Consider the following 115,343-nt stretch of genomic DNA (forward strand, 5'->3'; position numbering starts at 1 on the left):
AAAGAATCATGGCATTATCAGCTCCTCCTGTTAATGCAGTAGGTACTTCTAATTGCATAACACAATTTGTTTCTAATGTAACGCCGTCTTGTGTGGCTTCTAAAAAGAATTCTCCACCGGTTAGCAATAAGGCTTTATCTCCGTTTGGCATAATTCCCATAGTAGGTTTGTTTGTAGTAATCATATTTCCTTTTTCAAACACCTCTACGTATTCTAGGTCTACCATTCCAGTTACAGCATTGCCATTTTTAGTTAAACAGTTTCCATCAATAGAAATACTAACACCATGAGTGGAGGTTAAAGTAATAAAACCGTCGTCAGCATTAAATTGAAAGTTTTGGGTAATATTTTCTAAAGCTTGGTGTCTAATATTAGAAAACTCCTGAGCTGTTGGTCTATCTGGACCTGATGTAGGAATATAATTTACATCCTCGTTCGGACTACAGCTGGTAAATATCAAACTAGCCATAAGTGCAGTTCCGAAAAAAGTTTTTAAGGTTTTATTCACCATATTCAAAGTGTTTGAATTAAGATGAAATTGATTTGTTGTTTTCATAATTAAATAGGTTTTAAATTGTTATTCACCTTTATATAAAACCAAGCTTGTTTTTGTTACCCTGTTTTTTCATTTAATTTAGAAATTTTAGTTAAAAGAACTTTTTTAAATCTGTTTAATGCTGAAAGCCCTTTTAAATAAAGGATTCTTGTAAATGGTGTTTTTTTAAACAAAACGTCAGATAATATAAAACATATATTAATTGCTACGTTTTATTATGAAGGATTCTAAATTTTTGAGATGTTATAATGATAAAAAAGACCTTTCAAATTAATGAAAGGTCTCCTTTTGCTGAACTACTTCTAATTCAGCTTCTGATTAATAGCAATCTTTATTTCTATAGTTGAGAGTATTTTCTCATAACTTTATTTTATACACTTTTTTAGCAATCGTTTCTGTTCTTTTTAATTCACCTTAAAACCTAAAGGAATATATGGTTGTCCTAAATTTGGTACGGGTCCTCCAGAACCGTAAAAGTTAGAACTTAAAAACTCAACATTGCCTTGTGTTATTGGATATGGTACATCTGTGAAATCAGATTTTCTTAACACTCTCCCAACTGTTTCGTTAAGTGACGTGTTATTTGATATGGTTCTCATAACTTTAATAATATCTCCTGCACTTACAGCAACTGGAGTAATTATTTGGTAGTCTAACTGTGTTTGTGAAAAAGAATGAGTACCAGAATAAGATGCACTTGAAGTTTCGTTTATTATTTCAATAACATAATCTCCTGTCCAGGAACTTGGATTTTGATACCCAACACTGCAAATTTCGCCATCTGCATTTATTTTTATTCGATATTGATGTGTTTTTAAATCCATATACTCTGGTAAGTCGTCATATCCATTTGCTGTGGAAAAAGCATTTGTTATGGCTGTATTTACATAAGAATCGTCACACACATTGTTTGTCATATCATCGTCATTATCGCAGGATGAAAGGACAAAAAGACTTATTACAGATAATATTGCGAATGTTTTAAATTTTTTCATAATCATTGTTCTTTAAATTGGTTTCTAACAACCTTATATCAATATGCTTTTAAAATTGTTACCCGTTTTTTAAATTTTATTTTTAATATTTTAAATGAAGGGTTTCTGAAAAATTATTTTAAGTTGAAAACCTTAATAAATAAAGATTTTTGCCGAATAATATGTTTTAGAAAGACTGATATTTTTTTGCCACGATGACGTATCTCAAATTTTTGGGATACTTGATTTAAGCAAAAAAAAGACCTTTCAAATGAATGAAAGGTCCCTTTTCACTGAATCATTATTAATAATTCAGTTCCCGATTAATAGCAATCTTTATTTCTTTAGTTTGGCTTTTTTTCTTGGGCTTTTTTCAACCGTACCACTTATAATAACTTTTGAGGTAATAATTTCGCCTTTTGCTACAAGTTTTATCATTTTGTTGGCATCATCTTCAGAAGATGAAAATCCTTTAGCATAACCAAAACTGCTTTCTACTTCCCAAAAATATAACCTATTGTTATTGTCTTCAGCTTCATAGTTTAACATATAAAAGCTTTCAATTTTTTTCTCTAACACAACTTCTCCAGAACTCACAAGAGAAATCATTCTATTGGCATGAATTAAATCTGGCGAGGTACCTGAATAACTATTCTTGTTAGTTGTTACTGTCCAATCAAATATTTGGACTAGATGTTCTTTTGCAATTGTTACAACTTCATTAGAAGTGTTTACTATTACTTTTTTGTCTGTAGCATTAACTTGCATTATTGATAAGGCTACTACTGCGATAATTATTAGTGAATGTCTCATAACTAAAAATTTTAATGGATTAATATTCTTTTTAGTGTTTCGCGTTTTTTTGCGCTTACAACCTTATATCAATATCCTTTTAAAATTGTTACCCTTATTATGCGAAGTTTTTTTAAATTCGTTAAAAATAAAGGGTTTATGAGCCAAAAGAAAATTCACGAAGATCAGAAGTACATAGTTGGTTTGGTTGAAAACAATGCGTTTATAATTCAGGCTATTTACGATAAGTTTGCGCCAAAGGTTATTAATTACATCAAGCAAAATAGTGGAGATGTTTCCAGTGCCCAAGATATTATTCAAGAAACCATTATCACGATATATAATCAAGCCATAGAGAAAGATTTAAAACTTACTTGTCCGTTCGATGCCTATTTTTTCTTACTCTGTAAACGCAAATGGCTCAATCAGTTAAAAAAAACTGGTAATAAAGAGGTAACAATTAATGAGGAAGTGTTATCTAAAGATGACGACGCTCAAGAACTCGCTTTTGAAACCTCTTTATTTGAACAACAACACAGTTTATATAAGGACATGTTTGAAAAACTCGGACAGGCTTGTAAAGATCTCTTAAAAGCGACTTTTAAGATTAAATCCATGGAAGAAGTTGCTAAAAGTTTAGGTGTAACTTATGCCTATGCAAGAAAAAAGAAATCTTTATGTATTGGACAGTTAACCAAATGGATTCAAGAGTCACCAACTTTTAAAAACCTAAAATCTTAACCATGCAAGAACAAGATTACATACTATTTGAAGATTATCTGTCTGGAGCTTTAGATGCAGTAGAAATAGTAGCTTTTGAAAATAGATTGCAAAACGATTTAGAATTTAATAAAGCTTATAAAACTTATGTTCATGCTTCTAAATTTTTAGAAACACATTTAGAAAATGAAGAAAAACAGAAGGCCTTTAAAGCAAATCTAGAATCTGTTTCATCCAAGTATTTTGCTAAAGAAGAATCTTCTAAAATAAGGTTTAAAGGAATCAATCCGTGGTATTATTCTTTAGCTGCTGCAGCTATTTTAGTCATCGGATTTTTCTTTGCACAACAATTTTCAAATCCGGTTTATGGAGATTATGCCAATTACGGCACGATTAGTTTAACTGTTAGAGGACAACAAAGTGAGGTTTTGAGCAAAGCAGAAACAGCCTTTAATAGTCGCAATTACAAAGAGGCTGAAACGTATTTTTCACAAGCACTTAAAACAGATACCAATAATATGGAATTACAATTATATAGAGCAGTATCTTTAGTAGAATTAAATAATTACAACGAAGCAGATGCGCTTTTCGATGATATCATCCAAACGCCTTCTGTTTATAAAAATAAAGCCATTTGGTATTTAGCTTTGAGTAAATTAAAACAAGGAGACGATGCAGCTAGTATAAATGTATTGAAAACCCTGCCTAAAGATTCTGAAGACTTCAAAGAAGCACAGAAACTTATTAATAAGTTGAAATAAAGTCTTGGACAAACCTTTTAGGTTTCTAAAACCTGAAAGGTCTCAAGGTTATTTGTAAAAGAACCTATACTTTTGCAAAATGACAATTACCGATACACATACCCATTTATATAGCGATGCTTTTGACGAGGATAGAAAAGACATGATTCAAAGAGCAATAGATGTAGGAGTCTCTCGCTTTTTTATTCCAGCAATCGACTCGTCTTATACAGATGCGATGCTTCTGTTGGAAGCCGATTTTCCTAAAAATGTTTTTTTAATGACTGGGTTGCATCCAACCTCAGTTAAAGAAAATTATTTAAAAGAACTTGCTCATGTGGAAGAATTGCTAGCTGAACGCTCATTTTATGCCATTGGAGAAATTGGAATAGACTTGTATTGGGACACCTCTACCTTAGAAATTCAAAAGAAAGCCTTTAAACATCAAATACAATTGGCTAAAAAATATAAACTCCCTATCGTAATTCATTGTCGCGAAGCTTTCGATGAAATTTTTGATGTTTTAGAAGAAGAAAAAAGTGAAGATCTATTCGGAATCTTTCATTGTTTTACTGGTACATTGGAACAGGCAAAACGCGCTATTTCCTTTAATATGAAATTAGGTATTGGAGGCGTGGTGACGTTTAAAAATGGTAAAATAGATCAGTTTATCAATCAAATCGATTTAAAACATATTGTTTTGGAAACCGATTCGCCCTATTTAGCACCAAAACCATTTAGAGGCAAACGCAATGAAAGTAGTTATATAATAAAGGTCTTAGAAAAACTATCGGAACTTTATAAGTTACCTCAGGAAAATATTGCCGAAATTACTACTCAAAATTCAAAAGACGTTTTTAATATATAAGCATGACAGAAACCAAACCAAACATTCTTTTAATATATACTGGTGGTACCATTGGAATGATTAAAAACCCAAATACAGGAGGTTTACAAGCTTTCGATTTTAATAATTTATTAAAAAGAATTCCAGAATTAAAGCTGTTAAGTTGTCATATTTCAACGGTTTCTTTTGATGAGCCTATAGATTCGTCTAATATGAATCCGAAATACTGGTTACAAATGGCCGAAATTATAGAAGAACATTACGATACAATCGATGGTTTTGTCTTACTTCATGGAAGCGATACTATGAGTTATACCGCTTCTGCTTTAAGTTTTATGCTGGAAAATTTAGCAAAACCAGTTATTCTTACAGGCTCCCAATTGCCCATTGGAGATTTACGTACAGATGCTAAGGAGAATTTAATAACCTCCATTCAAATGGCTTCCTTACGTAAAAATAATAAGCCAGTTATTAGAGAAGTAGGTTTGTATTTTGAATATAAATTATATAGAGGTAATAGGACAACAAAATTAAATGCCGAACATTTTGAAGCTTTCGAATCTTTAAATTACCCACATTTAGCAGAATCTGGAGTACATATAAAGGTAAATAATGATGCCTTGTTTGTTCCAAACACTAAAAAAAAGTTGGTAGTTCATAAAACATTGGACACGAATATTGCGCTTATTAAGTTGTTTCCTGGTATTTCTAAATCTGTTTTAGAGTGTATTATAAACAATCCTAGCTTAAAAGGAATTATTCTAGAAACCTATGGAGCAGGAAATGCAAGTACTGAATCTTGGTTTATTTCTCTAATAAATAATGCCTTAAAAAGAGGGATTCAAATAGTAAATGTGACTCAATGTTCTGGTGGAAGTGTTAATATGGGACAATATGAAACCAGTTCTGAGCTAAAAAAAATAGGCGTTATTTCAGGAAAAGACATCACAACAGAAGCTGCTATTGTAAAACTGATGTATCTATTAGGAGAAAAAATATCGGCTAACACCTTCAAAACCATCTTTGAAACCACTTTAAGGGGAGAATTATCGTAAAATTAACTGTCAAAATTTTTAGCTTTCAAAAGTTTTTTTGTTATTTGCCTATCGTATTATTAAATAATATAATTAGAGAGGTGGCCGAGTGGTCGAAGGCGCACGCCTGGAAAGTGTGTATACCTCAAAAGGGTATCGAGGGTTCGAATCCCTTCCTCTCTGCTGTTATTTTTATTTTTTAATCGTATTTTTTTTATATCTTTAACACTTTAACTAATAAAATTAAGAACAAGAACAATGAAAAGATTATTTTCTATTCTAGCCATTACCGGAATGATGGCTTTCGGAACTGTTAATGCAAATACAACTGCAAACATAACAGCATCAATAGCAGCAACAGTTGCTAGTGTATCACAAGATGAAGCTGCAACTGACGACGTAGCAACTGAAGATCTTGGATTTCACCAAGAACTAAAAACACGTTTTATAGAAGGTGGACCAGGTTTTATGGGAATCGTTCTATTATGTTTAATTCTTGGTTTAGCAATCGCTATCGAAAGAATTATCTTTTTAAACCTTTCTACAACAAATACTAAAAAATTAACTCAAGACGTAGAAGACGCATTACAATCTGGTGGTGTTGAAGCTGCAAAAGAAGTTTGTAGAAACACAAAAGGACCTGTTGCCTCTATTTTCTATCAAGGTTTAGATAGAACAGATGAAGGTGTCGAAGCTGCTGAAAAAGCTGTTATTGCTTATGGTGGTGTTCAAATGGGACAATTAGAGAAAAACGTATCTTGGATTTCTTTATTTATTGCTTTGGCTCCTATGTTAGGATTCATGGGTACAGTAATCGGGATGATTCAAGCCTTCGATAAAATTGAAGCTGCTGGTGATATGCAACCTTCTTTAGTAGCAGGTGGTATTAAAGTAGCACTTTTAACAACGGTATTTGGTTTAATAGTTGCTATTATACTTCAAGTTTTCTACAATTACATTATTGCTAAAATTGACAGTATCGTTAACGATATGGAAGATGCGTCAATTACTTTAATGGATTTATTGATTAGACACAAGAAGTAATAATAACCTTAAAACACATGATACAATGAGTTTACATAAAATATTAAAAATTATTGTTGGACTACTTTCTGTAGTAGGATTCATACTCGTTTTAATGATTATGTCCGGAAATGATGGTATGATAGACAATATGTTATATGTTACTTATGTAGTTCTTGCTCTTATACTAGTTTTAGTTTTAGTATACGTGATTAAAGGATTATTTGCAGGTGACATTAAAAAGACCTTACTCTCTGTTGGAGCATTCTTAGTTATTCTTGTAATTTCTTATGCTATGTCTTCAGGAACAGATTTAGACTTAACACCTTTTACAAGTAAAGGAGCTGACGTTACAGAAGCAACATCTAAATATGTAGGAGCAGGATTGTACGCATTCTATGCCCTTACAATTATAGCTATTGGTTCTATGGCTTTCTCTGGAATAAAAAATCTATTTAATAAATAATTATGGCAAAAAGATCAGCACCAGAAGTTAATGCCGGCTCTATGGCTGACATTGCTTTCTTACTCCTTATATTTTTCTTGGTTACTACAACCATCGAGACAGATTCTGGTTTGAACAGAAAGTTGCCTCCAATTGATGATACGGAACAAGAAGACGTAATTATTAAAGAGAAAAACATTTTTCAACTGAATGTGAATAAGAACAACCAATTGTTCTTAAAAACAGGTGGAGAAGAAAAGATTATCAAGATTAAAGACTTACGTAAAGCTGCTGTTGCCTTTTTAGACAATGGTGGAGGAACAGGTCTAGACGCATGTAAGCGTTGTCAAGGAAGTAAAAATCCTAGATCTTCAGATAATTTTGATAAAGCCATTATTTCGTTACAAAATGATAGAGCCACTAAATACGACACATATATAGCGGTTCAAAACGAGATTATTGCAGCTTATAACGAGTTAAGAAATAGAGAGTTTGAAAGAAGTTTTCCTAATTTAGGAATGAGCTTTGTTGAAGCAGATAAACGTTATGCAGACCCTAGAACTTCTTCAGCAGAAAAAGCAAATTTAAAAGAAAAATTAGAAGAGATTAAAATTTTAATTCCGCAAAAATTCTCTGAAGCAGAACCTAAAAAGTCTAATTAGATAAACAAAAAATATGTCTAAATTTAAAAAGAAAAAGGGAGGCGAAATGCCAGCAGTAAATACAGCGTCTTTACCAGATATTGTATTTATGTTATTATTCTTTTTCATGGTGGCAACTGTTATGAGACAGAACACACTAATGATTGATAATAACTTACCATTTGCAGATCAGGTTGAGAAACTAGATAAGAAAGATTTAGTAATGTATATTTATGCAGGGAAACCTAGTAGTAACTATAAATCAACCTATGGTACAGAAGCAAGAATTCAATTAAACGATAAATTTGCTGAAGTATCCGAAATACCTGCTTTTATTGCTGCAGAACGCGCTTCTAAAAGAGAAGAATTAATTCCGTTTTTAACCACTGCTTTAAAAGTAGATAGTGATGCTAATATGGGATTAGTTACAGATATCAAACAAGAATTACGAAAAGTAAATGCACTTAAAATTAATTATACAACCAAGAAAGGTAATGCCTTACAAGCGTTGAAGCAATAATTAAACTCTTAATTTTATATTATTTAAAGGCGTTTTGAGCAATCATTACGCCTTTTGTTTTATATTTAATCTTGTAATTTTTATACTTTAAAATGAAGCTGATATTAGCCTTTTTAATGGCCTTTTGTTGTACCGCTACAGTTTATTCCCAAGAGGTTGTTGTAGATAGCACACAAGTGGTGGATACTAAATATAAAGAAGATCAATTTTACTTGGCTATAACCTACAACCTACTTGCCAATAAACCAGATAACGTAAAACAAACGGGATTCTCTAGTGGCTTTCATTTTGGGTATATAAGAGATTTCCCCTTAAACGAAAGACGAAATTTCGGTATTGGCTTAGGCTTGGGGGCTTCTATAAACTCCTATAATCACAATATTTTTGTATTTGAAAACGAAGCAGGAAATATAGAATATACCAACTTAAGCGATGCAGACATTAGCTATTCAAAAAACAAATTCTCAACCTATCTTCTAGAATTGCCATTTGAAATTAGATGGCGAACATCGACTGCCACAGAATATAGATTCTGGCGTGTATATCCAGGTTTTAAAGTGGGCTATTTACTAGCGAGTGCAACCAAGTATAAAGGAGAGCTTGGAACCATTAAAAATAGCAATATTAAAGACTTTAACAAGTTCCAATACGGTCTTACCTTAAGTACAGGTTATAACACTTGGAATTTTCATATTTACTATTCTTTAAACTCTATTTTAAGTAAAGATGCCACATTAGGTCCTGATACTATAGATATGTCTGCCGTTAAATTTGGACTTATCTTCTACATTTTATAACCAGTAGTTTACCAAAATAAGTTGAGGTATTAACCCTATAAAAAATCCAATAAGTAATTCGATACTGGTATGTGCCTTTAAGTGAAGTCTAGACGTAGCAATAGCTCCAATTAGAATAAACATAAGCGCCAAAGTACCGTTGATATTGATGCTAAAATGGATACTTAAAGCAATATAAAACATGGTAACACCAGCAATTCCAATCATGTGAATGCTTGCCTTAAATTTTAAAATGGCTAGAATAAAACAAGCCAAAGTAGAAATTAAGATCCCTATAAAAAAGTAGTATAATTCAATAATTTCCGTTGGAGGCAACACGCGAGATATGACTAAAACAATAATACAACCATTTAAAAACAAAGGGAGTAATCGTTCCTGTGTGCTATTTAAATAAATGGTTTGTACACGTCCAATACTTTTTAATAAATAATAAAGTAGAATAGGAAGTAAAATAGTTAAGATAAATAGGGAGATAACCTTCGCTCGTATAATTTCTATAGGAATAAACCTAGGCGATTTAGAAAAGTAAAAAACCACCCCCAACATGGGCATGAGAATGGGATGAAATATAAACGAAATACTTTTTAAAATTTGATTCAAATTTTTGTTTAAAATTAAGAAATTAATTGATTTCCATACATAATTACGGAAAAACCGTAATAGAAAGTGTGTATTTCATCGAAAAGCCCAAAATATACCTATTACTGCGTATATATTTTTTGAATTATTTTTATAGGTTTATTGAATATTAATCAATAATGATTTTATTGTTTATGAAAAAACAAATATTAACAGCCAAACAGCCAAACAGCCAAACAGCCAAACTTCAAATTATTTAAAATAATTTGTTTTCTTCTTCTAAATGTTTTGTTTTTTACGTGTCAGAAAGACGATTTTGAAAGAGTAGAACAAAACAATTCCAAAGAATATCCAGACATCCATTCTCAAATTCTTAGTTTGGATGAAGTACAGCAAAACTCTAAGCTACAAAAGTCTTTAAACAAAATATCAAAGAATTTTGATATTAATAAAATAAAGACTAAAAACAAAACTTCTAACCCTAATTCAAACTCTGGTTCAAACTCTAGAATAGATGCTAACGATGGGTCTTTCTCAATACTAACAGAAGAAATTCTGTATGTCACTTCCAATGGAGGTGAAGCTTAGTCATTTAAAATTGAGACTCCTCTTTTGGCAGAAGCTACCTTTGAAAATTTTGTAATTATTGACAATGTGGAAGATATTGAGTTTTATATATATTCTTATATCACTTTAGACATTAATGGAGTAATGAAACATTTTCTTATTTCTGTTTTACCTATAGAGGATGATTTGATTGATGTTATAGATTTTCAAGATTTTATGAATGCAAAAATGCATTTAATAAATGGTTGTTTGTATAATATACCAGATGATGGTGGTGCTATCCAAACTATTTGGTGCTTAGGTAGTAATGGAGGGGGCACAGGGACTACTAGTGGTGGAGCATCTACATCTGGAGGAGATGGATGGGTTTATACTGATATTGATGGAGATGGTGACTGTATTAGACAAAAAATATTTCTTAATACATCTGGTCAATACATTCTTGTAACAGAATATAATGTTCCATGTCCTCCAGGTATGGGTGATACTCCAGATGATGGAACAAATGGCTCAACCGACCCTTCAGACGAGAATGATGGTAATTGGGACGATTGGGATTTAGATGATGGTCATTTTCCATACAATGGCAATTTAGGTGGAACAGGCGCAGGAGGCAGTGGCACACCTTCTAATGGTGAGCCAGCTGTTGGAGCCTTGCCTTCAATAGACCAAAATGAAATTACAAAAACACCGAAAGAAGAAGTGTTAGAATGTTTAAATGAGGTTGTCCTAACACCTGAACAACTAGAATGGCTTAACAACGCAGATAATGAATCGACTATTAATAAAATGGCAAGCATGATTGAAAATATTGGTTGTGAAACCATGATAAACATAATTCTCGATTATATAAATGAATCTCCACCAATTTCAGAAGATTTTAGAGACCATACAGAAGAAATATTAAACTGTATTGAATTGCAAAATCTACTTGATAACCCGTTTTTTACTGGTGCTATTTCTGCTTTAACAAGCGATGTGGATGATAGTGATCAAGAAAATGAAAAAGGATATGATATGTATAATAATAATGGAAGTGTTAGTATTACACCTGTACCGTTTGATAAAACAGGACCAACTTATACAGGTTATACATTAAACAGTAATTCTTTTGGAGGTATCCATATGCATCAAAAAAATGGATTATTTCCAATGTTTTCACCAGAGGATATTGTTAACTTGTATAATTTTTATCAAATTTATAACCGTTATAATTACCACCAACATCAAGTGGTACATGTATTAGTAACACCTCAAGAAGTTTATGCTTTAAAAATTAATGATCTAAGTCAATTAGGAGTTTTTGTAACACAGCTTGATGATGAAACCACTAGTGATGAAATTGCACTAAAAATTCAAGATTATATGTATAAAGGATATAATCAACACACTGGAGAAATTCAAAATGCTACAAAGCATCAAAAAAAGTTTTTGGAATTCTCAACACAAGATTATCCATCAGGAGTTTCACTTTATCAATTAAATTTTGATAGTACGTGGTCATGGACTAAAAAAACGTATGATGGTCCTCACAATCCACTAATAGACGAAAACTGCAACTAAAAAACAAAAAACTTATGAAACATATATTTATATTATTTTCAATTATTTCATGTTTATCATGTAAGGCTCAATCCCCATTATTTATGGCAGACCCAGAGTTGCCTGCTGGCACCTATTATAAAGACATGAACAACGACATGGATAAGTTTGTAGGTACTTGGAAATGGGATAATGGAAATTCTTCTTGGACAATTACGTTAGAGAAAGTAGAGTATTTCCTTATTGGAGGTTACTATCGAGATATACTTATAGGAGAGTATCAATACATTGAAAATGGAGATTTAATAATAAATACTTTACCTTTATTAAACGACTCGAGTGTCCAAGGTTTTGAACATTATATAGCAGGAAGTCTTATTCTACATAAATTTCACCCCTTACCCTGTGAGGATTGTACAACAGATGAGCGTAGAGTACAACTGTTTTTTAATGATCCACAGAAGAGTTATCAAAGTGGGCGATTGTGGTTGCGACATAGAATAATAAGTGGCGTAGAACAGTTGGACGCTAGACTATATGGAGAAATAAAAAGTGTGGATACTGGAGCTTTTGGTGATGGAACTGTACCCAATGGAGAATACACGTTAATAAAGCAATAGTTTGAGTGCTAATTTGTAATATTTTTAAAATTATTTTGAAACAATTATTTATAACATACATTATTTTTTTAGTTGTTTTAAGCTGCAAAGCTCAATCAATAACACCCTTATATCCTGTTACAAGTAATCAAACAAACGAAACCATTACAAATAGATATTATAAAGATGTAGATAACGATTATAATCCATATGTTGGTATTTGGAAATGGGAAAGTGGGAGTAATTCTTTAACAATCATTTTTAATAAATTTGAACATTACCTTTCAGGGAGTGGTGATTACTTTGATTTTCTTTTAGGCGAATACAAGTACATAGAGAATAGTGTTGAATTGGTCAATACATGTCCATTAATTGAGCCAATAGGAATTCCTAATATAATCAATCAAGAAGACCCCTTAAATAATAATATAACATCAATTGTAATAACGACAATAGATAGAGGGTTTCCACCATGTCCAGAATGTGATCCAAATACACGTTTTATAATTTTAAGTATCTCAGATCCAACAAAACCAGGATTATGGGGTGAAATTAAAATGGCACGATTTGTAGAAGGTGGTGTAGAAAAAATTAGAGCGAAAATTAATATGAAGTTTAATGAAAATGCAAGTATTGATTATTCTGGACCAGATACTATAACTATTCCAGAAGGTATTTATACATTTATAAAACAGAATTAATATTTTTTGAAACAATTATTTATAACATACATTATTTTTTTAGTTGTTTTAAGCTGCAAAGCACAAAACATTGTACCAATTTTTAACGATACTGGCATCGATCTTCCAGAGAATGATGCCTATTTAAAAGACATTGATAACGATTACAATCCTTATGTTGGGATTTGGAAATGGGAGAGTGGGAATAATTCTTTAACTATTATTTTCAATAAAATCATACAGAATGATAATGGAAACGGTGATTTTGCAGATTTATTGGTAGGCGAATATCAATATATAGAAAACGGTGTAGAATTGGTTAATACATTCCCATTAATGGAACCAATAGGTATTCCAATAATAATTAACCCTGATAATGGATTGGATAACAGCATAGTTTCATCATATATAACGATTGTCAATCGAGGATTACCACCATGTCCTGAATGCGCGTCAAATACACGTTTTATTGTTTTATCACTTTTAGATCCAACAAAACTAGGATTATGGGGTGAAATTAAAATGGCTCGATTTGTAGAAGGTGGTGTAGAAAAAATTAGAGCGAAAATTAATATGAAGTTTAATGAAAATGCAAGTATTGATTATTCTGGACCAGATACTATAACTATTCCAGACGGGATTTATACATTTATAAAACAGAATTAAGAAAAATATTTTGCCACAAATACTAAATTAATATTCGTGTATTCGTGGCATTTTTTTAATCTAAACTATTATATCTTTTTACGTAATCTAGCCACAGGAATATCTAGTTGTTCTCTGTATTTAGCAACCGTTCTTCTAGCAATAGGGTATCCTTTTTCTTTTAATATTTTAGCTAAAGCATCATCTGTCATTGGTTTTCTTTTGTTCTCTTCTTCAATAACCGTTTCTAAGATTTTTTTTATTTCTCTAGTTGAAACTTCTTCGCCTTGGTCGTTAGTCATAGATTCTGAGAAGAATTCTTTTATCAACTTGGTGCCATAAGGCGTATCCACATATTTGCTATTAGCAACTCTGGAAACAGTAGAAACGTCCATCTCTATCTCGTCTGCAATATCTTTTAAAATCATTGGTCGCAGTTTGCGCTCATCTCCGGTTAGAAAGTATTCTTTTTGGTAATGCATAATAGAACTCATGGTTACAAATAAGGTCTGCTGACGCTGTTTAATAGCATCAATAAACCATTTGGCAGCATCCAACTTTTGTTTGATAAACATCACAGCATCTTTTTGCGATTTCGATTTGTCCTTAGATTCTTTATAACCTTTAAGCATGTTGTTGTACTCTCTGGAGACATGTAATTCAGGCGCATTTCTTCCGTTTAGAGTCAATTCCAATTCGCCATCTACAATCTTAATAGCAAAATCTGGAACCACATGTTCTACCATACGGTTATTTCCAGAATAGGAACCTCCTGGTTTCGGATTGAGGCGTTCTATTTCATCGATGGCATCCTTTAGTTGCTGCTCGGTAATATCGAATTTTTGAAGTAGTTTTTTATAATGTTTTTTGGTGAATTTCTCGAAAGCATTATCAATAATATCAATGGCCAATTCAACATCCGGATTTTTCTGTTTCCTATGTAATTGAATACTTAAACATTCTTGCAGATTGCGCGCACCAACACCAGCAGGATCTAATTGATGAACTATTTTAAGCACCTTTTTAATCTCTTCCTCTGTAGTATAAATGTTTTGGGTAAAAGCCAAATCGTCCATAATATCTGTTAACTCTCTACGGATATATCCACTTTCGTCAATGCTTCCTACTAAAAATTCAGCAATATCAAACTCGTCATCCGTTAATCTAAACGTATTCAGTTGATTGATTAAATGTTGCGTAAATGAAGTGCCAGCAGCATAAGGCAAGGTTTTTTCTTCATCGTCGCTACTGTAATTATTGGCTTGGGTTCTATAATCAGGAATATCATCGTCGCTTAAATAATCATCCACATTAATATCGTCTGCATTTATAGATTCATTATCATCCTCGTATTCGTTGGTATTGTCAAAATCGTCATCAAAGTCATCCAATTGCTCTTTTCCACTTTCTAAGGCTGGATTTTCTTCCAACTCTTGTTTTAAGCGTTGTTCAAATGCTTGCGTAGGCAATTGTATCAGCTTCATCAATTGGATTTGTTGAGGCGATAACTTTTGTGATAATTTAAACTGTAAATATTGTTTAAGCATTATTATGATTTGGTTCTTTATAAAAATAAAAAAAACAATCTATAATAAACATGTATATAGATTGTTTTATGAAACATTTATAATGTTTATTTATAAATATAGAAGATACTGATTTTATAGATGTTTTATACAATAAATAAAAACAATTTATTTACACATGAAAATATGGTGTTTACAACCTATAAGGTTTCAAAAGCTTTAAAGCTCCATAAATCTATAAAATATGAATCAATATCAGAATAAGATTTCTGCCAAAGTTTATCTTGAGCGAAGTCAAAAGGCAGGAATTTAAAATTCAGCATTTTGTGGCGTTCTAGGAAACGGAATCACATCGCGAATGTTACCCATGCCTGTGGCGAACATCACCAAGCGCTCAAAACCTAAACCAAAACCAGAATGTACAGCAGTTCCGTATTTTCTTAAATCTAAATACCACCACAATTCTTCTTCGTCAATATCTAAAGCTTTCATTTTTTCTTTAAGAACGTCTAAACGCTCTTCACGTTGCGAACCTCCAACCATTTCGCCAATCCCAGGGAATAAAATATCCATAGCGCGAACGGTTTTACCATCTTCATTTAATCGCATATAAAACGCTTTGATGTTGGCAGGGTAATCAAACAAAATAACAGGACAGTTAAAGTGTTTCTCCACTAGATAACGTTCGTGTTCACTTTGTAAATCGGCGCCCCATTGGTCAATAATATATTTGAATTTTTTCTTCTTATTAGGCTTGCAATCTCTTAAAATCTCAATAGCTTCGGTATAGCTTACTCGTTTAAAATTGTTATCCACAACAAACTTAATTTTTTCAATTAAGCTCATGTCGCTACGTTCGGCTTGAGGTTTTGACTTTTCTTCATCTAATAATCTACTCTCTAAAAACTCTAAGTCTTCACGATTATGCTCTAGAATATAGCTTAAAACCGACTTCATAAAGTCTTCAGCTAAGTCCATATTTCCAGCTAAATCCATAAAAGCGACTTCTGGTTCAATCATCCAGAATTCGGCTAAGTGTCTTGAAGTATTTGAATTTTCAGCTCTAAAAGTAGGACCAAAGGTGTACACTTTGCCTAAAGACATGGCATAGGCTTCAGCTTCTAATTGCCCGGAAACGGTTAGATTGGTTTCTTTTCCGAAGAAATCTTCCTTATAATTAACCTCTCCATTCTCGTTTAAAGGAGGATTTTTGGCATCTAAATTAGTCACACGAAACATTTCTCCTGCGCCTTCAGCATCACTCCCTGTAATAATTGGGGTGTGCATATAGTAAAATCCATTCTCGTTAAAATACTTATGTATAGCAAAAGAAAGAGAAGAACGCAAACGCATAACAGCACTAAACGTATTCGTTCTAGTTCTTAAATGGGCATTTTCTCTTAAGAATTCGAAAGAGTGTTTTTTAGGTTGAATTGGAAACGATTCAGCATCAGAATCTCCTAAAATCTCAATAGATTTTACTTGAATCTCTACGCTTTGACCCTTTCCTTGGCTTTCTGTTAAAGAGCCTTTTATATGCACAGCAGCTCCCGTAGTAATACGCTTTAAAGTAGCTTCGTCTGTGTTCTCAAAATCTACAACACATTGAATATTGTTTATGGTGGAACCATCGTTTAAGGCAATAAAACGCTTGGCTCTAAAAGTTCTAACCCAACCTTTTACTTCAATATCTTGTAATTTGTTATTCTTTGAAAGTAAGTTTGCAATTGTGCTCGATATCATGGTGTAATTATTTTGTGTACAAAGGTAATTCTTTGTTTTATTTTCTTAATGATTGTTTATAATGTCGTTATCGTTTTCTTCATCTTCTTCCGGAATAATATTGATGGAAGGTTCTTTTAAAACTTCTTTATTGGCAATTCTTCTTTCTAGAGATAATAGTAACGAAGGAAGTAATAATAAATTAGATAGCATAGCAAATAGTAAAGTAGCAGAAACTAAAGCTCCTAAAGCAACAGTGCCACCAAAACTGGAAAAAGTAAAGACTAAAAATCCAAAGAATAACACAATGGATGTATAGAACATACTTACACCAGTTTCACGAAGTGCGCCATAAACCGATTTTTTTATTTTCCAATGATTGGCCTGAAGTTCTTGCCTGTATTTGGCTAAAAAGTGAATGGTATCGTCTACCGAAATCCCGAAAGCAATACTAAACACCAAAATGGTTGAAGGTTTTATAGGCACTCCCAAATAGCCCATCAAACCGGCTGTAATAACCAATGGTAATAAGTTAGGTACCAACGACACGATAATCATTCTAAACGAACGGAACATATAAGCCATAAGCAAGGCAATTAATAAAATGGCCAAAGAAAGGGAAAGTGCTAAGTTTTTAACCAGATATTTGGTTCCTTTTTGAAAAACTAAAGCTTTTCCCGTAATGGTAACCTTGTATTTATCTTCTGGAAAAACCTTATCTATTTTAGACTGAAGGTCGTCTTCAATACGTTCCATTCTATCCGTTCCAATATCCTTCATAAAGGTGGTAATACGCGCATATTGTCCTGTACTATCTACAAAGTTGGATAATAAATCGGTATTGGACGTCGAGTTTTTAGCATAACTAAAAATAAAACTACTCTCTTGCGAGGTCGGCAATTGGTAATATTTAGGATTGCCATTGTAATAAGCTTGTTTGGAATATTTAACAAGACTGACCACAGAAATAGGTTTAGAGAGTTCTGGAGTTTCTAAAATAACTTCCTCCAGTTGGTCCATACGCTTTAAGGTAGCTAATTTCATCACGCCTTTTTTGCGCTTAGTATCTACCACAATTTCAACAGGCATAATGCCGTTAAACTCTTCTTCAAAAAAACGAATGTCTTGGAAAAATTCAGCTTCTTCAGACATGTCCTCTATCAAGCTTCCGGATATTTTTATTTGATAGATGCCGATAATACTAATTACCAGCAGCAGGATAGCCGAAATATAAATAGTAATACGTCTTTGTTTTACCATGCGTTCTATCCAATTGGTAAAACCACCAATCCAGCGCTTGTTTAAATGCTCTAAATGCCTGTCTTTAGGATAAGGTAAAAAGGTGTAAATAATAGGAATTATTAAAATACACAGGATAAAAATAGAGATAATACTTAATGAAGCTACAATTCCAAACTCTTTTAAAAGCGTGCTTTGGGTGAGCATAAAAGTGGCAAACCCTGAAGCTGTAGTTAAGTTAGTTAATAAGGTGGCATTTCCAACTTTAGTAATAACCCGTTGTAAAGATCTTACTTTGTTCCCATGAAGTTTTACCTCATTTTGATATTTATTTATTAAAAAGATACAGTTAGGAATTCCAATAACAATTATTAAAGGAGGTATTAAAGCTGTAAGAACTGTGATCTCATAGTTTAAAAACCCTATAATGCCAAAGGTCCACATAACGCCTATAGAAACCACTAATAAAGAGATAAGGGTTGCTCTAACCGATCTAAAAAAGAAAAAGAAAATTAAAGATGTTACAGTCAGAGCCAAACCAATAAATGTTCCGATTTCGTCAACAATGTTCTGTGCGTTAAGCGTACGTACATAAGGCATTCCAGAAACACGGACATCTAAGCCAGTTGCTACTTCAAAAGCATCCACTTTAGGCATTAAATGATCGAAAACAAAATCTTTCCGTGCAGCTGTGTTTACAATCTCTTTTTTAAGATAGATAGCCGAACGAATGGTTTTAGTGTTTTTGTTAAACAGGAAGTTATCGTAAAAGGGATATTTTTCAAATAAATCTTGCTGTAGTGTATCTAGTTGCGTTAAGCTATGGATTGAATCGGTAATAAAAGGTTCTAGCTTAAAACGCTCGCTTTCTGTATCTTTTATTAATTTCTGAAGATCCTTAATAGATACAACAGCTTCAATTTCATCTAAATTTTTAAAAGACTCAGAGAACTTATTCCAGGCATTGATGTTTTCAACCGTAAACAGCGATGAATCTTTTACTCCAAGAACAATCAGATTTCCTTCTTCCCCAAAAATCTTTAAAAAATCATAATAAACTAAGTTGACCTCATGGTCGTCAGGAAGTAAGTTGGCCTCGGTATAAGTAAAGCGCATGTTTTTCCATTGGGTACTAAAAAGAATAGTAACCAAGACAATAGCAAGAAGGATTGCAATCTTATTTCTAAGAATAATACGTGCAATAACATCCCAAAATCCTTTTGTGAATAATTTAAACATACTTAAAATAAAAACAGGCGCAAAGTTAGGGAAAAGCAATCTATTTGCTCGCTGATTTTAAGTATAATGTCTTGTTAAAATGAATCTTTAAGGAAAAAGTCCTGATATTGAATATGAAATGTTCAAATTGTCTTATTAAAACAGGGTTTTAATAATTTTTTAATTGGAAATACATGGGGAAAAGATAGCGTTCATTGAGGAAAATAGAGGCATAAAAAAAGCGACTTTTTTAAGTCGCTTTTAAAATTATACGGTCATGATTTCTTTTTCCTTGACGTCCATTAAGGAGTCAATTTTAAGAACATATTTATCGGTTAATTTTTGAATGTCTGCTTCAGCATTTTTTTGAAGATCTTCAGAAACATCTGCTTTCTTAATATCGTCGTTAGCATCTTTTCTGGCAGTACGGATACTTATTTTTGCATCTTCGGTTTCAATCTTTGCTTGTTTTACTAAATCGCGTCTGCGCTCTTCTGTTAAAGGTGGTACATTAATAATAATGGTGTCGCCATTATTCATAGGGTTAAACCCTAAATTCGCATACATAATCCCTCTTTCAATTTCTTGAAGCATGTTTTTTTCCCAGGGCTGTACGGTAATGGTTCTTCCATCTGGCGTATTAACATTGGCAACTTGACTTAATGGCGTTTGCGAACCATAATAATCAACCATCACACTTCCTAACATGGCAGGACTTGCTTTTCCAGCTCTAATGTTTACAAATTGTTTTTCTAGATGTTTAATAGCGGCATCCATAGATTCTTTTGCCGAGTCTAAAATAAACTGAATGTCTTCGTTCATCTTTTAAATTTTAATTTTTAAAGGCTATTCAAAAAATAAGCCAAAAGTAAATGTAAGTATTATAAATTAACTTTGGTTCCAATATTTTCACCAGAAACTACTTTTAATAGGTTTCCTTTTTTATTCATATCGAAAACAATAATTGGTAATTCGTTTTCCTGACTTAAAGTAAATGCTGTGGTATCCATGACTTTTAGACCTTTTCTCAACACATCGTCAAAAGTAATATGGTCAAATTTTGTTGCTTTAGAGTCTTTTTCAGGATCTGCATTATAAATGCCATCAACACGTGTGCCTTTTAAAATAACATCAGCTTTAATTTCTATAGCACGTAAAACAGCAGCAGAATCTGTTGTAAAGTAAGGATTTCCTGTACCACCTCCAAAAATAACCACGCGACCTTTTTCCAAATGTCTTAAGGCGCGCCTTCTAATAAAAGGTTCGGCCACTTCTTCAATATGGATGGCAGTCTGTAGTCTGGTTGGCACCTCTGCATCTTCTAGGGCACTTTGTAAAGCCAGTCCGTTAATTACGGTTGCAAGCATGCCCATGTGGTCTCCTTGCACGCGATCCATACCATTACTTGCTCCTGCAACACCCCTAAAAATATTTCCTCCACCAATAACTATAGCAACTTCAAGTCCCAATTCTGTTATTTCCTTGATGTCTTTTGCGTATTCGGCCAATCTTTCAGGATCAATCCCATATTGTCTATTACCCATTAAGGCTTCGCCTGATAATTTTAAGAGAATTCTTTTGTATTTCATGTGTTTTTTAGATGAATATCATTCCTGTTTCAACAGGAATAAAGCGTTTTGCAAAGCTACATAAAATTTTTATTTTTTGAATTTTTAAAAAATGAGATTTTGTAAATAAAAAAACCACTAGCTCTATAAAAGAGTAGTGGTTTGTATTTTAAGCAATTCCTGCTTTCCTTTCTGCCTGCGACAGCCAGGTGATGGAATTTATTATTCTCCTACAGAGACACGTTTAAATCCGGTAACTTCAACATCACCAAAAGATTTAACATATTCCGCAACATTTTGCTTTTCATCTTTAATAAACTTTTGATCTAATAGACATTTTTCTTGATCTAAAGTCGTATTATCAGAAATAAAACGTTCCATTTTTCCTGGAAGAATTTTATCCCAAATTTGTTCTGGTTTTCCTTCAGCTTTAAGTTCAGCTTTTGCAGATTCTTCTGCTTGAGCTAATACTTCAGGAGTTAATTGAGCCATAGAAATATATTGAGGCACATTTTTAAGAGTTTTTCCTAAACGTCCTAATTCAATATTATCTTTTTCTATTACTGCAATTCTTGCTTCAGTTTCTGAGGCTATAAAAGCAGGATCAAAATCTTTATAAGATAATGTGGTTGCTCCCATAGATGCTACTTGCATAGACACGTCTTTTACTAAAGTCTCCGCATTATCTACTTTAGAAGATAAACCAACTAAAGCTGCAATTTTATTAATGTGAACATAAGTTCCTACAAAAGGAGCTTCTAATTTTTCAAAAGCTGTGATTTCTAATTTCTCACCAATAACTCCTGTTTGTTCAATTAATTTCTCAGCAACTGTCATCCCTCCAAAATCAGACGATAAAAAGTCTTCTTTAGAGTTAAAGTTAATTGCTTTTTCAGCAAGGTCGTTAGCAAGCGCTACAAAGTTGTCGTTTTTACCAACAAAATCAGTTTCACAACCTAAAACAATAGCAACACCAACAGTGTTATCATTGTTTATTTTAGAAACAGCAGCACCTTCAGAATTTTCACGATCTGCTCTTTTTTCTGCTACTTTTTGTCCTTTTTTACGTAGAACTTCAATGGCTTTATCAAAATTTCCTTCTGCTTCAACCAATGCTTTTTTGCAGTCCATCATTCCTGCACCTGTAGCTTGTCTTAATTTATTTACTTCTGCTGCTGTAATTTTTACCATAGCTTCCATTTTAATATTTAATATTTAAAAAAGTCGTTTAATCAATTTTCAGTAGAAAAGAATAAACGACTTATTTATTATTGTGTTAATTAATTTTTATTCTTCCTCTTCTTGAGCTGCTGCTTTCTTTTTTGGTGCAGATTTTTTATCAGCTTTAGGTGCATCAGCTTTAGTTGCATCTTTTTCTGCTTTTCTATCTGCTAATCCACCAGCAATAGCATCAGTTACGTAAGTTAAAATTTTGTCGATTGACTTAGAAGCGTCATCGTTTGCAGGAATGACATAATCAACTTGACGTGGGTCTGAGTTGGTATCTACCATAGCAAAGATAGGAATGTTTAATTTTTGTGCTTCTGCAATCGCAATATGTTCACGCTTAATATCGACTACAAATAATGCAGCTGGTAAACGCGTCATGTCGCTAATAGAACCTAAGTTCTTTTCTAATTTAGCACGTTGACGGTCTACTTGTAAACGTTCTTTTTTAGATAAAGAATTGAAAGTACCATCTTTCTTCATTCTATCAATAGTTGCCATTTTTTTAACAGCTTTTCTAATAGTAATAAAGTTTGTTAACATACCACCTGGCCATCTTTCTGTAATGTAAGGCATGTTGATGTTCCCTGCTTTTTCAGCAACAATATCTTTAGCTTGTTTTTTTGTAGCAACAAATAAAATTTTACGTCCAGAAACTGCAATTTTAGCAAGTGCTGCTCCAGCTTCTTCAATTTTAGCTGCTGTTTTGTATAGGTTAATAATATGGATGCCATTACGCTCCATATATACGTAAGGAGCCATGTTTGGATCCCATTTACGCGTAAGGTGACCAAAGTGTACACCTGCTTCAAGTAATTCTTTTACTTCTACTGCCATTTTGTAATAGTTTACGTTCTGTTGAATTAGCAATGATTTAGTGGTTCTTTTGCAAGTCGCCTAAATCATTTAGATGCTAAACTAAATCCTGATGTTCCTTGTTTAGGAATAATCATGGACAACAATAACTGAGTTATTTTTTTGTTTGTTTTCAACAAGATGGAGATACTTATAATAAAGATGTCCCATCCTGTTGAAGATATATTAACGTTTAGAGAATTGAAATTTCTTACGAGCTTTCTTCTGACCGAATTTCTTACGTTCAACCATTCTTGGATCTCTTGTTAATAAACCTTCTGGTTTTAAAGTCAATCTGTTTTCTGGATCTAATTCGCACATAGCACGAGATAACCCTAAACGGATGGCTTCTGCTTGACCTGTAATACCTCCTCCAAATACATTTACTGTAATATCAAAGTTGCCATCATTGTTAGTCAAAACTAAAGGTTGATTTACTTTGTACTGCAAGGTAGCAGTAGGAAAGTAATTAGTTAAGTCTTTTTTATTAATCGTGATGTTTCCTTTTCCTTCGGCAACATACACACGAGCAACAGCCGTCTTTCTACGACCAATTTTGTGAATTACTTCCATGTTATTTGAATTCTTCTAGGTTAATTGTTTTTGGTTTTTGAGCTTCATGAGAATGAGCTGTTCCAACAACAACATTTAAATTACGGAATAAATCGGCACCTAATTTGTTTTTAGGTAACATTCCTTTTACTGATTTCTCTACTAATCTTGCTGGATCTTTTCCAAACATTTCTGTAGCAGATAAACTTCTTTGACCACCTGGATAACCTGTGTGACGAATGTAAGTTTTATCGTCCCATTTGTTTCCTGTTAAGTTGATTTTTTCTGCATTGATAACAATGACGTTATCTCCACAATCAACATGTGGTGTGAAGTTAGGCTTATGTTTACCTCTTAAAAGTTTAGCAACTTTAGATGATAAACGCCCTAGGCTTTGACCATCAGCATCTACTAAAACCCACTGCTTGTTTACAGTAGCTTTGTTAGCTGATATCGTTTTGTAGCTTAATGTGTCCACGTTATTAATTAATTTTTTTATTATGCTTAGGCATAATAGATTAAACATTCCTCTCTTTTAAAGAGTTTGCAAATTTACGATTATATATTTGATTACCAAATAGAGAGGAAAGTTATTTTTGATAACTTTGTTTATATCTTTTTTGCTCTTGATTATATATAAATTTTTCAGATTTTTTTCTGTTTGTTTTTTAGCCTCAAATAAATCTGTATCATAATGGGTCTTTCTCATTTAAGACTCTTTAACAATATTCGTTAATCTTGGGTTAAACCACCCTAATTGCTTGTGTTCAGGCCTCATTAAGCTTATATTAGAAGTAACGAATTGTTAATTAAAATATATAATAAAATGGAAAACTTAAATAGAAAGACCGTTGCTATATTAGCAACCAATGGATTTGAAGAAAGTGAATTAAGAGAACCAAAAAAAGCTTTAGAAGAAGCAGGAGCAGATGTGCACATCGTTTCTTTGGAAGCTGGAAATATAAAGAGCTGGGCAGATGGAAATTGGAGTAATACCTATCAAGTAGATAAAACGATTGACGAAGTTTCGCAAAAGGACTATCATGCTTTAATGTTACCAGGAGGTGTTATAAATCCTGATTTATTAAGAAGAAATGAGAAAGCAGTAGCTTTTGTAAAATCGTTTTTTGAAAACAAGAAACCTGTAGGAGCTATTTGCCATGGACCATGGTTATTAGCAGAAGCAGATGTGTTAAAAGGAAGAAAAGTAACATCTTATAGTTCTATAAAAACAGATATTAAAAATGCAGGTGCCAATTGGGTAGACCAAGAAGTGGTTGTAGATGAAGGCTTAGTAACAAGTCGTTCACCAGAAGATTTGCAAGCCTTTAATTCAAAACTAGTAGAAGAAGTTTATGAAGGTAAGCACGACATGCAAATGGCATAATTTTTAAATAAGTTTAAAATACTAAAGCAGAACTTTAATTAAAGTTCTGCTTTTTTTAATGTTTTATATTCCTATTTAACAATTTAAATTGAAGCTGAAAATAGTCTTTCAATTATAATTTTCTAGAGGTTGGTAATAATTAATTTATAAAAAGCTACATGTAACAGAAAGTTATTATCATATTCATTTACATGTTTGATGTGTAAATAACCTATTTGTTACTAAAAATGAATTTTAAATAAAAAAAGGTTAATTATAACATTCAATAATAAACTATCCAATAGAAAGTTTGGCAGCATCTTTCCACAAATAATGAGGCATTGGTTCTTGAAGTTCCCAATTTATACTCATAGGTTTAGAGCCTCTATAGTCTTTTAATTCGCCTTCCCCAATAAAAACATAACCCAAACTATTTCCATATTCATTTTTTGCTTTTTCTCTGACAAAAAGTAAAATTCGTTTGTTTTGTTCTTTATGTTTGATATAAGATAATCCTTTTCCTAAATCTGGTCTTGCAGAGTTTTGTGTTTGCCAATGAAATAATAACTCATTAACGGCATAATCATCATACATGGTAGTTGGTGAAAAATTTTCTTCTGACTTTATTTTCTTGATGATAAATATTTGTGTTTTAACAATCTAATTATTAGCATTATAATGCTATTTTTAGTACATTTATATGTCAAATTTTATATATTAAAACTCATGTATACGTCTGTAAGTGAAGAAGAAAAGTTAAGACATCCAAATTACCAAATAATGGAATTGCGTGGTGATAAGCTTCAAGCCGAATTGAATTCTTGGTCTCGTGAAGATTTAATTGAGTGGTTAGTTTGGAATGATAGAAATGGTGTTTATAGAGATGAAGATTCTTTAAGAGAATTTGATAATATTTTAGGTAAATCAGAAGCTATTTCTATTATAATTAGACAGATTATAGGTTAGAAACATGATACTTATTGTATGTAGCTAGTGTGTATTAACAGGTTATTTTATAAATCTAATTTGTAAATTTAAATTGAACAATAAATCACCATTTGATTCGTAAATTTTCCCAAACTTATGACGAGTTGAGCTTGCCGTTTCTAGTTTGGTGTTATTTAATAAATAATCTTCAAACTCATTTCTGTTATATATATGATAACACAAAACATCTCCATTTTCTTTTACAATCAAATACCCACCTGTTGTATCATATTGACCTGTCCAAACTTTCGATGGCATCATTCCAAGTGCAACATCAGTTAAGAATCGTTTAATCTTGTACTCGTAAAACTTATGTTCGTTTTCAATGTCAAAGTTCAATGGGTTTTCTTTGGCTGATAGATTAACTAAATCAGTCAAATGTGAAAACTCACTCGTATAGAAATTTAAAACAATTTTAGACAAAATTTCAGGAAGTAGACTATCTATTAAAACAAGATTATTTGAAAATATTTGTCGCTCGGGTTTTAAAAACTCAAATTCTCCACCTCTGTTTTGAATTTGAACGATTCTATCCATTATTTTACTTCTAGTTTCAATTGAATTAATATTTTCAATTTGATTTTCAGTTAAAATTAAACCGATAATTTTGAAAATGAAATTTGTCGTTTCCCCAGCATTGAGTAAAGTAGAAGGGTTTCCGAGTTGAGATTTTATGCTAAACCCAAGAGTTGGTTGCTGATTTGTTCTTTGGTCGTGAACTATAATTGTAATGTCTGTTTTTGCAGAAGAATTTGCTTTTAATGAAATACAATTAATGGATTGCATAAACTCCTCTATTTCAGGGACTGAAAATGTTCTTTCTTTGTTATCTTTAATTGCCCCTAATAGAAATAAAGCTTTTTCTTTAAATTCCGAAATTGGAACTTTCAAGACTTCTTCATTTCCTGAAATTATGATTAACTCATCTTGAATGGAGTATTCAAAATCGCCATTATTTTCTGTGCGAAGTATTTTAATTATGGGATATACTAAACCTTCAAGTTTCTCAATATCTTTGTTTCCAAGAAATAATTGTTTATCACCTAATAATTTGAAGAGAGCATAAATTTCGCTCCATTCACCTTTATTTCCTGTAATCATTTGCCGTTAAGTTTTTCTATTATTTTTTCCGCTGTTGCTTGAATTGCTGGAACAGCAACTGAATTTCCAAATTGTTTATATGCTTGTGCGTCAGAAACTACGATTTTAAAACTGTCGGGAAAACCTTGAAGTCTTGCCCATTCTCGAGGGGTCATTTTTCTTATTCCTTCTCGATTAACTTCTCCCTTAATATGAGTTACAGGTACAAAGTTAGTTAATCTATAATCTAATACTAAATTCCTTTCTCTACCCATTCCTCCACAGACTACTGCGTTAGCAGTTCCATCATTTGGAATAATTTCGTAACCAAAACCATTACCTTTGCTGGCGTGTCTAGCTTTGTGATTTCGTAATGTGTTTATGTAAGTTTCCGATAGATAATATTTTACTGAAACTGTTTCAGTTTCTAGAATACTTTGAAGTGTTACTTTTTTCTTAATCGGTTTTGGGTATTCAAATTCTGTAATATTTAAATCTTTTCTAAAACCAACGATAAAAATTCGCTCTCTATTTTGGGGAACCCCAAATTCCTTTGCATTTATTATTTGTGGTTCTGGTACAAAATATCCTAAATCTTCTCGTAAAACATTTAGAATTGTTGCTAAAGTCTTTCCTTTGTCGTGACTTCTTAAACCTTTTACATTTTCTAGAAAAATTGCTTTTGGTTTCTTCTTTTTTATTATTTCTGCAACATCAAAAAACAATGTACCTCTAGTGTCCTCAAAGCCACCACGTTTTCCAGCAATTGAAAAAGCTTGGCAAGGAAATCCCGCACATAAAACATCAAATTCATCAGGAATATAGTTTTTAGTTACAGGTTTGGTTATATCTCCAAAAGGTACTTCACCAAAATTTGCTTTGTAGGTTAACTTTGAATATTTATCCCATTCGCTTGTAAATACGCATTTACCCTTAAGGTTTTGAAATGCTAATCTAAATCCACCAATTCCAGCAAAAAGGTCAATAAATTTAAAATCAGGTTTTTCGGGAGCAGGAAAAGGTATCTCTTCTTGTTGAAAAATTAAATATTGAAGTGCTTCTTCTGCTGCTATGTTAGATATTGTGGTATCAGGAAATTTATACTTAAATAAATTTTTCACGTGCTCTAATGCATCAGGCTTATAGAATTTAGAAACTCCATTTTTTTGATTATGTAAATAATGTGTAAAGGCAGCTTCTGTATCTTTTTTAGATTCTACAAGTCTGATTTTGAATTTTTTATCTTCAAAATTTTCAATTGATATTTTTTCTTCTAAAGCCACTTATATTGTCTGTAAGTTAAGAACGCAAGTTATGAAAAAATTGTGATTGAAGGCATTCAATGAAATTGCATCGTTATACTGAAATTTAATTCTGTTCATTCCTAATGCGCCTCCAACCAATTATCACCAACATCTAAATCCACATCCAAAGGCACCTGCAGTTTAAAAGCGTTTTCCATTTCGGTTTTAATCAGCGTTTTCATGTCCTCTAATTCTGGTTTATACACATCAAAAACCAATTCATCATGCACCTGTAAAAGCATTTTGGTTTTATAATTCCCAGCCTCTAGTTTGTTGTGAATATGTATCATGGCAATTTTAATAATGTCTGCTGCACTACCTTGTATAGGTGCATTGACGGCGTTTCGCTCTGCAGCACCTCTTACTACTGCATTTCTGGAATTGATGTCCTTTAAATACCTGCGTCTTCCCAAAACAGTTTGCACATACCCATGATCACGAGCAAAATCTACTTGTTTTCCAATATAACTTTTCAGTTTCGGATAGGTTTCGTAATAGGTGTCAATCAGTTCTTTAGCTTCCCCTCTGGACAAATCGGTTTGATTGCTTAATCCAAAAGCAGACACGCCATAAATAATTCCAAAGTTTACGGTTTTGGCATTACTACGTTGTTCTCTAGTGACTTCGTTAATAGGAACTCCAAAAACCTTAGAAGCTGTAGAAGCATGAATATCTTCTCCGTTTTTAAAGGCTTCTATCATGGTTTCTTCTTGACTTAAGGCTGCAATAACACGTAATTCAATTTGCGAATAATCGGCAGCCAATAAGGTGTAATCTTCATTTCTTGGAACAAAAGCTTTTCTAACTTGTCGGCCTCGTTCAGTTCTAATAGGAATATTCTGTAAATTCGGATTGTTACTACTTAAACGTCCTGTGGCAGCAACAGTTTGCATATAATCTGTGTGTACACGCCCAGTGGTAGGCTCTACCTGTAATGGTAACGCATCTATATAGGTGCTTTTTAGTTTGGCCAAGCCACGATATTCTAAAATGTGTTTAATAATTTCATGGTCTTTGGCCAGGTAAGATAAAATATCTTCGGAAGTGGCATATTGTCCCGTTTTGGTTTTTTTAGGTTTATCAACCAATTTCAATTTATCGAATAAAATGTCTCCCAATTGTTTTGGAGAAGCAATATTAAATTCCTCACCGGCTTCTTTATAAATATGTGTTTCTAAAGATTGAATATCACTATCTAATTGTTCTGAAAGTGAATTTAAAAATGTGGTATCCAAATTAATGCCTTCCAATTCCATGTCTGCCAACACGCGAAGCAACGGAATTTCTATCTCATCAAATAATTTTTGGGTATTGGCCTCACCTAATTCTTTGGTAAAATGCTCTTTTAACTGAAGCGTGATGTCGGCATCTTCCACAGCATACTCGGTTTGTTTTTCCAAGGGAACATCTCTCATCGATAGCTGGTTTTTTCCTTTTTTACCTAGTAATTCAGTGATGGAAATTGGGGTATAATTTAAATACGTTTCAGCCAATACGTCCATATTATGTCGCATATCTGGATTGATGAGATAATGAGCTAACATGGTATCAAACAGTTTGCCTTTGACCTTAATATCGTATTTTCTTAAAACTTTTATATCGTATTTTAAATTCTGTCCTACTTTTTCAATATTCTCGGCTTCAAAAAACGGACGTAATTGCTCAATAAGGTCTTGTGCTTCGGTTTTGTTTTCTGGAAATGGTAAGTAAAACCCTTTGCCAATGTCCCATGAAAAAGCAATTCCAACCAATTCAGCTTCTAACGGATTTAAACTGGTAGTTTCCGTATCAAAACACACAGAAGTTTGATTCATTAAATTTTTAATGAAGAGGGTTGTCGCCATGCCTGCTGCCACACTTTGATAAAAGTGCGAGCTAGTTTCAATAGTTTTTCTAGAATGCTCTGAAACCGTGTCGCTTGCTGAAGGTTCCCCACCACCAAATAATGAAAACTGACCAGCTCCTGCCGATTTATCCTCTTTTGGAGTGGTTTTAGGTGCTTCTTTTTTTTCAGTTGTTTGAGCTGCTTGAGTGGCGTCTGCCGAAAAGGTTTTTAAAAAATTATCAATCAGACGTCTAAATTCTAATTCTTGAAAGATTTCTGTCACCTTTGGAATATCCGGCTCCGACATTTCAAAATCTTTGGCATCAAATTCTACAGGAACATCTAGCATAATGGTTGCTAATTGTTTAGATAACAAGCCTAATTCGCCATTTGCCTCAACCTTCTCTTTCATTTTTCCTTTAAGCTGATCGGTATTGGCCAGTAAACCCTCCATGCTGCCAAACTGATTGATAAACTTTTTTGCTGTTTTTTCTCCAACTCCAGGAAGACCAGGAATATTATCGGATGCATCTCCCATCATGCCTAGAAAATCAATGACTTGTAACGGATCTGTAACTTCAAATTTTTTCTGAACTTCAGGGATACCCCAGGTTTCGTAGCCACCTCCAAAAATAGGTCTGTACATAAAAATATTCTCAGAAACTAGTTGCGCAAAATCTTTGTCAGGGGTTACCATATAGGTTTGATAGCCTTCTTTTTCAGCTTTTTTAGCAAGAGTTCCAATAACATCATCGGCTTCGTAACCTTCTTTGACCATAATTGGAATATGCATGGCTTTTAAAATCTCATAAATATATGGAACAGCCGTTTTTATGCCTTCTGGTGTTTCGTCTCTGTTGGCTTTATAGGCTTCAAATAGTTCGACTCTGTCAGTACTTCCTCCTTTATCAAAACAAACCGCTAGGTGGTCTGGTCTCTCACGTTTAATAACATCTAGTAGAGAATTCATAAACCCCATAATGGCTGAGGTATCTTCTCCTTTGGAGTTGATTCTTGGGTTTTTTATAAAGGCGTAATAGCCACGAAAAATTAAGGCGTAAGCATCTACTAAAAAAAGTCGTTTTTGATCGGACATGGTGTAAATTTTGAAAGGATTTCAAAGCTACGAAAAAGTTATTAGACCGATATGTTTTTTAATAAGCACAGGTGAATTTTTTTTAAACAGATTCATCTTGAAATAGATCTGACCTGGCAAATGGTTTTTTGGTAACGGTTATAGCTATTTTAAGAAGGGTCAACTTTATTGGCAGTTCTTAGGTAGTTCGTAGATAGTCCGTAGATGGTCCGTACATAGTCCGTACATAGTCCGTGTCAAAGCTCAGCCTCTTTTAGTGAAAAAGGGTGTTAAAGACAAAGTCTGAACAGGGAGTTTGAAATTACCATATGAAGCGTTAACATACAAGCAAAACTTAAAGGAGAAACTTTCCCTATTAAATCCCTAATAAGTAAAAATCAAATCCACATGGTATTCCTAAACCTCTTTTGTGTCTTTCTAATACCTTTCCTATGCCTTTCCCATACCTTTCCTATACCTTCCCTATACCTTTCCTATGGTAGCAAGCGTTTTTTCCTACAAAATGAATTCACATAATCTAAAGTGTTAAAATTCGTGAAATTTAGGATAAATTTGACTGCGTAGTGACTTTGTGATGACCTCGTAAATAGTTCGTATGGAATTTAAAGCTAATATATTGTCTTTTTAAATAGAGTCCTGCTTACTTTCAAATGCAAAACGTATCTTTGAAACTCAAAAAATAGATGTATGAATACATTTTCAATAGCCATCCATGGAGGTGCAGGAACTTTAGTAAAAGGCATGATGACACCAGAACTTGAAACCCAATATAGACAAGCCTTAAAAGAGGCTCTAGATAAGGGGTATGTTGTTTTAGAAAATGGAGGTAAAGCCACCGATGCTGTGGAAACAGCTGTTAAAATACTTGAAGATTCTCATTTGTTTAATGCGGGAAAAGGTGCTGTGTTTACAGCTACAGAATCTCATGAAATGGATGCGAGTATCATGGATGGAAAAACCTTAAATGCGGGAGCCGTTTCATTAATAACTGGAATTAAAAATCCAGTGAGTTTGGCCAAAGATGTCATGGAAAAGAGCGAACATGTATTCTTAGCTGGTGATGGAGCCATGCAGTTTGCAAAAGAATTAAACTATAAATTAGAAGACCCTTCGTATTTCTATGATGAGTTTAGACATAAACAATGGCTGGAAATAAAAGATACAGATAGTTTTCAGTTGGATCACTCAACAAAAAAGGATTCAAAATTTGGAACCGTTGGAGCCGTGGCCTGCGATAAAGATGGCAATATTGCTGCAGCTACTTCTACAGGAGGGATGACCAATAAAAAATGGGGAAGAGTAGGCGATTCACCTATGGTTGGAGCTGGAAATTATGCCAATAATAAAACCTGTGCTATTTCCTGTACTGGAAGTGGGGAGTTTTTTATTCGCGGTGTGGTAGCTTACGATGTGGCTTGCTTAATGGAACACAAAAACATGTCTTTAAAAGACGCTTCAAATGAAGTGATAAACAAACGCATTTTGGAATTAGGTGGAGATGGTGGCTTGGTAGCTATAGATGCCAAAGGGAATATAGCCATGCCATTCAATACAGAAGGGATGTATCGAGCTAGTAAATCTTCAAGTGGAAAAGAAGAGGTTTCTATATATAAGTAAAAGAGGTATTAGTGCGCGTATTGTTTAGTAGAAAAACAATCACTTCAGTCCTTAAGTTGTTCCTTTTTTCGGCTCCTCCCTTTAGTTAAAGGGAGGTGGCTAGCCCGAATATAGGATGGATAGACGGAGGGTTTGTTTATTTACTTTGAAATTTGAATTTTCAATTTCTACCTAAAAATTCAGCGAATCTAAGAGAGTTTCCACGTAATAATTTCCTAGATAAAATCAGCCTCAATAGGCAATACACCAACTTTTCTTTCAGTAATATAATATCTGTCCCCGTTAGAAAGCACATGAACCCTTAAATTAGCTATGGTCATGGGTGTTCCTTCATCTAAAACTTTTTCATTGTTATGGGTAATTTTGCTACCATCAAAAACAATCACCATTCCAGAACCAATCACTAAACACTTTCCGTTTTTAATAATCATTCCAGTGTCTTCGGCTAATCCGAAACCAAGAAGATTTGGGAATTTTGCTACGGCTTCAGATACACGTCCAAATCTACCACGTTGAATAAAATGTGTGTCTATAATAAGTTCAGGAACCAAGCCTAACCCTTTGTACATAGTTACAGCTCCTTTTACAAAAGCGTCTGTTGCACTACCCCCGGCAATCATTTCTGAAGTCATGGCCATGGCTCCGGCACTAGTACCTGCAATAACAAATCCAACTTCATTTTGGTAACGATCTAACATGATTTTATGAATGGTAGTCCCTCCAATTTTATTGGTAATTTTAGATTGGTCACCTCCTGAAAACATGATGCAGTTGGCGTTTTTTATTAAATCTATTGAAGCTTGTTTTTCTGCATCTTCTTTGCTTCTAATGTCTAGAACAGTCACATTTTCACAACCTAAGGTAGAAAAAGCAGACAAGTAATTTTCACCCACTTCAACTGGAATACTCGATGCCGTTGGAATAACGACTATATTGGCGTCTTTCCCACCAGCTTGCTGCTTTACGTGGTATAAAATACCTTCATCTATAAATTCTAAGGTGTGTTTTTCATCACTACACATACCTTTATCTTCATTTCCTCCAATGGGAATAAGTGTTCCTTTTATTTCTGATTGACTCATATTCTGCTATTAATTTTCAGATGCAAAAATAAACTTATTTGCTTAAAAAAATCAAAATATCATTTTTATTGCTAACTTTTATGCTTGATTAAAAATGAAGATGAAAAGTCTTATTCAAGTTATGAAAATTCATTTTACTTATATATTACTACTATGTGCCATGCTGAGTTGTAAACACAAAGTAGCAAGCAAAAAAGAGAAGGATATAGCAGAAACATCCAAAACAACAGTCAAAATGAGGTCTAATGAGCAAACCCCATATTTTGTAGCATCTGGCACGGAACCTAATTGGAACTTAGAAATTTTTAGCGATTTAGTCGTATTTAAAACTCCAAAAGATTCAATAAAATTACCACATTCAGAGCCTGTTTTAGCTATGGATGCCAATGTCAAACTATATAAATTTTCAACCGAAGCCCATCAAATAAACATTCAAATCGTTCAAAAACAATGCAATAATAAGATGTCTGAAAAAGAACGTCCTTATGCCGTTTCTGTTGATTTAAAGAAAACAACAGGCAGAGAGTTTAAGAGTATGGAAGGTTGTGGTCAATACATGACTGACTACCGACTTCATGATATTTGGGTGCTTGAATCTTTAAATGGTGAAAAAATGACGAAAGCAGATTTTATAAAAGAGTTCCCAACCATAGAAATTAATAGTTCAGAAAATAGTTTTATGGGTTTTGCAGGTTGTAATAGAATACATGGAAACTTGTTTTTTGAAAAAGACCTGCTTCGTTTCACAAATATTATTACAACTGAAATGCTCTGCCAACCAAAAAATAAAGAACCGGAATTTTTAAAAGCACTAAAAAACAGTGTCAGTTATTCCATTGAAAACAACAGGTTAACCTTGTCTAATGCTTCCGGAATATTAATTGTTTTCAAAAAAATCGATTAAGTTAAAATGTTTTTAATTGATTTTTAATGAGTTAGAATTATGCATAATCGTTTCTATGCAAAAACAAGTTCCTCTTTAAAATATCCCAAACATTTCTGTATATTTACGATAATTCAATTTAAACTATCAAAACCTTAATAATTTATGAAAATAAGAGAAATAAATGCAATGAGAGGACCTAATTATTGGTCAGTAAGACGTCATAAATTAATAGTTATGGTTCTCGATCTTGAAGAGATGGAAGAGTTGCCATCCAATAAAATTGATGGGTTTTACGATAGGTTAAAGACCATGTTCCCAACCATGTTTGAGCATCGTTGCTCTGTGGGAGAACCTGGTGGGTTTTTTCAGCGTGTGGAAGAAGGTACCTGGATGGGTCATATAATTGAACATATTGCCTTAGAAGTTCAGACGCTTGCTGGCATGGATGTGGGCTTCGGAAGAACGCGTGGCTATGGGGAAGAAGGTGTATATAATGTGGTTTTTGCCTATATGGAAGAATCAGTTGGCCGTTATGCTGCTGAGATTTCAGTTAAAATTTGTGAAGCCTTGATTGCTGGGGAAGAGTATGATATGACAGACGATATTCAGCACATGAGAGAACTTCGCGAAGATTCCCGATTAGGACCTAGTACAGGATCTATAGTTGAAGAGGCTCAGTCTCGTGGTATTCCTTGGATCCGTTTAAATAAATATTCGCTTTGTCAATTGGGTTATGGAGCAAATCAAAAACGCATCCAAGCAACTGTAACTAGCGAAACTAGTAGTATTGGTGTAGAATTAGCCTGCGATAAAGAAGATACCAAGTATTTATTAGAACAGGCAGAAGTTGAAGTTCCAAAAGGTGATATTATTCGTCGTGAACGTAGTTTGAAAGAGGCTTGTAGATATGTTGGATTTCCTTTGGTTATCAAGCCGGTAGACGGAAATCATGGACGTGGTATAACAGTCGACATTCAAAATTACGAAGACGCTTTAGAAGCGTTTAATCACGCAAAGGAAAGCTCGCGTAGTGGTGCCATTATTGTCGAAAAATTTATCAAAGGAGACGATTATCGTTTGTTGGTCATCAATAATAAATTGGTTGCTGCTGCAAAACGTACACCTGCTCATGTTATTGGAGATGGAAAATTGACGGTTCAAGAACTAATAGACGAAGTAAATAAAGATCCAAGACGTGGATATGGTCATGAAAATGTGTTAACTCAAATTACAGTAAACGAGCTTACTGAAACCATTATAAAAGATGCTGGTTATAGCTTAGATTCTGTAATTCCTAATGGGGAGATACTTATTTTAAAAGATACAGCAAATTTAAGTACAGGTGGAACTGCAGAAGATGTAACGGATATTGTACATCCTTCCAATATTTCCATGGCAGAGCGCATTTCAAAAATTATCGATTTAGATATTTGTGGAATTGACATTGCTACCACAGATATTTCAAAACCTTTATCGGAAACTGGAGGCGCAGTGCTGGAAGTAAATGCAGGTCCAGGATTTAGAATGCACCTAGCGCCAACCAAAGGCTTGCCTAGAAATGTAGCAGGTCATGTTATAGATAAATTATTCCCTAAAGGAGATACTGGGAGAATTCCTATTATCGCTGTAACAGGAACCAACGGAAAAACAACCACCACAAGATTAATTGCTCACATGGCAAAAATGAATGGCTATCGAGTAGGTTACACAACAAGTGATGGTGTGTATATTCAAAACAGATTATTAATGACGGGCGATTGTACGGGTCCTGCAAGTGCAGAATTTGTACTAAAAGATCCAACTGTAAACTTCGCAGTTCTAGAAAGTGCCCGAGGTGGTTTATTACGTGCCGGACTCGGATTTAAAAAATGTGATATTGGAATTGTTACTAATGTAGCGGCAGACCATTTAGGCTTAAAAGGAATTCATACCATAGAACAATTAGCTAAAGTAAAAGGTGTGATTCCAGAAACGGTTTTACCTAATGGCTATGCTATTTTAAATGCGGACGACGACCTGGTTTACGATATGAGACGCGCTGTAGATTGTAATGTGGCCTTATTTTCTATGGACGAAAACAATCCAAGAATTAAAGCTTTACAACGCATTGGAGGTATTACAGCTGTTTATGAAAATGGCTATGTCACCATTTGTCGTGGCGAATGGAAAATGCGTATCATGAAAGCTGAAAACATTCCGTTAACTTATGGAGGGAAAGCAAAATTTATGATTCAGAATGTGCTACCAGCCATTATAACTGCAAATATTCAAGGCTTTAGTATTGAAGATATGAAAGCAGCTTTAGAAACTTTTATTCCTTCGGCTTCCCAAACTCCTGGACGTTTAAACCTCTTTAAATTTGAAAACTTTACCATTCTTTTAGATTATGCACATAATCCAGCAGGCATGTTAGCACTTAAGAATTTTACAGATGAATTGGATGCCACAGTTAAAGTAGGAATTATTGCTGGAGTAGGCGATAGACGTGATGAAGATACCAATCAAGTAGGAAGTATTGCAGCAGAAATGTTTGACGAAATTATTATTCGTCAAGACAAACGCTTACGAGGAAGAACAGAAGAAGAACTCATTAAACTTCTGGATGATGGGATTAAAATGAAAGATCCAAATAAAAAAACAACCATCATTCCTTCAGAAAAAGAAGCCATTACCTATGCTATTAAAAATGCTGTAAAAGGCTCACTTATTATTTTATGTAGTGATGTGATTCCAGATGCTTTGGCTTTGGTTCAAAAATTTAAAGAACAAGAGTCTAGAGGCGAGTTAATGAGTGCAGATTGATGTTATTCTTTTTTTGAAAAGTGTCATTCAGAGGAAAGCATAGAATCCCTAATAATTAGAAGATTCTACAGTTGTTGCACTCTTTCTGAATGACACTTTTTTTATAAACGACTTTTTTAAATAAAACAAATTAATGAATTACTCCGATAATAGATACGCAACTTTATTTAATAAGCAAAAAACCAATCAGTTTCTGGTTGGAAACACCTCTTATAAAGAGCGGATTAGAAAGCTAAAACGTTTAAAACACGCTTTAGAGGTTAGCTACAAACAGGAACTTAGAGAGGCGCTTTATAAAGATTTTAAAAAGCCTCATCTCGAAACAGATCTTACCGAAATCTATCCGGTTATCGATGAGATTAACTTTGTAACTAGTAATTTAAAGTCTTGGTTAAAACATCAAAAGGTAGAAACACCTTTAGCCTTATTAGGCAGTAGTTCGTTTATTTTAAACGAGCCTAAAGGCGTTTGCATGATTATTTCACCATGGAATTACCCTGTTAATCTTACGTTTGGACCATTGGTTTCTGCCATTGCTGCAGGAAATACAGTTATTTTAAAACCTTCAGAAATGACGCCAAACACCTCAAAAGTTATGGCGAAAATAGTATCAGAACTATTCGAAGAAAAAGAAATAGCCTTGGTTGAAGGCGAAGTTGAGGTCTCACAAGAATTATTGAAACTGCCATTTAATCATATCTTCTTTACAGGATCTCCTGCTGTTGGAAAAATTGTGATGAAAGCAGCTTCAGAGCATTTAACCTCTGTAACTTTAGAATTAGGAGGGAAATCGCCAACCATTATAGACGATGGATCGCATTTGGAAAAAGCAGTGAAGAGAATTATTTATGGAAAATTCACCAATGCCGGGCAAACCTGTATTGCTCCAGATTATGTCTTGTTGAAATCAAGTTTGAAATCGGAGTTTATTGAGCTTTTTAAAACAAAAGTTCTGGAGTTTTATTCAGAGAATCCAGAAACTTCAGATTCTTATTGTAGAATTGTCAATAGAAAACATTTTGATCGTTTGGTGTCTTACCTCGAGGAAACCAAAACCAATAAAGGCAGTATAGTGTCTGGAGGAAATTACAATGCTACAGATAATTTTATAGAACCAACCTTGGTTTTAGATAGTCAGGAAGATTCCAAATTGATGCAGGAAGAAATTTTTGGGCCTATTTTACCTATTAAAACTTACGAAACAATCGAGGAGGCAGTTTCCTATGTTAATTCTAAAGAAAAACCCTTGGCGCTTTATATATTCAGTAAAAGCAAGAAAACTATTAATTATGTCCTTCAAAATACACGAGCAGGAGGTACTTGTATAAATCATAATTTACTACAATTCTTAAATCATAACCTGCCTTTTGGAGGTTCTAACAATAGTGGAATAGGAAAATCGCATGGAATCTTCGGGTTTCAGGAATTTACCAATCAGCGCTCTGTTTTAAAACAACACACTCTTGGTGCTGTAGATTTATTGACCCCTCCGTATAATAATTGGAAACAAAAGCTGGTTGATTTAACTCTTAAATGGTTTTAAAAAAGGAGAACGCAACTGATTAAAGTTTATATTCTCCTTTCTCTTCCCTCAAATTAATTAATAGCTTCTTTATATATTTTTCTTGAACACGGGTTATAATATTGCAAAACAATACATAGAACTGATGTTCAGTTAGTTTTTATTTTTTCGTCTAATTAGCTTTTTTCTCTTTAAAGCAGACTGATTATACGTTTGTTTATCTAATATTTGGAAATCTACAGACATGGTTTTAGACACTAAAGAGGTAGAGTTTACCATATTTTTATTATTAAAAGCATAAGTGTTAAACATGCTTTTAGAAACGACTATATGTTTTGTTGTTAAACTACTTGTATTAGATATATTTCTTGCTGTGGACATCACTTTATTGCTTTCTGCAAAAGCGAATATTTGAAAATAAAAGACAAAGAAAAACGTTAAAAAAATAGGTCTGTAGCTGGGTCTCATTTGGCAGATTTTGAGTAAATATATTAATACCCACCAATGTTTAATTATTTATTTAGTGAACGACCTCTTTTATTTAGTGAATGACTTTTTCTATCTAGTAAATGGATTCTTATACCTCTAAAATAGCCTTTAAAGCTTCTTTTTGATGTCTGCTTACAGGAATTTCATTATTGTTAATAAACACTGCATTTCTGTGTAAAGATTCTATTTTGGTAGTGTTTACAACAAAAGAACGATGTGTTTTAAAGAAAATGGAAGGATTGAGCTGCTCGGATATAAACTTTAGAGTTTTAGGAACTAAATATTCTCTTTGAGCAGTTACCACATAGCAATAATTATCAAAGGCTTTTAAATATAAAATATCGGATTGCTTTAGTTTTTGGATGATGTTATTAGAAGAAAAGCTTAAGAATTCAGGCTCTTCTTGAAGGTGGTTATTCCAGGCAATTTCAATATTACTTCTTAAACTGTGCTCTGTAAAGGGTTTTACAATATAGCCAAGAGGTTTGGTTTGTTTAACACGATTAATTGTAAGCTGATCTGTCTGTGAAGTGAGATATAAATATGGAATATGTAAGAGGTCTAAAGCTCCACCAAGTGCAACACCATCTTTTTCTCCTTCAAGTTGAATGTCTAACAAAACCAAATCTGGTTTGGTGTCCTTTATAGAAATTAAAGCATCGTCTACATTATCTGCTTCTCCACACACTAAATAGCCTTGTTTTAATAAGGCCGTCTCAATGGCGATAGCAATTATAGGTTCGTCTTCAACAATAAAAATCCTTAATGGTTTCAAAATACAATTCGTTTATCGTTCTAAAATACTAAAGAATATTGAATTTTTTAACAATTAAAGTAGCTTCTGTTCCTTTTTGTTTGTCAGACTTGTAATGTATCTCTGCACGAAGTTTTTTAGAGAGTGCTTTCATAAGTTTAATACCAAAAGAGCTGTCTTTTACTTCGCCACTAAAGCCTTTGCCATTATCGATAACTTTTAAAACTAATGCTTTATCTTCTTGAGTAAATAGAATGGTTAAGAGACTCTTATCTGTTACCTTTTCAAAAGCGTGTTTTATGCTGTTAATAATTAATTCGTTTAAAATTAACCCTATTGGCGTAATGGTTTCTACATCTAAAATAATAGGTTCCACCTGAAGCTTGTATCTAATAGCTTGTTCTTGGAATTGATGACTCTCAAAAATATCTTTTACCAAATCATTAAAATACTCTTCGGTATTAATTCCAACTAACTGATCTTTATTATAAAGTTTTTGATGAATAAGAACCATAGAGCGAACTCTGTTTTGAGCTTCTTGTATAGCTATTTTTGCCTCTTTGTCTTCCATGTTTTCTGACTGTAAATAGAGCAGACTTGAAACAATTTGGAAGCTATTTTTTACACGGTGATGTGTTTCTTTAAGTAAAATATTTTTTTCATCGATAGAGGCTTCTAGTAAAACTTTTTGTCTGGCTAGCAATTTGTTTTTTCTTTGATTCTTATAAAAAAAGAAGCCTAAAGACGACGCAATTAAAAGTCCTGCAAATGCTAAATAAGAATAAAGCTGACTCTCTCTTTCTTTTGCTTCTAAGCTGAGTTTTTGTAATTCTTCTTTTTTATCAAACTCATATTGCATTTCTAATTGCGTTTGCTTTTTAACATTTGCCGCATTAAAAACAGAATCTTTAGCTTTTAAATAGTCTTCATGGTTTAATAAAGCTAAATCAAATGCTCCTGAAGATTTGTAGGTTTTATATAAGCATTCACAGGCTTCAGTTATAAACTCTATATCATTCTGTTGAATAGCTAGTTGTTTTGATGCTTCGCAGTCTTGAGCTGCCAGTTTAGTATTATTTAGCTCTAAATAAAGATTCCCTCTATAAAGCAGAACCTCATACAATTTACGTTGGTTATTCTCTTTTTCGTAAAAGGAATAAGCATTATTTAAATAGGTTAAAGCTTTGTCATAATGATTTAATTTTAAATGTACATGACCTAAATTTAAATCAGAATTTATAATGGTTCGTTGTGGAGCGTTGCCAGCTTCTTTGTTCTTTTTTGCTTCTTCTTGAAGGTCTAAGGCTTTTTCAAATTCACCCATTTTTAAAAGTAAATCGCCTTTGTTTGCCATAATAATACCAGCATTAACTTGAGAGCCTAGTTGCAGAGCAGATGCAATAGCCAAGTCGTAATAAACAAGAGCCTTGCTGTATTCCTCCATTTGATTGTAATAGTTTGCAAGTGTATTGTTTAATACTAAATTTTTTCCCTTGTATTTCTCTCTTTGTTCTTGATTTAAAGCTAAAGTGTCTATTTTGTCTAATATTTTTTTAGACTCCAATAAAGTTGAAATAGCTTTAGAACTATTGCCATTTTTTCTGTAGATACCACTTTTGCTAATTAAAACGGATGCTTTTAGTGTAGGTAAATCTAAATCTTTTAAAATGTTGTTGGATTTATCAAAATAAATCATGGCCGAATCTAGTCGGGTATTATAGAAATAATAATTACCTAGAGAATAATAAGACATGGCTAAAAGCTTATTGTTTTTAGCTTCTTTAGAAAGGTCAATGGCTTTATTTACAAGTTTAAGAGAGTTTTTAGTATATCTATATTCTCCAGATTTCGTGTTTAAAAGTTTGACTTTGTCTTCGACCAGAGATACGTTTTCAACAGAATTGAAAATAGAATCTATCGCTTTATTAATTACATCTGTTTTGCTTTGTGCTATTATAGTAAATGATGTAAAAGTTATTGAGAGAAAAATAAAGAGTGTTCGTAAGGACATATGTATTTAGTTAGCTAGTAAACTAATATAGGTTATTTTAAATGTTAAAAAAAGATGATTTTTTATTTTGCTCTTATATTGCTTGTTTTTTTGAATGAATATAGACGTGTACTCACTCATTTTATTTTCTTAACAGATGGTTAAAGTTTTTGCTAAACCCATGAGTATAAATCTATTCAATTATCTTTGTTGAAATTATATATATGTTACTTTGGATCCTTTTTGGAACAGCCTACATTTTTCTGGTGGTTTATGGTTATCAAGCCATAAAAACTTTGACTAAAAATAAATGGGCTTATTTCGTTTTTATTGCTGTTGCTTTGGCTGTAGTAGGAAATTTTGTGATTCAATTTACAGTTGCCTCAAATAGTCGTGTTTTAACCCAGCCTAAAAGTGAAGCCTTCGGATTTCTATTAGCTTTTATGTCTATTAGTCTGGTGCTTGTTCCTGTTTTATTTAGTGAAGATATTGTCAGGTTTACAACAGGTTTATATTATAAATTTTCTCCTTCAAAAAAGAACTTCCACGTGCCTTCACGTAGAAAATTTGTAAGTCGGTTAGCATTAGGTTTAGCTGCTATTCCATTTTCTTCCTTGTTATATGGAATGTATAAAGGAAAATACGATTTTCGAGTTCTAAAATATACCTTGCATTTTGATGAGTTACCAGAGGCTTTTGATGGCTATAAAATAACTCAGTTAAGCGATATTCACTCAGGCAGTTTTGATGATAGAGAAAAAATTGAATATGCAGTTAATTTAGTGAATGAGCAAAAATCTGATGCCATATTCTTTACTGGAGATATGGTAAATAATAAAGCGTCTGAAATGATTCCATGGATGGATGTTTTTGGAAAACTGAAAGCCACCGATGGTAAGTTCTCCATTCTCGGAAATCATGATTATGGGGATTATGTAGATTGGAATACAAAAGAAGAAAAGCATAATAACTTAGAAGAGTTAAAACAAATCCAAAAAGATATTGGCTTCGATTTACTACTAAACGACAGTCGCTTTATAGAAAAAAATGGTGAACGTATAGCATTAGTTGGTGTTGAAAACTGGGGAAGAGGTGTCTTTAAAAAAGCTGGAGATTTAAAGAAAGCTTCTGAAAATATTGATAAAGACGACTTTAAAATTCTAATGAGTCATGATCCATCTCATTGGGAAGATGTGGTTATAGACGACACCTATAAATACCACCTTACGCTTAGCGGGCATACCCATGGCATGCAATTTGGCATAGAAATTCCAGGTTGGATTAAATGGAGTCCTATAAAATGGCGCTATAAATACTGGGCTGGAATTTATAAACAAATGGGACAATTCATCAATGTAAACAGAGGTTTTGGATATCTTGGCTATCCTGGAAGAGTTGGAATTTGGCCAGAAATAACTGTGATAGAACTTAAAAAAGGAAAAGATTTAACCTGATAGACTTTAAGATGTTATTTTTAATTTAAAAATGCGTATTTTTATTTCTATATAATAGTTGAAACCTACTATTTATAAGGCGTATATACAAGCTATTAAAAAAATACGTAGGTTTGTATATAGTCATTTGACTTATAAACTTAAAAAAGTATGTCAAAATTTGGGGAACTTATAGACGTAGACATTCCTGTACTACTAGATTTTTTTACCGAATGGAATGATCAATCTACTGCCATGCATCCTGTTTTAAGAGATGTAGCTGCTGCTCTAGGAGATAAAGCAAGGGTTATTAAAATTGATGTGGATAAAAACAAAGAATTAGCCGAAGCACTAAGAGTAAAAGGTTTACCAACATTAATTATTTATAAAAATGGTGAAATGAAATGGCGACATAGTGGCGAAAAAGATGCAAATACGTTAATAGGTATTATCCAGGAATACGTTTAATTACTTAGCAGAGATTTTGATGTTAGCGATTCAAACCTATAGCCTTTCTCACTAAAATATTCCAAAACTTGTGGTAAGGCATATTGCATGTTTTCTGAAGCTTTCTCGCTATCATGAAATACCACAATACTTCCCTTTTTAGCATGTTTAATCACGTTTTTTAAAGACTTTTCTTTCCTGGTTTTTTCACTCCAGTCTATAGCTAAAACAGACCACATAATAATATTATATCCTAAGCTCATTAAGATGCGACCTTGTTTCTTTTTGATTTGTCCATAAGGAGGACGAAAGAGATTGCAGGTTGTGTCTTGTGGAAGTTGAGATTTTATAATACTCTGAGCTTGTTTTACATTCGCTAAATACGTTTCGGTTGAAGTCTTCCAACCATCCGGATGACTGTAAGTATGATTGCCAATAGCATGCCCTTTTTCTATTATTGTTTGAAAAATATCAGGATGTTTTTCCACATTGTCTCCAGTGCAAAAAAATGTAGCTTTAGCTTGAAACTGTTCTAAAACATCTAAAGTCCAGGTAGTTATTTTTGGTGTTGGACCATCATCAAACGTGAGATAAATAACCTTTTCCTCTGTAGAAATATTCCAAACATACTTTGGAAATAGCCATTTTACAAACAGAGGAAGTTTGGCTGGAATTAATTCCATGGTTTAGTTATTTATGTCTAATAGCAAACTATCTAATTCTTTTTCTAACAGAACATCTGGATTCTGTTGAGGTTCAGATTCCATGTCTTCTCCTTGATAGAAATGACTGAATAGATTTAAATAATTTGTAAATATTTTTGTTTCTTCTCTATAAAAATCTTTGTCATATTCTTGAAGCACATCTAGAATACTTTTATACCATTCAATATCTGTTAAAATATCTTCAATTAATTTGTATTGACTGTCTACATCCAATTTGCTGTAATAGGTAAGATTTTCTTGATACTTTTTAGAAACATCTTTAAAAAGTTTTTGTGCCTTTTCATCAGAATCTACTTCGTAATAAACACCAATAAAAGGTCTTAATAACGTGTAGTAGCCAAATTGTTCCACAGGCATGTTGTCCATAGCGATATCTGCTATTTCCTCAGCCTTAGTTAATTTGTCTTCAACAATAAGTTGTTCGGCTAAGCGTGCTAAATTCCCTCTATAAGTAATGGAGTTTTTACGTGTTTCAACATCGTGATAAATTGTAGTATCACCACTATTCCCCCAATCCCATTTTACTACTTTGTCATACATTAAATCAGCATCAACGCGTCCCATATCAAATGGATTAGCTCTGTCAACAGGTGTCTTTATTGGTACTAATTTATAGCACATGCCATCTAGTTGTAAATAATCTTTCATCCAGATATAATCTTCGTTTCCAAAAGCACCCCCAGTAAAATAGATAGGACGTTTCCAGTCGTTATTTGCAATAATGTCTAGCATTAAGAGTCTGTTTTTGAAAATGGCATTATCGGTGATTTTAACGTCTAAATAATCCACCATCTCAGCAGAATCTTTTTCCTTAACAATACCATATTTTAGAGCATTTTCTTTGTTAACAGGTACGCGAATGTTCTCAACAGGAAAATAGTTTGAGTTTATTAGTTGAGACGGATAATAATTGACATCCTCTCCTTGTTGTTCTAAAATATATTTGAATTTCGTTCTTGGGTTATCACTAGAGACAAAATCCATAAAATCCTTAATAAGCATCGTATCTTTGGAGATTTGTCTTTTCATGATATAATCTCTAGTACCATATTTGTATTGATCGTGCGTTAATTGCGAAGGAATAGGGTCACTTTCATAAGCCTTACGCTTCATTTGGTCTATATACCAATCTGTTTGAAATAAACTGGTATTTACAATTCTAACATCTGTTCTATAGCCTTCAATTTCTTGAGCATACCAAAGAGCAAAGGTGTCGTTATCTCCTATAGTAAATAGGATGCCATTTTCGGCACAAGAATCTAAATACATTTTAGCCATGGCTCTGGCTGTGTATTTTCCAGATCTATCATGATCGTCCCAATTGTTAGCTACCAAAATCCCTGGTACTAAAATCAAGCATACCAATGTAACTGCTGGAGCAAGGAACTTAGTAGACGTGTATTTGCTAATAATTTCAAATAATGAATAGACCCCAAAGCCTATCCAAATGGCAAACACATAGAAGGAGCCTACTACAGAATAGTCTCTTTCTCTAGGCTCAAAAGGTCTCACATTGGTGTAAAATTGAATGGCCAACCCTGTAAATAGGAAAAACACCAACATGGTCCAAAATAGTTTTTTGTCTTTATGAAACAAAAAGAACAAGCCTATAAGTCCTAGAATAAGAGGTAGAAAGTAATAGGTATTTCTTGCTTTATTGTTTTTCACATCGCTAGGAAGATTGTCTTGCGAAAAGCCTAAATGCCATTCGTCTATAGGTTTAATGCCACTTAACCAATTTCCATGGTTATCGTATTTTCCTTGAATATCGTCTTGTCTTCCAGCAAAATTCCATAGAAAATATCTCCAATACATATAGCCTAACTGGTATTCTAACATATAAGCAATATTGCTTCCTAAAGATGGTTTTTCAACAATAATATATTGCCCAAATTGCTTTAAGAAATCATGATATTCTTCATAATCAACCATGCCTTGAGCGACATTGTTTTTAAATTCTGAAACAGTGGCTCGCAACTCGTTTTCCATTTGGTATTCAGGCTTAATCTTGAAGTCTAAAAACCCAGAAAACAGCATATAATTAGTAGCGTTTTCTTGACTCCACATACGTGGTAAAACAGAAGCGTGCTCATGGTTGTAATTTTGTTTGGCATTTTTCCAATCGTTTATAATAACGTATTTGCCAGTTTTAAGGTCTTTTTCATAATTAGGCTTGTCATCAATATAAGGTTCGTTTTCATCCAATCCAGAATATTGATCCGTAAACAAAGGCCCATAAAAAAGATGTGTTTCTGGGTATTGTTCCAAATTATAATATGCTAAAAGTTCTCTGGCATCCGAAGGATTATTTTCATTAACTACCACATTGGCATTCGCTCGAATAGGTAGCATCAGCCATGAAGAAAAACCAATAAAAATAAATAACAAACATAAAATACCTGTATTTACATGTTTGTAGTTTTTATCTCTAGTATATTTTATTCCAAAATAAAAGGCAGCTATTAAAAGAAGTCCTGCTATAATGGTTCCAGAATTAAAAGGCAGCCCAATAGAGTTGACAAAGAAAATCTCAAAAGCACTAAAAATCTTTAAAGCATTTGGTAATAGCAATTTAAATATGAAAAGTAATATGGCAACTGAAACCACATTAGCAATAATAAAGTTCTTGACAGTTACAGTCTTGTAATTTTTAAAATAATATATCAACCCAATTGCAGGAATAGTTAAAAGTCCCATAAAGTGAACTCCAAAAGAAAGCCCGATAATAAATGCAATTAAAATCAGCCATTTATTTCCACGAGGTTTGTCCATATCTTGTTCCCAGCGTAGGCCTAAATAGAATAGCACAGACATAATTAAGGTTGCCATGGCGTAAACCTCAGTCTCAACCGCGTTAAACCAAAATGAATCTGTAAAGGTAAAAGCCAAACTTCCAACTAGAGCAGATCCAAGTACAGCTATTTTTTTAGATGTCGTAAACTCTCCTTGATGCTTTACTAATTTCTTAAGCAGTAAAGTAACACTCCAAAACATAAATAAAATAGTAAAAGCACTGGCAACGGCACTCATTAAATTCATGACCAAACCAATTTGGCTAGGCTCTAAAGCAAACATGGAAAAGAAAGCACCAAACATTTGAAATAGTGGAGCTCCAGGTGGATGGCCAACTTGTAGTTTTGAGGAGGTTAATATATACTCTCCAGCATCCCAAAAACTTACGGTTGGTTCTACAGTTAAACTAAATGTTATTAATGCAATTAAAAAGGAGAACCATCCCAATAGTGTATTCCATCTTTTAAAGCTAAATTCTGTCATAAGTTCCATGTTTGTTAACGTGGCGAATTTAACAATAATTATGTTATTAGAAATACTTTTAAGGAAACGTTAAGTATTTAGGAAATATTTAATTCAAAAAATACTTGCGCAAACGAAACTTTGTTTTAAATTTGCAAACTCAATTACACAATGGCCTATGGTGTAACTGGCAACACGTCTGGTTTTGGTCCAGAAGAGTCTAGGTTCGAGCCCTAGTAGGCCAACAAAAAAAGCCTTTCAATTTATTTTGAAAGGCTTTTTTGATTTTTCATATTGAGTTAAATCTTAAACGTAATGACAGGCCTTTTTGCGTGATTTACCAAATCTTCACTAATACTGCCATTTAAAAAATGAGCTATTCCTTGTCTGCCATGCGTACTAATGCCAATTAAATCTGCATTTATAATATGCGAGAAATTTAAAATCCCTTTTTCTACATTTTCATCATTAAAGATGTTAATGGTGTAATCTTTAAAATCGTAATCATTAATAAAATCTAAAATTCTTGCATTGGCATTTGCAGTAGTTGAAAAGTTACTAGCTGTATTAACCATTAGCAAATGTAATTTTGCGTTAAAAGATTGAGCTAATTCAGCTGCTTGTCTGTAGGTGTCTTTATTATCGTTTTTAAAATCTGAAGCAAAAACGATGTCATTTATATCAAAATTAGTATGCTCGTTTTTAATAACTAAAACAGGAACTTCAGATGTTCTAACTACTTTTTCTGTGTTAGAACCAATAAACATTTCTTTAAACCCTGTAGCCCCATGAGATCCCATAACAATCAAGTCAACATGGTTTTGTTTTGCTGTATCGGCAATGCCAGAAAAGGATTGATTGAAATCAACAGTTTCATGAACAGTTATACCTACAAGATAATCTTTAGACAACACGTCTTTGAATTTTTTATGAGCTAATTTCATAAAGAACATAGCCTCAGGTAATTCGCTGTGGTGACTAAGCGCGTCAATTTGACTTAAAGGGAGTTCTAACAAATGCGTTAAATAAATCTCGCTTCCATATTTTTTGGCTAATTGCGCTGCAACTTTTAAGGCATTTTCTGCTTCTTGGGAAAAATCTGTTGGTACAAGTATTTTTTTCATAGTTGGTTGTTAAATGGATACATAAAACTGTCTTTAAAAATAAGAATAAAAATTGACATTTCAATCATTATGTAATTCAATATAAAAATTGTATATTTGCACCGTTGTAAGAATTAAGAGATGTGAGGGGACGGAAAGTCCCCTCTTTTTATACCAAAAAATGTTTAGAACAACTGTAGAAAATTTATTAAAAGAAGGACTAGAAGAAAAACAGCATCTGTTTTTAATCGACCTGTCAATTTCAGAAGATAACAGCATTAAAGTTGTTATAGATGGCGATCATGGTGTTACTGTAGAGGACTGCATGTTTATAAGTCGTGCTATTGAGCATAATTTAGACAGGGAAGAACAGGATTTTTCTTTAGAAGTAGCTTCCTCAGGAGCAACGGCGCCTTTAGTAAATATAAGACAGTACAAGAAAAATATTGGTAGAACCTTAGAGCTTAAAACTAAAGATCAGGTTGTAGAGGCAGATCTTGTTGATGCAACAGACAATAACATTAAAGTACAGTGGACCTCGAGAGAGCCTAAGCCGGTTGGTAAAGGAAAAGTTACTGTGCAAAATGAGGCAGAAATTGCCTACAAAGATATAGTAGAAGCAAAAGTTATGATAAAATTTTAATTCAAAAGAGATATGGAAAATCTTGCGTTAATTGAATCGTTTTCAGAATTCAAAGACGACAAATTAATTGATCGTGTAACGTTAATGGCGATTCTTGAAGATGTGTTTAGAAATGCCTTAAAAAAGAAATTTGGAGACGACGATAATTTTGACATCATTATAAATCCGGATAAAGGAGATTTAGAAATATGGAGAAATCGTGTGGTTGTAGCAGATGGAGAAGTAGAAGAGCCAAATCAAGAAATATCTTTAACTGAAGCTCGTAAAATTGAACCAGATTTTGAAGTTGGAGAAGACGTTTCGGAAGAAGTAAAGTTAATAGACCTTGGACGTCGTTCTATTTTAGCATTAAGACAAAATTTAATTTCTAAAATACACGAACACGATAACACAAACATCTATAAGCAATTTAAAGACTTAGTAGGGGAAATATACACAGCCGAAGTTCATCATATTCGTCATAGAGCTGTAATTTTGTTAGACGACGAAGGAAATGAAATTATCTTACCAAAAGAAAAACAAATTCCTTCAGATTTCTTTAGAAAAGGAGACAATGTTCGTGGTATAATTGAAAGTGTAGAGCTTAAAGGTAATAAGCCAGCAATTATCATGTCTCGTACATCGCCAACGTTCTTGGAGAAATTATTCGAACAAGAAATACCAGAAGTTTTCGATGGTTTAATTACTATTAAAAATGTAGTTAGAATTCCAGGAGAGAAAGCAAAAGTGGCTGTAGATTCTTACGATGATAGAATCGACCCAGTTGGAGCATGTGTTGGTATGAAAGGATCTAGAATTCATGGCATAGTTCGTGAATTAGGAAACGAAAATATTGATGTTATCAATTATACAAGTAACTTGCAGTTATATATTACAAGAGCTTTAAGCCCTGCTCGAGTTACATCTATTAAAATAGACGAAGAGAACAAACGTGCTGAAGCTATTTTAAAACCAGAAGAAGTTAGTAAAGCTATTGGACGTGGTGGTCATAACATACGTTTAGCAGGTCAATTAACTGGCTATGAGATAGATGTGTTTAGGGAAGGTGCAGAAGAAGATGTAGAATTATCTGAATTCACAGACGAAATAGAAAGCTGGGTTATTGCAGAATTTAGTAAAGCTGGTTTAGATACAGCAAAAAGCATCCTTGAACAGGAAGTTGCTGATTTAGTAAAGAGAACAGATTTAGAAGAAGAAACAATTATTGACGTTATTAGAATTCTTAGAGAGGAATTTGAAGAATAACATATTTTTAGGTTATATTAAAGCAATTTATGGCTGAAACAATTAGATTAAATAAAGTATTACGCGAGTTAAACATTTCTTTAGATCGTGCTGTTGAGTATTTAGATACCAAAGGCATTGAAATAGAGAAGCGTCCAACTACAAAAATTTCAGACGAAGTTTATCAAGTCCTTTCAGACGAATTTCAAACAGATGCCAATAAAAAAATGGCCTCTCAAGAAGTTAGCGAAGCAAAGCTGAAGGAAAAAGAAGCTCTGAAAGAACAGCGTGAACGTGAGATTGAAGAAAAAGAAAAAGCTCGAGCAAAAAGAGAAGCTGCTGCTAAAGAAGCTGAAGTTGTAAAAGCAAAATCTACTTTATCAGGTCCAAAGAAAGTTGGTAAAATAGACTTAGAGCCTAACAAAAAAGTTGCCGAAACTCCTGCTAAGAAAGAGGAAGAAGCTGTGAAAGCCGAAAAACCTCAAGAAAAGGTTGAAAAACCAGTAGAAGAAAAGGTGGCAGAAGAAAAGCCTAAAGAAAAAGCAGTCGACAAACCAAAAGAGGCTGTAAAAGAAATAGTTGCAAAAAAACCTGAAGCAGAAGCTCCTAAGAAAAAAGAGCCTGTTAAAAAGGAAGCTCCTAAAGAAGAAGCAGCACCTGCTGAAGACGAAACATTAAAAACACAATACCAGAAACTTTCAGGTCCAAAAATTGCAGGAGATAAGATTGATTTATCGCAATTTAACAAACCTAAAAAGAAAACTGACGATAAGAAAAAAGACGATAAGTCTGCTAGTTCTAATAAGAAAAAACGTCGTAGAATAAGTAAAGCTGGAGCTCCTGGATCTACAAGTACGCCATCAAGAGGTGGAAACGACAGATTTAAAGGTAAGTCTGGAGCAGGAAAAGGAAGACGTACTACAGTAAAAGAAGAGCCTAGCGAAGAAGAAGTACAAAAACAAGTACGTGAAACCTTAGAAAAACTTCAAGGGAAATCAAGTAAAGGAAAAGGCGCTAAATACCGTAGAGATAAAAGAGATCAACATAGAGAGCAAACTGCAAAAGATTTACAAGCTGCAGATGCAGATAGTAAAGTCCTTAAAGTAACAGAATTTGTTACAGCAAGCGAGGTTGCAACCATGATGGATGTTTCTGTAACTCAAATTATTTCGGCATGTATGTCGTTAGGGATGATGGTTACCATGAACCAACGTTTAGATGCTGAGACTTTAAGTATTGTTGCTGATGAATTTGGTTACGAAGTAGAATTTGTAACGGCTGATATTGAAGAGTCCATTGAAAAAGTAGAAGATAAGCCAGAAGATTTATTAGAACGTGCGCCAATTGTTACGGTAATGGGACACGTGGATCACGGTAAAACGTCTCTTTTAGATTATATACGTAAGGAAAATGTAATTGCTGGTGAATCCGGTGGAATTACACAACATATTGGTGCTTATAGTGTGCAACTAGAAAATGGTCAAAAACTGGCCTTTCTAGATACTCCAGGTCACGAAGCTTTTACCGCTATGCGTGCTCGTGGAGCTCAAGTAACAGATTTAGCCATTATTGTAATTGCTGCTGATGATGCTATCATGCCACAAACAAAAGAAGCCATTGCTCACGCTCAGGCAGCTGGTGTGCCAATTATATTTGCTATTAATAAAATAGATAGACCTGGAGCTAATCCTGAAAAAGTAAAAGAAGGTTTAGCGCAAATGAATCTATTAGTTGAGGATTGGGGAGGTAAAATTCAATCTCACGATATCTCTGCTAAATTAGGAACAGGTGTTAAAGAATTATTAGAAAAAGTATTGCTTGAAGCTGAATTATTAGAGCTTAAAGCAAATCCAAATAAATCAGCTACTGGAACAGTAGTAGAAGCATTCTTAGATAAAGGTCGTGGTTATGTGTCAACTATTTTGGTTCAAGCAGGAACTCTTAAAGTTGGAGATTATGTTCTGGCTGGTAAGAATAGTGGAAAAGTAAAAGCCATGCACGATGAGCGTGGAAACGAAGTAAAAGAAGCTGGTCCATCAACTCCTGTATCTATTTTAGGATTAGATGGTGCCCCACAGGCTGGTGATAAATTTAGTGTTTTTGCAGACGAACGTGAAGCAAAACAAATTGCTACTAAACGTACGCAATTACAACGTGAGCAATCTGTTAGAACGCAACGTCATATAACGCTTGACGAGATTGGAAGACGTATTGCTCTTGGAGATTTCCAAGAATTAAACATCATTCTTAAAGGAGATGTGGACGGTTCTGTTGAGGCATTAACCGATTCTTTCCAAAAATTATCTACCGAAGAAATTCAGGTTAATATTATTCATAAAGGTGTTGGTCCAATAACAGAAAGTGATGTGTTGTTGGCAACAGCTTCAGATGCTATTATAATTGGATTTAACGTGAGACCAATGGGTAACGCACGTCAAATAGCTGATAAAGAAGAAATCGATATTAGAATGTACTCGATTATTTATGACGCTATAAACGACCTTAAAGACGCCATGGAAGGGATGTTGTCTCCAGAACTTAAAGAAGAAATTACTGGAACAGCCGAAATTAGAGAAATCTTTAAAGTATCTAAAATTGGAAGTATTGCCGGATGTATGGTAACTTCAGGTAAAATCTTTAGAAATTCTGGAATTCGTTTAATTCGAGATGGAGTTGTTGTTTATACTGGAGAGTTAACTTCATTAAAACGATTTAAAGACGATGCTAAAGAGGTTGCTAAAGGATATGATTGTGGGATGCAAATTAAAAACTACAACGATATTAAAGAAGGCGACGTTATTGAAGCTTACCATGAAGTAGAAGTTAAAAAGAAATTAAAATAATTTCTAATAATATATAAATAAAACAGCGACCCATGGGTCGCTGTTTTTGTTTTAAAGTAACATGTGTTTTTTAAAGTTCTTCTAGAATGTTGTATCTAGATAGAAACTATTACTCTCTTTTTAAAGGTTTAAAAAATAAAAGCTGCAGGAAACTTTGTTTTTACTTTTTTAAGCGCTCTATCTGCTTCTAATCTATCTCTAAAGTTTCCAACCCATATTTTATAATTAGGAGTTTCATAAACTAATTTTGAAAGCAAATCAATATCTAAGCTTTTAAAAGTGCTTTGTGCTTTTTCTGCTTCAGACCTGTTTCCTGAATAAATTTGGATCTTATATCTGTTTGCAGTGTTCTCCGAAGAGTTTATTTCGGTCTTAATATCTAATAATTGGGTTATTTCTTTATCTTGATTAATAATTACTGTGCCTTCTTGTGCAAAACTTATGTTTACAAAAGAGGCCATAAATATTAGGGCTAAAAGACGATATTTTGTGTTCAATATTTTCATTTTCAACATTATTTAATGCAAATGTATGTGTTATAAACTAATTTTTATAGAGATTTATTATTTAGAATTCCTCTAAATTACCAATTAACACTTCCCTAACATTTCTAAAATCGACTTTTAATATTACTTTTGCGAGTGATTTTATAAATGTATTTTTTCTTCACATTAGTGAAAAAATCATACCAAAGTTTAGAAGTTAATTCAACCATTAATATGAAACAGGTGAGTAACCGTAAGTTAGGCAGAAATATTCTTACAATAAGTTTGATTTTTATTCTAACGCTTTCAGGCTCAATTTTCGCTCAAGACGGCGACCCTGCAAAAGGGAAATCATTGTTTAATTCCAATTGTGCTGCTTGTCATAAATTAGACAAGAAGATGACTGGACCTGCTTTGCGTAATATAGAGCAAACATTAGCAGACGAGCAAGGTTTAGATAGAGAATGGCTTGCTGCGTGGATACGCAACAGTTCAGCAGTCATTAAGTCTGGAGATTCTTATGGTCAAAAGATTTTTGATGAGTATGGAGGAGCAGCTATGACAGCTTTCCCTCAGTTATCAGACGAAGACATTAGCGATATATTAGCTTATACAGCTCAAGAACCAGAAGTGCCAGCTCAAGTTGCAGGAGCAGAAGCGGTAGGTGGGGCTACTGGAGCAGATTCTGGAATCTCAAACAAAGTAATTCTAGGAGGTTTAGCATTATTATTTGCTTTATTAGCCATGGCTCTATTTTTAGTTAGACGTACTTTAAACCGTTTTGCAGAGGCTAAAGGCGTAAATTTAGAAGAAACTAAAAGAACTCCAATATGGAAAGCTTTTGCACAAAACCAATTTTTGGTTCTGGTAACAGCTATTTTCTTGTTGTTAGCTAGTGGTTATTATGTATATGGGTATATGATGCAGGTTGGAGTTGATCAAGGATATCAACCAGTACAACCAATACATTTTTCGCATAAAATTCACGCTGGAGATAACGGAATAGATTGTAAATTTTGTCACTCTTCTGCCCGAGTAAGTAAAACTTCAGGGATTCCATCTTTAAATGTATGTATGAATTGTCATAAATCTATTTATGAGGTAGCAGAATCTACAGCTACAGAAGAATACAGTAAAGAATTCTACGATGGGGAAATTAAAAAATTATACGCTGCAGTAGGTTGGAGTGATGAAGATCAAAATTATACAGGAGAATCTCAACCAGTTAAATGGGTTAGAATTCATAACTTACCTGATTTTACTTATTTTAACCACTCACAACACGTTACAGTTGGTGGTTTAGAATGTCAGACTTGTCATGGACCTGTAGAGACTATGGAGATTATGTCTCAATACTCTCCCTTAACTATGGGATGGTGTATAGATTGTCATAGACAAACAAATGTAAAAGTAGAGGACAATGCGTACTATACTAAAATTCATGAAGAATTATCTAAAAAATACGGTGTAGATAAGCTTACAGTAGCTCAAATGGGTGGTCTGGAATGTGGTAAATGTCATTACTAGAAAGTATTTCTAGTAGTAACAATTAGAATAGAAGTCTCTTTATTGAGATTTAAAACAAAAATAATAAATAAGAAGTAATTCAATTATATAATATGTCATCAAACAAGAAATACTGGAAAAGTGTTGAGGAGCTAAAAGAAAATAGCTCTATTGTTGAGGCGCTACAACAAAACGAGTTTGTTAATGAAATCCCTACCGATGAGTTTTTAGGTGATAAAAATTCATTAGAGAGTTCTAAAACAACACGTCGTGATTTCTTAAAATATGTTGGTTTTAGTACAGCTGCAGCTTCACTTGCTGCCTGCGAAGGACCAGTTGTTAAGTCCATTCCTTATGTTGTACAGCCGGAAGTAATTGTTCCTGGTGTAGCTAACTACTATGCAACAACAATAGCTGATGGTTTTGACTTTGCTAGCGTTTTAGTGAAAACTCGTGAAGGTCGTCCAATTAAAATTGAAAACAATGCAATGGCAGCCACTAAAGGTGGCGTAAATGCTAGAGTAAACGCATCGGTTTTAGGTCTGTATGATAGTTTGAGAATGCAAGGTCCTGTAAAAGGAGACACTTATACCTCATGGGAAGATTTAAACGCTGAAGTTAGTCAGAAATTAACTGCACTTAGTGGTTCTGGAAAACAAATAGTTTTATTAACCCAAACTTTTGCTAGCCCTTCTACCACTAAATTAATTGGAGAATTTAAACAGAAATTTGCAAATGTAAATCACGTGGTTTATGATGCTATTTCAGAATCTGCTGCTTTAGATGCATATCAAGCTAAATATAATGAAAGAGGTTTAGCTAACTATGATTTCTCTAAAGCCGATATCATTGTATCAGTTGGTGCAGATTTTCTTAGCGATTGGCAAGGTGGAGGTTTTGATTCAGGATATGCTAGTGGACGAATTCCTACCAAAGGAAAAATGTCTCGTCACATCCAGTTTGAATCTAACATGTCTTTAACAGGTGCTAATGCAGACAAGCGTGTGCCTTTAACACCAGTTCAACAAAAATTAGCTTTAGCAAAACTATATAGTGAAGTAGTAGGTGGGTCTGTCTCTGTAGATTTACCAGAACATATTTTAGATGCTATAAGCAAAGCTGCTTCTCAACTTAAAAGTGCAGGAAGTAAAGGTGTTGTTGTAACAGGTATTCAAGATGTGAATGCCCAAACAGTAGTGTTAGAAATTAACGAACACTTAAATTCTAAAGCATTTGATGCTTCAACAACAATAAAAACAAGACAAGGAAGTGATAATGAAGTGAATGCTTTAGTTGCTGATATGAAAGCAGGAAAAGTAGGAGCTATTATCATGAGTGGTGTTAATCCACTATATACATTACCAAATGCAGCTGACTTTTATGAAGGGTTAGAACAAACAGATTTATCTGTAACCTTTTCCATGAAAGCAGACGAAACATCTACACAAACAGATTTTATAGCTGCTGCTCCTCACTATTTAGAATCTTGGGGAGATGTTGAATTAAAGAAAGGACAATTTGCTTTAATCCAACCAACTATTCGTCCTTTATTCGATACCCTACAATTTCAAGATGCCTTATTAAATTGGATTGGAAATGATATTTCTTATCATGATTATATTAAGCAAACTTGGAGTGAGAGTATCTTAGGAAGTACATCCTTTAGCCAGGCATTACATGATGGAGTCTTTATAAAAGGAGCATCAATTGGTGGTGGTTTAGATGGAGGTTCAACAGAAACTGTAGAAACGTCTACAACTGAATTAAAGGATAAAAAAGAAAGAACTTTAGTTGGAGGTATTATTCATGATACAGCAGTTGGAATTGGTATTAAAGATGAAGACAAAGATGAATTTGTTACATCTACAACTACTTCAACGTCAGGAAACTCAAGTGGTGCATTAGGGATGTCTGTTTTAACAGGCAATTCAGCTGCAAAAGCTTTAGCTGCTTCTGAGGTTTCTGAAGGTTTGGAATTAACACTGTATTCTAAAGTTGGAATGGGTGATGGTCAACAAGCCAATAACCCATGGTTACAAGAGTTTCCAGATCCAATTACTAGAACATCTTGGGACAACTATTTAACTGTTTCTAAAGCAGATGCTGAAGCCTTAGGGTTAAGAAGTGAGCATGTTGCAGATGGAGGTTTAAATGGTAGCTATGCAAATGTTACTGTAAATGGAACAACCTTAGAAAATGTACCGGTAATTATTCAACCAGGACAAGCAAAGGGATCTGTTGGTCTTTCATTTGGATATGGTAGAACAGCTGGATTAAAAAACGAAATGAAAACTGGTGTTAACGCTTATATGTTATACCAAGATTTTAATACTGTTCAAAATGTAAGTGTTTCGGCAGCATCAGGAATGCATGAATTTGCATGTATCCAGTTGCATAACACCTTAATGGGACGTGTAGATATTATTAAAGAAACTACTTTAGAAATTTTTAATACAAAAGATAAATCAGAATGGAACGCTGTTCCTGTTGTGTCTTTAAACCACAATGAAACCCCAGTGACATCTCCAGATGTTGATTTATGGGATGAATTTGATCGCTCTATCGGACATCACTTTAATTTGTCAATCGATTTAAATGCTTGTACTGGATGTGGAGCATGTGTAATAGCATGTCATGCAGAAAACAACGTTCCAGTTGTTGGTAAAGAAGAAGTGAGAAAGAGTCGTGATATGCATTGGTTGCGTATTGATAGGTATTATTCTTCTGAAGAAACTTTTGATGAAGATGTTGTCAAAAAAGACACTACAAAGGGGTTAGCTACGGCTAGAGCTTTGGGTGAGATGGAAGATGCTTCCGAAAATCCTCAAGTAGCATTCCAACCTGTAATGTGTCAACATTGTAATCACGCACCTTGTGAAACTGTATGTCCAGTAGCTGCGACATCTCATGGACGTCAAGGGCAAAATCATATGGCTTATAACCGTTGTGTGGGTACACGTTACTGTGCAAACAACTGTCCTTATAAAGTTCGTCGATTTAACTGGTTCCGTTATAATGGGAATGATGAGTTTGATTACAATATGAATGACGATTTAGGACGTATGGTTTTAAACCCAGATGTTGTAGTACGTTCTCGTGGTGTTATGGAAAAATGTTCTATGTGTATTCAAAAAACACAAAAAACAATTCTTGATGCTAAGCGCGATGGACGTGAAATTAAAGATGGTGAATTCCAAACGGCTTGTTCTGCTGCATGTGGTAATGGCGCAATGGTATTTGGAGATATCAATGATAAAGAAAGTAAAGTTGCAAAACTTTTAGAAGATAATCGTATGTATCACCTATTAGAATATGTAGGCACAGAACCAAATGTGCAGTATCATACTAAAGTGAGAAATACAACCGAAGCATAATAAACGAATTAAGAAAATAATTATAAAAGGATTATGGCGTCTCATTACGAAGCACCTATTAGAAGACCTTTAGTTACAGGGGAAAAATCATACCACGATGTATCTGTGGATGTAGCAAAACCTGTGGAAGGTAAAGCAAACAAATCTTGGTGGATAGTTTTTTCTATAGCACTAGTAGCTTTTCTCTGGGGAATAGGATGTATTATTTACACAATATCAACCGGTATCGGAACCTGGGGTTTGAACAAAACCGTAGGCTGGGCTTGGGATATTACTAACTTCGTTTGGTGGGTTGGTATTGGTCATGCAGGAACATTAATTTCTGCTGTACTTTTACTTTTCCGTCAAAAATGGAGAATGGCAATTAACCGTTCTGCTGAAGCAATGACAATATTTTCAGTTGTTCAAGCTGGTTTGTTTCCAATTATTCACATGGGTCGTCCATGGTTAGGTTATTGGGTATTACCAATTCCAAACCAATTTGGATCTCTATGGGTAAATTTTAACTCACCTTTACTTTGGGACGTATTCGCAATTTCAACGTATTTATCTGTATCATTAGTTTTCTGGTGGACTGGTTTACTTCCTGATTTTGCCATGCTAAGAGATAGAGCTATTAAACCTTTCCAAAAGAAAATCTATTCTTTATTGAGTTTTGGATGGTCTGGACGTGCTAAAGATTGGCAACGTTTTGAAGAAGTATCTTTGGTACTTGCAGGTTTAGCAACACCTTTAGTACTTTCTGTACATACCATTGTATCTTTTGACTTCGCAACTTCGGTTATTCCAGGATGGCATACTACTATTTTCCCTCCTTACTTTGTTGCTGGAGCAGTATTCTCAGGATTTGCTATGGTAAACACACTTCTTATTATTATGAGAAAAGTGGCAAATCTAGAAGACTATATTACGGTTCAACACATCGAATTAATGAACATTGTAATCATGATTACAGGTTCTATAGTAGGTGTAGCTTATATTACCGAGTTATTTATTGCTTGGTATTCTGGTGTAGAGTACGAACAATACGCATTCTTAAATAGAGCAACCGGACCTTACTGGTGGGCTTATTGGGCAATGATGACATGTAATGTGTTCTCTCCACAATTCATGTGGTTTAAGAAACTCAGAACAAGTATCATGTTCTCATTCTTTATTTCTATTGTAGTAAATATTGGAATGTGGTTTGAGCGTTTTGTAATTATTGTAACCTCTTTACATAGAGATTATTTACCATCTTCATGGACTATGTTTTCACCAACATTCGTAGATATAGGTATCTTTATTGGAACTATTGGGTTCTTCTTTGTACTATTTTTATTGTACGCTAGAACTTTCCCAGTAATTGCACAAGCAGAGGTGAAAACTATTTTAAAATCTTCAGGAGAGCGTTATAAAAACATTCGAGAAAGAGGAGATAGTTTAGTAGGAACAGGAGCAGACGAAAGAACTTCTGGTAGTCAAGTTAATAAAACTAAAAACGACGAGTAGCATATATGGAAACTTCAAAAGTAATTCACGCTATTTATACAGATGATGATGTATTAATGTCTGCCGTAAAAAAGGTGAAGGCAGAAAGATATCACATTGAAGAAATATATACACCTTTTCCAGTTCACGGGCTTGACAAGGCAATGGGGCTAGCTCCAACAAGATTAGCTATTACGGCTTTTATTTATGGCTGTATTGGGTTAATAGTTTCTATTGTGATGATGGATTATATCATGATTGAAGATTGGCCTCAAAACATTGGTGGTAAACCAAGCTTTAGTTATATAGAAAACATGCCGGCTTTTGTGCCTATTATGTTTGAGCTAACTGTATTTTTCTCAGCACATTTAATGGTTATTACATTTTATTTACGAAGTAGAATGTGGCCTTTCAAAGAAGCTGAAAACCCAGACCTTAGAACGACGGATGACCATTTTTTAATGGAAATTGCTGTTCATGGAAATGAAACTGAGTTAGAGAACTTACTTAAAGAAACTGGAGCAGTTGAAATAAAATTAATTGAAAAAGAAGAAGCACATTAATATTATAATATGAAGAGCTTAGTAAAAATAACGGTTATAGCATTAATAGTCGGATCGTTTGTGTCTTGTCAAGATAAGACAAAACCTAACTTTCAGTTCATGCCAGATATGTATGAACCTGTAGGTTATGAAACGTATTCAGAATCGGCTGCCTTTAATACAGGTGTTGCAGCACAATTACCAGTAGATGGAACTGTGCCTAGAGGACATATTCCTTTTGACTATACAAATTCTATTGAAGATTACTTATTAGCTAAAGCTAATTTAAAAAGCCCTTTAGATTCTACTCAAATAGATTTAGAAAGAGCTAAAGGATTATACGATATTTACTGTGGTATTTGCCATGGTACAAAAGGGGATGGCCAAGGAAATCTTGTTAAAAGAGAAAAAATATTGGGTATCCCAAAATACGATGATATAGGAAGAGCTATCACAGAAGGTAGTATTTATCATACCATTTACTATGGAAAAAACACAATGGGTTCCTATACAAATCAGCTAAATGAGGAAGAACGTTGGCAAGTAGTTGCTTACGTATTAGATTTAAAAGCTAAATTAGAAAAGTAAGAAAGATAAAGATTCAATATAGATATGTACACAATCTCAAATAAATTAAAGACATTTTCTATAGCCTTAATAATTTTAGGACTATTGGGCGTAGGATATGGTTTTATGACATCTCATAAATCTTTTGAAGAAGTTGAAACCATGCTCGCAGAAGAAACATCTCATCATGGTGGAGGTCATGCAGCAGATACTCATGTATTAGCTGATGAAGCAGATCATTCAGAGAGTCATCAAGGAGTAGTAGGTGATGAACATCAAGTAGATGAACACACTAAACACGTGGAGCATGTGCAACACCAAATTGCAAACAGACCTTGGTCTGCACTGTATGTCGCTGCTTTTTTCTTTTTTATGATTGCACTTGGTGTATTAGCTTTTTATGCTCTCCAGTTTGCTTCCCAGGCAGGTTGGTCTCCAGTGTTATTTAGAGTTATGGAAGGTATTACATCGTACGTATTACCTGGAGGACTGATTGTTTTAGCAATTGCAATTGCATCTGGAACTATAGGACATTATAACCTTTTTATTTGGATGGATCCAGACGTAGTGGCACACGATAAATTAATAGAAAATAAATCAGGTTGGTTAAATATAGGTTGGTTTGCTGTAAGAGGATTAATATTTATTGCAGGATGGAGTTTATACAGACATTTTGCTCGTAAATTTACCATTGCACAAGATTCGGCTACAGACGACAGTAATTTCAAAAAAACCTTTCGTATCTCAGCAGCATTTCTAGTATTCTTTATCTATACAGAATCTATTATGTCTTGGGATTGGATTATGAGTGTAGATCCACACTGGTTTAGTACCTTATTTGGGTGGTATGTGTTATCAGGAATGTTAGTAAGTGGTATTACTGTTATTGCTTTCATTTCTCTTTACTTAAAATCTAAAGGTCACTTAGAAATAGTAAACGACAGTCATATTCATGATTTAGCTAAGTTTATGTTCGGATTTAGTATTTTTTGGGCTTACCTTTGGTTCTCTCAATTCATGTTAATCTGGTACGCTAATATTCCAGAAGAGGTTACTTATTTTGTAACTCGTATTGAAGATTATAATGGACTTTTCTTTGGTATGATGGTTTTAAACTTTGTATTCCCATTCTTAGTATTAATGAATAGCGACTATAAACGTATTCCTTGGTTTGTAGTTATGGCTGGAGTTATTATTTTGGTTGGACACTATATAGATGTTTACGTTATGATTATGCCTGCAACAGTTGGTGATAGATGGAGTTTTGGTATTCCTGAAATCAGTTCAGTTATGTTATTCGCAGGGTTATTCTTATTTATCGTATTTACAGCTTTAACTAAAGCTCCCTTAATAGTAAAAAGAAATCCATTCTTAAAGGAAAGTGAACATTTTCATTATTAAAAATTAATTAAAGAAGAGAAAAGACAATGACAGCTTTTTTAACAATTATAATAGTACTTTTTGTGGCTGTTGCCATATGGCAAATGGTTAAAATATTTGATTTAGCTCAAGTAGGGGTATCAGATAACCAAGTAGCAACAGATAACGACAACAAAATAAACGCATATTTAATGCTAGCTTTTTTGGCTTTCATTTACATCATTACTATCGTTTGTTTTGTTAAATGGGGAGATTTACCATTAATGTCTAATGCAGCATCCGAACATGGAGCTGAAATAGATAACTTAATGATTATCTCTATGATAGTTATTTTTATTGTGCAAACTATTACACAATATCTATTACACTATTTTGCTTTTAAATATAGAGGTGAAAAAGGTAAAAAAGCACTATTCTATGCAGATAATAATACCTTAGAAGCTATCTGGACTATTATTCCAGTAATTGTTTTAGCTGGATTAATTATTTACGGACTGTTTACTTGGACTTCTATTATGAATGTGAGTGAAGAAGACGATCCATTAATCATCGAATTATACGCACAACAGTTTAACTGGAAAGCCCGTTACGGTGGAAATGATAATACCTTAGGAAAAGCCAACGTAAGATTAATTAACTTAGACAATGCTAATATTTTAGGGTTAGATGAATCAGATCCAAATGCTCAAGACGATATTATAGTATCCGAAGTGCATCTGCCTGTAGGAAAACCAGTCTTGTTTAAAATTCGTTCGCAAGATGTATTGCACTCGGCATATATGCCACACTTTAGAGCACAAATGAACTGTGTTCCTGGTATGATTACGCAGTTTGGCTTTACTCCAACAATAACGACAGCAGATATGCGTCAAACACCTGAGATGCTTGATAAGGTGGCTAATATAAATAGAATTAGAGTCGAAAAAAGTAAAGAATTAGCTGCTAAAGGAGAACCAGCTCTAGATCCTTACGAATTTGATTATTTATTGTTATGTAATAAAATTTGTGGAAAATCACATTATAACATGCAAATGAATATCATAGTAGAAACTCAAGAAGAGTACGACGCTTGGATCAAGGAACAAAAAGAATTTAAAAATTCTTTAATTAATTAAATTAACAAACGGTTTTAAAAAGAATATATTAGATTATGTCAACACACGCAGATACTCACGCAAACGAAGACGATCACGGGCATCATCATAAAGAAACATTTGTGACTAAATATATCTTTAGTCAGGATCATAAAATGATTTCTAAACAATACCTAATAACAGGAACCATTATGGGAGTTATTGGGGTATTAATGTCTATTATGTTTCGTATGCAAATTGCATGGCCTGAAGAACCAAATGTATTGTTCGAAGCTTTATTAGGAAAATGGGCGCCAGAAGGTGTTATGGATGCGGATATTTATTTAGCATTAGTAACTATTCATGGTACCATCATGGTATTCTTTTTATTAACAGCAGGTTTAAGTGGTACTTTTAGTAACCTATTAATTCCATTGCAAATTGGAGCTCGAGATATGGCCTCTGGTTTCTTGAATATGATTTCTTACTGGTTATTCTTCTTATCTGCAGTAATCATGTTGTCTTCTTTATTTGTTGAAGCAGGACCTGCAGCAGCCGGATGGACCATCTATCCTCCTTTAAGTGCCTTACCAATGGCTCAAGGTGGATCTGGAATGGGAATGACTTTATGGTTAATCTCTATGGCTATCTTTATTGCTTCTTCATTATTAGGATCATTAAACTATATAGTTACTGTTATTAATTTAAGAACTAAAGGAATGTCCATGACTAGACTACCTTTAACAATTTGGGCATTTTTTGTAACTGCTATTATTGGAGTTGTATCTTTCCCTGTGTTACTATCAGCTGCTTTATTATTGATCATGGATAGAAGCTTTGGAACGTCCTTCTTCTTATCAGATATTTTTATTCAAGGTGAAGTTTTACATTATCAAGGTGGGTCTCCAGTTTTATTTGAACACTTATTCTGGTTCTTAGGACATCCAGAAGTATATATAGTTATTTTACCAGCCATGGGAATTGTTTCTGAAATTATGGCATCAAACTCACGTAAACCTATTTTTGGATATCGTGCCATGATTGCTTCAATTTTAGCAATTGCATTCTTATCGACGATAGTTTGGGGTCACCACATGTTTGTTTCTGGAATGAATCCTTTCTTAGGTTCTGTATTTACATTTACTACTTTATTGATTGCGATTCCTTCGGCCGTAAAAGCCTTTAACTGGATAACAACTATTTGGAAAGGTAATATACAAATGAATACAGCCATGCTTTTTAGTATAGGTTTTGTATCAACATTTATTACTGGTGGTTTAACTGGAATTATTCTTGGAGATAGTGCCTTAGATATTAACGTACACGACACGTATTTTGTAATTGCTCACTTCCACTTAGTAATGGGTATTTCAGCACTTTATGGAATGTTTGCTGGGGTTTACCATTGGTATCCAAAAATGTTTGGTAGAATGATGAATAAAAACTTAGGGTATATTCACTTTTGGGTAACTGCTATTTGTGCTTATGGTGTATTCTTCCCAATGCACTTTATTGGTATGGCAGGACTTCCAAGACGTTACTATACAAACTCTAACTTTCCGTTATTTGATGATTTACATGATGTAAACGTGGTAATTACTGTTTTTGCAATTATTGGAGCTATTTTCCAAATAATATTTTTATACAACTTCTTTGCAAGTATGTTTTTTGGAAAAAAAGCCACTCAAAACCCATGGAAATCAACTACACTAGAATGGACAACTCCTGTAAAACACTTGCATGGAAACTGGCCGGGAGCAATTCCTCATGTATACCGTTGGCCATACGATTATAGTAAGCCAGGACATGATGTCGATTTTGTTCCTCAGAACGTACCTTTAAAAGAAGGAGAAGAAGAATTACAACATTAATATTTCCATAAAAATGGAAATCTCATCAGGAGATTTATAATATCAAAGCCTTTCTCATTTATGAGAAAGGCTTTTTCATTATATTTGTTTTTGTTGAAATTATTTTTCAACTTTTACTAATAAGTATAAAAAAATTCTCACTGCCGTGGGAAATACACATGAACGAAAACTTGGATCCTACAGGAGATAATTTTACACCAGAAGAACTGGATGTAGAAAAAAAATTAAGACCTCTATCATTTGATGATTTTACTGGTCAGGATCAAGTATTGGAAAATCTGCAAATATTTGTTCAAGCAGCAAATTTAAGAGATGAAGCTTTAGATCACACCTTATTTCATGGTCCTCCAGGATTGGGTAAAACAACTTTAGCTCATATTTTAGCAAGTGAATTAAATGTGGGTATTAAAGTAACATCAGGACCCGTTTTAGATAAACCAGGAGATCTAGCTGGATTACTTACAAACCTAGACGATCGTGATGTTTTGTTTATTGATGAAATTCATAGATTAAGTCCTATTGTAGAAGAGTATCTATATTCAGCAATGGAAGATTATAAAATAGATATTATGATTGAGTCTGGACCAAACGCTAGAACAGTACAACTTAATTTAAATCCATTTACATTAATTGGTGCAACAACTCGCTCAGGCTTACTTACTGCTCCAATGAGAGCCCGTTTTGGAATTCAAAGTAGATTACAATATTATAACACCAAACTACTTACTACCATTGTACAACGGAGTGCATCCATTTTACAAGCTCCTATTTCAATGGAAGCAGCAATAGAAATTGCTGGTAGAAGTAGAGGGACACCTCGTATTGCCAACGCCTTGTTGCGTCGTGTTCGGGACTTTGCACAGATCAAAGGGAATGGTAGTATCGATATAGAAATTGCAAGATTTTCATTAGAAGCCTTGCATGTAGATGCCCATGGATTGGATGAAATGGATAATAAAATTCTAACAACTCTAATTGATAAATTTAAAGGAGGTCCTGTTGGAATTACTACAATAGCTACGGCTGTAAGTGAAAGTGCGGAGACAATTGAAGAAGTATATGAGCCGTTTTTAATCCAACAAGGGTTTATTATGCGTACGCCTAGAGGAAGAGAAGTAACGGAGTTGGCATATAAACACTTGGGGAGAACAAAAGGACCTACTCAAGGTGGTTTGTTTTAGTCCGTCGTGCTTATAAGTTTTAAAAACCAAATCAATACTAATTCAAAACAATTTTTAGTTTCTTCCAATTAGTTTTGTAAATAATATTGATTTGAAACTGATATCTAAATTTTGAAACCTAAAAATAATATACCTACCGTTCCAATAAGTGGTTTTTTAACTAATGCTCTGGGAATTCTTAAAAATCCATTGCCTTTTCATCATAAGAATTTTGAAGCGCAAGGTGATGTTTTTAGGTTAAAAATAGGTCTTTCAAATAGTGTTGTTTTTGTGCGCGATGCTGCTTTTGCTGAATATGTACTTCAAAAAAACCAGAAAAACTATACAAAGTCTAAAATCCAAACGGAAGATTTAGTAAAATATATTGGTAAAGGTTTATTAACCTCGGAAGGTGAACTCTGGAAAAAACAACGGAAACTTATTCAACCGGCTTTTCATAAAAAGCAGTTAGAGAATCTTTTAGAGAGCATTAAAAATGCTATTCTAACTGAATATAAAAAAATTAGGACGAATACATCCATCAATGTTTTTCCAATTTTAAATGATCTTGCATTTCAAACGGTTGTAAAGTCTTTGTTTAGCAGTGCTGCAAGCCAAGAAGATATTAACCGACTTCAATTTATCACCGAAGCTGCTCAAAGAATGTTAGTTAAAGAATTGCGACAACCTTATTTAGGTTGGTGGTTTAGATGGAGCGGAGAAATTAAAAAACATCTTGATTTAACACAAGAAGCACGACAAATTTTAAAACGAATTGTTAACGAACGTCGTCTGTCTCAGATTAAAGAAAACGATCTGTTAGATATGTTGTTAGATGCAAAATATGATGATGGCTCATCCATGGAAGAAGAACAACTTATTGATGAAATCTTAATTTTATTTACAGCAGGTCACGAAACCACTTCCAATGCCTTAACATTTATTACACAATTGCTGGCACTACACCCAGAATGGCAAGAAAAAATTTATAACGAACGTCTTGAGATAACAGAACAAAGTACAGATTTAATGGACATGGTTTCAAAATCAAAAGTTTGCCAACAGGTTATAGAAGAAGCCATGCGTTTATATCCTCCAGTTTATTTTATAGATCGGGTTAATATAGAACCTGATCATTTTAAAGGCTTGGATTTTGAAGCGAAATCTAATTTGTTGTTTTCGGTTTACGAAATCCATCGCCATCCAAAATTATGGGAGCAACCAACTCAATTTCTACCCGAACGTTTTCAAGATGGTAGTCGGAAATTCTCATCACAATATTTTCCATTTGGTGCAGGACCTCGTAAATGTATCGGGAATAATTTTGCCATGTTTGAAATGATAATTGCAGTTTCCGAATTAATTTCAGTCTATAAAATAAACCCTAATTTTGAAACCATAGATGTTACCCCACTAATTACCTTAAAACCCAAAAATGCATTTTTGACCTTTGAAAAAAGAATTTAATGTCTACTAATAAATCCACATATAGTAACTTAATTAAGACCGAAGCCAAACGCCTCGGTTTTATGTCTTGTGGCATAAGTAAAGCAGAGTTTTTGGAAGAAGAAGCACCAAGATTAGAAAACTGGTTAAATAAAAACATGAATGGTTCCATGCAATACATGGAAAATCATTTTGATAAACGTTTAGATCCAACCAAATTAGTGGAAGGTTCTAAAAGTGTTGTTTCCTTATTGCTAAATTATTATCCAGAGAAAACACAAGATGGTGATACTTATAAACTCTCTAAATATGCTTATGGTACGGACTATCATTTTATAATAAAAGATAAATTAAAATCTCTTTTACATTTTATTCAAGATGAAATTGGCGAGGTAGAAGGTCGGGCATTTGTAGATTCGGCTCCAGTTCTGGATAAAGCCTGGGCAGCAAAATCTGGATTAGGTTGGGTTGGAAAGCATACCTTATTATTAACGCCACAAGTAGGCTCTTTTTATTTTATTGCTGAGTTGGTTATTGACTTAGATTTGGAATACGACACGATAACTACAGACCATTGTGGCACTTGCACCAAATGTATCGATGCCTGTCCCACACAAGCCATTACAGAACCTTATGTAGTAGATGGGAGTAAATGTATTTCATACTTTACAATTGAACTAAAAGAGAATATTCCAACCGATTTTAAAGGACAATTTGAGGATTGGATGTTTGGTTGCGATATTTGTCAAGATGTGTGTCCGTGGAATAGATTTTCAAAACCGCACAATGAACCATTATTTAACCCACATCCAGAATTACTATCAATGAGTAAAAAAGATTGGGAAGAAATAACCGAAGAGACCTTTAGAAAGGTTTTTCAAAAATCGGCAGTAAAACGTACTAAGTTTTCAGGTTTAAAAAGGAATATTCGTTTTTTAAAAGATGATTAATATTTAAAAAGCCCTTTTGAAAAACGTTCAAAAGAGCTTTAGCTATCAATCAATCAATCTAATTATTACTTTTTAAGTATTTTTATTACTTGACTTTTGTTTTGTGAAGTTTTTACATTTACTAAATATATTCCCGAATTCCAGTTGTTAGAATTTATAGTAAGAGCCTGTGAGTTATTGTTTCTTATTTTACTTACTAGTTGGCCTAAAGAGTTGTAAATAGTAACTTCTTTAATGATGGAATTGCTTCTAAGTTCAAGTATATTGTTAATTGGGTTTATAAAATGGATTTCGTCCATTAACTCAACATCATTTACAGATAATGCATTATCTGTAAAATTTTGTGCATATACTTTTTCTCCATCACCTTTATCTTCAATAAATACTGCTACCATTTCAGAATTAGAGATTTTATTAAAGTTTATAAAACTCTTAAAAGTATCAAAAGTAGCAATCTGTTTGGACTCGTCTTCCCAAACAAAATCACCATTAGAGTCTAATAAATTAACATGCAAATGGTTGTTTTGAAGAGTTAAAAAAATAGGTTGCTCATTAATTATTACAAGATCTCTCGTTGGACTTTTGCCAGCTCCAATACTATAAACTTCTTTAGCATTCTCAGTGAATAGTCTCATTCCGGAATCTTTATCAAGTTTTTGAAGATACACCCCTGTTAATGTTTGTGTACTTTCAGTATATCTACATAATGCATAAATATGTTGTGAACCTGGTGTCATTGCAATTTGTATTTCTTGCTCGTAATTGGTTTGATCAATGTCAAAATCTACACCTGTATCTCCCCAAGGCAAACTTCCATCTGGGTTTATGCGTTGAACATAAGCATCAAAACGATTGTCATGAGCTAATTTATAAGAGTAATAAATAACATCATTATCTTGTAGCCCACTATAAGGAACGTTATAAACAGTATTATTTCCTGCAGTAAACAATTCGGTTGGATTGGCCCATACGGCTTGTCCATCTGTGTCGAATCTTTGTGCAATTAATTTTGAGGTTATACCTGATAGAAGTTGGTGATAGATAGACGTAAAGCTACCATCAGATAACTCGTACATATTAGCAGAAACTGCTCCTGAGCCTAAATTTATAGGGTTGGCCCAGATGGCATTTCCATCACTACTATATTTTTGGATTGATCCAGAAAAAGAACCAGATAGCCAACTAATTAAAACATCACCAGAACTTAAAGGCAAGATTCTAACTAAATAACCACTTCCTAAGCTAATACCACTATCAGTCCATTGGTTATTACCTTCGCTGTCTAACTTAAAAGCAAAACCAACATTACCATCAGTTCCAGTAGCCCCAACATACATATTGTCATTACTATCTAAAGTAAAAGACCATTGCGATGTAAATGAATTCATAGGTATATTATTGCTAATTAACTTCCCATTTTCACCAAATAACTTATTACCTGAAGCGTCAAGTTTTTGAACGTAAAGTTTAAGGTCCCAATTTTCTGGATGTAAAAGGTTTTTCCAGTAAACAATAACTGTCTCGCCTTGGGAGTTTACCATAGATTTTGTATCTATTGAAACAGTTGGATCTACTAATGTGTTTATAGCTGTATCTGAATTCCATTGTCCTTTTACAAGAATGGATGTAAGTAGGCAAACTATTAAAAGAGTAATTTTTTTCATAATTATTATTGTTTATTAGTATTCTTATTCATTTTATCTATTATTTTTTTTAAGGCTTCTTTTTTTACCTTGGAATCTTCTAAGAGCTGTTCTAAGCTTTTAGATTCATTTTTTTTTGATTTTTGTGAAGACATAACTTCTCTTAATTAGCTGGTGTAAATCTAATATTAGACTGAAATATTTAAAAATTTTGGGCTATTGTTAAAACACTCAATCTTATAAAATCACCACATAAAACACACTCATAAAAACTTAACATTCTAAAAAACAGTTAGTTAATAAATTTTGTAAATGAGGATTAATTAACGGAAAGAGAGTTTAAATACGTAGACAGATTAATTTTTTCGTTGGTAAGATCTAATTTTTTACGTAATCTGGTTCGTGCGTTTTCTACAGATTTGAAAGATTGTCCTGTAATCTGTGAGATTTCTTTAGATGTTAAATCAAGAAAAAGTAAGGCGCAAAGTCTTCGGGCCTTAGGAGTTAATTTAGGATGATTTTTAGTGAGATTTTTATAAAAAGATTTATGCACCTGTTCAAAACTTACTTCAAATTCCTCCCAAATATTGGTGTTTAAGTCACGTTGCAACCGTTTTAATATAAAATCAATGGCTTGTTGTGTTTCTTTTTTTACAGCTTTTAGTTTAATATGTTTTAAATCTTTTAAAATACCATTGATAATATCGGTTCTATGCATTTCTGTCATAGCTTTCCCAATAAGTACTTTGTTTTTTGCATCTAAACTATGTCTTAATTCTTGCTGTTTAGTTTTTAGTAACTCTCTTTCTAGCTTGTTTTTAGTCATTCTATTTCTGTATTTAATAACTAATATTAACAATGCTAGAATGCCAATGACTAAACTTAAACCTATTAAGAAGTACTTAAACTGCTGTTTTTCTTCTTGTAGTTCGCGTATTTGCAATCTGGTTTTATATTCTTGTTGAAGTTTTAACCGTTCTATATTTACGGCTTTGTCTTCAATATTAAGACTATCTCTTAAGGTGTTAAATTTTTTATAATAAACTACTGCATTTTTAAAATCTTCTTTGTTTGAATATGCAGTAAAGAGTGTTTTAAAAGCATCTAAATTGGCAAAGTTATAAGCATTATCTTCATGTATTATAAGAGTTTTATTCGCATAATTAATAGCAGAATCGTTTTCGTTTATATTTAAATAGTGTTCAGAAATTGATTGATAAACAAAAGACTTTACATTATTTTTATTAGAGTTCTTTATTGTTGAAAGTGCTTTTTCAAAATAACTTTTGGCTTTAACGCTATCTTTTTTTAAATCGTAAATGCGACCTAAATTTGTAAATAAATATGCGTTTAAGGGCGTGTTGTTTAGTTTTTTAGAAATTTTAAGAGACTTGTTGTAGTAGTGTAAAGAGGAATCTAGGTTTTCTTCTAAATATATAGTACCTATATTATTTAATATTTGAGCAATACGTAGAGAATCATTTTTTTTCGATTGAAAGAGATATACTTCATGGAAATGTTTAAGAGCCTCTTCTTTATTATTCATTTTGGCATATACAATGGCTAAATTGTTTTCTATTTTAGAAGCTTCATCAATATTGTTGTCCTTACGATATATGTTATATGCTTTTTGATAATAATCTAAAGTAACATCAAGTACATCTTTAAAACTATACATATTAGCAGCAGTCACATATATAGGAGCTAAATGTATATCTGGATTATCAGTTTTCTTTGCTTCACTTTCAGATAATTCCAAATAAGTTATGGCACGATCCCAATCCTCATCTTTAAGTAGTAATGCAATTTCTTGGGTAAGCTTTAATTTTTCTTGAGGACTCTCTACAAGGTTTAAGCTGTCAATTAACACATGTATAGGTTCTTGTGCATAGTTGAAGATTGAAGAAAAAAGGAGAAGAAAGCCTAATCGATACTGCATATGGTTGTTCTAATATAAGTAAATATAGAAAATATTGACGTAATACATGAAGACTTCTTTTATTCAACTCTTAAAATATTAGAGTTTAAATTTTAGTATTATTACATTTGTATTTAAGAATGTTAGTTATATGAGCAAACAAAGTAAACGTCGAGAAGCCCTAGTATATCATGCAAAGCCAAGCCCTGGAAAGATTCAGGTGGTGCCAACAAAAAAATATGCCTCCCAAAGAGATTTATCTTTAGCCTATTCTCCAGGCGTTGCAGAACCCTGTTTAGAGATAGCAAAAGATGTTAATAACGTCTATAAATACACTGCAAAAGGAAATTTAGTAGCTGTTATTTCTAATGGAACAGCCGTTTTAGGACTAGGAAATATTGGCCCAGAAGCCTCTAAACCTGTTATGGAAGGGAAGGGTTTACTCTTTAAAATTTTTGCAGACATCGATGTATTCGATATCGAAGTAAATACTGAAAATATTGAAGAGTTTATACAAACAGTAAAAATGATTGCTCCAACTTTTGGTGGAATCAACTTAGAAGATATAAAAGCTCCTGAAGCTTTTGAAATAGAAAGACGTTTAAAAGAAGAGTTGGATATTCCAGTGATGCACGACGACCAACATGGAACTGCCATTATTTCGGCTGCAGCTCTATTAAACGCATTAGAACTTTCCAATAAAAAAATAGATCAAGTACAAATTGTTATTAGTGGAGCAGGTGCAGCAGCTATATCTTGCACTAGGCTTTATCAAGCCTTTGGAGCTAAAAGTGAAAACATAGTAATGTTGGATAGCAAAGGTGTTATTAGACAAGATAGAAACGATTTAACTTCAGAAAAAGCTGAATTTGCTTCGCATAGAAATATAGATACCTTAGAAGAAGCTATGGAAAACGCCGATGTGTTTATTGGCCTTTCTAAAGCAGACATTGTAACACCAAATATGTTATTGTCGATGAAGGAAAATCCAATTGTTTTTGCAATGGCTAATCCTGACCCTGAAATAGATTACCAGTTAGCAGTCGATACTCGTAAAGACATTATTATGGCTACTGGTAGATCAGACCATCCTAATCAAGTAAACAATGTTCTTGGTTTTCCATTTATTTTTAGAGGCGCTCTAGATGTTCGAGCTACTAAAATAAACGAAGCTATGAAAATGGCGGCTGTAAAAGCGCTAGCAAACCTAGCCAAAGAACCTGTTCCAGAACAAGTAAATGTTGCTTATGGAGAAACACGATTAACTTTTGGAAAAGAGTATATAATCCCTAAACCATTCGATCCAAGATTAATTGCCGAAGTGCCTCCAGCCGTTGCAAAAGCAGCTATGGAAAGCGGGGTTGCAAAAGAGCCAATTGAGAACTGGGAAAAATATAAAGACGAACTTTTAGAGCGTTTAGGTTCAGATAATAAAATTGTTAGACTGCTACTTAATAGAGCTAAAATTAATCCTAAAAGAGTTGTTTTTTCTGAAGCAGACCAATTAGATGTGTTAAAAGCTGCTCAAATTGTACATGATGAAGGGATAGCTATTCCAATACTTTTAGGAAGAAGAGACGCTATTGAAAAATTAAAAGAAGAAATAGAATTTGATGCTGATGTGGAAATTATCGATCCAAAATCAGATGAAGAAGAAGCGCGAAAAGATAAGTACGCAAAAGCCTATTGGGAGCAACGCAAGAGAAGAGGGGAAACTCTATATTCTGCACAGAAAATAATGAGGGAACGAAATTATTTTGCTGCTATGATGGTGAATGAAGGAGATGCAGATGCCATGATTTCTGGCTATTCTAGATCCTATCCTTCTGTTGTAAAGCCTGTATTAGAACTTATAGGTTTAGCACCAGATTCTACCAGAATTGCTACTACAAACGTTATGATGACTAAACGTGGACCAATGTTTTTAAGTGATACGGCTATTAATATAAATCCCTCTGCTGAAGACTTAACTAAAATTGCTCAAATGACGGCTGGAGTGGTTAAAATGTTTGGTGTAGAACCTGTTATGGCAATGATTTCTTACTCTAATTTTGGGTCATCAAAAAACCAAACAGCTACGAAAGTTCGTGAAGCAGTTAGTTATTTGCATAAAAGACATCCTAATTTAGCAGTTGATGGTGAGCTACAATCAGATTTCGCATTAAATAGAGAAATGTTACAAGAGATATTTCCGTTTTCTAAACTAGCAGGAAAAAAGGTAAATACCTTAATTTTTCCAAATCTTGAATCGGCTAATATTACTTATAAACTATTAAAAGAACTCAATAATTCAGATTCTATTGGGCCTATTATGATGGGCTTGCGAAAACCTGTTCATATCCTTCAATTGGGTGCTAGTGTAGATGAAATTGTAAACATGACAGCCATTGCTGTAATTGATGCGCAACAAAAAGAAAGAAAAGAACTTGAAATTAAAGCAGCATTAGAAAAATAAACGGCTTTAAAATGCGAATTATTTTATTACATTTGAGAGTTTATTAAAGTTTTGTTAATGATTACACATATTCAAGGGAAACTTGTTGAGAAAAATCCAACCGATGTTGTTATAGATTGTAATGGTGTAGGCTATTTATTAAATATTTCTTTACATACGTTTTCACAGATTCCTAATCAAGAAAATTTAAAATTATTTACGCACCTTCAGGTTAAAGAAGACTCACATACCTTGTTTGGGTTTTCATCATTGGCCGAAAGAGAAATTTTTAGATTATTAATTTCTGTTAGTGGCGTAGGAGCAAGTACGGCTAGAACCATGTTATCTTCTTTAACTCCAAAACAAGTTAGAGAAGGAATAGCTGTTGGAGATGTGGCTTTAATTCAATCTATAAAAGGAATTGGTGCAAAAACAGCTCAACGAGTAATTTTGGATTTAAAAGATAAAATTTTGAAAGTTTATGATATTGACGAACTTTCAACCCAACAAAACAATACAAATAAGGATGAAGCGTTATCTGCTTTAGAAGTTCTAGGTTTCAATAAAAAACAATCCGAGCGCGTAGTAGATAAAATTATGTCAAATCAACCTGATGCAAGTGTCGAAGTAATTATAAAACAGGCTTTAAAAAATTTATAAAAGATTTGAGGACAACCAACCATAATTATTTAAAAACCAACAGACAATATATTCTATTTAGCATTTTCTTGCTTTTTAGTTTATACTCTTTTTCTCAAATAACACCAACACCTCAAGATTCTACAAGTACAGGATTTACCTTAGGAAATATAAATATGCCTAATCCGTCAAGTATAGAGACTAAATATACTTACGACCCACTTACAGATAGATATATTTATACAGAAACGGTTGGAAGGTTCAATATTAATTATCCAATAATTTTAACTCCCGAAGAATACAGGGAGCTTGTTTTACAAGAAAATTTAAAAGAATACTACAAGCAAAAGATAGATGCTTACGAAGGTAAGAAAGATGGTTCGGAAGAAGAGCAAAAAAACTTACTTCCAGAATTTTATGTGAGGTCTGGTTTGTTTGAAACTATATTTGGAGGAAATACTATAAATGTAGTACCTCAAGGTTCTGTTGAAATGGATTTAGGAGTTTTGTTTACCAAACAAGACAACCCAACGTTTTCACCTCAAAACAGAAGTAATTTTACTTTTGATTTTGACCAAAGAATTAGTTTGAGTTTATTAGGTAAAGTTGGAACCAGATTACAGGTTACAGCAAACTATGATACAGAATCCACTTTCGATTTTCAGAATCTGATAAAACTTGAGTATACACCTACCGAAGACGATATTATCCAGAAAATTGAAGTAGGTAATGTAAGTATGCCTTTGAATAGTTCGTTAATTACAGGAGCTCAAAGTTTATTTGGTGTAAAAGCCCAACTTCAGTTTGGTAAAACAACAATTACTGGAGTCTTTTCAGAACAAAAATCAGATACCAGAACCGTAGTAGCACAAGGAGGAGGAACTATTGAGGAGTTTGATTTCTTCGCCAGAGATTACGATGAAAACAGACACTATTTCTTAGCGCATTACTTTAGAGATAATTTCGATAAATCGCTTGAAAACTACCCGTTTATAAATTCAAATGTTCAAATTACAAGAATTGAAGTTTGGATAACCAATAGAAATAATAATACAGAAAACGTTAGAAATATAGTCGCTCTACAGGATTTAGGTGAATCTAATCCTGATCCAAATGCTAACAATATCTTATTGCAACCTGTGCCTCCAGGATTTATTAATGTAGGGCCAAATGCATTTCCTAATAACGGAAATAACGATTACGATCCAACAAGAATTGGTTCAGGTTCCGTTCTAACCCAACAAATTAGAGATATTGCAACGGTACAACAAGGGTTTGGTGTATTAACTACCTTAGTTAGTGAAGGGTCAGATTATGCAAAATTAGAGAATGCCAGAAAATTACAGGAAGGTCAAGAGTATACTTTAAACTCTCAACTAGGTTATATCTCTTTAAATCAAAGGTTAAATAACGATGAAATTTTAGCTGTATCCTTTCAATATACCGTTGGAGGACAAGTATATCAAGTTGGAGAATTTGCAAACGATGGTTTAGATGCTACAGGTGTAAGTACAGACCCAGGAGGGATTTCAACAGTAACTAACAACAATTTAATTCTGAAATTATTAAAAAGTCCAATTACAAATACCAATCAACCTATTTGGGACTTAATGATGAAGAATATCTATAACACTGGAGCCTACCAATTAAGTCAAGAGGATTTTAAATTAAATATTTTCTACAACGAAGCCTCGCCATTAAACTTTATTTCCCCAGTTGATGGAAACTCATTTGGTGTCGATATTAATGGAGCACCAGTAACTGCAAGCACACCTCCAGAAGATTTAATTCAGAATACAACTTTATTACGTCTATTTAATTTAGATAGATTAAATTTTAATGGCGATCCACAAACAAATGGAGATGGCTTTTTCGATTTTGTTCCTGGAATGACAGTGATACCTCAAAATGGAAAAATAATCTTTACTAAAGCAGAACCTTTTGGAAAGTATTTATTCGATAAATTATCAGTTGGAGGAGGAGAAGACTATAACAACGATCTAACCTACAACGATAACCAGTCTAAATATGTTTATGATATCCTTTATAAAGAAACCAAAACAGCAGCATTAGAAGCTGCAGATAAGAATAAGTTTAAAATGAAGGGGCGTTATAAATCTTCGGGAGGAGATGGAATTCCAATTGGAGCTTTTAATGTGCCTAGAGGGTCTGTAAAAGTAACTGCAGGTGGAAGAATGCTGGTAGAAGGTATAGATTATACCGTAAATTATCAGCAAGGTACTGTTCAAATTTTAGATGAAGCCTTAAAAGCTTCAAACACACCTATTCAGGTTACAACAGAAAATAATGCCGTTTTTGGACAACAAACAAAACGTTTTACTGGATTTAATGTCGAGCATAAATTCAATGAAAATTTTGTCCTAGGTGCTACTTGGTTACATTTAAATGAAAGACCTATAACCCAAAAAGCAAACTACGCACAAGAGCCAATTAATAATCATATTTTTGGAATTAATGGAAACTATTCTACCGAAGTACCATTTTTTACCAGATTGGTTAATAAATTGCCAAATATTGATACAGACGTACCTTCTAATCTAGCTGTTAGAGGAGAATTTGCTTATTTAGCTCCAGGAGCGCCAAAAGGAACAGAATTTAATGGAGAAGCCACATCTTATATTGATGATTTTGAAGGTTCACAGAATTCCATAGATATAAAATCGCCTCAATCTTGGTTTATTTCAAGTCGTCCACAGGGCATCAATGCTAACGACGATAATGTAAATGGTATTGAACAAGGTTACGATAGAGCATTACTAAACTGGTACAATATTGATCCAATTTTCTATGGTAATCGAAGTCCTGATGGTATTACAGACGATGATATTTCAGATTTATACACCAGTCGTGTTTTTATCGAAGAATTATTTCCTAATCAAGATATTGCTCAAGGACAAACAACCGTTGTTAATACTTTAGATTTAGCTTTTTATCCTACAGAAAGAGGACCTTATAATTTCCAAACTACCAATGTAGATATTAGTAATAATACTTTATTAGATCCACAAAGAAGTTGGGCTGGAATTACAAGAGCATTAACATCTACAGATTTTGAGCAATCAAACGTAGAGTATATTGAATTCTGGTTACAAGACCCATTTCAAGAAAATACTTCAAACCCTGGTGGAAAACTAGTATTTAACCTTGGAAATATTTCTGAAGATGTTGTTAAAGATGGTAGAAAAATATATGAAAATGGATTGCCACCAGATGGAAATGTTATTGGTGTGTTGCCAACCTCTCCTTCTTGGGAAACGGTCTATCCTCAAAACCAGTCTTTAATTTATGCTTTCGATACAACAGGAGATCAACGAGCAAATCAAGACGTAGGTTTTGATGGTTATAATGATGCTGAAGAAGCGCTAATATTTTCAGATTATGCATCTTTGCCAGATCCTTCCAATGATAATTACGAATATTTTTTAAGCGCAGAAGGTGATATTTTTGATCGCTATAAGCGTTATAATGGACTAGAAGGAAACTCTCCTGATGAGTTTTCAGACACCAATAGAGGGTCTACAACTCAACCAGATGTAGAAGATATAAATCGTGATAACACAATGAATACCATAGATAGTTATTACGAATACGAATTAGATTTAACACCAGGAACTTTAAATATTAATAACCCATTTATTGTTGACATTAAAGAAGACGAGGTTAGAACATTGCCTAATGGCCAAACCGTAACACCACGTTGGATTCAGTTTAGAATTCCAGTAGAAGATTATACAGGAGCCATTGGAGGTATTTCAGATCTTAGATCTATTCGTTTTTCACGTATGTATTTAAAAGAGTTTTCTGAAAAAACTGTTTTCCGTTTTGGAACCTTAGATTTGGTTAGAAGCGATTGGAGAAGATACAACCTAACATTAGATGAAGACGGAGGAGACCCGGCTTTAGATGATACAGAATTTAGCGTTGGAATTATTGGAACTATAGAAAACGATGGTATTTATATTTCACCTCCAGGAGTAGATCCAGAAGAGTTTTATAATAATAATACAGTGATTCGTCAGAATGAGCAATCTCTAGTATTAGACGTATGCGATTTAGAATCTCATGATGCCAGAGCCGTTTATAAAAATATTAATATAGACATGCGTCAGTACAAGCGTTTAAGAATGTTTATGCATGCTCAGGAAGGTGATATTTCAGGACTACAAGATGAAGATTTAGTTGGTTTTATTAGAATGGGTAACGATTTAACCCAGAACTACTACCAAATAGAAGTGCCATTAAAAGTAAGCGATGGAACAACCAGAGAGTTATTATGGCCTGAAGAAAACGAAATTAACTTAGCGTTAGAATTACTACAGAATATAAAATCTGAAGGAATAAGTAATGGAACCTTAGGCAATACAACACCAACATTTTATGATGTTATCGACGATGTATTAAGTGAAAACCCAGTGCCAGAATATTCTCCCTACACTTTAGGACAACAGCGTATCGCCATTATTGGTAATCCAAATTTTGGGGATATTAGAACCTTAATGGTTGGAGTTAAAAATGCATCTGGAGTAGATAAATGTGGAGAGTTATGGTTTAACGAATTACGTTTATCAGACATGGATAACGAAGGAGGTTGGGCAGCTATTTTAACCGTAGATACCAACTTTGCCGATTTTGCTAATGTAAGTGCCACAGGAAGAAAAAGTACTACAGGGTTTGGATCTATAGAACAAGGGCCTAATCAAAGAAGTCGTGAGGATGTAGAACAATACGATGTAGTAACTAATGTCAATGTTGGACAATTATTACCTCCAAAATGGGGAATTCAAATTCCATTTAATTATGGACAGGGTGAAGAGTTAATTACTCCTAAGTACGATCAATATTATAAGGATTTAACTCTAGAATCTAGACTTGAAGCAGCAGATACAGACGACGAAAAAGAGGTAATAAGAGAACAGTCAGAAAATTATACCAAACGTAAGAGTATAAACTTTATAGGGGTTAGAAAAATAAAAACCAACGATTCAAAACCTCGTTTTTACGATGTAGAAAACCTGACCTTTAATTATTCTTACAATAAAATTAAACATAGAGATTTTGAAATAGAAAATTCAATCGATCAAACCGTAAGAACAGGAGTAAATTATGCCTACAATTTTCAACCTGTTTCTATAGAACCATTTAAAAAGAATGACTCCTTATTTAATGGAGAGTATTGGAAATTATTAAAAGATTTTAATTTTAATCCCTTACCTTCTATGTTTACTGTTAATACAAATATTAACCGTCAGTTCAATCAACAAAAATTTAGAGAAATAGAATTAACAGGGAATAATATTGGTTTAGATGAATTTTATAGAAGAAATTACACCTTCGATTATGAATATTCAATCAATTATAATTTAACAAAATCACTTCAACTAAACTTAACGGCTTCTAACCATAATATTGTAAGAAACTATTTTAAAGACAATATTATAAATGGAGAACAAGACCCTAGTTTAGGTGTTTGGGATGGCTTTTTTGATTTTGGTGATCCAAACAGGCAATTTCAACAGCTAGCTGTAAATTATGATATTCCAATAGATAAAATTCCAACCTTTAGCTTTATTGATGCAACTTACTCTTATAGTGGAGATTTCCAATGGCAAAAGGGATCAGATTTATTTGGAGATTTAGAAATAGATGGACAGACTTACGATTTAGGAAATACAGTGTCTAACGCAAACAGACATAATATTAATACCACGTTAAATATGAATAAGTTCTATAATTATATAGGACTTAAAAAGAAAACCATTAGAAAGTCGCCAACTCCAGCCTCCAGACCTGGAAGTGGAGCAACGCCTGAAAGTGGCTCAGATGCAAAACCTGCAAAAGCTAAAAATGGCGGACAGAAATTAGCCAATGTTGGAATAGATATTTTAACAAGTGTTAAAAGAATACAGGTTAATTATTCTGAAACTAATGGAACATATTTACCAGGATATTTAAGGACTCCAGGGTTTATTGGAACCATGAAACCTACTGTTGGCTTTACCTTTGGTAGCCAAAGAGATGTAAGACATTTAGCAGCTAAAAATGGATGGTTAACCCTTTATCAAGATTTTAATGAACAATATTCTGCCGTTAGAACCCAGCAACTCGATTATTCGGTAAATATAGAACCTCTTAACGATTTAAAAATCGATTTAGTTGCTAATAGAATGTATGCTGAAAACTATACTGAAAACTATAAAATTAACGATTATGGGAATGGTTTAGAATACGAATCTTTAACCCCAAACACCTTTGGTAACTATAGTATTTCTACCATATTAATTAGTACAGCTTTTAGTAAAAGTGATGAAACCCAATCTGCAGTTTTTGACGATTTTAGATCCAATAGATTAAAAGTAGCAAATAGACTGGCCGAAGAACATTATGGAAATTCTAGTTATCCTCTAGATTCAGAAGGATATCCTGTAGGTTTTGGAAAAAACAGCCAATCAGTATTATTGCCGTCTTTCTTGTCGGCATATTCAGGAAAAGATGCAGGAGGTATTTCCTTATCTGCTATAAAAGATTTCCCAATTCCAAACTGGGATATTAAATATACAGGATTAATGAATTTAAAATGGTTTAGAAAAAACTTTAAAAGGTTCTCATTAATTCATGGATATCGAGCTTCTTACACTATTAATCAATTTAGATCTAACTTAGATTATGATCCATTGGATCCAGAAGCATTAAATCAAGGAGGGAACTTTAAAAACGAAACTATCTACAGTAATATTAACTTAACAGAAATGTTTAGTCCGTTGGTTCGTATCGATATGGAAATGAAAAATTCTGTAAAAATCCTGGCGGAAATTAAAAAAGACCGACTACTTTCTTTAAGTTTTGACAATAATTTAATGACTGAGATTCAAGGAAACGAATACATTATTGGCTTAGGTTATAGAATTAAAGACGTTAGGATTAAATCGAAATTAGCAGGACCTACAAAAAGAATTGTAAGTGATTTAAATTTCAAAGCCGATTTATCATATAGAAGAAACGAAACTATTATTAGATATTTAGACGTAGTAAACAATCAAATAACTTCTGGTCAAACGGTTTGGTCAGGAAAATTCACGGCAGATTATTCATTTAGTAAAAATCTAACAGGAATTTTCTACTTCGATTATATGTTTTCAGAGTACGCTATTTCAACGGCTTATCCACAAACAACCATTCGTGGAGGACTTACTTTAAGATATAATTTTGGTAATTAATGAAATCTATTTGATATTATAATTTTGAATAAATACATTTGCGAAAATAAATACAATATAAAATGAATATTCCATCAAATTTAAAGTACACAAAAGACCACGAGTGGATTAAGATAGAAGGAGATGTAGCTACAATTGGTATCACAGATTTTGCTCAAAGCGAATTAGGAGATATTGTATATGTAGAAGTTGAAACTGTTGACGAAACTCTAGATGCTGAAGAAATTTTTGGTACAGTAGAAGCTGTAAAAACGGTTTCAGATTTATTTTTACCTCTTTCTGGAGAAATTATCGAATTTAACGAATCTCTTGAAGACGAACCAGAAAAAGTAAATAGCGATCCTTATGGAGAAGGCTGGATGATTAAATTAAAATGTTCAGATATGTCTCAAGTAGATGGTTTAATGTCGGCAGATGCTTACAAAGAATTAATTGGTGCTTAAAAAAAATGCTTTATTAATTTCGCTATCCTACACCATAGCTTTGCTATTGTTAAGTTTAGTGAAATTAGATTTAGAATCTGTAGAAGATATTGTTCCATCATTTAGTGATAAAATATTTCATTTTTTAGCTTATGCCTTGTTTGCATGGCTTTGGTTTAACTCATTCTATTTCAAATTTAATTTAAGTAAAAGCAAGAGTATTTTAAGGAGTGTTCTCCTTTCAGTAGGTTTTGGTATAATTATTGAAGTATTGCAATTGCTATTAACAACATCCAGAAGTTTCGATATGTTAGACATATTAGCAAACACACTAGGTGTTTTATTTGCAGCTATTTTAATAAATAACAAAATTATTATAGACGTTAAAAAATAATAATCGTTTGCTTTATTGCCAAATAAATGGTTATTTTAGCATTCAGGAAAATTAAAAATCATGGAACAAAAGAAAAATCCTAAAGCAAATGTAAGCCGTAATAGCTCACTATTCTTTGCTGTTGGTTTAGCATTAATGTTATTTGTAACTTATCAGACTATTAATTATAAGACGTATGATAAAGAAGCAATAGACATTGGTCAATTAAATCTTGATGAAGAATTAGAAGAAGAAATTCCAATTACAGAACAATTGCAAACACCTCCACCACCTCCACCACCTCCTGCTGCTCCTGAAGTGATTGAAGTGGTTGAAGATGAAGAAGAGGTTGAAGAAACTGTTATCGAATCTACAGAAACAAGTCAAGAAGAAGAGATTGTTGAGGTAGAAGAGGTAGAAGTAGAAGAGGTAGAAGAAGATATTGAAGTTCCTTTTGCAGTTATTGAAAACGTTCCAGTATTTCCAGGATGCGAAAGTGGGAACAACGAAGCTAAAAAAGCTTGTATGAACGAAAAGCTGCAAAAGTTTATTCAGAAAAAATTCAACACAGACCTAGCTGGAGATTTAGGATTAAGCGGTATTCAAAAAATTAGCGTGTTCTTTAAAATTGATAAAACTGGTGAAATTGTAGATATTAAAGCAAGAGCGCCACATCCAAGATTAGAGCAAGAAGCTATAAGGGTAGTTAGCTTATTACCACAAATGAAACCAGGAAAACAACGTGGAAAAGCAGTAAGAGTACCTTATTACTTACCGATAAAATTCCAAGTACAAAATTAAGAATTTAGTGTCTTAAATTATATAAAATCCCGTTACAAGAACTGTAACGGGATTTCTTTTTTTCATATCATCATTATTAAAAAAATAGTATCTTTCAACGCAAATTAATCTTACATATGGATATGAAGAAGTTCTTCGTAATTGTTTTTTTATTCTTTCAAGTACATGTCTATGCTCAAAACGACTTTCTATACGAAAAGCCACCTGTCTTTTCAGAATGCGAATCCGTCGATTTAGAACTCTTACAAAAGTGTTTTGATAACCAGATTTTTAATCAGGTCTTTAATAATTTTAAAGTCCCTCAAGAGGTGACAGAAGAAAACTATAAAGGGGATGTAGTCGTGCTCTTTGAAGTAAGTAAAGAAGGTGATTTCCGAGTTATTTATGTGGATGCTACATATCAAGAATTAAAAGAAGAAGCCAAACGTGTTTTTGGAGAACTTCCAAAAATAAAACCAGGTACATATAATGGAAAACCAACTTACAAACAATATTCCATAGCCATTAAAATTCCTTTAGTAAATCAAGCAGTTGCTACAAAAGATTTATTAAAAGATGAAGATCTGGATATAGATAAAGAATTAACTGAGTTAGAAAATGCTGCCAAAAAAGAATATGATAGTGTAAACATGAAGTTGGTACCTTTTTCAAATAAAGAATATAAAAGTCAATTAAATATACCTTTCACACATAATAATTATGCCAAGTTCGATAGAAGTGTCAATTTAGTTGGTACTAATAGTCATACAGCATCTAAACCTTATATGTACGAGGATGTTTCCGTTTACTACAACTTTCAAGCAGAAATAGACAGTTTAGCAAAAGACACAAAAACCTTTGCTGGAAGAAAGCTTTGGAATGAAAGATTGGTAAGAGTAGAAGGAAAGGATTATTGGTTTACAATCGACCCAATTTTCGATTTTGAGGTAGGGAAAGATACCGAAGCAGATTTTTCAAGCACCTATAATAACACTAGAGGGGTTAATATTCAAGGAGGTTTCGGAAAGAAATTTAGTTTTTACACGTCTTTTTTTGAAAGCCAAGGTCGTTTTGCGCAATATTACAATCAATATGCAGAATCTATTAAAGCTGCAGATGAAGCTGCTATAATTCCAGGGCGTGGAATAGCAAAAGCATTCAAGAATAATGGTTACGATTACCCTGTAGCTGAAGCCTACTTGTCTTATACGCCTTTTAATTTTTTGAATGTACAGTTTGGACATGGTAAAAACTTTATTGGAGATGGTTACCGTTCGCTATTTATAAGTGATGTGGCTACGCCTCATCCATTTTTAAAATTAAACACCACATTTTGGAAAATAAAATATACAAGTACCTGGATGTGGTTAAGAGATGTAAGGCCAGAATATGAGGTAGATGGAGCTTACTTTCCAAAATATATGGCAACTCATTTTTTAAGTTGGAATGTCTCAAAAAGATTAAATATCGGCCTGTTTGAATCCGTTATTTGGAATAATGCTAACAATAGGGGCTTCGATATAAATTATTTAAACCCTATTATATTTTTTAGAGCCATAGAATTTGAAACTGGTCAAGGAGCTGGAAACGCACTCATGGGATTGTCTGGGAAATATAAATTAAATGATAATATGAATGTTTATGGGCAATTTATATTAGACGAATTTTCGTTAAGTGATATAACTGGAGGAGAAAAAAGTTGGAAGAATAAATTTGGCTACCAACTTGGATTTAAGTACTACAACGCTTTTAAAGTGAAGAATTTAATGCTTCAAACAGAATATAACAGAGTAAGACCGTATACCTATTCGCATAACACCACTGTATTAAATTATGGTCATAGCAATCAATCTATGGCGCATCTTTGGGGCTCAAATTTTAGTGAGTTTATTCTTATTGGGCGTTACCATTACAAGCGTTGGTTTGGAAATGCTAAAATGGTTATGGGTACCAGAGGGTTAGATTTTAATGATGGTACCGATAACTATAGTTATGGAGGAGATATCTATAGAAATTATAACGAAAGACCTTTTGATAATGGCGTTAAAGTTGGTCAAGGAAATAAAACCAATACATTCTTTACAAATCTGCAAGTAGGTTATGTAATTAATCCGGCAACCAATCTGAAAATTTTTACAGATGTTACCTTCAGAGATTTTAATCCCGAAGCCCAAACAATGAATACTCTAGATAGTAATACGCTTTGGTTTAATATAGGAATTAGAACAGACCTATTTAATTGGTATTTTGATTTGTAGAATTAACTTTTCAAAGTATCTTTGCAAACGCAATATAAAGCCTCAGGCAAAGCATTTATTACTTTGAGTCAAACAGTCACTTCAACGGTTAAACATTCTATTATTTCAGATTTTAAGGAAATCACTAAAATCCGTTTATCGGTTAGTGTGGTTTTTTCTTCTTTAGCTGGATATCTTTTAGGTGTTGAAACAGTAGATTATACCACGTTATTGCTTTTAGCCTTTGGAGGTTACTTTATGGTAGGAGCTTCTAATGCATTTAATCAAATTATTGAAAAAGATTTAGATGCTTTAATGGATCGTACCAAGAATAGGCCTGTTGCAGCTGGTAGAATGAGCGTTACTATAGCTTTTATTATTGCCTCTATTTTTACTGTTTTAGGAATTGCTATTCTATATAGTATCAATCCACAAACAGCCATGTTTGGAGCTATTTCCATATTTCTTTATACCTGTGCTTACACACCTTTAAAAACCAAAACGCCGTTATCTGTTTTTGTTGGAGCCATTCCTGGAGCTATTCCATTTATGTTGGGTTGGGTTGCTGCTACAAATAATTTTGGAATCGAGCCTGGAACCTTATTTGCCATTCAGTTTTTCTGGCAATTCCCTCACTTTTGGGCAATAGGATGGTTTTTATATGACGATTATAAAAAAGGAGGTTTCTTTATGTTGCCTACCGGAAAACAAGATAAAGGTACAGCCGTACAAACCATTATGTATACAGTTTGGACTATTTTAGTTTCTATAGTTCCAGCTTTTGGTTTTACTGGGAGTTTATACTTAACGCCAATTTCAGCCATAATTGTATTTTTGTTAGGATTAGGCATGCTGTATTATGCCATTCAATTATATAAAAAAATGACTGTTTTAGCAGCAAAACAACTTATGTTGGCAAGTGTGTCTTACATAACATTGTTGCAAATAGTTTACGTAATAGATAAGTTTATTAGATAACACATGGATTTAACCCAAGGTACATTAGAAGAAAAACACGGCAGAGCTAAAAAAATGATGCTCTGGTTTGGAATTATATCATTAATCATGTCTTTTGCAGGCTGGACTAGTGCTTTTGTTGTAAGTAGCACCAGGCCAGATTGGCTAAGCGATTTCCAATTACCAAACGCTTTTATAATAAGCACAGTTGTAATAATAAGTAGTAGTATCACTTTTATTTTAGCAAAAAAAGCCTTAAAAAACAATCAAAGACAACAAACAACTTTTTGGTTGTTTACCACTTTAATTCTTGGAATTGTCTTTATTGCCAGTCAGTTTTTAGGATTTCAACAAATCATCGATTTAGGATATAATTTTACTGGACCAACTAGTAATATTACCATGTCTTATATTTATTTAATAGCTGTTGTGCATATTTTACATGTTATTGTAGGACTTATTTGTTTGCTTGTGGTAATTTATAATCATTTTAAACAAAAGTACCAACCTACAAAAATGTTAGGCATGGAGCTAGCTGCAACCTTTTGGCATTTTATTGATATACTATGGATATATCTCTTTTTGTTTTTGTACTTTGTGAAATAAATACCCTTGCTTTTTAGCAACTTGCCAAGTAAACAGTGGCAAACCTTATTTAGAGTGCTTAAATTTTAGATGAGTAAATTTCGTTAGAAAGATAAATTGATTATTTTTGTTCAACTTTTTTAAATAAATACTAAACCAAACATATGAACACGACAGTTGTAGATACTGGAACAGACGAAAAAACTTGGGGAGGAGGGAAAAAACCCTTAAATGCAAGTTATGGAAAATTGATGATGTGGTTTTTCATCACTTCCGATGCATTAACCTTCACAGGGTTTTTAGCATCGTACGGATTTTCTAGATTTAAATTTGCCGAAATTTGGCCTATTGCAGACGATGTGTTTACACACGTTCCTTTTATTCATGGAAATTATCCAATGATTTTCGTGGCATTCATGACTTTTATTTTAATTATGTCTTCCGTAACTATGGTTTTAGCTGTAGATGCCGGACATAAAATGGATAAAGCAAAAACCACCATATATATGTTTTTAACTGTTATAGGTGGATTTATATTCTTAAGCTCTCAAGCTTATGAATGGACAACTTTTATAAAAGGAGAGTATGGAGCTGTAGGTACTCATGGTGGAAATATTATTCAATTTGTTGATACCGATGGAAATCGCGTAGCTTTAAAGGATTTTGCTATAGGGCAACCCGTAGACCGTACACAACATTTAAATAAAAATGGACTTTGGTTTAGCAGTGAAAGCAGTTTACCAAGTTATACCATTGATGAGGTTGTAGCAGGTTTTGAAGCTAATCCAAATTTATTGGTAAAAACAACTTATGTAGATAACGCAACTGGACACAAAACTATTTTGTCTAGAAACGAATCTATAAAAGAATTAAAAACTAAAGGAAAAAATGTGGTTGAAGGTGCAAACCTCGTTCAAAATGAATATGGTCCACCATTATTTGCAAATTACTTTTTCTTCATTACAGGATTTCACGGTTTTCACGTATCTATTGGGGTATTGCTAAACATTATTATTTTCTTTAATGTAATTTTAGGAACTTACGAGCGTAGAGGAAGTTACGAAATGGTTGAGAAAGTAGGGTTGTATTGGCACTTTGTGGATTTAGTATGGGTGTTTGTATTTACATTCTTCTACTTAGTATAATTTTTAAATAATTTATTTTAGACATGGCAGACACACATAAATTAGAAATATTTAGAGGATTAGTTAAATTTAAATCCAATACCCAAAAAATCTGGGGTGTATTAATCTTTTTATCCATTGTAACAGCAATTGAGGTTATTTTAGGTATCTATAAACCTGAAATGCTTAATGGACACTTTATAGGAATGAAAATCTTAAACTGGATTTTCATTATCTTAACTATAGTAAAAGCTTATTACATTACTTGGGACTTCATGCACATGAGAGATGAAACAGCAAGCTTAAGACGTATGGTTGTTTGGACAGGTGTTTTCTTGATTTGTTACTTAATATTTATTCTTTTGCAAGAAGGAGGATATGTAGGAAGTGTTTTCACAAACGGCTTCGTTAAAAACGATTTTTAAACACATTATTAAAGTTAAATAGATATTAAAAGACGGTTTATATACCGTCTTTTTTTATTTTTGCAAAACAAAACTTAAAGTAAGTTTATAATTTATATTCATCGGTTTTTATCAAGATGAAAATCGATGCTTCACACAGCTTATAAATGAATAAGAAGCTAATAAAACGTTATGCAACCTTAGGGATATTATTCTTTCTTCCTGTAATCTTCCTATTAATGCTTTTTCCTGCAAAACACCATTACAATCCGTTGGATGTGGTTCATGAGAATATAGTCGATTTAGATCATTTTACTTCAGAAGATAATCAGGATATTGTCTTAAAAGATCATATTACCGTATTAGGGTTTTTAGGAAAAGAGCCTATAAGTAATACCATAGCAGCTTCAAACCTAAAAGAATTAGTGTATGATAAATTTAAAGGCTTTAAGAAATTTCAAGTAGTATTGTTGTTGCCACACGGAACACAAGAGGATCTCAATTTACTTAAAAAAGAAATTAAATCTTACGAAGATTTAAAATATTGGCATTTTCTATTTGGAGAAGAAGAAGATATAAAAAATGTGTATCATAGTTTAAAATCCAGATCGCCATTAGGGGCAGATTTATCAACTCATGATGTGTTTATTATTGATAAAGATTTAAAACAACGTGGACGCCTTGATGATAGATCGGATAAAGAGAAAGAAAAGAAAAAACCAGCATATCCACTTTATGCATATAATTGTATCGAGGTTGCCGAATTAAAAAATAAAATGAGTGCAGACGATTTACGCGTGTTATTTCAAGAATACAGAGAAAAAAGAAAAGGAAATTTTGATTCTTCTACGAGAAGATCTAACGATTTAAAACAGACAAATGAGCAATAAAACTAATTATTCGTATATAGGCATGGCCTTTATTATCTTGGTGTTTGGAATTATTTTTATACCAAGAATTGTAGATCGAATTAAGAATGGAGATATTTCTAGAAGTGATAGAATGAGTCAAGGTCAAGACAATAATTTTGAAGATAACAGTCAAATAGCTTTCTTAGAAATAAATGGCGAAGCTAAAAAAGTGCCATCGTTTAGCTTTACAGACCAAAATGGAAATACCATTAGCAATAAAGACTACGAAGGTAAAGTATATGTAGTGGAGTTTTTCTTTACTACTTGTCCAACTATTTGTCCAAAAATGAATAAAAACTTAGTAGACATTCAAAATGCTTTTAAAGGGAATAAAGACTTTGGAATAGCTTCTTTTTCCATAAATCCTGAGCATGATACCATGGAGGTTTTAAAAGATTATGCCTCTCAATACGGTATTACAAATCCAAATTGGCATTTAATGACAGGTGAAAAAGCAGATATTTATGAATTGGCAAATAAAGGCTTTAATTTATATACAGCTGAAGCCGAAGAGGTGGAAGGCGGTTTTGAGCACTCTGGAAATTTTGCATTAATTGATAAAAATGGATTTATACGTTCAAGAATATTAAATGGGAATCCGTTAATATATTATAATGGAATTATATCTGAAGCTGAAAAAGTAGATGAGGACGGACAAGAAGAGCAAATTAGTATGTTAAAAGAAGACATCAAAAAATTACTTAATGAATAATCATTCTCCACAAGACATAAAAAAATATAATAAGTGGATTATTGTTTTATCTATTGTAATCCCATTGATTATTGCTGCGTTGTTTGGGGTTAATTTACGTGATTTAGGTTTTAACGTTGAACCATTAACTTTTTTGCCTCCAATTTATGCCACCATAAATGGCTTAACAGCTGTTATTCTTATTATAGCATTTTTTGCTATTAAGAATAAGAATATTGTTCTTCATGAAAACTTAATGACAACCGCTGTTGGATGTTCTGCTATATTTTTAATCCTATATGTAGCGTATCATATGACAAGTGATTCTACAAAATTTGGAGGAGAAGGAGCCATCAAGTATGTTTATTTTTTTATTTTAATATCACATATTATTTTGTCTATAGTTGTTATCCCTTTTGTCTTAATAACCTATGTAAGAGCCATTACCGAAAATTTTAAACAACATAAAAAAATTGCAAGAATCACATTTCCTTTATGGTTATATGTTGCCATTTCAGGAGTTATTGTCTATCTTATGATTTCCCCTTATTACGCTTAATATTAAAATATGAAACGCAAAATTATTTTTTCACTTTTTTCTTTTCTCTTTTTTGTACAAGTAAATGCACAATGCGCCATGTGTCGCGCTGTTTTAGAAAATCAGGAAGGCCAGGAAATTGCTAAAGGTATTAACGACGGAATTGTTTATTTAATGGCTGTGCCATATATACTTGTAGGTGGCTTAGGCTTTTTAATTTATAAAAAGTTTAACAAGTCTAAGAAATCGACACTTTAAATTATATTTACTTTTGTTGTAACAAATTGGCTTTTACTTAGTCTTACTTATATAAAGCTAATTCAACCAACAACTAATAAATATGTTAAACATAAAAAAACTTCACAAATCCTATCCAATAGGAGATTCAAGTTTGCATGTATTAAAAGGAATCGATCTTTCTGTTGATAGTGGAGAGATGGTTGCTATTATGGGGTCTTCTGGATCCGGGAAATCCACCTTATTAAATATTATTGGTATGTTGGACGAAGCAGACGAAGGCGAATACATTCTCGATGGTGTTCCCATTAAAAATCTTACCGAAAAGAAAGCCGCTATTTATAGAAATAAGTTTCTAGGTTTTATTTTTCAGTCTTTTAACTTAATAAATTATAAAAATGCCTTAGATAACGTGGCTTTACCTTTATATTATCAAGGGATGAAAAGACAGGAAAGACAAGAATTAGCACTGTTTCACTTAGGAAAGGTAGGGTTAGAGCCATGGGCACATCATTTGCCTAACGAATTATCTGGAGGTCAAAAGCAACGTGTTGCAATAGCTAGAGCTTTGGCAGCAAACCCTAAATTACTTTTAGCCGATGAGCCTACAGGAGCACTAGATACCAAGACTTCTTATGAGATCATGGAATTTATTCAACAGTTAAATGATGAAGGAAAAACCATTTTAATTGTAACGCACGAAGAGGACATTGCTCAAATGTGTAAACGCATTGTACGCTTAAAAGATGGATTGATTATGGAAGATGAAAAAGTAGAACAAGTTAGAGCTTCACAATATGTTTGATAGAGATCTTTGGAGAGAAATATTTCAAAGTATAAATATGAACAGAACCAGAAGTGTCCTGTCTGGTTTTACTGTGGCATTCGCTATTTTGTTGTTTACCATACTTTTTGGGATTGCAAATGGGTTAAATAACACCTTTGCTGAAGCATTTGCAGACGATGCAAATAACTCCATTTTCATTCAATCAGGAACAACAACTAAAGCTAATAAAGGCTATCAGGCTGGAAGACAAATTCAATTTAAAAATAAAGATTACGACTATATTAAAGAAGAATATGGAGATGATGTTCAGTTTATAACTTCTAGAATTTATTTAAATGTTAATGCGTCTTTTAGAAATGAAAAAAACTCTTATTCGGTAAGAGCCGTTCATCCAGATCATCAATTTCTAGAAAACACAAAAATTAAAGAAGGCAGATACATCAATCAATTAGATTTAGATAATAAATCCAAAGTGGTGGTGATTGGACGTTTGGTTGAAGAAGACTTGTTTTTAAAAACAACAGCTTTAGGAAAATATTTGAGTCTTAATGGCCTACAATATAAAATTGTCGGCATTTTCACAGACGATGGTGGTGACAATGAAGAGCGCTTAATATATATGCCAGTTAGTACTGCACAACGTGTGTATGGTAATAACGATTATGTAGATCAAATCAATCTAACCTACAACCCTAACATGAATTACAATAAAGCTATTGCTTTTAGTAACACACTTACCAAAGATTTAAAAGACCGTTTTGATGTTGCAAGTAGCGACCAAAGAGCTATTCGAGTTAGAAATTTAGCTAATGAATCGAAAACAGTGAACCAAATGACCTTTGGACTAGGCGTAATTATTATTGTTATTGGGTTTGGAACTCTTATAGCAGGGATTGTTGGTGTTAGTAACATCATGATTTTTATAGTTAAAGAACGCACCAAAGAAATTGGAATTAGAAAAGCTTTAGGAGCTTCGCCAAAATCAATTATTTCTATCATTTTAATGGAATCTGTTTTAATTACCGCTATAGCAGGTTATGTAGGATTGTTAATAGGCATGGGAGTTTTAGAATTTGTTGGACCAAGTTTAGAGAAATATTTTATAAAAGATCCAAGCGTAAGTATAACGTTAGTCATTGGCGCAACCATTACACTAATTATTGCTGGTGGAATTGCAGGATATTTACCAGCTAAAAAAGCATCGAAGATTAAACCAATTGTAGCCTTAAGAGACGATTAATATGATAAAATTTTTATTCGAAAGAGATACATGGCAAGAAGTATGGGATAGTCTTAGTAAAAACAAACTAAGATCTATGCTTACTATGGTTGGTGTTTGGTGGGGAATTTTACTGCTAATTGGCCTACTAGGTTCTGCAAGAGGATTAGAAAATTCCTTCAATAGACTTTTTGGAAGTTTTGCAACTAATAGTGTTTTTGTTTGGGGGCAGAATACAAGTAAACCTTTTAAAGGTTTTCAAGAAGGAAAACGGGTGCAATTAAAACTTTCTGATGCAAAAATAGTAGAAGAAAATGTGGAAGGTATCGAGTTTGTTGTACCAAGAAATCAAAACCAAGGCCTTGTAGTAAGAAATTTTTTATCGGGAACCTTCTCTATTAATGGAGATTTCCCCTTGTTGGATAAAGTACAAAAAAAGAAGTTGATTCACGGGCGTTTTATCAATCAAAACGACATAGATAATAATAAAAAAGTTGCAGTTATTTCTGAAGATATTTATAAACAATTGTTTGAAAAGGATGAAGAAATGATTGGGCAATTAGTTCAAATTAACAGCATGAACTTTACGGTTATAGGTATGTTTGAAAACGGAAATGTCAACATGGGACCTACGAGTGATATTCATATACCATTTACTACGTTTCAACAAATTTATAATCAAGGAAATCAAATAGGTTGGATGATGATAACTGGAAAACCTGAATATGATATCAGTCAAATTGAAGCAGATTCCAAACTGATTCTTAAAAACCTAAATCATGTGCATCCAGAAGATAATCGGGCATTTGGAAGTTTTAATCTCGGAAAAGAATTTGCTAAAATCACAGGGTTTTTAATTGGGATGCAGTTTTTAACCTGGTTTGTTGGTATTGCAACTCTAATTGCTGGTGTATTTGCTATTGGAAATATACTATTAATAACGGTAAAAGAACGAACCAAAGAAATTGGTGTTCGTCGAGCCTTGGGTGCCACGCCATTTGAAATTAAGAGACAAATTGTTGTAGAAGCTGTTTTTATTACACTTTTAGCTGGTTTTTTTGGAATCATAACTGGTGGATGGATCCTTATAGGAATAGATTCAGCCTTTGGACAAGGAGATGAAGCTGTTATTGTTAATGCATCCGTTTCCATAACGGTTGTATTTGTTGCCCTAATAATATTAGTAATCCTAGGAACATTAATTGGACTGATTCCAGCTTTTAAAGCCACTAGTATTAAGCCAATAGACGCACTAAGAGAAGAATAAAAATAATTTACAAGCTATTAAAACCAATCAAAGAATAATAATAAAAATCACATGAATAAAACAGTAAAAATCATTTTAGGAATTATATTACTAATACTTTTTGTATGGGTAATTAAATACTTTAAAGACTCAAATTCTAAAGCTATAGAAGATTTTAAAGTAGAAGAGCCTTTCTTCACATCCATTAACACCAAAGTTGTGGCTACAGGAAAGTTGAATCCAGAAGAAGAAATTGAGTTGAAACCTCAAATTGCTGGAATTATTGATAAAATCTTAGTTGAAGAAGGTGACATCGTTAAAAAAGGCGATTTAATTGCTAAAATTCGTGTAGTACCAAACGAGCAAAATTTAGCGAGTGCCAATAGTAGAATTCGTACAGGAAGATTAGCCTTAGATAATGCACAAATTCTTTACGATAGAAACAAAGGACTTTTTGAAAAAGGAGTGATTTCAAAACAAGATTTCGAAAACAGTGAATTATCTTACAATCAAGCTAAAGAATCGCTAATTCAAGCACAGAACGATTTTCAAATTATAAGACAAGGATCGCTTTCTGGAGGAGGTTCTGCAAACACAAATATTGTAGCTCAAATTGCAGGAACTGTTTTAGAAATCCCTGTTCGAGAAGGAGATCAAGTTATTGAATCCAATAGTTTTAATGCAGGAACAACAGTAGCTACCATTGCAGATATGAGCAAAATGATCTTTGAAGGAAAAGTAGATGAAGCTGAAGTTGGAAAAATTGAAGAAGGTAGAGATATTAAAGTGATTCTTGGAGCGTTAAACGAACAAGAATTTCCAGCAAAATTAACTTTTGTTGCTCCTAAAGGACAAGAAGAAAGTGGAGCCGTCCAATTTACTATTAAAGCAGATGTTACCGTTACGCCTTCAACAAAAATTAGAGCTGGTTATAGTGCCAATGCTGAAATTGACATGGAAAGTAAAGACAGTGTTTTAGTTATTAAAGAAGCCTTGCTTCAATTTAACAGAATTACCGAAAAACCTTTTGTAGAGATCCTTAAAGGAGATAATACTTTCGAAGAAAAATATGTGGAATTAGGTATTTCAGATGGTATTAACGTTGAAATAGTTGAAGGTGTTAAAGAAGGAGATAAAATTAAAGTTTGGAATAAAGCCTCCAAAGATAATAACGACGATGATGAATAAAAACATAATTACAACAGCCATACTATCGGTTTTTATAAGTATATCTGCCTTTTCGCAAGAAAAAAAATGGACGCTTGAGGAATGTGTAAATTATGCTTTAGAAAATAATATTACGGTTAAAAAAGGAAATAATACCATCCTTTCTAACGAGTATGATATAAAAGAAACGAAAGGAAATTTTTTGCCAACTGTTAGCGCAAATGCAAGTCAAAATTTAGGAATAGGAAATCAAGAACTTTTTGATGGACAGTTTGTTGATAGAACAAGCCATAGTACTAACCTTGGTATAAGTGCCAGACAGACTGTTTTTAATGGGTTTAGGAACACCAACTTACATAAGCAAGCTCAAATTAATTATGAGTTGAACCAAATGGAGTTGGAGCGTATTAAAGACGATATTTCACTAAACGTGGTTAATGGGTATTTGAATGTTTTATTCAACAAGGAAAATCTTGAAACAGCCCAAGCCCAACTAAGCTTTTCTCAAGCACAGTTAGAGCGTGTAACTAAATTAGTAGACGCAGGAGTACAACCAAGAGCAAATATTTATGATGCAGTAGCAACCTCTAGTAGAGATGAGCAAAATTTAACTATAGCTGAAAATAATTTTGATTTATCCTTACTGTCTTTAGCACAATTGCTACAGTTGCCATTTGAAGGTTTTCAAGTTGATTTTGAAGAAGTAGCTGACCCTTCTTCTGCTTTGTTGTATAAAGATGTAACTCCAATTTTAGAATATGCATATCAAAACAGACCAGAAGTTAAAGTAGCAGAAAAGAACATAGAAAACTCTCAAATTAGTACTGAAATTGCTAAAAGTGGATTTTTGCCAGATGTGTCTTTAGGTTATAGTTTTGGATCAAATGTATTCTACTCAAATATTGCTAAAGATGAAGCAACTTTTTTTAATCAATTAAACGATCAAAAAGCTCATAGTTTTAATTTGAATATTGCTATCCCAATATTTTCAGGTTATGACAATAAGACTAATGTTGCTAAAACTAAAATTCAACAAGAAAATAGTATTTTAGATTTAGAACAAACTAAATTAAATTTAGAAAGTAACATTCAACGTGCATTTACAGATGCCAAAGCTGCTTATAAAACCTTTGAAGCTTCAAAAAAATCATTGGAAGCACAGCTATTAGCATTTCAAAATGCCCAAGAACGTTTTAATATGGGAGCCTTAAATACGTTCGATTTAGAACAAACAAGAATACAGTTAATAAATGCACAATCGGGTCTTACCAATGCGAAATACGACTTTGTATTTAAAACTAAAGTATTAGATTTCTACTTGGGTAAATCTTTAATAGATTAAGTATAGTGAGCATTATATTAAATATAGAAACATCAACAACCAATTGCTCAGTCTCTCTTTCTAAAAAAGGAGAGACTTTTGCACTTTTAGAAGATAATAGTAAAGACTATTCTCATGCAGAACGTTTGCATGTGTATATAGAAAAACTTTTGGCCGAAAATAATTTAACACCAAACCAATTAGATGCTATAGCAGTAAGTAAAGGCCCTGGGTCTTATACAGGATTAAGAATAGGCGTTTCGGCAGCAAAAGGGCTTTGTTTTGCTTTAAACAAACCTCTTATATCTGTCTCTACTTTAGCAGCTTTAGCACATCAGGTTGATATTAAAGAAGGAATTATAATTCCTATGTTAGATGCCAGAAGAATGGAAGTGTATTCGGCAGTTTTTGATGAAACATATAATGAAGTTCGATTAGTAGAAGCTCAAATTCTAGAAGCAGATTCTTTTGCTAATTATTTAGAAGAAGGTCCTGTTTATTTTATTGGAAATGGCGTTGAAAAATCTAAAACAATCATACAGCATCCAAATGCTCATTTTATTGATAGTAAACTACCATCAGCAAATGAGATGAGTGCCATAGCTTATTCTAAATACAAAAATAATAACTTCGAAGATGTGGCTTATTTTGAACCTTATTATTTGAAAGATTTTATAGCCTTAAAGCCAAAAAAAAGATAATAAAAAAACCTGTCTGGTTTTAAATACAGACAGGTTTGTAATTAATTTATTAAGCTTAAAGTTCTCTTTTTTAAAAGAGAAAATTTTTAGCCTTGCTTTTGTATTTCAACTTGGTGTGGATAAGGTATGTCTATACCGGCAGCATCAAGAGCTTCCTTAGTGCGTTCTATAGTATCAAAGTTTACATCCCAATAATCCTCTTTCTTTACCCAAACTCGAGTAAAGAAGTTGATAGAACTATCTCCTAACTCCGAAACATTTATTGCTGGTGCCGGATCTTTTAAAATAGCGGGATTAGATTCAATAACACTCATTATAACTTCTTTAGTTTTTTTGATATCTGAGTCGTATCCTACTCCAAAATTAAAGTTTACACGCCTTGTGTCTTCCGTGCTATAATTAGTTATATTACCATTAGAAAGACTTCCATTAGGAATTATCACTTCTTTATTGTCTGGAGTTGTTAACTTTGTAGTAAAAATTTCGATTTCTTTTACTGTACCAGATTCACCTTGAGCTTCAATGAAGTCTCCAATTTTTATTGGTTTAAAAATCATAATTAATACACCTCCTGCAAAATTAGCTAAAGAACCTTGGAGTGCCATTCCAACAGCTAAACCAGCAGCAGCTAGAATAGCAGCAAAAGAAGTTGTTTCAATTCCTACTTGAGATAATATACTTAAAACTAAAAGAATTTTTAGAACCCATCCTAAAAGATTTAACAAGAATTTTTGAAGGCTTTCTTCTAGATCCCTTTTGTTCATAATCGCTTTTGAAGCGTTTAATAACTTTTTAATAATCCAAGAACCTATAATCCATATCAGAACAGCTCCCAAAAGTTTTAAGCCATATACTGTTATAAGTTCAATTCCTCGTTCAGTCCATTTTTCTAAGTCCATATTTATATTTTAAGTTAGATTGCAAAGTTAAAAAAAATACTTTGAAATCTGATTTTCAATAGCAAACAGATGCATTCTAAGTCAAATTTAGATAATAATGGATATAATTGCTGAAATAGCAGGAATTGATTGAAAATAAAATAGGCTTATTTTTTTTGTTGAAATGGCTCCGAAAATCCCTGCAATTGTAATGCAAATTAAAAAGAATAAAAGGGTTTTAAGATCGTTGTTAACTAGTGTGAAAATTAGTCCAGCTGCTAAAAACCCGTTATACAACCCTTGATTAGCTGCTAAAACCTTTGTGTCTTCAGCATATGTTTTAGATTTTAATCCAAACGTTTTTATCCCTTTTGGCTTTGTCCATAAGAACATTTCTAAAATCAAAAAGTAGAGATGTTCTATGGCGACTAAGCAAATTAAAAAAATGGATATAAGGCTCATATTATTTGCTTTTTAATTGTTCTATTGCTTTTTTACTGTCTTTAACAGGAAGTTTGCAAGCATGATTTACACAAACATAAATAAGAGTTTCATTTTCTAAAAATCTATTTTTCAATAAAGGTAAATTACTTTCCTCTGTACTACCTGCAAGTATTTTATTTGGTAAATAGACTTGGTTTAATTCTTCAATTTTATTTTTTGCTTCTGTTCCACTAACAGCAACTTCGTAAAAAGGGTGTGTATAATTCATCATTAAATCTAAATAATTAGAATAATTAGAACCGTATTCTTGTATTTCGGGTTTTATATTATTCAACATCTTGGTAGCTGTTTCATAATAGTATGAATTGTCAAAATATCTAGATAGTTTAAATAGATTTTTTGACATAATTGAGTTGCTTGCAGGAATTACATTATCTCGATACTCAATAGTTCTTGAGACTAATAAAGGGTCTTCATTGGAGGTGAAATAAAACATGCTATTGGTTTCTTCATAAAAATAATCAAAAACATAATTAGTTAAGTCTCTTGCAGTAAGTAACCATTTATCGTTCAAAGTGTTTTCGTAAAGAACAATGTAGGCTTCGATAGTTGCAGCATAATCTTCTAGATATCCATTAATGGTGCTTTTATTATTTTTATAATTATGGTTTAAACCTCCATCTTCACGTAATTGATTGTTTAATATGAACTGAGCATTTTTTTCGGCAGATTTTAAAAATGACTTTTCTCCAAATACACGATAGGCATCCACATAGCCTTTTATCATTAAGGCATTCCAAGAGGTTAAGGTTTTGTCGTCTAATCTTGGTCTGGACCTTTTTTCACGAGTTCTTATAAGAAGATCTTTCCATTTTCTTTTCTTTTCATTTAAAATCTCAATGCTAATGTTATGTGTATTAATAATTTGTTCGTCTGTCTCTTTTCTAATTAAAACATAGTGATTGTTTTCCCAAAAGCCATAATCGCTAATGTTGTAATAATCTGAAAATACCTTAAAATCTGAAGCTAGTAAGGATTGAAGTTCTTCTTTGTTCCAAACATAAAAAGCGCCTTCTTCTAAATGACCTTCAGGGGTATTGCTATCTGCATCAAGGGAAGAATAAAAAGCCCCATTTTCAGCAGTTAATTCACGTTCTACAAATTTTAAAGTTTCATAAACCACATCTTTATAAAGCTTGTTTTTAGTAATTAAGTAGGCATCTGAATATAAACTTACCAATTGCGCATTGTCATAAAGCATTTTTTCAAAATGAGGGATATGCCAATTCACATCTGTCGAATACCTAGAAAAGCCACCTCCAACTTGATCGTAAAGACCACCGTATGCCATTTGGGTGAGCGTTAGATTTACAAATTTTAGTATTTCTGGATGTTTGTTTTGATAGCCATAACGCAATAAAAAATGATAGTTATTAGGCATCATAAATTTTGGAGCACGTTTTAAACCTCCAAACTGATGATCGAAATATTGAGACCAGTTTTTTACAGTATTATTAATAAACTCAGTAGAAAACTCTGCTTCATCTTTATTTAAAGTAACCACATCCATAGCTTTAATGCCTTGTTCTAGTTTATCGGCATATTCGTAAAGCTTTTCAGGGTTTTTTCTGTATAAATCGGAGATTTGTTCTAAAGCACTCAGCCATTGCTCTTTTCTAAAGTAAGTACCTCCCCAAACTGGCCTGCCATCTGGAAGTGCCACCACATTCATGGGCCACCCACCATTTCCCGTCATAAGTTGTACGGCATTCATATATACTTGGTCAATGTCTGGACGTTCTTCTCTATCAACTTTAATATTTACAAATTTTGAGTTCATTAACTCGGCCACTATAGTATCTTCAAAACTCTCATGTTCCATAACATGGCACCAATGGCAAGCTGCATATCCCACACTAATTAATAATAATTTATTTTCTTTTTTTGCTTGTGCAAGAGCAGTTTCATTCCATGGGTTCCAATCTACGGGATTATATGCATGTTGTAGTAAATATGGGCTGGTTTCGTTAATTAAATTGTTTGTATATGCTTGATTCATGGGTTTTTTCTTTTGTCCTTGGCAACTTATTAAAATGCAGAATATTAACAACTGAACATATTTCATATATCAAAGTTAAGGATTTAAAGACACAAAAAAAGCGTTCTCTGGAGAACGCTTTTTTTTAAGATATATGAAGTAAGATTATTTTACTTCGAAAGTGAGTTTTACATTCACTCTAAATTCTGTTACATTATCACCATTTACAATGGCGCTTTGTTCATTAATATATACAGATTTAATATTCTTTACAGTTTTTGAAGCTTCTTTTACTGCTTTTTTAGTAGCATCTTCCCAACTTTCTTTAGAATTAGATAAAACTTCGATAACTTTTAATACTGCCATAATTTTAATTTTTTTAAGTGAAACTTTAATGAGTCTTAAAGTTAATAAAAAATTATCCGTTTATAGCAACTACACTGTTAACTTTCCCTTGTAGCATTTCTTTTAAAATATTTTCAATTCCGCTTTTTAAAGTGTATGTGGACGATGGGCACCCACTACAAGCACCTTGTAAAACAACTTCTACAACTTTAGTTTCGGGATTGTATGAAGTAAATTGAATGTTTCCACCATCGCTTGCAACTGCTGGTTTTACGTATTCTTCAAGAATATTTATAATTTGTTTAGAGATGTCATCCAAATCCTTAGAACTCTCATCTAATTGCTCTGTAGTTTTTTTTGATGTTTTTGAAGCATTAGCAACTATTATCTCTTTGCCTTGCTCAATATAACTTCTAATAAATTCGCGTAACTCCATGGTAATATCGTTCCAATCGGCCATATCATATTTAGTTATGGAAACGAAATTATCGTCAAGAAAGACGTTTTTTACAAATGGGAAATGAAATAATTCGGAGGCTAATGGAGACATTTTTGCTTCGTCTATTGAAGTAAACTCAAAAGAAGTTGCTACTAATTTTTTATTAGCAACAAACTTCATGGCTGTTGGATTTGGTGTTACTTCAGCATAAACAGTAATTGGAACTTTTTTTGTAGCAGCTGTTTCTTCTACAATAACACCACCTTCATTTAAGTAGGTTCCTATTTGTTCAGCAACTTCTTCCTGTACATCTTTCCATTCTACAATGTTATATCTTTCAATAGCTATAAAATTACCAGAGATATATACTTTTTTTACAAAAGGCAAATAGAATAGTTGTTGTGCTAAAGGTGAGTTTTTTGCCTCGTCTATATTGTTGAATTCGAAGCTTTTATGTTGGGTGATAAACTGATTTATTTCGAATTTTATAATGCTATTATTGGTAGTTTCTTTAATTGAAACCTCAAAAGTATTCATAAGATTAAAATTTTTGACAAAAATACTAAAAGATAACTTCAGATATCCATATATTTGACTTTTTCGCTTTAAGTCGCGTATATTTTTATCTTAAATTCTCCAAATATTGTAAACCTTTATCTTTATTGTGAGACTGATAAAAAGTAATTTTTATATATTTGGTTTCTGTTTATAATTTTTTTGTTAGAATTTAGTTTTATTAATAGCAACTTAAAACAATCAATTAAACAGAGTCCCTGAAAACTAAAATTATGATATTGAAAAGGTTTTATATGTTAGCTTTTGTGTTTTTAATAATGCAAGTGGCTAAATCTCAAGAGGGTATGCCTGTATACTCAGATTATTTAACCGATAATTACTACTTAATACACCCTTCGATGGCTGGTGCAGCCAATTGTGCTAAAGTTAGAGTAACTGGTCGCCAACAATGGTTTGGAGATGAAGACGCACCTAGTCTTTTAACCATGAGTATTAATGGTAGAATAGGAGAGTCTAATTCTGGAATTGGAGCTATTCTTTATTCTGATAAAAATGGGTATCATTCGCAAACTGGGGTTTATTTAACCTATGCGCATCATATTATGTTTTCTAGAAGTGAAGTAGATTTAAACATGCTTTCTTTTGGTTTAAGTGTTGGTGCTTTACAATATAAATTGGACGAAACTGCATTTCAAAATGAGCCTTTCGATCCTATTATTGCAGGTATTGATCAAAGCGCTACTAATTTTAATATAGATTTCGGATTTTCATATTTCCTATATAATTTTTATGCACATGCTACGGTTAAGAATATGCTTAGAAATGAAGGAGTAAATTCTAATGAAAACGGACTTTTTGCTTACGATAATCCAAGACAATTTATTTTAAGTGCAGGAAACGTTTTTCAAAAATATGGCAGCGAATGGAGTTTTGAGCCTTCTTTAATGTTTATGTATAAAGACGGAACAAAAGAGTCTTCAATAGATGTAAATGCAAAAGCTTATAAAGACTTTGAGTTTGGTAAACTTTGGGGAGGACTTTCTTATAGAAGAAGTTTGGATGGAGCTGAATATCAAGATGGAACTGAAATTGCAAGTCAGAAATTACAATATATCACACCTATTTTAGGAATAGATTACGAACAATTTATGTTTGCTTATACGTATTCATATCAGGCAAACTCAGTAGTTTATAATAATGGTGGTTTTCATCAAATAACATTAGGATATAAATTTGGTTGTAAAAAAGAACGTTACCACTGTAATTGTCCTGCAGTTAACTAAAACATATAGCCTTGAATTTTTCAAGGCTTTTTTTTAATAATATCTTCTTGAAATTTCAGAAATATATAAAGACCACTTTTTTATCTTGTAATATCTTAATATGTAACACTAAATAGTTATGCCAATAGTAAAATCTGTAAACGGAAATAAACCTCAAATTCCAAATTCTTGCTATATAGCAGAGAATGCTACTATAGTTGGTAATGTAACCATGGGAGAGGAATGTAGTGTGTGGTTTAATGCTGTTATTAGAGGAGATGTTCACTATATTAAATTAGGAAATAAAGTAAACGTACAGGATGGAGCAGTGATTCATGCTACATACCAGAAGCACCCTTCAAATATTGGAAACAATGTATCTATTGGTCATAATGCTATTGTACATGGGTGTACATTGCATGATAATGTGTTAATTGGCATGGGAAGTATTGTCATGGACAATTGTGTAATAGAAAGTAATAGTATTATTGCTGCAGGAGCAGTTGTTACTCAGAACACTAGAGTTGAAGCAGGAAGTATATATGCAGGAGTTCCAGCCAAAAAAGTGAAGGATGTAAGTCCTGAATTGCTGTCAGGAGAAATACATAGAATTGCCGAAAACTATGTGAAGTATTCCAGTTGGTTTAAAGAAGATTAACCATATTTAAAAATCTAAATAATCTATTTGATATGTTTCTTCTAAAAGTGAAGATAATACATAGGTTTCTCTGTTAGAATAAAACATTAATTCAGGCTTGTTGTGAGAAGTATTTAAAAGTAAATGTTGTTCTAAAACAGCTTTGGTTTGTAAAGCAACCGCTTTTCCTGAATCGATAATTTTAATATGCTCTGGCAATAATTCTAGAAGTTGAGGAATAAGATAGGGATAGTGAGTGCAACCTAAAACAAGATAATCTATGTTAGCTTCTATCATAGGTTTTAAATAGATTTTTAAAAGTGCTTTTATTTCTTCCGAGTTTAACTTGCCACTTTCGATGAGCTGCACAAGGCCTTCTCCAACCTGTTCTACAACTTTTATTTTATTAGCAAACAAATCTGTAGCCCTATGGAATAACTCGCTGGAAAGTGTTCCTTTTGTGGCCAAAATTCCAATAACATTGGTTTTAGTTTGTAAAGCAGCCGGTTTAATAGCTGGCTCAATCCCTATAATTGGAATATTATAAGTTTCTCTTAAAACTTTAATTGCATTTGTTGTAGCCGTATTACAAGCAACAACTATAAGCTTACAGTTTTTACTTATAAGAAAATCGATATTTTTTTTACTAAGAGATACTATTTCTTCCTTGGTTTTTTCACCATAAGGAGCATTTTTACTATCAGCAAGATATATGGTGTTTTCAAGAGGTAACAACAGGTTGAGCTCCTTCCAAATAGAAGTGCCGCCAACACCAGAATCGAATATGCCAATAGGTTGTTTGCTCATAAAATCAAAAATAAAAAAAGCCACTTGATTTAAGTGGCTTTTAATATTACTTTTTAAAAATAAATTAGATTCCTAATTCTTTTTTAACATCGTCAACTAAGTTTTTACCGTCAGCCATAATTACACCTCCACCTTGAGTAGAATCTAAAACGTAATCAAAACCTTGAGCTCTAGCAACTTTTAAAATGGCAGCTTTAGCTTTTTCAGTAATTGGTTTTAATAAATCAATTTCTTTTTTCTGCATTTCTTGTTGAGCTTGCCCTTGATATTGTTGAATATTTTGTTGCATAGTCTGCACTTCAACTAAACGTTTTTGATTTTCTTCGTCAGTTTTAGTTGCAGCTTCAGCCTCGTATTGTTTCATTTTATTTTGATATTCTGTAACCATAGATTGAATATCGGCTTCGTAAGTTTTACCTAACTTATCCATTTCAGCTTGAGCTGTATTCATTTCAGGCATCGCTTTTATTAAGTCCTGTGTGTTAATATGGGCTACTTTGCTTTGGGCTTGAGTAAAAGTTGTTGCTCCAATAAATAAAGCTGCTGCAAATAAAAAGGTTTTAAAATGTTTCATTTTTTAATAGTATTAATAGGTGTTATAAATTTAATTGTTATTTAGTCTTCAGGCTCTGTGCCATCAGTATTTTTGTTTTCTTCTGCTTGTCTTTCTCTTTCTTCTTTTGCTTGTTGTCTTTCTTCAAGAATTTTTTGTCTTCTAGCATTTAATTCTTGTTGTCTTGCTTCTCTATCTCTTAATTTTTGTTGTCTGCGTTCTTCTAGAATTTCTTCTCTGGTTTTTTGCTCTACTGGTTCGCCATCTTCAGTTACAACGTCTCCATCTTCGGTTGTGGTTGTATCTTGATTTTGTGTGTTTCTAGCATTTAGTTTTTCTTCTCTAATTCTAGCTCTTTCAGCAACGATACTGTCTCTACGCTTTTGTGCTTCCAGTTGTTTTTGTTCGCGTTCGTTTAATATTTCTTCTCTGCGTTCTTCGGCAGCTTTTTCTCTAGCTTCTTGTTCTTCGTCTATTTCAGGAAGATTCTCTTCGGCATCTGCAGCTTTTCTTTCCTGTCTAGTTTGTGCTTGTGTACGCTTAGATGTTCTAGAAATACTTCGTATAACTTCGTCGCTAAAATCGAATCTTTCTGCTGAATACAACATTACCACATCGGCAGATTTATCGAATACAAAATCGTATTTTCTTTTTTCAGCCATATCTTGAACGGCTGCAAAAATTTGATCTTGAATAGGCTGAATTAATTGTCTTTTTTGAATCATTAAATCGCCATTAGGACCAAAACGTTTTTGTTGATAGTCAAGAATTTCTTTTTCTTCAAACGTAATATCTTCTTCACGCTCTTCGATTAACTCTTTGGTTAAAAGCGCTTTTTCGTTGCTTAAATCTTTACGTTTCTGTTCAATTCCGCTTAATTGAGTTTCAATTTCGGTTTTCCATTTTTGAACTTTATTATCTAATTGTGCCGTGGCTTCTTGATACTCAGGAACATTTTGTAAAATATATTCTGTATCTATATAGCCAATTCTTATACCACGTTGCGCATGAGCAGATATACTAACTGTAGAAACTATTATCAGTAAAAAAAGAACTTTTAATTTCATCTGTGTCATATTTTATAATTTATGGGTCTATAAATTCTAAAAACGACAGTTAATTATTTATGTTGTCTGTCTATTTTTGAATTAGTATTTTCAAAATTAACGAAATTTAACTTTAAAAATTTTAATTCTCAATTTAAATAATCAAATTGTTAATAGAAAATATCGTGCCAAATTAGAATTGTTGTCCAATAATAAAGTGAGTTTCCCATCCATTTGGACTGGTTTGACCAGGTACAGGATCGAAACCATAACCAAAATCAATACCTAATAAACCAAATGCAGGCATGAATACACGTAGTCCAACTCCAGCAGATCGTTTAAGATCGTATGGGTTGTAATCTTTAAATGCATTATATGAAATTCCACCTTCCATAAAACCTAAAGCAAATATTTTTGCCTGCTGTTTTAATGTTATTGGATATCTTAATTCTAAAGAGAACTTATTATATATAGTTCCACCATCGTTTGTTGGAAAGCCATTATCATCAACCGGTTGAATGGATTGATTTGGATATCCACGAAGCCCAATGGTTTCTCTTCCATCTAAACTATAAGATCCAAGACCATCACCTCCTAAAAAGAAACGCTCGAAAGGAATGTCTCCTCTATCTTGATTGTAGGCACCTAAGAAACCAAATTCAGCACTAGGTTTTAAAACTAGTTTTTTAACTATTTCTGCATACCATTCTGCCTTGAATTTAATTTTATAAAATTCTAACCATTTAAAACGTTCTTGATCAATTTCTGCAATCCCATTGTTGGCAGCAATTCGATCGTCGTCAGAATAAGTAGGATCATTAACAATTTCACTTAAATCTTCTCTTTCGTGCTTTAAGGCGTTATAATCTACATTATTAAACAAAGAATACGGTAGGGTTAGCTTAGCACTTACACTAAAGTTTGAACCTCCAATAGGGAAAACCGGGTCGTTATAAGTACTGTTTCTGCTTAATCCAATGGTGTATGCTAAGTTATTTGAATACCCATCTCCAAACGTAAATAATCCTGTATTATAGTTCTTTAAGTTATAATGTTGGTAGCTTACTGCTTGAGACAAGGTGAAGAAGTTATCTGGGGCAGTTAAACGTTTCGCTAAACCAACAGAAACTCCTGTTATATTAAAACGCTTGTCTTTATCTGCTTTTCCTGTTTGTGAATCATATAAAAATTGTTTTGTATGAGACACAGAGGTTGAAAACTGCACAGGTTTTTTACCACCTAACCAAGGCTCTGTAAACGAGAAGCTATAGGTTTGATAAAACTGACTGGCTTGTAAACGCAAAGATAATTTCTGTCCGTCTCCTCTTGGTACAGGTTTATAAGATTCAAAGTTTAAAAGATTTCTTAATGAGAAGTTGTTAAATGATAAACCAAGTGTACCAATAAAACCACCACCACCATAACCACCTTGTAATTCTATCTGGCTTGATCCTGTTTCAACCACTACGTATTCTAAATCGATTGTCCCCTCGTTAGGGTTTGGGTTATTAAAGTTGGTTGCTATTTGAGCAGCATCGAAAAATCCTAACTGACTTAGCTCTCTAATAGTTCTAATAACATTCGATTTGTTGTATAACTGACCAGGTCTTGTATGCAACTCTCTGTATATTACATGGTCGTTAGTAACATCGTTTCCTACTACAGTAACATCTGTAAAGTGAACTGCTTTTCCTTCAGAAATTCTAATTTCTAAATCGATTACATTTCCTTCAGCACCTATTTCTACCGCATTAATAGTTGAAAATAAATATCCGTTATTTTGATATAGGTTTGTAATATCTACAGCATCTGGATTTTCTGTATCCGCAATTCTTTTTTCAAGTAAAACACCATTATATGTTTCTCCTGGATTGATTCTTAAGATTCTTCTTAATACATCGTCTGGATAAACCGAGTTCCCAATAAAATCTATTTTACCAAAAGTGTATAATTCACCTTCTTCCAGTTCTATATAAACTGCCACGTGTTTTTTGTCTAATACAACCAAGCTGTCCGAAAGGATTCGTGCATCTCTATAACCGTTTTCTTTATATTTATCTACAACACTGTTAAGATCCGTTTTAAAATCTGCTTCGATAAATTTTGAACGCTTAAGAATGTGGGTAATATTTTTCTGCTTGGTGTTCTTCATCGCTTTTTTAAGCTTTGAGTCTGGTAATACCGTATTTCCAGAAAAATGAATCTCTTTTACTTTTACCTTTTTACCTTTGTCTATATTAATAACCATGTTCATAACACTTTTAGAGGTTTGAATGGTGTCTTCAACCTCAATAGTATTAATATTTACTTTGGTATTATAAAAACCGTCTTTTTTGTACTTATTAACCAAATAGTTTTTGGTAGTTGTAAGTAGGTTTTCAGTTACTTTAACGCCTTTATTTAGGGAGTTTTCTGTTATTAGCTTTTCTTTTTTAGATTTTTTAATACCATTAATTTTAACTTCGTTAAGTTCTGGTAAATCTTCTAATCTAATTTCTAGAAAAACCTCGTTACCTTCAACTCTATTGATGTAGATTTCAATATTATTGAACAAATTAGAATTCCATAGTTTTTTTATGGCATTACTAATCTTATCACCAGGGATAATAACTTCTTCTCCAGATCTTAATCCTGAATACGTAATAATAGTTTGTTCGCTGAAACTTGTTTCACCAACTACTACAATGCCACCAATTATATATTTTTGGCCATTTTGTGGGTTTGATTCTTGGGCTTGCAAGCTTTGAGTATTTGCAAAAACTAGCAATGTAAAAATGAATAGTAAGTATGTTTTCAATAGTACTTTATTAGTTAATTTGTTCACTTGTTTTCCCAAATCTTCGTTCTCTTTTTTGATATTCAATAATGGCTTCATATAAATGTTGCTTCGTAAAGTCTGGCCAAAGTACATTTGTAAAATATAATTCTGCATAGGCAATTTGCCATAAAAGGAAATTGCTGATACGCTGTTCGCCACTTGTTCTAATAAGCAAATCTACGTCGTGTAAATTTTGCGTGTAAAGATGCTCATTAATAACCGATTCATCAATATTTTCGGGCGAAATTATATTATTTTTAACTTTAATGCTTATTTTTTTTACTGTATTTATTAATTCTTCTCTTGAACCATAACTTAAGGCAAGAGTTAAAATCATTCGTTTATTATCTTTTGTTTTTTCAATTACTTCTTGAAGTTCTTTATGTGCTTTCTTAGGAAGTTCCTCTAAATTGCCAATAGCCAAAAGTTTGATGTCGTTATCTTGAAGGGTTTTAATTTCCTTCTTTAATGAAGCCACTAGCAGGTTCATAAGCGTTTTTACTTCAAGCTTTGGTCTGTTCCAATTCTCAGTAGAAAACGCATAGAGTGTTAGGTTTTCTATACCAAGTTCGGCAGATCCTTCAACTACTTGCCTTACAGATTTGGTGCCATTTTCATGTCCAAAAGCACGTAGCATGCCTTTTTGTTTTGCCCAACGTCCATTTCCATCCATAATTATGGCCAGATGTTTGGGTAATTTACTCGTATTTATTTGTGATTTTAATTCCATTAAAAAACGCAGTAGCAAGGTTTTCTACCAAAGGTATAAGTTAGTGTAACTCCAGTAAACATGTACCAGTCGTTATTGTTTTTGTTTCCAAAGGCATTTGGAGCATCATTATCGTAATCCGGAGCGCTTCCATCGATCTCGTCACTAAAAGTATATCTGGCTCCAATTTCTGCACCAATAACAAAATTGTCCATAAATCGGTATTTGAAACCTAAAACCATAGGAATACCATAAGCAATACTCGTTGTGTTTTCAGAAACCAGGACTCCTTTTTTTGTAAAGTAAAAATTATCATGATAAGCTGCCGTAATTCCACTATATAAATAGGGGGTTGCTTTATTTGTGCCTTGGTGTAGGTCGAAATCTAAGAACGTAAATTCTATTCCTAACGATGCTTCAACAATATGATTATTTATTTGATACCCTCTTTCTTGTCTTCTTGGGTCATCCGATTTTAAATCGTTCATTTCTAATTCAGAATATATTAGAGAAAGTCTAAATGAATGTCTTGGACTTCTATTCCATTTATAGATACCACCAATAGCAAGTTGGTTTGGTGCAATATAATCTGTTGCTCCAACATCGCCAATAAAATTGCTACCCCCAAGAAATACACCAAGTTCATGGGTTTGCGAGTAGCTTAATTGAATAGTTAGTATGAAAAAAAATATTGTGGTTAAATACCTCATAAATGTTCAAAAGTTTGCAAATATAATAAATAAGATTAGCCTATAGCAATTTGAATCAAATTGTTATAGGATTAAAACAGTTTTTCTTACAAATTATTGTTTAATTGCGTCTGTCTTCACCCCAAAGTAATTTTTTACGAAGTGTATCTAAGAAACTTTCGTTTAATAATTCTATCATTTTTATTTTAAAAGGTGCTTTTTTTATTGTTACAATGGTTTCGTTGCTTAAGGTCGCAATTCTGGAATCTAAAGAAATTAAAAAGTTGTCTTCTCTTCCATTAACTTTTAATTTTATTTCGGTAGAATCTGTAATAATTAAAGGTCTAGCACTTAAATTATGTGGTGCAATTGGAGTAATAACAAAACTATTGGTGTCTGGGGTAATTACAGGGCCTCCACAACTTAGGGAATATCCAGTAGAGCCAGTTGGGGTTGCTACTATTAAACCATCGCTCCAATAAGATGTTAAGTATTCGTCATTTAACCTGGTTTCTACTGTTATCATAGAAGTGGTGTTTTTTCTACTAATAGCTATTTCATTTAAAGCGAAATCTAAATCATTAAATTCTGAATATGTTGGCGAGGTTTTAATAGAAAGTAAACTGCGCTCAGAAATTTTATAGTTTCCGGATAATATATCGTCTATGGCACTTATTATATTTTCGTTTTGAATGGTTGCTAAAAAACCTAGCCTTCCTGTATTTATACCAACAATTGGAATGTCTAAATCTTTAACCAAAGTGGTGGTTCTAAGCATGGTGCCATCTCCACCAATACTAATTAATAAATCGAAACTTTTATCTAAAGATTGAAAGGTTTTAAATTTATCGTAATTCTTGTTATTTGTTAGATTGTGATTAATTATGTCGAAAAAGTTCTCTTCTACATATACATTTGTATTCTTTTCGTAAAGATAGTCCAGAAGAATTTCTACAGCTTCCTCAGCATTTTTATGATAGAATTGACCAAAAATTGCAATTTTCATATTAAATGTTTAAATATTTATTTAAATAATCTGAACGTTCTTTTAAGTTCTCTAGATAACTGTCTTCTTCATGTCCAGAAACAACAACATAGCTGTAACGTCTAAAAGTTTGCATGATGTCATTCAACCCAGTATTGCCAATTTTAAGAGTAATTTGTACCAAATCGTTTTCCATTTTCGAAATAAATGCGCCCAATAGTTTACCATCGTTAGATTCTACAATCTGACTAAGTTCACTAAAAGAATAATCGTTAATGCTTTTTTCTACAATTAAAATGCTTCCACCTTCAGCAAAAAATGGGGTTTCATTAAACAAGCTAATCACATCGTTTAATTCATAATAGCCTAAATAATTATTTTTGTCGTTTAAAACGGGCATAATGTTAGAAGAGTTTTGAGCAAAAGCTTCAAGAACATCTAGCCACACGGTTTGATGTCTCACAAAAAAACCTTCAATGGCGTGACTGTAATCAGAAATAGACTTCTGACTATTAAAACAATGCGCATCTGTTTCAGACATGCAGCCTAAATACACACCCTCTTTATTTTTTATAGGAATATGGGAGTAGGTAAGCTGATTAAACAAAAGTTGCATATCACTAATTTTATCATCTTTATCAAGTGGTTTGATATCGTTTATTATGTATTCTGAAAGATTCATTGTTTCAATTAAAGTTCCTGCAAATTAATTAAAAATTACTACAATAACCTTGATTGACTTTGTATTTTTGTAGTATTAAAATAGAGGTCATGACAAAATTAAGTGTTAACATAAATAAGATTGCTACTTTAAGGAATTCTAGAGGTGGCAATACTCCAAACGTGGTTCAGTTTGCTAAAGATGTACAAGCTTTTGGTGCAGAAGGAGTCACCATTCATCCAAGACCAGACGAAAGACATATTAGGTATCAAGATGCTTACGATTTGAAATCGGAAGTTTTCACAGAATATAATATTGAAGGAAATCCAGTTGATAAATTTTTAAAAATGGTTTTAGAATTAAAACCAACTCAAGTAACTTTAGTTCCAGATGCTGAAGATGCTATAACAAGCAATGCAGGCTGGGATACTATAAAACATAAAGATTTTTTAATAGATGTTATTAAGGAGTTTAAAGATCATGGTATTAGAACTTCCATTTTTGTCGATCCAGATTTAAAACAAATAGAAGGAGCCAAAGCTACCGGAACAGATAGAATAGAACTTTACACAGAAGCTTTTGCACATGAATATGGTTTAGGAAATAAATCAGCAATCAAACCTTATACAGCTTGTGCTGAACTAGCCAATTCTTTAGGTTTAGGCGTCAATGCAGGACACGATTTGTCTTTAGATAATATTAAGTTTTTTAAAGAACATGTTCCAGGATTGTTAGAGGTGTCTATTGGACATGCGCTTATTTCAGAAAGTTTATATTTAGGCGTAGAGAATGTGATACAAATGTATTTGCAGAGACTAAAATAGCTTTTAGTAATAAGTTACACTAATAAGTAAATAATTAAAGGTGAAGAGCAGTCGAAGCCTCAAAAAATTTAAACCAATGGAACAATTATATTCAAACATACTAGGCGAAGGCAAACCATTTGTAATCCTTCATGGTTTTTTAGGCATGAGTGATAATTGGAAAACACTTGGTGCCAAGTTTAGTGAACAAAACTATGAGGTTCATTTATTAGATCAGC

The 115,343-nt window shown here is 32.9% G+C and carries 101 protein-coding genes and 2 tRNA genes (2 of these 103 only partly in view); 63 read left to right on the plus strand and 40 right to left on the minus strand.

Annotated features, from left to right (window positions below):
* The 3 genes from OS191_RS12170 to OS191_RS12180 form a co-directional block, all read right to left on the minus strand.
* On the minus strand, positions 1 to 556 hold the 5' portion of the coding sequence (locus OS191_RS12170) for a hypothetical protein (RefSeq protein WP_267155987.1). The gene continues 488 nt to the left of window position 1, outside the view; the window shows 556 of its 1,044 coding nt (coding positions 1-556); it begins with the start codon at positions 554 to 556; its stop codon lies off the left edge, out of view.
* A gap of 404 nt (positions 557 to 960) precedes the next feature.
* The gene (locus OS191_RS12175; RefSeq protein WP_267155988.1) at positions 961 to 1,551 is read right to left on the minus strand and encodes a hypothetical protein; all 591 of its coding nucleotides are present in this window, start codon (positions 1,549 to 1,551) and stop codon (positions 961 to 963) included.
* Between the two features lie 315 nt (positions 1,552 to 1,866).
* Positions 1,867 to 2,343, minus strand: coding sequence for a hypothetical protein (locus OS191_RS12180; protein WP_267155989.1), 477 nt, complete (start codon positions 2,341 to 2,343; stop codon positions 1,867 to 1,869).
* Between the two features lie 138 nt (positions 2,344 to 2,481).
* Between OS191_RS12180 and OS191_RS12185 the strand changes: the two genes are divergently transcribed.
* The 10 genes from OS191_RS12185 (at position 2,482) to OS191_RS12230 (ending at position 9,089) form a co-directional block, all read left to right on the plus strand.
* Positions 2,482 to 3,063 carry an RNA polymerase sigma factor gene (locus tag OS191_RS12185; protein ID WP_267155990.1) on the plus strand — a complete coding sequence of 194 codons (582 nt, stop codon included), beginning with the start codon at positions 2,482 to 2,484 and terminating at the stop codon, positions 3,061 to 3,063.
* Between the two features lie 2 nt (positions 3,064 to 3,065).
* Positions 3,066 to 3,803, plus strand: coding sequence for a tetratricopeptide repeat protein (locus OS191_RS12190; protein WP_267155991.1), 738 nt, complete (start codon positions 3,066 to 3,068; stop codon positions 3,801 to 3,803).
* Positions 3,804 to 3,882: 79 nt separating this feature from the next.
* On the plus strand, positions 3,883 to 4,650 hold the full coding sequence (locus OS191_RS12195; RefSeq protein ID WP_267155992.1) for a TatD family hydrolase: 768 nt from the start codon (positions 3,883 to 3,885) through the stop codon (positions 4,648 to 4,650).
* A 2-nt stretch (positions 4,651 to 4,652) separates the two neighbouring features.
* Entirely contained in the window at positions 4,653 to 5,684 is a 1,032-nt protein-coding gene (locus OS191_RS12200) for an asparaginase (protein WP_267155993.1), read from the plus strand.
* Positions 5,685 to 5,758: 74 nt separating this feature from the next.
* Positions 5,759 to 5,846 (plus strand) — tRNA-Ser (locus OS191_RS12205).
* 75 nt (positions 5,847 to 5,921) lie between these two features.
* Complete coding sequence (locus tag OS191_RS12210) at positions 5,922 to 6,707, plus strand: MotA/TolQ/ExbB proton channel family protein (protein WP_267155994.1); 786 nt, start codon at positions 5,922 to 5,924, stop codon at positions 6,705 to 6,707.
* Positions 6,708 to 6,732: 25 nt separating this feature from the next.
* A complete protein-coding gene (locus OS191_RS12215) occupies positions 6,733 to 7,152 on the plus strand; it encodes a hypothetical protein (RefSeq protein WP_267155995.1) in 420 nt (139 codons plus the stop codon).
* 2 nt (positions 7,153 to 7,154) lie between these two features.
* The gene (locus OS191_RS12220) at positions 7,155 to 7,793 is read left to right on the plus strand and encodes an ExbD/TolR family protein (RefSeq protein WP_267155996.1); all 639 of its coding nucleotides are present in this window, start codon (positions 7,155 to 7,157) and stop codon (positions 7,791 to 7,793) included.
* A gap of 13 nt (positions 7,794 to 7,806) precedes the next feature.
* The gene (locus OS191_RS12225) at positions 7,807 to 8,292 is read left to right on the plus strand and encodes an ExbD/TolR family protein (RefSeq protein WP_267155997.1); all 486 of its coding nucleotides are present in this window, start codon (positions 7,807 to 7,809) and stop codon (positions 8,290 to 8,292) included.
* A 92-nt stretch (positions 8,293 to 8,384) separates the two neighbouring features.
* A complete protein-coding gene (locus tag OS191_RS12230) occupies positions 8,385 to 9,089 on the plus strand; it encodes a porin family protein (RefSeq protein WP_267155998.1) in 705 nt (234 codons plus the stop codon).
* On the opposite strand, the gene OS191_RS12235 is transcribed toward OS191_RS12230, so the two are convergent.
* Complete coding sequence (locus OS191_RS12235) at positions 9,084 to 9,689, minus strand: hypothetical protein (RefSeq protein ID WP_267155999.1); 606 nt, start codon at positions 9,687 to 9,689, stop codon at positions 9,084 to 9,086. The two genes, OS191_RS12230 and OS191_RS12235, sit on opposite strands and share 6 nt — an antisense overlap.
* Before the next feature lie 267 nt (positions 9,690 to 9,956).
* Between OS191_RS12235 and OS191_RS12240 the strand changes: the two genes are divergently transcribed.
* From OS191_RS12240 to OS191_RS12260, 5 genes are read left to right on the plus strand one after another with little or no spacing between them, the layout of a single operon-like run.
* Positions 9,957 to 10,256 carry a hypothetical protein gene (locus OS191_RS12240; protein WP_267156000.1) on the plus strand — a complete coding sequence of 100 codons (300 nt, stop codon included), beginning with the start codon at positions 9,957 to 9,959 and terminating at the stop codon, positions 10,254 to 10,256.
* Positions 10,257 to 10,280: 24 nt separating this feature from the next.
* A complete protein-coding gene (locus OS191_RS12245; RefSeq protein WP_267156001.1) occupies positions 10,281 to 11,798 on the plus strand; it encodes a hypothetical protein in 1,518 nt (505 codons plus the stop codon).
* Between the two features lie 14 nt (positions 11,799 to 11,812).
* A complete protein-coding gene (locus tag OS191_RS12250) occupies positions 11,813 to 12,397 on the plus strand; it encodes a DUF6705 family protein (RefSeq protein WP_267156002.1) in 585 nt (194 codons plus the stop codon).
* Between the two features lie 35 nt (positions 12,398 to 12,432).
* Positions 12,433 to 13,077: a DUF6705 family protein gene (locus OS191_RS12255; RefSeq protein WP_267156003.1), complete on the plus strand. Its 645-nt coding sequence runs from the start codon at positions 12,433 to 12,435 to the stop codon at positions 13,075 to 13,077.
* A gap of 6 nt (positions 13,078 to 13,083) precedes the next feature.
* The gene (locus OS191_RS12260) at positions 13,084 to 13,722 is read left to right on the plus strand and encodes a DUF6705 family protein (protein WP_267156004.1); all 639 of its coding nucleotides are present in this window, start codon (positions 13,084 to 13,086) and stop codon (positions 13,720 to 13,722) included.
* 68 nt (positions 13,723 to 13,790) lie between these two features.
* Here the strand turns inward: OS191_RS12260 and rpoN are convergent, their stop codons facing one another.
* The 9 genes from rpoN to rplM all read right to left on the minus strand — a co-directional run bounded on the left by rpoN (position 13,791) and on the right by rplM (position 24,086).
* A complete protein-coding gene (rpoN, locus tag OS191_RS12265; RefSeq protein ID WP_267156005.1) occupies positions 13,791 to 15,248 on the minus strand; it encodes an RNA polymerase factor sigma-54 in 1,458 nt (485 codons plus the stop codon).
* 288 nt (positions 15,249 to 15,536) lie between these two features.
* Positions 15,537 to 16,970: an asparagine--tRNA ligase gene (asnS, locus tag OS191_RS12270; protein ID WP_267156006.1), complete on the minus strand. Its 1,434-nt coding sequence runs from the start codon at positions 16,968 to 16,970 to the stop codon at positions 15,537 to 15,539.
* Between the two features lie 45 nt (positions 16,971 to 17,015).
* On the minus strand, positions 17,016 to 19,427 hold the full coding sequence (locus OS191_RS12275) for an efflux RND transporter permease subunit (RefSeq protein ID WP_267156007.1): 2,412 nt from the start codon (positions 19,425 to 19,427) through the stop codon (positions 17,016 to 17,018).
* A 246-nt stretch (positions 19,428 to 19,673) separates the two neighbouring features.
* Positions 19,674 to 20,228, minus strand: a complete 555-nt coding sequence (gene frr / locus OS191_RS12280; RefSeq protein WP_267156008.1) for a ribosome recycling factor — start codon at positions 20,226 to 20,228, stop codon at positions 19,674 to 19,676.
* A 59-nt stretch (positions 20,229 to 20,287) separates the two neighbouring features.
* The gene (pyrH, locus tag OS191_RS12285; protein ID WP_267156009.1) at positions 20,288 to 20,995 is read right to left on the minus strand and encodes a UMP kinase; all 708 of its coding nucleotides are present in this window, start codon (positions 20,993 to 20,995) and stop codon (positions 20,288 to 20,290) included.
* Between the two features lie 201 nt (positions 20,996 to 21,196).
* Positions 21,197 to 22,165, minus strand: a complete 969-nt coding sequence (gene tsf / locus OS191_RS12290) for a translation elongation factor Ts (protein WP_267156010.1) — start codon at positions 22,163 to 22,165, stop codon at positions 21,197 to 21,199.
* 96 nt (positions 22,166 to 22,261) lie between these two features.
* On the minus strand, positions 22,262 to 23,038 hold the full coding sequence (gene rpsB / locus OS191_RS12295) for a 30S ribosomal protein S2 (RefSeq protein WP_267156011.1): 777 nt from the start codon (positions 23,036 to 23,038) through the stop codon (positions 22,262 to 22,264).
* A 204-nt stretch (positions 23,039 to 23,242) separates the two neighbouring features.
* Positions 23,243 to 23,629, minus strand: a complete 387-nt coding sequence (gene rpsI / locus OS191_RS12300) for a 30S ribosomal protein S9 (protein ID WP_267156012.1) — start codon at positions 23,627 to 23,629, stop codon at positions 23,243 to 23,245.
* A gap of 1 nt (position 23,630) precedes the next feature.
* Complete coding sequence (rplM, locus tag OS191_RS12305; protein WP_267156013.1) at positions 23,631 to 24,086, minus strand: 50S ribosomal protein L13; 456 nt, start codon at positions 24,084 to 24,086, stop codon at positions 23,631 to 23,633.
* Positions 24,087 to 24,434: 348 nt separating this feature from the next.
* Here rplM and OS191_RS12310 point away from each other — a divergent pair, with 348 nt between their 5' ends.
* On the plus strand, positions 24,435 to 24,995 hold the full coding sequence (locus OS191_RS12310; protein WP_267156014.1) for a type 1 glutamine amidotransferase domain-containing protein: 561 nt from the start codon (positions 24,435 to 24,437) through the stop codon (positions 24,993 to 24,995).
* Between the two features lie 273 nt (positions 24,996 to 25,268).
* On the opposite strand, the gene OS191_RS12315 is transcribed toward OS191_RS12310, so the two are convergent.
* Positions 25,269 to 25,634 carry a DUF3427 domain-containing protein gene (locus OS191_RS12315; protein ID WP_323370138.1) on the minus strand — a complete coding sequence of 122 codons (366 nt, stop codon included), beginning with the start codon at positions 25,632 to 25,634 and terminating at the stop codon, positions 25,269 to 25,271.
* 66 nt (positions 25,635 to 25,700) lie between these two features.
* On the opposite strand from OS191_RS12315, the gene OS191_RS12320 reads away from it, so the two are divergent.
* A complete protein-coding gene (locus tag OS191_RS12320) occupies positions 25,701 to 25,940 on the plus strand; it encodes a hypothetical protein (protein WP_267156015.1) in 240 nt (79 codons plus the stop codon).
* A gap of 42 nt (positions 25,941 to 25,982) precedes the next feature.
* On the opposite strand, the gene OS191_RS12325 is transcribed toward OS191_RS12320, so the two are convergent.
* The 3 genes from OS191_RS12325 to polA all read right to left on the minus strand — a co-directional run bounded on the left by OS191_RS12325 (position 25,983) and on the right by polA (position 31,266).
* Positions 25,983 to 27,062 carry an HpaII family restriction endonuclease gene (locus OS191_RS12325; RefSeq protein ID WP_267156016.1) on the minus strand — a complete coding sequence of 360 codons (1,080 nt, stop codon included), beginning with the start codon at positions 27,060 to 27,062 and terminating at the stop codon, positions 25,983 to 25,985.
* On the minus strand, positions 27,059 to 28,324 hold the full coding sequence (locus OS191_RS12330; protein ID WP_267156017.1) for a DNA cytosine methyltransferase: 1,266 nt from the start codon (positions 28,322 to 28,324) through the stop codon (positions 27,059 to 27,061). Before OS191_RS12330 ends, OS191_RS12325 begins: the two co-directional genes overlap by 4 nt.
* Before the next feature lie 101 nt (positions 28,325 to 28,425).
* On the minus strand, positions 28,426 to 31,266 hold the full coding sequence (polA, locus tag OS191_RS12335; RefSeq protein ID WP_267156018.1) for a DNA polymerase I: 2,841 nt from the start codon (positions 31,264 to 31,266) through the stop codon (positions 28,426 to 28,428).
* Positions 31,267 to 31,953: 687 nt separating this feature from the next.
* On the opposite strand from polA, the gene OS191_RS12340 reads away from it, so the two are divergent.
* Positions 31,954 to 32,883, plus strand: coding sequence for an isoaspartyl peptidase/L-asparaginase family protein (locus OS191_RS12340; RefSeq protein ID WP_267156019.1), 930 nt, complete (start codon positions 31,954 to 31,956; stop codon positions 32,881 to 32,883).
* Positions 32,884 to 33,098: 215 nt separating this feature from the next.
* Here OS191_RS12340 and OS191_RS12345 read toward each other — a convergent pair whose 3' ends face one another.
* Positions 33,099 to 33,965 carry a cyanophycinase gene (locus tag OS191_RS12345; protein WP_267156020.1) on the minus strand — a complete coding sequence of 289 codons (867 nt, stop codon included), beginning with the start codon at positions 33,963 to 33,965 and terminating at the stop codon, positions 33,099 to 33,101.
* A gap of 100 nt (positions 33,966 to 34,065) precedes the next feature.
* Here OS191_RS12345 and OS191_RS12350 point away from each other — a divergent pair, with 100 nt between their 5' ends.
* The 3 genes from OS191_RS12350 to OS191_RS12360 all read left to right on the plus strand — a co-directional run bounded on the left by OS191_RS12350 (position 34,066) and on the right by OS191_RS12360 (position 39,196).
* The gene (locus OS191_RS12350; protein WP_267156021.1) at positions 34,066 to 34,869 is read left to right on the plus strand and encodes an META domain-containing protein; all 804 of its coding nucleotides are present in this window, start codon (positions 34,066 to 34,068) and stop codon (positions 34,867 to 34,869) included.
* Between the two features lie 144 nt (positions 34,870 to 35,013).
* On the plus strand, positions 35,014 to 37,653 hold the full coding sequence (gene cphA, locus OS191_RS12355) for a cyanophycin synthetase (RefSeq protein WP_267156022.1): 2,640 nt from the start codon (positions 35,014 to 35,016) through the stop codon (positions 37,651 to 37,653).
* Between the two features lie 133 nt (positions 37,654 to 37,786).
* Entirely contained in the window at positions 37,787 to 39,196 is a 1,410-nt protein-coding gene (locus OS191_RS12360) for an aldehyde dehydrogenase family protein (RefSeq protein ID WP_267156023.1), read from the plus strand.
* A gap of 132 nt (positions 39,197 to 39,328) precedes the next feature.
* On the opposite strand, the gene OS191_RS12365 is transcribed toward OS191_RS12360, so the two are convergent.
* The 3 genes from OS191_RS12365 to OS191_RS12375 form a co-directional block, all read right to left on the minus strand.
* Complete coding sequence (locus OS191_RS12365; protein WP_267156024.1) at positions 39,329 to 39,643, minus strand: hypothetical protein; 315 nt, start codon at positions 39,641 to 39,643, stop codon at positions 39,329 to 39,331.
* A gap of 109 nt (positions 39,644 to 39,752) precedes the next feature.
* Entirely contained in the window at positions 39,753 to 40,439 is a 687-nt protein-coding gene (locus OS191_RS12370) for a LytR/AlgR family response regulator transcription factor (protein WP_267156025.1), read from the minus strand.
* Between the two features lie 28 nt (positions 40,440 to 40,467).
* Positions 40,468 to 42,429, minus strand: coding sequence for a tetratricopeptide repeat-containing sensor histidine kinase (locus tag OS191_RS12375; RefSeq protein WP_267156026.1), 1,962 nt, complete (start codon positions 42,427 to 42,429; stop codon positions 40,468 to 40,470).
* 203 nt (positions 42,430 to 42,632) lie between these two features.
* Here OS191_RS12375 and OS191_RS12380 point away from each other — a divergent pair, with 203 nt between their 5' ends.
* Positions 42,633 to 43,862 (plus strand): metallophosphoesterase, encoded by a 1,230-nt coding sequence (locus OS191_RS12380; protein WP_267156027.1) that lies wholly within the window; start codon positions 42,633 to 42,635, stop codon positions 43,860 to 43,862.
* A gap of 150 nt (positions 43,863 to 44,012) precedes the next feature.
* A complete protein-coding gene (locus OS191_RS12385; RefSeq protein WP_267156028.1) occupies positions 44,013 to 44,309 on the plus strand; it encodes a thioredoxin family protein in 297 nt (98 codons plus the stop codon).
* On the opposite strand, the gene OS191_RS12390 is transcribed toward OS191_RS12385, so the two are convergent.
* Positions 44,306 to 44,971 carry a polysaccharide deacetylase family protein gene (locus OS191_RS12390; protein WP_267156029.1) on the minus strand — a complete coding sequence of 222 codons (666 nt, stop codon included), beginning with the start codon at positions 44,969 to 44,971 and terminating at the stop codon, positions 44,306 to 44,308. The genes OS191_RS12385 and OS191_RS12390 overlap by 4 nt on opposite strands.
* A 3-nt stretch (positions 44,972 to 44,974) precedes the next feature.
* Entirely contained in the window at positions 44,975 to 48,289 is a 3,315-nt protein-coding gene (locus OS191_RS12395; RefSeq protein WP_267156030.1) for a glycosyltransferase family 117 protein, read from the minus strand.
* 151 nt (positions 48,290 to 48,440) lie between these two features.
* Here OS191_RS12395 and OS191_RS12400 point away from each other — a divergent pair.
* Positions 48,441 to 48,513, plus strand: a tRNA-Gln gene (locus OS191_RS12400).
* Positions 48,514 to 48,567: 54 nt separating this feature from the next.
* Here the strand turns inward: OS191_RS12400 and OS191_RS12405 are convergent.
* Entirely contained in the window at positions 48,568 to 49,392 is an 825-nt protein-coding gene (locus tag OS191_RS12405; protein WP_267156031.1) for a universal stress protein, read from the minus strand.
* Positions 49,393 to 49,552: 160 nt separating this feature from the next.
* On the opposite strand from OS191_RS12405, the gene rimP reads away from it, so the two are divergent.
* From rimP to infB, 3 genes are read left to right on the plus strand one after another with little or no spacing between them, the layout of a single operon-like run.
* Positions 49,553 to 50,014, plus strand: coding sequence for a ribosome assembly cofactor RimP (gene rimP / locus OS191_RS12410; RefSeq protein ID WP_267156032.1), 462 nt, complete (start codon positions 49,553 to 49,555; stop codon positions 50,012 to 50,014).
* Positions 50,015 to 50,026: 12 nt separating this feature from the next.
* Positions 50,027 to 51,259 (plus strand): transcription termination factor NusA, encoded by a 1,233-nt coding sequence (nusA, locus tag OS191_RS12415; protein WP_267156033.1) that lies wholly within the window; start codon positions 50,027 to 50,029, stop codon positions 51,257 to 51,259.
* A gap of 29 nt (positions 51,260 to 51,288) precedes the next feature.
* Positions 51,289 to 54,081, plus strand: coding sequence for a translation initiation factor IF-2 (infB, locus tag OS191_RS12420; protein ID WP_267156034.1), 2,793 nt, complete (start codon positions 51,289 to 51,291; stop codon positions 54,079 to 54,081).
* Between the two features lie 128 nt (positions 54,082 to 54,209).
* Here infB and OS191_RS12425 read toward each other — a convergent pair whose 3' ends face one another.
* On the minus strand, positions 54,210 to 54,587 hold the full coding sequence (locus OS191_RS12425; RefSeq protein WP_267156035.1) for an SPOR domain-containing protein: 378 nt from the start codon (positions 54,585 to 54,587) through the stop codon (positions 54,210 to 54,212).
* A gap of 213 nt (positions 54,588 to 54,800) precedes the next feature.
* Here OS191_RS12425 and OS191_RS12430 point away from each other — a divergent pair, with 213 nt between their 5' ends.
* From OS191_RS12430 to queG, 11 genes are all read left to right on the plus strand, one after another.
* Positions 54,801 to 56,093: a c-type cytochrome gene (locus OS191_RS12430; RefSeq protein WP_267156238.1), complete on the plus strand. Its 1,293-nt coding sequence runs from the start codon at positions 54,801 to 54,803 to the stop codon at positions 56,091 to 56,093.
* 92 nt (positions 56,094 to 56,185) lie between these two features.
* Complete coding sequence (locus OS191_RS12435) at positions 56,186 to 59,446, plus strand: TAT-variant-translocated molybdopterin oxidoreductase (protein WP_267156036.1); 3,261 nt, start codon at positions 56,186 to 56,188, stop codon at positions 59,444 to 59,446.
* A gap of 33 nt (positions 59,447 to 59,479) precedes the next feature.
* Positions 59,480 to 60,937 (plus strand): NrfD/PsrC family molybdoenzyme membrane anchor subunit, encoded by a 1,458-nt coding sequence (gene nrfD, locus OS191_RS12440; protein WP_267156037.1) that lies wholly within the window; start codon positions 59,480 to 59,482, stop codon positions 60,935 to 60,937.
* A 5-nt stretch (positions 60,938 to 60,942) separates the two neighbouring features.
* On the plus strand, positions 60,943 to 61,479 hold the full coding sequence (locus tag OS191_RS12445) for a DUF3341 domain-containing protein (RefSeq protein WP_267156038.1): 537 nt from the start codon (positions 60,943 to 60,945) through the stop codon (positions 61,477 to 61,479).
* Positions 61,480 to 61,488: 9 nt separating this feature from the next.
* Positions 61,489 to 62,046, plus strand: coding sequence for a c-type cytochrome (locus tag OS191_RS12450; RefSeq protein WP_267156039.1), 558 nt, complete (start codon positions 61,489 to 61,491; stop codon positions 62,044 to 62,046).
* Between the two features lie 24 nt (positions 62,047 to 62,070).
* Positions 62,071 to 63,426 carry a quinol:cytochrome C oxidoreductase gene (locus tag OS191_RS12455; protein WP_267156040.1) on the plus strand — a complete coding sequence of 452 codons (1,356 nt, stop codon included), beginning with the start codon at positions 62,071 to 62,073 and terminating at the stop codon, positions 63,424 to 63,426.
* Positions 63,427 to 63,452: 26 nt separating this feature from the next.
* On the plus strand, positions 63,453 to 64,520 hold the full coding sequence (locus tag OS191_RS12460; RefSeq protein WP_267156041.1) for a cytochrome c oxidase subunit II: 1,068 nt from the start codon (positions 63,453 to 63,455) through the stop codon (positions 64,518 to 64,520).
* A gap of 35 nt (positions 64,521 to 64,555) precedes the next feature.
* Positions 64,556 to 66,349 carry a cytochrome c oxidase subunit I gene (locus OS191_RS12465; RefSeq protein ID WP_267156042.1) on the plus strand — a complete coding sequence of 598 codons (1,794 nt, stop codon included), beginning with the start codon at positions 64,556 to 64,558 and terminating at the stop codon, positions 66,347 to 66,349.
* A 158-nt stretch (positions 66,350 to 66,507) separates the two neighbouring features.
* Positions 66,508 to 67,530 (plus strand): Holliday junction branch migration DNA helicase RuvB, encoded by a 1,023-nt coding sequence (ruvB, locus tag OS191_RS12470; protein WP_267156043.1) that lies wholly within the window; start codon positions 66,508 to 66,510, stop codon positions 67,528 to 67,530.
* 111 nt (positions 67,531 to 67,641) lie between these two features.
* The gene (locus OS191_RS12475; protein WP_267156044.1) at positions 67,642 to 68,976 is read left to right on the plus strand and encodes a cytochrome P450; all 1,335 of its coding nucleotides are present in this window, start codon (positions 67,642 to 67,644) and stop codon (positions 68,974 to 68,976) included.
* Positions 68,976 to 69,905, plus strand: coding sequence for a tRNA epoxyqueuosine(34) reductase QueG (gene queG / locus OS191_RS12480; protein ID WP_267156045.1), 930 nt, complete (start codon positions 68,976 to 68,978; stop codon positions 69,903 to 69,905). Before OS191_RS12475 ends, queG begins: the two co-directional genes overlap by 1 nt.
* 65 nt (positions 69,906 to 69,970) lie before the next feature.
* Here queG and OS191_RS12485 read toward each other — a convergent pair whose 3' ends face one another.
* Both OS191_RS12485 and OS191_RS12490 read right to left on the minus strand, forming a co-directional pair.
* On the minus strand, positions 69,971 to 71,569 hold the full coding sequence (locus OS191_RS12485; RefSeq protein ID WP_267156046.1) for a T9SS type A sorting domain-containing protein: 1,599 nt from the start codon (positions 71,567 to 71,569) through the stop codon (positions 69,971 to 69,973).
* Positions 71,570 to 71,867: 298 nt separating this feature from the next.
* Positions 71,868 to 73,487, minus strand: coding sequence for a tetratricopeptide repeat protein (locus OS191_RS12490; protein ID WP_267156047.1), 1,620 nt, complete (start codon positions 73,485 to 73,487; stop codon positions 71,868 to 71,870).
* A 130-nt stretch (positions 73,488 to 73,617) separates the two neighbouring features.
* Here OS191_RS12490 and OS191_RS12495 point away from each other — a divergent pair, with 130 nt between their 5' ends.
* The 21 genes from OS191_RS12495 (at position 73,618) to tsaB (ending at position 99,474) form a co-directional block, all read left to right on the plus strand.
* Positions 73,618 to 75,921, plus strand: coding sequence for an NADP-dependent malic enzyme (locus OS191_RS12495; RefSeq protein ID WP_267156048.1), 2,304 nt, complete (start codon positions 73,618 to 73,620; stop codon positions 75,919 to 75,921).
* Between the two features lie 57 nt (positions 75,922 to 75,978).
* Positions 75,979 to 76,560, plus strand: coding sequence for a Holliday junction branch migration protein RuvA (gene ruvA, locus OS191_RS12500; RefSeq protein WP_267156049.1), 582 nt, complete (start codon positions 75,979 to 75,981; stop codon positions 76,558 to 76,560).
* A 5-nt stretch (positions 76,561 to 76,565) separates the two neighbouring features.
* Positions 76,566 to 83,774 carry a T9SS outer membrane translocon Sov/SprA gene (sov, locus tag OS191_RS12505; protein WP_267156050.1) on the plus strand — a complete coding sequence of 2,403 codons (7,209 nt, stop codon included), beginning with the start codon at positions 76,566 to 76,568 and terminating at the stop codon, positions 83,772 to 83,774.
* 62 nt (positions 83,775 to 83,836) lie between these two features.
* Positions 83,837 to 84,217, plus strand: coding sequence for a glycine cleavage system protein GcvH (gene gcvH / locus OS191_RS12510; protein ID WP_267156051.1), 381 nt, complete (start codon positions 83,837 to 83,839; stop codon positions 84,215 to 84,217).
* Between the two features lie 58 nt (positions 84,218 to 84,275).
* Complete coding sequence (locus OS191_RS12515) at positions 84,276 to 84,590, plus strand: VanZ family protein (protein WP_267156052.1); 315 nt, start codon at positions 84,276 to 84,278, stop codon at positions 84,588 to 84,590.
* Between the two features lie 60 nt (positions 84,591 to 84,650).
* Positions 84,651 to 85,370: an energy transducer TonB gene (locus OS191_RS12520; RefSeq protein WP_267156053.1), complete on the plus strand. Its 720-nt coding sequence runs from the start codon at positions 84,651 to 84,653 to the stop codon at positions 85,368 to 85,370.
* Between the two features lie 122 nt (positions 85,371 to 85,492).
* Positions 85,493 to 87,607 carry a gliding motility outer membrane protein RemB gene (gene remB / locus OS191_RS12525; RefSeq protein ID WP_267156054.1) on the plus strand — a complete coding sequence of 705 codons (2,115 nt, stop codon included), beginning with the start codon at positions 85,493 to 85,495 and terminating at the stop codon, positions 87,605 to 87,607.
* A gap of 63 nt (positions 87,608 to 87,670) precedes the next feature.
* On the plus strand, positions 87,671 to 88,564 hold the full coding sequence (gene cyoE / locus OS191_RS12530) for a heme o synthase (protein WP_267156055.1): 894 nt from the start codon (positions 87,671 to 87,673) through the stop codon (positions 88,562 to 88,564).
* Between the two features lie 3 nt (positions 88,565 to 88,567).
* Entirely contained in the window at positions 88,568 to 89,149 is a 582-nt protein-coding gene (locus OS191_RS12535; protein ID WP_267156056.1) for a cytochrome c oxidase subunit 3, read from the plus strand.
* 143 nt (positions 89,150 to 89,292) lie between these two features.
* On the plus strand, positions 89,293 to 90,273 hold the full coding sequence (locus tag OS191_RS12540; protein WP_267156057.1) for a cytochrome c oxidase subunit 3: 981 nt from the start codon (positions 89,293 to 89,295) through the stop codon (positions 90,271 to 90,273).
* 23 nt (positions 90,274 to 90,296) lie between these two features.
* On the plus strand, positions 90,297 to 90,677 hold the full coding sequence (locus OS191_RS12545) for a cytochrome C oxidase subunit IV family protein (RefSeq protein ID WP_267156058.1): 381 nt from the start codon (positions 90,297 to 90,299) through the stop codon (positions 90,675 to 90,677).
* Between the two features lie 146 nt (positions 90,678 to 90,823).
* On the plus strand, positions 90,824 to 91,546 hold the full coding sequence (locus OS191_RS12550) for a hypothetical protein (RefSeq protein WP_267156059.1): 723 nt from the start codon (positions 90,824 to 90,826) through the stop codon (positions 91,544 to 91,546).
* Positions 91,536 to 92,279 carry an SCO family protein gene (locus OS191_RS12555; RefSeq protein WP_267156060.1) on the plus strand — a complete coding sequence of 248 codons (744 nt, stop codon included), beginning with the start codon at positions 91,536 to 91,538 and terminating at the stop codon, positions 92,277 to 92,279. Before OS191_RS12550 ends, OS191_RS12555 begins: the two co-directional genes overlap by 11 nt.
* Positions 92,272 to 92,817: a DUF420 domain-containing protein gene (locus OS191_RS12560; protein WP_267156061.1), complete on the plus strand. Its 546-nt coding sequence runs from the start codon at positions 92,272 to 92,274 to the stop codon at positions 92,815 to 92,817. The genes OS191_RS12555 and OS191_RS12560 overlap by 8 nt, the downstream gene beginning before the upstream one ends.
* 9 nt (positions 92,818 to 92,826) lie before the next feature.
* The gene (locus OS191_RS12565; RefSeq protein WP_267156062.1) at positions 92,827 to 93,054 is read left to right on the plus strand and encodes a CAMCR motif-containing small membrane protein; all 228 of its coding nucleotides are present in this window, start codon (positions 92,827 to 92,829) and stop codon (positions 93,052 to 93,054) included.
* An 82-nt stretch (positions 93,055 to 93,136) separates the two neighbouring features.
* Positions 93,137 to 93,838, plus strand: coding sequence for an ABC transporter ATP-binding protein (locus tag OS191_RS12570; protein WP_267156063.1), 702 nt, complete (start codon positions 93,137 to 93,139; stop codon positions 93,836 to 93,838).
* Positions 93,831 to 95,060: an ABC transporter permease gene (locus OS191_RS12575; RefSeq protein WP_267156064.1), complete on the plus strand. Its 1,230-nt coding sequence runs from the start codon at positions 93,831 to 93,833 to the stop codon at positions 95,058 to 95,060. The genes OS191_RS12570 and OS191_RS12575 overlap by 8 nt, the downstream gene beginning before the upstream one ends.
* A gap of 1 nt (position 95,061) precedes the next feature.
* The gene (locus OS191_RS12580) at positions 95,062 to 96,306 is read left to right on the plus strand and encodes an ABC transporter permease (protein WP_267156065.1); all 1,245 of its coding nucleotides are present in this window, start codon (positions 95,062 to 95,064) and stop codon (positions 96,304 to 96,306) included.
* 51 nt (positions 96,307 to 96,357) lie between these two features.
* Positions 96,358 to 97,473: an efflux RND transporter periplasmic adaptor subunit gene (locus tag OS191_RS12585; protein ID WP_267156066.1), complete on the plus strand. Its 1,116-nt coding sequence runs from the start codon at positions 96,358 to 96,360 to the stop codon at positions 97,471 to 97,473.
* Positions 97,466 to 98,794, plus strand: coding sequence for a TolC family protein (locus OS191_RS12590; protein ID WP_267156067.1), 1,329 nt, complete (start codon positions 97,466 to 97,468; stop codon positions 98,792 to 98,794). The genes OS191_RS12585 and OS191_RS12590 overlap by 8 nt, the downstream gene beginning before the upstream one ends.
* Positions 98,795 to 98,799: 5 nt before the next feature.
* Positions 98,800 to 99,474, plus strand: a complete 675-nt coding sequence (gene tsaB / locus OS191_RS12595) for a tRNA (adenosine(37)-N6)-threonylcarbamoyltransferase complex dimerization subunit type 1 TsaB (RefSeq protein WP_267156068.1) — start codon at positions 98,800 to 98,802, stop codon at positions 99,472 to 99,474.
* A gap of 86 nt (positions 99,475 to 99,560) precedes the next feature.
* Here tsaB and OS191_RS12600 read toward each other — a convergent pair whose 3' ends face one another.
* The 5 genes from OS191_RS12600 to OS191_RS12620 form a co-directional block, all read right to left on the minus strand.
* Positions 99,561 to 100,373: a mechanosensitive ion channel family protein gene (locus OS191_RS12600; RefSeq protein ID WP_267156069.1), complete on the minus strand. Its 813-nt coding sequence runs from the start codon at positions 100,371 to 100,373 to the stop codon at positions 99,561 to 99,563.
* A gap of 87 nt (positions 100,374 to 100,460) precedes the next feature.
* Positions 100,461 to 100,814 carry a DUF1304 domain-containing protein gene (locus OS191_RS12605; RefSeq protein ID WP_267156070.1) on the minus strand — a complete coding sequence of 118 codons (354 nt, stop codon included), beginning with the start codon at positions 100,812 to 100,814 and terminating at the stop codon, positions 100,461 to 100,463.
* 1 nt (position 100,815) lies between these two features.
* A complete protein-coding gene (locus tag OS191_RS12610) occupies positions 100,816 to 102,855 on the minus strand; it encodes a thioredoxin domain-containing protein (RefSeq protein ID WP_267156071.1) in 2,040 nt (679 codons plus the stop codon).
* Between the two features lie 144 nt (positions 102,856 to 102,999).
* Positions 103,000 to 103,200 carry a dodecin family protein gene (locus OS191_RS12615; protein WP_267156072.1) on the minus strand — a complete coding sequence of 67 codons (201 nt, stop codon included), beginning with the start codon at positions 103,198 to 103,200 and terminating at the stop codon, positions 103,000 to 103,002.
* Positions 103,201 to 103,252: 52 nt separating this feature from the next.
* The gene (locus OS191_RS12620; protein WP_267156073.1) at positions 103,253 to 104,155 is read right to left on the minus strand and encodes a NifU family protein; all 903 of its coding nucleotides are present in this window, start codon (positions 104,153 to 104,155) and stop codon (positions 103,253 to 103,255) included.
* Positions 104,156 to 104,406: 251 nt separating this feature from the next.
* Here OS191_RS12620 and OS191_RS12625 point away from each other — a divergent pair, with 251 nt between their 5' ends.
* The gene (locus OS191_RS12625) at positions 104,407 to 105,417 is read left to right on the plus strand and encodes a PorP/SprF family type IX secretion system membrane protein (protein WP_267156074.1); all 1,011 of its coding nucleotides are present in this window, start codon (positions 104,407 to 104,409) and stop codon (positions 105,415 to 105,417) included.
* 118 nt (positions 105,418 to 105,535) lie between these two features.
* The gene (locus OS191_RS12630) at positions 105,536 to 106,054 is read left to right on the plus strand and encodes a gamma carbonic anhydrase family protein (protein ID WP_267156075.1); all 519 of its coding nucleotides are present in this window, start codon (positions 105,536 to 105,538) and stop codon (positions 106,052 to 106,054) included.
* A gap of 6 nt (positions 106,055 to 106,060) precedes the next feature.
* On the opposite strand, the gene murI is transcribed toward OS191_RS12630, so the two are convergent.
* The 8 genes from murI to OS191_RS12670 form a co-directional block, all read right to left on the minus strand.
* Positions 106,061 to 106,840 (minus strand): glutamate racemase, encoded by a 780-nt coding sequence (murI, locus tag OS191_RS12635; RefSeq protein ID WP_267156076.1) that lies wholly within the window; start codon positions 106,838 to 106,840, stop codon positions 106,061 to 106,063.
* 64 nt (positions 106,841 to 106,904) lie between these two features.
* Positions 106,905 to 107,414, minus strand: a complete 510-nt coding sequence (locus OS191_RS12640; protein ID WP_267156077.1) for an OmpH/Skp family outer membrane protein — start codon at positions 107,412 to 107,414, stop codon at positions 106,905 to 106,907.
* 41 nt (positions 107,415 to 107,455) lie between these two features.
* The gene (locus OS191_RS12645) at positions 107,456 to 108,460 is read right to left on the minus strand and encodes an OmpH family outer membrane protein (RefSeq protein ID WP_267156078.1); all 1,005 of its coding nucleotides are present in this window, start codon (positions 108,458 to 108,460) and stop codon (positions 107,456 to 107,458) included.
* A 172-nt stretch (positions 108,461 to 108,632) separates the two neighbouring features.
* Positions 108,633 to 111,314 carry an outer membrane protein assembly factor BamA gene (gene bamA / locus OS191_RS12650; protein WP_267156079.1) on the minus strand — a complete coding sequence of 894 codons (2,682 nt, stop codon included), beginning with the start codon at positions 111,312 to 111,314 and terminating at the stop codon, positions 108,633 to 108,635.
* Positions 111,247 to 111,987 carry an undecaprenyl pyrophosphate synthase gene (gene uppS, locus OS191_RS12655; protein ID WP_267156080.1) on the minus strand — a complete coding sequence of 247 codons (741 nt, stop codon included), beginning with the start codon at positions 111,985 to 111,987 and terminating at the stop codon, positions 111,247 to 111,249. The genes bamA and uppS overlap by 68 nt, the downstream gene beginning before the upstream one ends.
* A complete protein-coding gene (porG, locus tag OS191_RS12660) occupies positions 111,987 to 112,676 on the minus strand; it encodes a type IX secretion system protein PorG (protein ID WP_267156081.1) in 690 nt (229 codons plus the stop codon). The genes uppS and porG overlap by 1 nt, the downstream gene beginning before the upstream one ends.
* Before the next feature lie 100 nt (positions 112,677 to 112,776).
* A complete protein-coding gene (locus OS191_RS12665; protein WP_267156082.1) occupies positions 112,777 to 113,661 on the minus strand; it encodes an NAD kinase in 885 nt (294 codons plus the stop codon).
* Between the two features lies 1 nt (position 113,662).
* Positions 113,663 to 114,322, minus strand: a complete 660-nt coding sequence (locus tag OS191_RS12670; RefSeq protein ID WP_267156083.1) for a CBS domain-containing protein — start codon at positions 114,320 to 114,322, stop codon at positions 113,663 to 113,665.
* An 89-nt stretch (positions 114,323 to 114,411) separates the two neighbouring features.
* Here OS191_RS12670 and OS191_RS12675 point away from each other — a divergent pair, with 89 nt between their 5' ends.
* Positions 114,412 to 115,125, plus strand: coding sequence for a pyridoxine 5'-phosphate synthase (locus OS191_RS12675; protein ID WP_267156084.1), 714 nt, complete (start codon positions 114,412 to 114,414; stop codon positions 115,123 to 115,125).
* Positions 115,126 to 115,201: 76 nt separating this feature from the next.
* Positions 115,202 to 115,343, plus strand: the beginning of a protein-coding gene (locus OS191_RS12680) for an alpha/beta fold hydrolase (RefSeq protein ID WP_267156085.1). Its footprint extends 626 nt past the window's final position; the window shows 142 of its 768 coding nt (coding positions 1-142); its start codon is at positions 115,202 to 115,204; the stop codon falls past the right edge of the window.

It is taken from the genome of Xanthomarina sp. F2636L (genome assembly GCF_026410195.1).
In the GTDB taxonomy this organism is placed as follows: Bacteria; Bacteroidota; Bacteroidia; order Flavobacteriales; family Flavobacteriaceae; genus Xanthomarina.

Coding starts and splice junctions, on each gene's coding strand:
- infB (WP_267156034.1), top strand. CDS start 51,289: ATGGCTGAAACAATTAGATTAAATAAAGTATTACGCGAGTTAAACATT.
- OS191_RS12610 (WP_267156071.1), bottom strand. CDS start 102,855: ATGAATCAAGCATATACAAACAATTTAATTAACGAAACCAGCCCATAT.
- OS191_RS12465 (WP_267156042.1), top strand. CDS start 64,556: ATGTCAACACACGCAGATACTCACGCAAACGAAGACGATCACGGGCAT.
- gcvH (WP_267156051.1), top strand. CDS start 83,837: ATGAATATTCCATCAAATTTAAAGTACACAAAAGACCACGAGTGGATT.
- OS191_RS12365 (WP_267156024.1), bottom strand. CDS start 39,643: ATGAGACCCAGCTACAGACCTATTTTTTTAACGTTTTTCTTTGTCTTT.
- OS191_RS12540 (WP_267156057.1), top strand. CDS start 89,293: ATGAACACGACAGTTGTAGATACTGGAACAGACGAAAAAACTTGGGGA.
- OS191_RS12490 (WP_267156047.1), bottom strand. CDS start 73,487: ATGCAGTATCGATTAGGCTTTCTTCTCCTTTTTTCTTCAATCTTCAAC.
- OS191_RS12570 (WP_267156063.1), top strand. CDS start 93,137: ATGTTAAACATAAAAAAACTTCACAAATCCTATCCAATAGGAGATTCA.
- tsf (WP_267156010.1), bottom strand. CDS start 22,165: ATGGTAAAAATTACAGCAGCAGAAGTAAATAAATTAAGACAAGCTACA.
- OS191_RS12320 (WP_267156015.1), top strand. CDS start 25,701: ATGTATACGTCTGTAAGTGAAGAAGAAAAGTTAAGACATCCAAATTAC.
- OS191_RS12585 (WP_267156066.1), top strand. CDS start 96,358: ATGAATAAAACAGTAAAAATCATTTTAGGAATTATATTACTAATACTT.
- OS191_RS12555 (WP_267156060.1), top strand. CDS start 91,536: ATGAGCAATAAAACTAATTATTCGTATATAGGCATGGCCTTTATTATC.
- nrfD (WP_267156037.1), top strand. CDS start 59,480: ATGGCGTCTCATTACGAAGCACCTATTAGAAGACCTTTAGTTACAGGG.
- OS191_RS12425 (WP_267156035.1), bottom strand. CDS start 54,587: ATGAAAATATTGAACACAAAATATCGTCTTTTAGCCCTAATATTTATG.
- bamA (WP_267156079.1), bottom strand. CDS start 111,314: ATGAAGCCATTATTGAATATCAAAAAAGAGAACGAAGATTTGGGAAAA.
- OS191_RS12435 (WP_267156036.1), top strand. CDS start 56,186: ATGTCATCAAACAAGAAATACTGGAAAAGTGTTGAGGAGCTAAAAGAA.
- OS191_RS12380 (WP_267156027.1), top strand. CDS start 42,633: ATGTTACTTTGGATCCTTTTTGGAACAGCCTACATTTTTCTGGTGGTT.
- OS191_RS12565 (WP_267156062.1), top strand. CDS start 92,827: ATGAAACGCAAAATTATTTTTTCACTTTTTTCTTTTCTCTTTTTTGTA.
- OS191_RS12495 (WP_267156048.1), top strand. CDS start 73,618: ATGAGCAAACAAAGTAAACGTCGAGAAGCCCTAGTATATCATGCAAAG.
- rpoN (WP_267156005.1), bottom strand. CDS start 15,248: ATGCTTAAACAATATTTACAGTTTAAATTATCACAAAAGTTATCGCCT.
- OS191_RS12560 (WP_267156061.1), top strand. CDS start 92,272: ATGAATAATCATTCTCCACAAGACATAAAAAAATATAATAAGTGGATT.
- OS191_RS12395 (WP_267156030.1), bottom strand. CDS start 48,289: ATGACAGAATTTAGCTTTAAAAGATGGAATACACTATTGGGATGGTTC.
- OS191_RS12250 (WP_267156002.1), top strand. CDS start 11,813: ATGAAACATATATTTATATTATTTTCAATTATTTCATGTTTATCATGT.
- asnS (WP_267156006.1), bottom strand. CDS start 16,970: ATGATATCGAGCACAATTGCAAACTTACTTTCAAAGAATAACAAATTA.
- queG (WP_267156045.1), top strand. CDS start 68,976: ATGTCTACTAATAAATCCACATATAGTAACTTAATTAAGACCGAAGCC.
- OS191_RS12645 (WP_267156078.1), bottom strand. CDS start 108,460: ATGAAATTAAAAGTTCTTTTTTTACTGATAATAGTTTCTACAGTTAGT.
- OS191_RS12215 (WP_267155995.1), top strand. CDS start 6,733: ATGAGTTTACATAAAATATTAAAAATTATTGTTGGACTACTTTCTGTA.
- OS191_RS12175 (WP_267155988.1), bottom strand. CDS start 1,551: ATGAAAAAATTTAAAACATTCGCAATATTATCTGTAATAAGTCTTTTT.
- uppS (WP_267156080.1), bottom strand. CDS start 111,987: ATGGAATTAAAATCACAAATAAATACGAGTAAATTACCCAAACATCTG.
- OS191_RS12310 (WP_267156014.1), top strand. CDS start 24,435: ATGGAAAACTTAAATAGAAAGACCGTTGCTATATTAGCAACCAATGGA.
- remB (WP_267156054.1), top strand. CDS start 85,493: ATGAAGAAGTTCTTCGTAATTGTTTTTTTATTCTTTCAAGTACATGTC.
- OS191_RS12445 (WP_267156038.1), top strand. CDS start 60,943: ATGGAAACTTCAAAAGTAATTCACGCTATTTATACAGATGATGATGTA.
- OS191_RS12665 (WP_267156082.1), bottom strand. CDS start 113,661: ATGAAAATTGCAATTTTTGGTCAATTCTATCATAAAAATGCTGAGGAA.
- OS191_RS12640 (WP_267156077.1), bottom strand. CDS start 107,414: ATGAAACATTTTAAAACCTTTTTATTTGCAGCAGCTTTATTTATTGGA.
- porG (WP_267156081.1), bottom strand. CDS start 112,676: ATGAGGTATTTAACCACAATATTTTTTTTCATACTAACTATTCAATTA.
- nusA (WP_267156033.1), top strand. CDS start 50,027: ATGGAAAATCTTGCGTTAATTGAATCGTTTTCAGAATTCAAAGACGAC.
- OS191_RS12185 (WP_267155990.1), top strand. CDS start 2,482: ATGAGCCAAAAGAAAATTCACGAAGATCAGAAGTACATAGTTGGTTTG.
- OS191_RS12405 (WP_267156031.1), bottom strand. CDS start 49,392: ATGAAAAAAATACTTGTACCAACAGATTTTTCCCAAGAAGCAGAAAAT.
- OS191_RS12195 (WP_267155992.1), top strand. CDS start 3,883: ATGACAATTACCGATACACATACCCATTTATATAGCGATGCTTTTGAC.
- OS191_RS12200 (WP_267155993.1), top strand. CDS start 4,653: ATGACAGAAACCAAACCAAACATTCTTTTAATATATACTGGTGGTACC.
- OS191_RS12345 (WP_267156020.1), bottom strand. CDS start 33,965: ATGAGTCAATCAGAAATAAAAGGAACACTTATTCCCATTGGAGGAAAT.
- OS191_RS12580 (WP_267156065.1), top strand. CDS start 95,062: ATGATAAAATTTTTATTCGAAAGAGATACATGGCAAGAAGTATGGGAT.
- OS191_RS12620 (WP_267156073.1), bottom strand. CDS start 104,155: ATGAATACTTTTGAGGTTTCAATTAAAGAAACTACCAATAATAGCATT.
- OS191_RS12600 (WP_267156069.1), bottom strand. CDS start 100,373: ATGGACTTAGAAAAATGGACTGAACGAGGAATTGAACTTATAACAGTA.
- rpsI (WP_267156012.1), bottom strand. CDS start 23,629: ATGGAAGTAATTCACAAAATTGGTCGTAGAAAGACGGCTGTTGCTCGT.
- OS191_RS12455 (WP_267156040.1), top strand. CDS start 62,071: ATGTACACAATCTCAAATAAATTAAAGACATTTTCTATAGCCTTAATA.
- OS191_RS12180 (WP_267155989.1), bottom strand. CDS start 2,343: ATGAGACATTCACTAATAATTATCGCAGTAGTAGCCTTATCAATAATG.
- OS191_RS12670 (WP_267156083.1), bottom strand. CDS start 114,322: ATGAATCTTTCAGAATACATAATAAACGATATCAAACCACTTGATAAA.
- OS191_RS12520 (WP_267156053.1), top strand. CDS start 84,651: ATGGAACAAAAGAAAAATCCTAAAGCAAATGTAAGCCGTAATAGCTCA.
- OS191_RS12375 (WP_267156026.1), bottom strand. CDS start 42,429: ATGTCCTTACGAACACTCTTTATTTTTCTCTCAATAACTTTTACATCA.
- OS191_RS12325 (WP_267156016.1), bottom strand. CDS start 27,062: ATGATTACAGGAAATAAAGGTGAATGGAGCGAAATTTATGCTCTCTTC.
- ruvB (WP_267156043.1), top strand. CDS start 66,508: ATGAACGAAAACTTGGATCCTACAGGAGATAATTTTACACCAGAAGAA.
- cphA (WP_267156022.1), top strand. CDS start 35,014: ATGAAAATAAGAGAAATAAATGCAATGAGAGGACCTAATTATTGGTCA.
- rimP (WP_267156032.1), top strand. CDS start 49,553: ATGTTTAGAACAACTGTAGAAAATTTATTAAAAGAAGGACTAGAAGAA.
- OS191_RS12550 (WP_267156059.1), top strand. CDS start 90,824: ATGAATAAGAAGCTAATAAAACGTTATGCAACCTTAGGGATATTATTC.
- OS191_RS12450 (WP_267156039.1), top strand. CDS start 61,489: ATGAAGAGCTTAGTAAAAATAACGGTTATAGCATTAATAGTCGGATCG.
- OS191_RS12590 (WP_267156067.1), top strand. CDS start 97,466: ATGAATAAAAACATAATTACAACAGCCATACTATCGGTTTTTATAAGT.
- OS191_RS12390 (WP_267156029.1), bottom strand. CDS start 44,971: ATGGAATTAATTCCAGCCAAACTTCCTCTGTTTGTAAAATGGCTATTT.
- OS191_RS12545 (WP_267156058.1), top strand. CDS start 90,297: ATGGCAGACACACATAAATTAGAAATATTTAGAGGATTAGTTAAATTT.
- OS191_RS12535 (WP_267156056.1), top strand. CDS start 88,568: ATGGATTTAACCCAAGGTACATTAGAAGAAAAACACGGCAGAGCTAAA.
- OS191_RS12340 (WP_267156019.1), top strand. CDS start 31,954: ATGAATACATTTTCAATAGCCATCCATGGAGGTGCAGGAACTTTAGTA.
- OS191_RS12630 (WP_267156075.1), top strand. CDS start 105,536: ATGCCAATAGTAAAATCTGTAAACGGAAATAAACCTCAAATTCCAAAT.
- OS191_RS12385 (WP_267156028.1), top strand. CDS start 44,013: ATGTCAAAATTTGGGGAACTTATAGACGTAGACATTCCTGTACTACTA.
- OS191_RS12485 (WP_267156046.1), bottom strand. CDS start 71,569: ATGAAAAAAATTACTCTTTTAATAGTTTGCCTACTTACATCCATTCTT.
- rpsB (WP_267156011.1), bottom strand. CDS start 23,038: ATGGCAGTAGAAGTAAAAGAATTACTTGAAGCAGGTGTACACTTTGGT.
- OS191_RS12225 (WP_267155997.1), top strand. CDS start 7,807: ATGTCTAAATTTAAAAAGAAAAAGGGAGGCGAAATGCCAGCAGTAAAT.
- frr (WP_267156008.1), bottom strand. CDS start 20,228: ATGAACGAAGACATTCAGTTTATTTTAGACTCGGCAAAAGAATCTATG.
- ruvA (WP_267156049.1), top strand. CDS start 75,979: ATGATTACACATATTCAAGGGAAACTTGTTGAGAAAAATCCAACCGAT.
- OS191_RS12615 (WP_267156072.1), bottom strand. CDS start 103,200: ATGGCAGTATTAAAAGTTATCGAAGTTTTATCTAATTCTAAAGAAAGT.
- OS191_RS12360 (WP_267156023.1), top strand. CDS start 37,787: ATGAATTACTCCGATAATAGATACGCAACTTTATTTAATAAGCAAAAA.
- OS191_RS12230 (WP_267155998.1), top strand. CDS start 8,385: ATGAAGCTGATATTAGCCTTTTTAATGGCCTTTTGTTGTACCGCTACA.
- OS191_RS12575 (WP_267156064.1), top strand. CDS start 93,831: ATGTTTGATAGAGATCTTTGGAGAGAAATATTTCAAAGTATAAATATG.
- murI (WP_267156076.1), bottom strand. CDS start 106,840: ATGAGCAAACAACCTATTGGCATATTCGATTCTGGTGTTGGCGGCACT.
- OS191_RS12675 (WP_267156084.1), top strand. CDS start 114,412: ATGACAAAATTAAGTGTTAACATAAATAAGATTGCTACTTTAAGGAAT.
- OS191_RS12220 (WP_267155996.1), top strand. CDS start 7,155: ATGGCAAAAAGATCAGCACCAGAAGTTAATGCCGGCTCTATGGCTGAC.
- pyrH (WP_267156009.1), bottom strand. CDS start 20,995: ATGAAATACAAAAGAATTCTCTTAAAATTATCAGGCGAAGCCTTAATG.
- OS191_RS12625 (WP_267156074.1), top strand. CDS start 104,407: ATGATATTGAAAAGGTTTTATATGTTAGCTTTTGTGTTTTTAATAATG.
- OS191_RS12460 (WP_267156041.1), top strand. CDS start 63,453: ATGACAGCTTTTTTAACAATTATAATAGTACTTTTTGTGGCTGTTGCC.
- OS191_RS12210 (WP_267155994.1), top strand. CDS start 5,922: ATGAAAAGATTATTTTCTATTCTAGCCATTACCGGAATGATGGCTTTC.
- OS191_RS12605 (WP_267156070.1), bottom strand. CDS start 100,814: ATGAGCCTTATATCCATTTTTTTAATTTGCTTAGTCGCCATAGAACAT.
- OS191_RS12275 (WP_267156007.1), bottom strand. CDS start 19,427: ATGTTTAAATTATTCACAAAAGGATTTTGGGATGTTATTGCACGTATT.
- OS191_RS12430 (WP_267156238.1), top strand. CDS start 54,801: ATGAAACAGGTGAGTAACCGTAAGTTAGGCAGAAATATTCTTACAATA.
- polA (WP_267156018.1), bottom strand. CDS start 31,266: ATGTCCGATCAAAAACGACTTTTTTTAGTAGATGCTTACGCCTTAATT.
- OS191_RS12190 (WP_267155991.1), top strand. CDS start 3,066: ATGCAAGAACAAGATTACATACTATTTGAAGATTATCTGTCTGGAGCT.
- OS191_RS12350 (WP_267156021.1), top strand. CDS start 34,066: ATGAAAAGTCTTATTCAAGTTATGAAAATTCATTTTACTTATATATTA.